This is a genomic window from Streptomyces sp. NPDC085596, assembly GCF_044541565.1.
Classification (GTDB): Bacteria; Actinomycetota; Actinomycetes; order Streptomycetales; family Streptomycetaceae; genus Streptomyces.
On the sequence record NZ_JBITTC010000008.1, the window covers coordinates 223,635 to 314,609 of the forward strand.

The following is a 90,975-nucleotide window of genomic DNA, read 5'->3' on the forward strand; positions in this document are numbered from 1 at the left end:
CCCACGACGGGCTACATCGCCAGCACCCACTCGGAGGCTGACGCGGCAGCCGACCCCCGCGAACCGGAGGGCATGGCCATCTACACCGGCTCGGGCGCCCCGCGCCTGTGCTTCGGCATCACGAACAACTCGGGCAGCAACCGGCAGTTCGACCTTTATTACAAGGTCTGAGTACGGGGGTTTCCGGTACGGAGTCGACCCCCGTACCGGGACGCCTCACCGGTACTTCTCGACCGTCCCCACCATCGCCTCGACCTCCCCAGCCGTGGCCGCCTTCTGCCCCGCGAGCCGAATGTCCTCCCACACAAAAACAGAAGCCCCGCCAGGAATTTACTGGCGGGGCTTCTGTGACCGAACTGGAGAGTCGACTCAGTTACCCGGACCCCAATCTCCCGGAACCCGTCGAACCAACTGAGTCAGCATCTCACCCCGATCAAGGCGCGGAGAAATTCCGCCCTCCGATCAGAGGGCTCTTCGCTTCATCCGGGCCTCACACCCGGCGAGCAAATCGGAATAACCCCGCAACGCGACATCAGGAGATCGCCGAGGTGCCGAGTACCGAGCCTCGACGTGGATCCAACAGGTTGACGTCAGCTTTCTCGAACCTTTCCTCGAGATGCTCAAATCCCCGCCGTCGAACATAGGCGGCCTCATTTGCGTAGATCGGGATCAGCCACAAGATGGAGACCTCTTTGTCCCCATCGCGAAAGCTGTCATACCCCGATGGGTAAGCGTAGAGCGGAGCAACGAGCAGGTGGTCCGCCTCACTTCCCTCCATCCAAGGCCAACCCAGGGCCAGCACAGAGCCCACATCCGCGTTCCGTCCCGCCGCTTGCCAATGGGCGACCATGGTCACTGTTTCAACGTGACGCTGAAACGCACACGGAGAGAGCAGCGCGAACTCATGGGCACCTTCTCCGGTAATTGATGCACCCATCGAGACATAGACCCAGGCTTCAGATGGATCCGTCGGCTCAATGCAACGCACGCGGAAGCCCGGCAGTATCTCTTCGATGGGCCCAGCATCCCACCGGTCATCTACATGCGGTGTGTTTGCCCAAGAATTGCGCAGATGTCGGTCGAGCGCATTTTGGCGGCCGTCGATCACTGGTTCCATGACTATCTCCCCATTCCGAACGCGTTCGCCAGTTTCGTCAAGGCACCCGAGAGCCTGCCCCCTTGACTACTTTGGCATGCTCGACATCGCGTGCCATCAATACCCGCTTTCGCGTATTCGCGCCGCTCCGCGTTCGTCATCTTCCACCCGTCATGGAAATAGTAGTGCTCGCCGAGCGGCGGGTCGTGCTCAGGTACGGGCTGGGTTGCGGTTCCCTCAACCTGCACCTCTCCGCAATCCAGGCAACGCGTGCCCGCACCAGCCTTCCTGGCGGCTCGCCCAGCGGGGCCACGAGTCTGCGCCCCACCGTAGTCACGCTTCCTGTTGTACTTCTTCGTCGGCATGGCGGGACCTTGCCTGTCGGACACCGTCCCCGCGGAATCCACCTCAAATCGCGCCGCACCGATCGGGCACGCCGCGGCACTGTCGTTGTGAACGAGGACTTCGATTTCACCAGCCGCCACGTGATACGTGTGCAGGCCCGCGATGCTCAGATCGTAAGTGACACCGTGGGACGTATACGACTTCACCTTGGCGATCTTGGTGTGGCTTCCGTCGCCGTCCTGAAGCTCGTAGCCCGCCTTGAGGTCACCGGCCTGGGTCCAGGCGTTGTGGCTGGTCTCGTAGAACTGGTGGTGCTTGGTGGCGTGGATCGTCTTCACACCCGATTTCGTGGCTACGGCGATGTCGGTGAAGTCGCGGTCGGTCTTGGTGACGATCACCGCCTTGACCTTGTGCTTCTCCTTCTTGGTCTTGCCGGGCTCCGCCGTCAGGACGTAGTCGCCGGGCTTGACCTGGGAGATGGGCTTCACCATGGCGTTCGCCATGAGGACGCCCGTGCTACCGGTGAAGCTGTGCGGCGTGCAGCCCTTGCGGCCGAACCTGCTCCCCGCGGCACCGAAGATGCCGCCCGTGGCCGCGCCGACCGCCGACGCCTTCGCCGCGCCGCTCGCGCTGCAGCCCTCCTCGCTGGAGGCGCAGGAGATGCCGTAGCCGACCGCGCCTTCCGCGGCTCCGCCCGCCGCGCCCATGGCCGCGCCGTTGAGAACCTTGCCGCCGGCGCCGGCGAGCAGTCGGCCCACCGCGCCGGAGGCCGCACCACCGGCCGCACCACCGAGGGCACCGGTCGCGGCGCCGATCGCCACCGACCCGAGGAACCCGCCGACGGACTTGGGGCCGTCGCTCATCATGTAGCCGACACCGTTGGCCGCCGCACCCGCGAGGGCCGCGCAGCCGACCGCTCCGACACCCCAGGTCGCAGCGGTGCAGCCGGTGAAGACCGCCACACCCACCGCGACCGAGACGATCGTCGCGGCGTGCTGCTTGACGAAGTTGGTCGTGGCCTTGGCCGCTGCCTTGACGCCCCGGCCGACCTTCTGGACGGCCTTCTTGCCGAGGGCGACCGCCTTGCTCGCTACGCTCTTGGCCGCCTTGGCGACCTGACGGGCCTTCTGTTTGACGTGTTGGACGACCTTGTGGGCATAGCGTTTGACGCTCTTATAGGTGCGTTTGACGTATCTCTTGACCTTTTTGACGCTGTCGTGGACGTAGTGCACGACCTTGCGCGCGGCCCGGCGGACCTTGTGGACGACCTTCTTGACGGCCTTCTTGATGTGCTTGGCCGCCTTGCGGACCTTCTTGGCGACGGCCTTGGCCGCGTGCTTGGTCTTCTTCCAGGCCGACTTGGCCTTGCTCTTGACCTTCTTGGCGACCTTGTGGAACGCCTTCTTCACGAAGCCGAACCAGTGCCCGGTCGGGTCGACGCCCGTCATCGGGTTCTGGTTGGCGTAGGCGTACGCGTTGGCGTTCACCGAGTCCGGCAGCGGGTCGTTGCCGACGGTGTCCCGGCTGTTGAACTGCCCGGTCTGCGGCGAGTACCAGCGCGCGGCCATGTTGACCTGGGCGGTCTCGGGGTCGGTCCAGCCGGACTGGTAACCGAGGTTGCCCAGCATCCCCGTCGAGGCGGAGACCTTGCCGAACGGCGTGTAGCCGGCCGAACCGCTCAGCGCCTCACCGGAGTCGGTGTACTGCGCGACCAGGTCGTCGTGGATGTCGGTCAGCGCCAGCACCGACGACGCGCCCGACCTCACACCCAGCAGCGAACCGTCGGCGTTGCGGCTGTAGGCGGCCGAGCCGTCGGAGGAGACGTCGTTGCCGTCACCGCTGTACTGGAAGGAGAAGATGTCCGCGCCGACCTTGTCCTTGGCCTTCAGGACGCGGTCCAGACCGTCGTAGGTGTACGTCCGGTCGCCCTCGTTGATCACGCGGTTGAAGGCGTCCGCCTTCATCTCGGTCCTGGTCCCGGACTCGTCCGTGATCGAGCTCAGCGTGCCGCGCTTGGTGTACGCGTACGCGCTGTGGCCGTCCGAGGTAAGCCGGTTGCGGGCGTCGTAGGTGTAGGTGTCGCCGCCGACCCGCGTGCGGTTGCCCGAGGCGTCGTAGCCGTAGACCTCCGTGGTGGTGCCGTTGTTCCAGGACGTCAGCCGGTCCGACCAGTCGTAGGCGTAGGTGTTCGTGGACGCGCCCGCGACACCCGTCGTCGTCTTCGACGCGATGTTGTCGTTGGCGTCCCACCCGTAGCCGATGGAGGACAGCACCTTGCCGGCCGGCGAGGTCAGCTTGTCGTCGGTGATGCGCTTCAGCGCGTCGTAGGAGAACGTGCGCTTGGACTTGCCGGTGCCGTAGTCGATCTGGGCGACGGCGTTGTCGGTGTTGTAGGTGTAGGTCGCGGTGGAGTCGGTGATGCCGTCCCTGACCGTCTTCAGGCGGCCGGCCGGGTCGTACCCGTAGGTCGACGTGCCCGAGGCGTCCGTGCGGGACGTCAACGCGCCGTCGCCGTTGTAGGCGAACGCGGAGCTGCCCGAGGGGCCGGAGGCCGTCAGCAGCGAGCCCCGGTCGTCATAGGTGAAGGTGTCGTCGTCCGTCCCCGCGCCGGCGACGGACGTGATCCGGTCGTCGGAGTCGTACGCGTAGGTGTGGTCGGCCGTGGCGGCCTCCGCGCCCGAACCGGACTGCTTCACCAGCCGGCTCTTCGCGTCGTACTCGGCGGTGATGGTCACCCCGCCCGGTGAACGCTGCTCGGCCACCCGGCCGTTCGCGTCGTACACCGTGGTGTAGGTGCGGTCGGCCGCGGCGGGCTGGTCCGGGGTGGACGGCTCGATGACGGACTCGGGCAGCCCCCACTTGTTGTAGGTGGTGATGAACGGGTTGCCCCGGCCGTCGGTGAAGCGGGTGCGGTTGCCCGCGACGTCGTAGCCGAAGGACGTGGTGATCGACTCGGTCGCGGAGACCGGCTCCACCGCCTTGGTCACCAGACCCGTGGGGTCGACGGTGAAGGTGGTGGTGTGGCCCCGGTAGTCGGTCACCGACAGCGGGTTTCCGGCGCGGTCGTAGGTGGAGCCGCTGGTGCGCAGCACCGCTCCGGCCGCGTCCAGGTCGCTGGTGGCGGTCAGCCGGCCGAAGCCGTCGTAGGTGTTCTTGGTGCTCGCGTTGTCCGGGTCGGTCGCCGCGAGGACGTCACCGTCCATGGTGTAGGTGAACTTCGAGACGTTGCCCGCCCCGTCGGTCACCTCGGTGGCCTCGCCGAGGGCGTTGTACTTGTACGACTCCGAGACACCCGTCGGGCTCACCCTGCGGGAGAGGTCGCCGCCCGGCGCGTTGTACTCGTTGATCGCCGTGTACGCCCGCTGCGTGGGCTGACGCACGATGTCCGTGCTGGTCAGCTCGTTGCCCAGGTAGTCCCAGGTGGACTCCTGACGTGCGCCGCCCGGGCTGTTCGACGACAGCAGGTCGCCGGCCACGTCGTAGACCATCGTCGACGTGCCGCCGCCCGGCTCCGTGACCGAGGCCACGTCGCCCAGCTGGGTGTAGGTGTACGCCGTGCGGTTGCCCAGCGGGTCGACCTCCGCCGTGACCTGGCCGAGCTTGTTGTACTCGTTCCAGGACGTGGCCGTGATCGGGGTCGAGGCCCCCGGCGCGGTGTAGTCCGGCAGCTTGGTCGAGGTCTCCTGGCCCTCGGCGTCGTAGGCCGTGGTCGTGACGTTGCCGAGCGGGTCGGACGTCTCGGTCGTCTCACCGAAGGTGTTGTAGCCGGTCATCGAGATCGGGCGGACCGCACTGGCCGTGCCGCCGCCGGTCTCGGCGTCGACGACCGGCTCGGTGACCACGGTCTGCTGAGCGGCCTCGTCGTAGGCGTAGTCCGTGGTGTTGCCGAGCTCGTCGGTCGAGGACAGCGGCAGGCCCCGCTGGTCCAGCTTCCAGGTGTCGGTCTGCACCGAGCTGCCGGCTGCCGGGAGCGTGCCGCCGGACAGGGCGGACACCTGGGGCGCGGTCAGCGCGTCGCTGTAGACCTGGACATCGGCGATCGAGCCCTGGGCGTTCTCGGCGTAGGTGCCGTTGAAGAGGCGCCGGCCGATCTGGAGCGGGCCGGTGGCCTCCCAGGGTGAGGTGAAGGACGTCGTGGTGCCCGACTGGGCGCCGTTGACGTACAGCTTCAGCGAGGCGGACGCCTGGTCGTACACACCGGTGAGGTGGGTCCAGGTGCCGGTCTTGACCGCGGCGGTGCCGGAGCTGGTCCGGACGGTCGCGGCGCCGGCGGCGTCCGTGGAGTGGCGGTTGAAGGTCCAGCCGTAGGCCGTGGAGTAGTAGAGCTGGAAACCGCTGTTGAGCTGCCCGTCCTGTGCGAGGAAGGTGCTGTTCGTGGCGGTGGTGCCGAGCTTGACCCAGGCGGAGACGGTGAAGTCGCCGCTGGTGTTGACCGCCGGGCCGTCCGCCTGCCCGTAGGCGCTGGCGGTGCCGTTGAAGACGGCGGAGCCGCCCTTCTCGGTGGAGCGGGTGACCGAACTGCCCAGTGTCACCTTGCTGTTGCCGCCGGAGGAGTCCTGGGCCGTGAGGCCGCTGGGCTCCGACAGCTTCCAGCGGGCCACCGGAGCGGTGGTGCCGTCGTGCTCCGTGTAGCCGGTGACATTGCCCAGCCGGTCGTAACGGCTGTCGGTCCGGTCGACGTCACCGGTGGCCGGGTCGGTCTCGGTCTCCGTCACGACGTTGTCGTCCGGGTCGTAGGAGACCTTGGTGCCGCGGTTGACACCGGTCGGGTCGAGCACGGACGAGGCGACGCGGTCGGCGGCGTCCACCGTGAAGGTGGACGTGGTGCGGCCGTCGTTGGTCACCTGCTTGATCAGGTTCCCGGCCGGGTCGTAGGTGTTGGCCTCCTCGACGAACTGCTTGCCGTTCGACGGGTCCTTGCGTGTGACCGAGGCGGCGAGGCCGTCGTCGGTGTAGGTGTACGCCGTCACCCAGCCCATCGCGTCGGTGACCGAGGCGAGCCGGCCCGCCGGGTCGTACGCACGGGACTCCTGGACCAGCGTGGTCGGCGCCGACGGGTTGTTCGGGTCGCCGGTGTAGCCGAGCAGGTTGGTGGTGAGGGCGCGTCCCTCGGCGTCGAAGGTGTAGGTGTTGACCGTCCCCAGCGGGTCGGTCTCCTTGACCTTGTTGCCGTAGACGTCGTACTCGAAGGCCGTCGTGCCGCCGCCGGGGTCCGTCCGCGAGGCGAGACGGTCGTAGGCGTCGTACGTCATCGACGTCGACCGCGAGGCGTCCCCGCCCCGCACGTCGGCCACCGTCTGCGAGAGCACGTTGCCGTCGTCGTCGAAGCCCGTGGTGGTCTTCGCCTGGTGCACCGCGCCGGTGACGCGGTTGGTGACGGCGGGGCTGGTCTCGGTGACGACCTGGTCGTTCTTGTCGTACGTCTGGGAGGTGGTGAGGCCGGACGGCTGGGAGTCGGAGGTCTCCGTGCGGGAGATCTGCCGGCCCAGCTTGTCGTAGGTGTACGCGATCTTCGCGCCGTTGGCGTCGGTGACCGTGGCGAGGTCGCCGGTGGAGAAGTAGGTGTACTTCGTCGTCCGGCCGCCCGGTGTGGTGACCGTGTCCGTCAGGCCGGCCGGTGCCAGGGCGCCCCCGCCCTCGGCGGCCGGGGTGGACGCCGTGGTGTAGGTGGTGGTGGCGGTACGGCCGTTGGGATGGCCCGGGACCGGGGGGCTGGTGACCGACAGCAGGTTGCCGCCGGTGTCGTAGGAGTAGCCGGTGAGGTAGGTGTTGTCCGTGGGCCCCGAGGAACGGCCGTCCCGCTCGGTGAGCAGCAGGTCGTTGCGCGGGTCCATCGCCGGGAACGCGGTCGTGGCGTCCGGGTAGTACGTGTAGTACTCCGTGGCGCACTTGTTCGCCGTCGTGTCCTGGCAGCTGGTCTGCGAGACCGTGTTGCCGCGCACGTCGTAACCCGTGATGCTCCGGTTGCCGTTGGCGTCGGTCACGGTGTGCAGGAAGCCGCCCGTGTCGTAGCCGTAGGTCGTCCGGTTGCCGTCGGTGTCGACCGCGGCCAGCAGACGGTTGCCCATCTCCGCGTCGTAGACGTACTTCAGGGTCTTGTTCGTCGGGTCGGTCAGCGTGACCGTGCGCACCGGGGCGACGCCGGACGACGCCTTGTACGCCGACCAGTGCTGCTCGACCTGGTCCTCGGACAGCGGGTGGCCGTAGGTGGCGACCTCGGCGATGGAGCCGTTGAAGAAGCTCAGGTCACCGGGCGAGACGTCCCAGGTCTTGGCGAAGCCCGCGCCGACGAACGACCGCGTGTTGCTCTGGTCGCCCACCGCGCCGGTGAAGTCGGCCTGCTTGGCGCCGTCCAGGTACATCGTCTGGGTGGTGCCGGAGGCCGACAGCACCGCGTGGTGCCAGGTGCCGTCGGTGACGGCGGCCGTGGAGCCGAAGGCGCCGGAACCGGTGGCGCTCCACCAGTGGCCGTGCAGCTTGCCGTCGGTGCCCACGTACAGCAGCGGACTCCAGGACCCGGACGGGGTGCCGGCCGGCGCCTTCGCCTGGTCGGAGAGGATCACACCGGGAGCACTGGTCCTGAACCACAGCTCGACGGCGCGCTCGCCCGAGCCGTGCCAGGGGGCGTACGGGATCTCCGCGTAGGACGACGTGCCGTCGAAGGACGCGGCGGTCGCGTCACCGGCGCCGAACGGACCGGCCACGCCCTGCGTGACGGTGTTGTACGTGCCGAAGCCGGTGTGCACCTCGTTGGCGGCCTGCTGTGCGCCGAGGGTGTCGGAGAGCCGCCAGTAGCCGGCCGGGGCCGAGCCCATCACCGCCGAGCGGTAGACCTGCGAGGAGCCGGTGACGGTGGGCGGGTTGAGCTTCCAGGTGCCGCCCTCGGAATCCGTGGCCTGCTTGACCAGGTCGTCGGTGGTGCCGTAGACGACCGACGCCTGAGTCTTCCCGCCGGGCGTGGTGATCTTGTTCAGCAGACCGGCGGACCGCTTGGCGGCCTGGTACTGCGCGGTGATCACCGAGGGGTCGAGCGGCTCGGAGTAGACGGCGGCCTCGGCCATCTGGCCCGTGTAGTGCCCGAGCTTGTCGTTCGGGTTCATCGAGGGCCAGCCGTCGGTGTTCACACCGGCGCCGAGCGAGAGGTAGGGCTGCTCCCAGTCGTTGATGGTGCCGCTCAGCGAGCCCTGCGAGGCACCGTCGAGGTACAGGGTCTGGCTGGTGGCCATGCCGGTGAGCACGGCGTTGTGCCACTGGCCGTCGGTGACGGAGGCCGTGGAGGTGATGGTGGACATGCAGCCCGGCGACATGGCCAGGCAGCCGCGCAGCTTGCCGTCGGTGCCGACGTACACGGCGGGGGTGTTCTTCTTGGTGTTGGCGACCGGGTCGGAGTCGCTCAGCGGCTTGTCGCCGTAGTAGAAGAGGACACCCCCCGCGGTGGTGGTCTTGAACCACAGCGAGACCGTCATGTACGACGGCGTGGCGCCCGGCGCGCTCGGCATCTCCACGTAGGAGGTGGTGCCGTTGAAGGCGGCCGTCTTCTGGGTGGAGCCGGCGAGGACGGACGAGCCGCCCAGGGTCACGTTGTGGTACAGCCCGTTGTAGCGGCCCTGGTTGTTGTCGACGGAGTCCGCCGCGACGGTGGCACCGGACGCCTCACCGAGCCGCCAGTAGGCGTACGGGTCGGCGTCCAGCACCGTGGTGCGGTAGTGGTTGCCGGTGGCGTAGCCGTAGGTGGTGCACTTGGCGGGGGTGGCCGGTGGGCAGACCGAGGTGAGCTGGTCGCCGCTGTAGCCGTAGTTCCAGGTCTGGACCGTGGACGAGTCGTCCTGGACCGCCGCGTCGGTGGCGACCGTGGCGACGTGCGCCGTGGTGGCGCCGGACGGCGTGGACCAGGTCAGGCCGAGCGAGCGCTGCGACTTCTCGTTGGTGATCTTCGTGAGCTGCCTGGCCGCGTTGTAGTAGAACTTCTCCGTGCGGCCCGCGTAGTCCTTGATCGTGGATATCGCCGTCGTGCCCGCCTTGGCGGTGGACTGCGTGAAGGCGTACTCGGTGAAGTCCTTGTCGGTCAGCGTGTATCCGCCGGAGACGGCCTGGAAGCGCGCGTACCTGCCGAGCGGGGGCTGGAAGGTGCCGTCGGTGTTGCGGCCGAAGGCGACCTGCTCACCACCGGGGTAGGTGATGATCACGCTGGTGACGGTGCCGGAGGGGTTCTTGACCTCGGCGGCCTTCATGTCGGCGACCGTCGACCAGCCCGCGCCGAACGCACCGTCGACCCGCGGGTCGATGCTGTTGTACGAGCGGTCGATCTCCAGCGAGGGGCCGACCACCTCGACGTCCGCGTCGGAGTCGTCGGTGGTGTAGTTGGCGTCGCTCGGGTCGAAGTCGTGGCCGTCGGTGTTCTGGGCGAGGCCCGAGGTGACCGGCGGCTGCGGCACGGCGGTGGTGAAGCGGCTGGAGTACGTCGTCTCGGCGAGTCCGTCGCTCACCCCCGCGTACCAGGCGTAGTTCTTCGACCACTTGAGCTTGCCCGCCGGTATCTTCCAGCTCCCCTTGGCCAGGGCGCCGGAGGTGACGACGGGCGTGGTGCTGTCGGAGTCGGCGTCGTACACCTCGAAGGAGTACGACAGCGCCGCGTTGGGCGACTTGTCGGCGTCGCTCGCGTAGACGAGCAGCTCCGGCTGGAGGGTGTTGGCCTGGAAGTTCTCCGGCGGGTACGAGGCGTTGACCTGCGGCTCGACATTGGTGCCGTAGGTCAGGTCGAGCGAGGGACGCCAGCCGGAGGTGGCCGAGTCGTCGGAGTGGAACTTCTTCCAGTGCAGCCCGTCACCGGTCGGCGCGGCCAGCGCCAGGCCGTAGTTGATGCCACCCGCGGCGACCTGGGTGAACCAGGACGTCGACAGCGGCACCGGCATCTTCACGCCGACACCGGTGCTGCCCGTGGTGTTGGTGCAGGAGGCGCCGGGGTCGGGCGTGGCGGAGCCGATGGCCGCGCCGTAGGACGGTCCGGGGTAGGTGGTGGTCGTCGACGGGGACCACGACTGGGTGACCGGGTAGACGGAGAACGCCTCCGGGGTGCAGGTCGCGGACCACAGCGCCCAGACGTTCAGGGTCGCGGCGGACACCTGGCGTCCGGCGATCGTCGAACCCAGCGACGAGAACTGGAGGAAGGAGTTCGCCTTGGTGGTGCCCGCGTCGTACGAACCGACCTTGATCTGGTTCTCCGCCGAGCGGTTGGCGCTGTAGTCGTTCTGGACGTACGTCGCCTGGCTGGTGTTGACGACCGTGGTCGGGTCGACGGTGACCGGGTAGACCCGCTCGGGGTCGTCCAGCCAGGCCCGGTCGGCGGTCATCCGCAGCGCGGGTCCGCCGTCCACGGTGGTCAGTTCGTAGATGACCTCGTGGGACCGGGCGCCGTCACCGGAGCGGCGGTCGATGCGCGAGTCCTCCATGTAGGCATGGGGGACGGTCGCGGCCACCTTGCCGTCGGCGCCGGTGAACTCGACGTCGCCGTTCTTGCCGATGCGCGGGGTCAGCCCCTTCGCGTCCAGCGCGAACAGCCAGGAGTTGTCCGCGTCCTTGGAGCGCAGGACGAGGTTCTCCTTGAAGCCGTCCGCGATCGGCGCGAGCTGCACATCGGTGCCGGGCAGGGCGTCGGCGTAGCGGAGGGTGCCGTTCTCGTCCTTCGACGCCTCGGTCTTGCGGGCGCCGAGGAGGGAGTACGCGACCGAACTGCCGTTGCCGAGGCCGAGGGAGGCCAGGCGGTCGTCGGCCGCGTCGGGGGCGAAGTCGACGTCGACGGAGTTGGCGGTCTGTTCGAACCGGCCGCCGTCGCCCTTCCTCAGGCTGGTGTCGATCGGCTTCCAGGTGCCGTCCGCCGACTTGAAGTTGGCCCGTACGTCGTAGTGGCGGACGGTGGTGGAGCCGTCGGCGTTGACGAAGTAGTCCGAGGTCGCCGTGGACTTCCTGGCGTCCCGCTCGCTGGTACGGGGGTTGAAGCTCTTCGCCGAGGCCAGGGCCTTGGTGGTGGTCTTCTCGGGCCGGCTCACATGGCGCTGGTAGGCGCCGAGTTCACCCTTGCCCCGGCCCGGCTTGTGACCGGCCGTGTGGTTGGTGCTGGTGGCCGCCGCCGAGGCGTGGTGGCTCTTGCCCCGCGCGGTGCCGCCCTGCTGGTCAGGGGTGTCGAGGGAGGAGCTGTGGGCCCACTTCGCCAGACCGGCGAAGGACAGTTCGGGCATGCTCAGCGCCGGCAGGGTGGCGCCGGTGGCCGCCGCTGTCTCGGTGGTGAGCATGAAGGAGAAGGAGACAAGTACCGAAAGAGCCGTAGCCCTCGCTCGACGCCTGCCGGAACCGTCCGGCGGGAACAAGCGAGGGCTACGGACCCAGCGAACACGCATGGGAGAGCCTTAACTTAAGAAGTCAGCAAAACTTCGTAAGCTTTTCTTATCTTCGATCACTTGACCTACACGAGACCATCACTTTTAACTGATCTTTACTAGAACTTCCCGCGCGTCACTGCTCCGTGTCGTCGACAGCCCGCGTGATCGCGTCGGCCACCGCCCCCTGGAGCGAGTCGTCCGGTGCGGCCACGGTGACGTTCCCGGCCTTGCCCTCCTTGGCACTTGACGCGCCGTCGACGACCACGAACCGCACCTCGGGATGGTTCGCCGCCGCCTCTCGCGCGGCCTGCGCCTGCGGCGCGCCGACCGCGACCAGGACATCGCACTGCCGCTGCATCAAGCTGTTGAGGAACGGCCGGCTGTTGGCCACCGACTGCGCGCCGACCACCGGCACGTAGTTGATCCGGGCACGGGTCTCCAGCGACGCCCGCTGCATGCCCTGCCACGCCGAGGCGGCGCGGGTTCCCCGCGCGATGCCCTTGTCACCGGCCAGCAGGCACGCGTCGAACTCCTTGTACTGGCGCGCGCGGGTGTCGGGCGGACCGTCCTGCCGTCCGTCGAGGTAGATCCACAGCCCCGCCGCCACCGCGGCCGACAGCACGGCACCGGCGACGGTCCACCCCCTGCGGCCGCGCGACAGCCGGGCAGCGGCCGTCATCGCACGCAGGAGTCCGCGCTTGTACCGGCTCTCCGGTGCCTTCTTGTTCGCGCGCCAACCGCGCCGGGTCTTCACTGCTGTCTTTCCTCTGTCCTTCGGATGGAGCGCGCGCGGAGGCGCGAAGAGAGCGCATCAAAAAATCGGCGACGGCCGGAGATGCTCCGTCCGCCGCCGACCGTGCTCGGATTTCAGCCCGTGATCAGCACAACCGCCAGCAGCACGGCCCCCGCCAGCACCGGGATCAGGATCTCGTAGGCCCAGCGGACGGTGATCTCGCCCTGGGCGTGCTCCGCCTCGCCATGGCGTTCGTGGAGGTCGCGGAGGTCGTCCATGATCTTGTCGGTCTCCGCACGGGCGGGCGCGTCCACCGCCTCGGCGGCGCCGAAGGCACTCGCTCCCCCGCCGCCGAACACCCCGCCGAAGCCGCTGCCGCCCCGGGCCCCGCGGGCCGCCTGCGCCGCCGCGCGGGCCCGCTTGTTGGCCGCGCGCTTACGGGCGCGCAGCGAGACGGGGATCGCCCAGAGCTGGAACTTGGTGCCGGAGTCGGTCAGGGCCTCGTTGGAGTAGCTCGAGCGCAGGGAGCCCAGCCGGCCCCAGGGCAGGGTGATCACGCGGAAGGGGTTGCGGACCCGCAGCCGTTCCTCGTCGGCGAAGACCGCCGGGCGCAGGGTGAAGGCGCTCACCAGCGGCACGACCAGGATCATCACGGCCAGCGCGAGCCACCTCACCTGGCCGTGGCCCCGGAACAGCGCGTCGCAGCCGAGCCAGATGACGAGGGCCAGCACGAGCACACCGCCCACGAGTCCCATCGGCGAGCGGTAGATCCGGTCCCTGGCGGCGGGCACCACGGGCCGCGACGCGGGTGACTGGTGGTCCGGGGTCGTCATGGCCCCGATTGTGCACGAAGGCCGCGAGCCCACCACCACCTGGCCCGATACCGGAGCCCATCCGTGACCTGCGGCGGAGGAAACCCCGCACAACCCCACCCCCGGGGCTATACAGCCGCTACGCGCGTAGATATGCTCGTCTGGTGACCATGCCCTCCCCCAAGCTCTCGACGCCGCTCGAACAGGGCGGTGCCCCCATCGCATCCCCCGCAAAGGCGTTCGCCGACGTCACCGCGTCCGACAGCACGCTGCGCCGCTTTCTCCACGGGCTGCCCGGCGTCGACACGGTCGGCCTGGAAGCGCGTGCCGCGTCCCTCGGGACCCGCTCGATCAAGACCACCGCGAAGGCGTACGCCATCGACCTCGCCATCTCGATGGTCGACCTGACCACGCTGGAAGGCGCGGACACCGCCGGCAAGGTCCGGGCGCTCGGTGCCAAGGCGGTCCACCCGGACCCCACGGACCGGACGAGCCCGACCACCGCCGCCGTCTGCGTCTATCCCGACATGGTGGCCGTCGCCAAGGAGGCCGTCGCCGGTTCGGGCGTCAAGGTCGCCTCGGTCGCCACCGCGTTCCCGGCCGGCCGGGCCGCGCTCGCCGTGAAGCTGGCCGACGTGCGCGACGCGGTCGCGGCGGGTGCCGACGAGATCGACATGGTCATCGACCGGGGCGCGTTCCTCGCGGGCGACTATCTCAAGGTGTACGACGAGATCACCGCCGTGAAGGAAGCCTGCGGGACGAGCGCCCGGCTGAAGGTCATCTTCGAGACCGGCGAGCTGTCGACGTACGACAACATCCGCCGGGCGAGCTGGCTGGGCATGATGGCGGGCGCGGACTTCATCAAGACGTCCACCGGCAAGGTCGCGGTCAACGCCACCCCGGCCAACACCCTGCTGATGCTGGAGGCGGTGCGCGACTTCCGCGCCCAGACCGGCGTCCAGGTCGGCGTGAAGCCCGCGGGCGGCATCCGCACCACCAAGGACGCGGTCAAGTTCCTGGTGCTGGTCAACGAGACCGCGGGCCAGGACTGGCTGGACAACCACTGGTTCCGCTTCGGCGCCTCCTCGCTGCTGAACGACCTGCTGATGCAGCGTCAGAAGCTGGCCACCGGCCGCTACTCCGGCCCCGACTACGTGACGGTGGACTGATCACCATGGGTTCCCTCTTCGAGTACGCACCGGCGCCGGAGTCCCGCGCCGTCGTCGACATCGCCCCCTCCTACGGCCTCTTCATCGACGGCGAGTTCACCGACTCCGCCGACGGCAAGGTCTTCAAGACCGTCTCCCCCTCCACCGAGGAGGTGCTCTCCGAGGTCGCGCAGGCCGGTGAGGCGGACGTGGAGCGCGCGGTGAAGGCCGCCCGCAAGGCGTTCGAGAAGTGGTCGGCGCTGCCCGGCTCCGAGCGCGCCAAGTACCTGTTCCGTATCGCCCGCATCATCCAGGAGCGCAGCCGCGAGCTGGCCGTGCTGGAGACGCTGGACAACGGCAAGCCGATCAAGGAGACCCGCGACGCGGACCTCCCGCTGGTCGCCGCGCACTTCTTCTACTACGCGGGCTGGGCCGACAAGCTCGACCACGCCGGCTTCGGCGCGAACCCCCGCCCGCTGGGCGTCGCCGGCCAGGTCATCCCGTGGAACTTCCCGCTGCTGATGCTGGCGTGGAAGATCGCCCCGGCGCTGGCGACCGGCAACACGGTCGTCCTCAAGCCCGCCGAGACCACCCCGCTGTCCGCCCTGTTCTTCGCGGACATCTGCCGTCAGGCCGGCCTGCCCAAGGGTGTCGTCAACATCCTTCCCGGGTACGGCGACGCGGGCGCCGCGCTGGTCGCGCACCCGGACGTGAACAAGGTCGCCTTCACCGGCTCCACGGCCGTCGGCAAGCAGATCGCGCGGACCGTCGCGGGCACCAGCAAGAAGCTCACGCTGGAGCTGGGCGGCAAGGGCGCCAACATCGTCTTCGACGACGCGCCCATCGACCAGGCCGTCGAGGGCATCGTCACCGGCATCTTCTTCAACCAGGGCCAGGTGTGCTGCGCGGGCTCGCGGCTGCTGGTCCAGGAGTCGATCCAGGACGAGCTGCTGGACGCCCTCAAGCGCCGTCTGTCCACGCTGCGCCTCGGCGACCCGCTGGACAAGAACACCGACATCGGCGCGATCAACTCCGCCGAGCAGCTGGCCCGGATCACCGCGCTCGCCGAGAAGGGCGAGGCCGAGGGCGCCGAGCGCTGGTCCCCGGCCTGTGAACTCCCGGAGAGCGGCTACTGGTTCGCCCCGACGCTGTTCACCAACGTGACCCAGGCGCACACCATCGCCCGCGACGAGATCTTCGGCCCGGTGCTGTCGGTGCTCAGCTTCCGCACTCCGGACGAGGCCGTCGCCAAGGCCAACAACACCCAGTACGGGCTGTCGGCGGGCATCTGGACCGAGAAGGGCTCCCGCATCCTGGCGGTGGCGAACAAGCTGCGCGCCGGTGTCGTCTGGTCCAACACGTTCAACAAGTTCGACCCGACCTCGCCGTTCGGCGGTTACAAGGAGTCGGGCTTCGGCCGCGAGGGCGGTCGCCATGGCCTGGAGGCGTACCTCGATGTCTGATGCCACCCGACTTTCCGTCTTCAAGACCTACAAGCTGTACGTCGGGGGCAAGTTCCCCCGCTCCGAAAGCGGCCGGGTGTACGAAGTGACCGACTCAAAGGGCAACTGGCTGGCCAACGCCCCGCAGTCCTCCCGCAAGGACGCCCGTGACGCGGTCGTGGCCGCGCGCAAGGCGTTCGGCGGCTGGTCCGGCGCGACCGCGTACAACCGCGGTCAGGTGCTGTACCGCGTCGCGGAGATGCTGGAGGGCCGCAAGGAGCAGTTCGTCCGCGAGGTCGCCGAGGCCGAGGGCCTGTCCAAGGCGAAGGCGTCGGCGGTCGTGGACGCGGCCATCGACCGCTGGGTCTGGTACGCGGGCTGGACCGACAAGATCGCCCAGGTCGTGGGCGGCGCCAACCCGGTCGCGGGCCCGTACTTCAACCTGTCCTCGCCCGAGCCGACCGGTGTGGTCGCGGTGCTGGCCCCGCAGGACTCGTCCTTCCTGGGCCTGGTCTCGGTGATCGCCCCGGTGATCGCCACCGGCAACACGGCGGTCGTCATCGCCTCCGCGAAGGCCCCGCTGCCCGCCCTGTCCCTGGGCGAGGTGCTGGCCACCTCCGACGTGCCGGGCGGTGTCGTCAACATCCTGTCGGGCAGCACGGCCGAGCTGGCCGCGCCGCTCGCCGCGCACCAGGACGTCAACGCGATCGACCTCGCGGGCGCGGACGCGGAGCTGGCGAAGGAGCTGGAGATCGCGGCGGCGGACAACCTCAAGCGCGTCCTTCGTCCACAGCCTGTGGATCACGCGGCGACTCCCGGCATCGACCGCATGACGGCGTTCCTGGAGACCAAGACGGTCTGGCACCCCACCGGGGCGCTGGGCGCGTCGGGCTCGTCGTACTGAGCGCACACGGAGCCGCGCCGTGCCTTCATCGCGAAGGGGCGGCGCGGCTTCGCGATTGTCAGCCCTCGGGGCTGAGCAGGCCCAGAGTCTGGCCGACGACCGGGACCGCGCCGAAGGACGGGGCCTGGGCGACCGGCGCGGTGAGCGCCAGGGTGTTGAGCGGCTTGAAGTCGGCGACGGCGGTGCCGATGCCGTTGTTCAGCGGGTCGGTGCCGGTGCCGGCCAGCGGGTTGGGCTTGAGCCCGGCCACAGCGCCGGTGGCGTAGCCGACCGAGGTGGTCAGGGCGTTCAGCCCGGACTGCGGGTTGATGTCGCCGACGGAGGTGGAGCGCAGCGGCGGTACGTCCACGAGCGGGGCGGCCGCGTCGGCGTGGGCCGCGCTCGCGCCCGCCGCCAGGGCCGCTCCGGCCGACGCGAGGGCGATCAGGGCGCGCCGCGCGGCGGGCTGACGGGGAGACCGGGGTGCGGAATGTCGGGCCATCAGTGGTGCCGCCTTCTGGTGCGCAGGGTAATACGGTCGACACGTAGGGTAGTTGACATGTGACGCGCGCTCCAATGTGGACCCGCGGGGTCGGCAGGACGGCCACCATGCGTCAAACTGGTGTTCCGTGAGCATCCATCCCCCGTCCCCCGCCCGCGTGGTGCTGCTGTCCGGCCCCTCCGGTTCGGGCAAGTCACTCGTCGCCGCCCTCTCCGGGCTGCCCGTGCTGCGCCTCGACGACTTCTACAAGGAGGGCGACGACCCGTCGCTGCCGCTCGTCGACAAGAGCTCGGACATCGACTGGGACCATCCGCTGTCCTGGGACGCGGACGTGGCGCTCGCGGCGATAGTCCGGCTGTGCGCGTCCGGTTCGACGCCGGTTCCGGTGTACGACATCTCGCTGAGCGCCCGGACCGGCGAGGACACCCTGAGCATCGGCCGTACCCCGCTGTTCATCGCCGAGGGGATCTTCGCGGCGGAGATCGTGGAGCGCTGCCGCGAGCTGGGGGTGCTGGCGGACGCGCTGTGTCTGACCAGGGGCCCGGTCACCACCTTCCGGCGCCGCTTCCTGCGCGATCTGAAGGAGGGCCGCAAGTCGGTGCCGTTCCTGCTGCGCCGGGGCTGGCGGCTGCTGCGCGCGGAACGCTCGATCGTGTCCCGCCAGGTGTCCCTGGGCGCACACCCGTGCGGCCGGGACGAGGCGCTGAGCCGGATGGCGGCGGCCGCGGCGGGCCGCCAGGGGCGGCAGCAGACGGCGGCGTAAGAGGGGCTTGAGAAAGCGGAGAAGCGGGACTGCACGGCCCCCCAGCCGTCCAGCCCCGCTTCCCGGTACTCCCCCGTTTTCCCCCGTGTTTCCCCTTACGGGTTCTCGCGCGGACCCTCCCCCCGGTGGGCCCCCGCGATTCCCCGTATCCCCTCGGGCCGAGCCATGACGGCTCGTTCCCCCGTTCCCCCGTGGGTCCATCCCCCGATGGACCCGTCCTTCAGGCCACCAGCTCGCCGAAGGCGTCCTCGTGGTCCCGGCCGAAGCTCAGGACCTCGTCCTCGCGCAGGCGCCGCAGCGAGCGCCAGATGCTGGACTTCACCGTGCCGACGCTGATGCCGAGTATGTCGGCGATCTCCGGGTCGGTACGGCCCTCGTAGTACCGCAGCACCAGCATCGTGCGCTGGAGCTCGGGCAGCCGGGCGAGCGCCTGCCACAGGACGGCGCGCAGCTCGGTGCCGCGCATGGCGTCCGTACCGGCGGGCGTCTCCGGCAGTTCCTCGGTCGGGTACTCGTTCAGCTTGCGGCGGCGCCACGCGCTGATGTGCAGGTTGGTCATGGTGCGGCGGAGGTAACCGCCGACCGCGGCCTTGTCGCTGATCCGCTCCCACGCCCGGTAGGTCGAGAACAGCGCGCTCTGCAGCAGGTCCTCGGCCTCGAAGCGGTCGCCGGTCAGGTGGTAGGCGGTCGCGTACAGGGAGGCGCGGCGCTCCTGGACGTAAGCGGTGAACTCCGCCTCCGTCAGCGAGCGACGCTCCCCCTGCTCCCCCCTGTACGCGCTTCCCCCGTGCCCCTCCCCCGTGCGGGCGTCGACCACCGTCATGTAACCGGTGTGCTGACGCCCGGTGCCGCGGGCGCACCCCCGTACCCCCTGGGACTCGCGGCCGCGTGGCGGCAGCGTGGTCCCGGCACCGGACTTCCCGGAATTCTCTGCCCCCCGGTGTGCGTCGTGCAGACGCGTGACCACTGCGCTGGTGCTCATGCCGTGTGGCGTGTTCATCTCGCGCTCCCCGTCGTGGACTTCCGGTGCCTGGCGTGGCCGGTGATGCTCTCCCGCCTGCCGAAAAGCTTGCCGACCGTCCTTCATGGCCATGTCCGCCGACTGTCACAGACCTGTCACAGGGGCCGGTCCCGGCGGGTCGTGACGGGTTCCGGCGGGCCGGAGGTGGCAAGGGCCCGCTTTGGTACGCCGTGTCCGGACCGTGGGAACCGCGACCGCGGGCACCGCGGAAGAACCGCACCCGGCACGGGTCGTACGACAGGCGGTACATGGGCCAGAATGAGCCCGTGCCTTCCCTGTTGCTGATCGAGGACGACGACGCCATCCGTACGGCCCTTGAGCTGTCCCTGACGCGCCAGGGGCACCGGGTCGCCACCGCCGCGAGCGGCGAGGACGGTCTGAAGCTGCTGCGTGAGCAGCGCCCGGACCTGATCGTGCTGGACGTGATGCTGCCCGGCATCGACGGGTTCGAGGTGTGCCGCCGTATCCGGCGCACCGACCAGTTGCCGATCATCCTGCTGACCGCGCGCAACGACGACATCGACGTGGTGGTCGGACTGGAGTCCGGCGCCGACGACTACGTGGTCAAACCGGTGCAGGGCCGCGTCCTGGACGCCCGTATCCGGGCCGTGCTGCGGCGCGGGGAGCGCGAGTCCAGCGACTCGGCGACCTTCGGCAACGTCGTCATCGACCGCTCCGCGATGACCGTGACCAAGAACGGCGAGGATCTCCAGCTGACCCCGACCGAGCTGCGGCTGCTGCTGGAGCTGAGCCGCCGGCCCGGCCAGGCGCTGTCCCGGCAGCAGTTGCTGCGGCTGGTGTGGGAGCACGACTACCTGGGCGACTCCCGCCTTGTGGACGCGTGTGTGCAGCGGCTGCGGGCGAAGGTCGAGGACGTGCCGTCCTCCCCGACCCTGATCCGCACGGTCCGTGGTGTCGGCTACCGCCTGGACACCCCTCAGTGAGCGATCGAGGGGGATTCGGCCGCTGGGCGGCCGAGCGGGGGAGGAAGCTGGCCGGACTGCGTTTCACGAGCCTCAGGCTGCGACTGGTGCTGGTCTTCGGGCTGGTCGCGCTGACGGCGGCGGTGTCCGCGTCGGGCATCGCGTACTGGCTCAACCGCGAGGCGGTGCTCACCCGCGCCCAGGACGCGGTGCTGCGCGACTTCCGGCAGGAGATGCAGAACCGCGCGGGCGCCCTGCCCGCGCACCCCACGCAGGACGAACTCCAGCGCGCCGCCGGGCAGATGGCGGGCAGCAGCCAGCGTTTCAGCGTGCTGCTGGTCGCCCAGGACCCCGACGGCCGCACGGTGTACGGCGGTTCGGGCGGCCTGAGCGGCTTCTCGCTGAAGGACGTGCCCCCGTCGTTGCGCACGGCGGTGAACAAGCGGCAGAAGGCGAGCGGCTCCAACAAGTCGCCGTACCACCTGTACTGGCAGCGGGTCACCGACCGGGGCACTCCGTTCCTGGTGGCCGGTACGAAGGTGGTCGACGGCGGTTCCACCGGCTACATGGCGAAGTCGCTGGAGCCGGAGGCGAAGGATCTCAACTCCCTCGCCTGGTCGCTGGGGATCGCCACCGGCCTGGCCCTGATCGGCTCGGCGCTGCTCGCGCAGGCCGCCGCCACGACCGTGCTGAAGCCGGTGCACCGGCTCGGGGTGGCCGCGCGGCGGCTCGGCGAGGGCCGGCTCGACACCCGGCTGCGGGTCTCCGGCACGGACGAACTCGCCGATCTGTCACGGACGTTCAACAACGCGGCCGAGGCACTGGAGAAGCGGGTCGCGGACATGGCCGCCCGTGACGACGCCTCCCGCCGCTTCGTCGCCGACATGTCGCACGAGCTGCGCACCCCGCTCACCGCCATCACCGCCGTGACCGACGTGCTGGAGGACGAGCTGGAGTTCGAGGGCGGCGGCATCGACCCGATGGTCGAGCCCGCGGTGCGCCTGGTGGTGAGTGAGACCCGGCGGCTGAACAACCTGGTCGAGAACCTGATGGAGGTCACCCGCTTCGACGCGGGCACCGCCCGTCTGGTGCTGGACGACGTGGACCTCGCGGACCAGATCACCGCCTGCATCGACGCCCGCGCCTGGCTGGACGCGGTCGAGCTGGACGCCGAGCGCGGCATCCACGCCCGTCTCGACCCGCGCCGCCTGGACGTCATCCTCGCCAACCTGATCGGCAACGCCCTCAAGCACGGCGGCTCCCCGGTGCGGGTCTCGGTCCGCATCGACGGCGACGACCTGATGGTGGCGGTGCGCGACCACGGGCCCGGCATCCCCGAGGAGGTGCTGCCGCACGTCTTCGACCGCTTCTACAAGGCCAGCGCCTCCCGGCCGCGTTCGGAGGGCAGCGGCCTCGGTCTCTCCATCGCGCTGGAGAACGCCCACATCCACGGCGGCGAGATCACGGCCGCCAACTCCCCCGAGGGCGGCGCGGTGTTCACGCTCCGGCTGCCGCTGGACGCCTCCAGCCTCACGGAGGAGCCCGACGGGGACGACAAGGGCGACTCCCCGGCCGAGAGCAGCCACGGGGGGACCAGGTGAGCGGGCGGGCGGTGCGCGGGCTGCTGGCGCTGGGGCTGCTGGGCGCGCTCCTCACCGGGTGCGGCATCCGGCCCACGGAGGTGCCGACCGACTTCGGCGGGGCGCCGTCGCGGGTGCCCTGTTCGCCGGCCGGGTCCGGGCAGGCCACGCAGTCCCCGGAAGGGGTGCCGGTGCAGGTCTTCCTGCTGTGCGGGGCCTCGCTGGTGACCGTGGACCGTACGGTGCGGGTGCCGGAGGGCACGCCGGACGCGCGGCGCCGGGTCATGGTCGCGCAGGGACTGCTGGACCAGCTCGCCTCGGCGCCGTCGGCCGGGGAGCGGGCGGCGGGCTACCAGACCCGGGTGCCGGGCGGCATCACCGTCACCGGGCCGGGACGCGCGGAGCCCGAGGAGGCGCTGCGACTGAGCACCGCCCCCGACAGACTGGGCTCCCCCGCGCTCGCCCAGGTGGTGTGCACCTTCTCCGACTCCGCGGCGGCGGAGGGCGACGGCTCGGTGATCCTGGCCGGTCCGGCCCCGGCCGCGCCGCGCCGCTACGAGTGCACGGAGGACGTCCGCGACCACCCCGGACGCGTCCAACCCCCTTCCGGTTCGGTCGCGTTGAACTGAGACGCGGTCATGGCCGCGCGGGGCCGGCCGGGTGGGGGTGTGGTGCACGCCTCACCGGGGTGGGGCGCGGCGAAGCGGAACCGATCGAGCGCGGCGGCGCGTCTTGGGGGACGTGCAGCGTCAAGGCTCCATCGGCGGCAGCGCCGCGAACCGCATCCGAGTGACCGGGGTAGTCCTCCTCGTCGCGCATCTCGCGCTCGTCGCCTGGCTGACGCTGCGGCCCCTGGACGTGCCGTGGGTACGGCCCGCGAATCTGCGCCCGCTGGCCGGGCTGCGCGCCGATCTGGCGCTGGGCTGGCCCGAGGCGGGCCTCCGCTTCGGCGAGGGGCTGGCCCTGCTGGCCCCGCTGGGTTTCCTGCTGCCGATGGCGGACGGTCGGCTCACCGTCTCCCCCCTCGCTTCCCTGCTGCGTACGGCCGCCGCCGGCGCCCTGATATCCCTCGGCATCGCCCTGCTGCAGACCGGGGTGCCGGGCCGCGTGGTGGATGTGGACGCGCTGCTGCTGAACACCGCGGGCGTCCTCCTGGCCCATCTGGCGCTCGTCCCGGCGGGGCGGGCGTGGCTGCGGCGCCGGATGCGGGTCACGGCCGGGGCGCGGGAGGGGTACGGGCGCCGTGGCGGGTTCGGGGGGCGGGGCGGGCTGGGGGGCGTCCCTAGGGGCGGGCGTAGGGGTATCTCCGGTGGCGTGGCCGGGGGTTGCGACGGGTATCCGGCCGGGGAGGCGCGCGGGGCCGACCGGGCCGCCGGGGCCGGGGGTCCGGGTCCGGCCGGTGGTGCGGTGAGCGTGCGCGGGGAGCTTTCTCAGGGGCGGACCCCGACGATTCCCAGGGTCGGTATAGCCCCTTAGAGTGATGCTTCTCCCGCTTCGTCTCCGTACCGTTGGGCATACGACGACAGACGGGGGCGCGGCACTCGGCCCGCCCCGGCAGACGGCCCGCTCGCGGGCCGACGACCACGGAGGAGCCAGCCATGACCGCCCTTGCCCGCCCCACCAACGGCCGCATGATCGGCGGCGTGTGCGCCGCGCTGGCACGGCGCTTCGGCACCTCGGCGGGCACGATGCGGGTGATCTTCCTGGTGTCCTGCCTGCTGCCCGGCCCGCAGTTCCTGCTCTACATAGCGCTGTGGATACTGCTGCCCTCCGAGGACAAGGCCCGCGCCACCGCCTGGTGAGCGAGCGCCGCCCGGTCGAGTTCCGCGTACGCGAACGCCGCCGAGGCCGTCCCGGAGAGCGCCGGGACGGCCTCGGCGGCGTCGTGCGTGGGGGCGCCGCGCTCGAGGGGCGTCGCGTGTGGGGTGCGTCAGCCGAGCGGGATGCCGTTGAGGCCCAGGCCGTGGGTGGGCAGGCCCGCCACGGGCAGGCCGCCGAGCAGTCCGGCGACGGGCGCGGTCGGGCCCTGGGCGAGCACCTTCTGGGCGGCGGGCAGTGCGGTGGTCAGTCCGCCGCCGATCACACCCTGCCCCTGGGAGACGGCCTCGGCGGCGCCGGGCAGCGCCTGGGTGACGTTCGCGGCCGGCAGCGTGTGGGCGACGGAACCCAGGGCGGGGAGGGCGTCCGGGACGGCCGGGGCCGCGTTGGCCGCGCCCGCGCCGGCGGCGGCGAAAGCGGCACCGAGGGCGGCGACACCGAGGGTCTTGGCAGCAGACTGCTTCATGGTGATTGCGTCCTTGAATGCGGAGACATGGATCACGGATGATCCGAGCGGTCTATGACCGTAAACATCACGGACCGCCCACCGCAATCACCGAAATGCGGGCGGCTTGTGAATTCCTGTACGTATTCCCGGGGCGCGCAATAAGTACTATCGACACGCCATTCCCACATAAGTGCTGGTGGAAGCGGCGCGCGGGAACAGTCATTCGGGCGGCCACCCTTCACATCCGGGGCGGGCGAAGTCCTGGGCGACCATGGGCCGTTCATCGAAAGGAATGAACCTTGTTCTCATCACATTGACTTGGCAAGCGGCACCGGAAATCGAGCGTGCGGCCGAACTCCTCGACGGGATGCTCGAATTCAGGCCGTTCACACAGTGGCGCGATCCGTACCCCGTGCGCGTCGATACGCAATGGTGACCGCCGGGAAGGGTTTCGTACACCTCGCCTTCTGACAGTGTTCTGCCATGGGACAGCAAGCGACGACGCCGGTCCGGACGGCCAGGCTGGGAAAGGCGGTCGGCCCCGCGCCGAGCGCGGTGAGCGGAGCGGTACTGCTGCTCCCCGGCGGGGACGAGTTCTCCACCCGCCGCCCGTTCCCGCTCCTGCCCGGCACCCTCGTCCGCGCGCTGGCCCGCAGTCTGGCCCGCGCGGGCCGCGCGGAGGAGCTCGCCGTCCATCCGGTCCACTACCGCTACCGAGGCTGGAACGGCGCCGAGGCCCACCTCGCGACGGACGCCGCCTGGGCCGCGGACGAGGTGGTGCGGCGGTACGGGGACGTGCCGGTGTGCCTGGTGGGGCTGGACATGGGCGGGCGGGCCGCACTGGGCGCCGGGGGCCATGAAGCGGTCAACTCCGTGGTGGCCATCGCTCCTTGGCTCCCGGAGGACGGTGCGGGCGCCGCCGAGCCGGTCAAGCAGCTGGTGGGGCGGCGGGTGCTGATCGCGCACGGCACGAACGACGAACGGTGCGATCCGGAGCTGTCGTTCCGGCTGGCGGCCCGTGCGAAGAAGGTGAACCGGGAGGTCTGCCGCTTCGAGGTCCACTCCGACGGCCACGGGCTGCACCAGCACCGGGACGAAGTACTCGCCCTGACCGTGGACTTCACCCTGGGCGCCCTCTTCGGGCACCCGCTGTCCCGCCCGGTGGAGGACGCCCTCGCCGCGCCGCCGCCGATAGGGCTGCGCATGCCGCTGGCGTCGGGGTTCGGGAAGTCGCTGCGGAGGTAGGCGGGACTTCGCGGACACACCCTACGAGGGCAGCAGGTTGCCCCTCCTGGAAAGGAGGAACTTCTTGAAGGCGGCCACCGGCGGGGTGTCCGGGCGGTCGGCCAGCCAGGCGACGCCGATCTCGCGGACCGCCCTCGGCGCCGTCACCGTCAGCTCCACCACGCCCGGCCGGGGCACGGTGGGCGGCGGCAGCAGGGCCACGCCGAGTCCGGCGGCCACCAGCCCGCGCAGGGTCTCCGTCTCCTCGCCCTCGAAGGCGACCCTGGGCCGGAACCCGGCCTCGCGGCACAGGTCGTCGGTGATGCGGCGCAGGCCGTAGCCGGGCTCCAGGGTCACGAAGGTCTCGTCGGCCGCCTCGGCCAGGCGGATGCGGCGGCGGCCGGCCAGCCGGTGGTCGGCCGGGACGACCAGGCGGAGCTTCTGCTCGTCCAGCCGCCGGGCGACCAGGTCCGGGGCGTCCGGCACCGGTGAGGTCAGGCACAGGTCCAGCTCGCCCGCCCGCAGCCGCTCCAGCATGGCCTCGCCGTAGTTCTGCACCAGGCTGAAGCGGACCCGTGGATGGTCGGCGCGGAACGCGTGGAGCAGACCGGGTACGGTCTCGGGACCCATGGTGTGCAGGAAGCCGAAGGCGACCTTGCCGGTGGCCGGGTCGGCATCCGCGCGCACCTCCTCGGCGGCCCGCTCGACCTCGGCGAGGGCGCGTTCCACCGAGCCGAGGAAGGTGCGGCCCGCCGGGGTGAGCGAGACCGTGCGGCCCTGCCGGGCGAACAGGCCCACCCCGAGGTCCTGCTCCAGCCGGACCATCGCGCGGGAGAGGGTGGACTGCGGGACGTTCATCTCGTGCGCGGCCCGCGTGACGTGCTCGGTGCGGGCCACCCCGGCGAAGTAGGCGAGGCGGGGCGCGAGCAGCAGCGCCATGTCTTCTGTGTCACCGGACGGTGACAGGCGCGGCCGTGACCTCTGCTGATGCTCCATGGGAACGATTATGGCGATTCCATGCATTGGACGGATGAGTGGTCGCGTCCTTAGTTTCGAGGCATGTCTCCCGCCAGTACCGTGGCGTCCATCAGCGTGGACGCCCGCACGCCCGTCCCCTCCCCCGAGATCCCTTCTCTCCCCCCGGCCGACTCGCGCCTGACGCCGGGTGGTCCCGGATACCGCCGGATGAGCCTCGCCCTCTTCCTCGCGGGCGTGGCGACCTTCGCGCTGCTGTACTCCACCCAGGCCCTGCTGCCGCTGATCTCCGGCGAGTTCGGGGTCGCGGCCGGCGAGGCCAGCTGGACCGTGGCGGCGGCGACCGGCGGCCTGGCGCTGTTCGTACTGCCGATGAGCGCGCTGTCGGAGCGGTTCGGCCGCCGGAACGTGATGACGGCGTCGCTGGTGGTCGCGGTGGCCGTCGGGCTGCTGGTGCCGTTCGCTCCGTCGATCGGCGCGCTGGTGGCGCTGCGGGCCCTGCAGGGCGCGGCACTGGCCGGGCTGCCCGCCTCCGCGACGGCGTATCTGGCCGAGGAGGTCCGGCCTAAGGCGCTGGTCACGGCGATCGGCCTGTTCGTCGCGGGCAACAGCGTGGGCGGCATGAGCGGCCGGGTGATCACCGGCTGGGTCGCGCAGGAGTGGGGCTGGCGGATCGCCGTCGGCGTGATCGGCGTGGTCGCGGTGGGCTGCGCGGTGGCGTTCCGGCTGCTGCTGCCCGCGCCCCGGCACTTCGAGGCGGGTTCGCTGCGCCCACGCGTACTGGTGAGCGCGGTCCGCGACCACCTCTCCTCACCGCTGCTGCGCCGCCTGTACGCGATCGGCGCGCTGTTCATGACGGTGTTCGGCGGCGTGTACACGGTGATCGGCTACCGGCTGACCGCCGCGCCGTTCTCCCTCCCGCAGGGCATCGTCGGCTCGATCTTCCTGGTCTACCTGGTCGGCACGGTCTCCGCGTCGACGGCGGGCCGGCTGGTGGGCCGCCTCGGCCGCCGGGGCGCGCTGTACACCGCGGGCGGTACGACGGCGGCGGGGCTGCTGCTGTCGCTGGCGCCGTCCCTGCCGCTGGTCCTGCTGGGCCTGGTGCTGATCACGGCCGGCTTCTTCGCGGGCCACGCGGTCGCCTCCTCGGCGGTCGGCAAGACGGCCACGCGCGGCCGCGCCCAGGCGACCGCCCTGTACCAGTCCTCGTACTACATCGGCTCCAGCGCGGGCAGCACGGTCGGCGCGCTCGCCTTCCACTCCGGCGGCTGGCCGGGCACGGTCGGCGTCGGCCTGCTCGCGGTCCTGGGCGTCGTCGCCATCACCGCGCTGGGCACCCTGGCGGCGCGTACCGCCGCGCGCCGGGAGGCCGTACCGGCGCACTGACCCGGTGCGCGCGCCCGCCCGGGCTGCGGGTTTCCCCACTCCGGGGGCCATTGTCAGTGGGCTGCGGTAGCTTCCGGGTTACTGGGGCGCGATGGCGCGCGTACGGGACGGCCACAGGGGTGGGTGGACGATGGGTGACGGCACGGCGACGGCGGACCTCGATGTCGCACTGGAGAAGCACCGGACCGAACTGACCGGGTACTGCTATCGCATGCTCGGCTCGTCCTTCGAGGCCGAGGACGCGGTGCAGGACACGCTGGTGCGGGCCTGGCGGAGCTACGACAAGTTCGAGGGCCGGTCCAGTCTGCGGTCGTGGCTGTACCGGATCGCCACCAACGTCTGCCTGGACATGCTGTCGGCGGGCAACAAGCGGGCCCGCCCGATAGACCTCACCGGACCGACCCCGCTCGCGCAGGCCGCGCTCGCCCCGCGCCCCGACCACACCTGGCTGGAGCCGGTGCCGGACGCGCGGGTGCTGCCCGCCGTGACGGACCCGGCAGAGGCGGCGGTGGCCCGCGAGTCGATCCGGCTGGCGTTCATGGCGGCGCTCCAGCAGTTGCCGCCCAAGCAGCGGGTCGTACTGATCCTGCGCGAGGTGCTGGCCTGGCGGGCCAGTGAGGTGGCCGAGCTGCTGGACACCACGGTCGCCTCGGTCAACAGCGCCCTCCAGCGGGCCCGCGCCACCCTCGCCGAGCGCGCGGACACCGGCGCCGAGGCCGCTGTCTCCGACCCGCTGGACGAGGAGCAGAAGCAGCTCCTGGAGCGCTATGTGAAGGCGTTCGAGGGGTACGACATGACGGCGCTCACCGCCCTGCTCCACGAGGACGCGGTGATGACGATGCCGCCGTTCGACCTGTGGCTGCTCGGCCCCGCCGACATCACCGGCTTCATGTCCACCATCGGCGCCTCCTGCGCGGGCTCCCGCCTCATCCCGGTCGAGGTCAACGGCCTGCCGGGCTTCGCCCACTACAAGCCGGACCCCGAGAAGGGCGGCTTCACCCCCTGGGCGGTCCAGATCCTGGAGATCTCAGGGGGCCGCATCACCGGTTTCCACTGCTTCCTCGACACCCCCCGCTGGTTCCCCCTCTTCAACCTCCCCCTCCACCTGGAGGCAGAGCCCGACGAGCCGGAGCAGGGCGCGTAGCGCGGGCGCTGGCCCCCGCAGCCGTATCCGCCCACCGGCGCGCCGGGCGGCCAGCTCCAGCCGGGCGAGCAGATCGACGTGCGCGAGGCTTGGCGGTCCGAGCCCGCGCACATCACAGACGACGACCCCACCGTGCTTCGCCAGTCCGCGCACCACATCGCAGAGCCCCGTCACCACATCACGGCTGACGGGGCCACGCAGCACGAGCACGGGGTCGGTCCTGGGGTCCACGTGCGGTAGACCGGGGGGACGGGCGCAACTCATCGCGCCAGGGTCAGTCCACGGGGAAGACGCTGGTCACACCTTCTTGACGACGACCGTGGCCGGTACCAGCTTCTCCAGGTCGTCGACATCCGAGGTGAAGACGGTGACCTGCCCCTTCTGCTGTCGTGCGATCACGGCGAGCACGGCGTCGATCGCGTACTTGTGGCCGTGCAACTTGGCGTCGGCCAGGAGCCGGCGTGCCTGGCGGGCCTCGTCCTTCCCGATGTCGGCCACCTGGAGCCGGGACAGTACCCAGTCCCAGCGCTGTTCGGTCGTTCTGCCGTCGTACGCCTCGACCAACGTCATAGGCGACGTCACCACTTCGGCCTGCCCGCGCGCCGCTAGGTCGAGCCAGGCGATCATCTTCCGGTCACCGCGCACGGCCAGGGAGAGGGCTTCGCAGTCCAGGACGAAGACACGGAGCGGCCGCTGCCCGTGCTCACCGACGCGCTTCTTCACGCAGCCTCTCCGGCGTTGCGCTGTCCGGAGGCGCGGCGCCGATCGTGTTCGGCGTCGAGATCCTCCAGCTCGTCGAGGGCTGCCACACGCTCGTCCTCAGTCACGGGGCCGTGTTCTTCCTGCAGCCAGTCGACCAGTTCCCGGAGCCGGTCCCGGTCACGCTTGAAGCGCAGCGCCTCGGCGACGTACGCCGACAGGCCCCGCTCCGCCGCGTCCGCGCGGATCTCATCGAGGAGATCCTCGGGGATCGTCACGGTTACCTTCTTCGTCGCCATACAAGAGACCATACTCTTGGTGTCGCGCTCCTTACCAGCGGCGCGGTCCGCCCGCGATCGCCGCCGTACCCTGCCCGCACTGCACCACTTCAGCCGTCAACTGGGAGTCCCCACGTGAGCGACCAGCCCGACCAGCAGACCAAGAAGCCGTTCCTGTACATCGTCGTGTGCGCGGCCGGAGTCGCCGGCGACGTCGGCAAGCTGATCACGGCCGCCCAGGAGGCGGACTGGGACGTCGGCGTCATCGCCACCCCGCAGGGCCTGGGCTTCATGGACGCGACGGCCATCGAGACCCAGACCGGCTACCCGATCCGCTCGGCATGGCGCTCCCCCGGCGACCCTCGCCCGCTGCCGCCCGCCGATGCCATCGCGGTGGCCCCGGCCACCTTCAACACGGTCAACAAGTGGGCGGCGGGGATATCCGACACCCTCGCCCTGGGCATCCTGTGTGAGGCGTACGGCTTCGGCATCCCCACCGCCGTCCTGCCCTACGTGAACTCGGCCCAGGCCGCCCACCCCGCGTACGGACAGAGCCTGGACCGGCTGCGCGAGATGGGCGTCCTGATCGGCTCGTACCAGCCGCACCGGCCGAAGGCCGGCGGCGGGGCGGAGCGCTACCGATGGGAGGAAGCGCTGAAGCTGCTCACGCCCAGGGTGTCCACGAGGGGGCCGGCGTAGGAGCGTACGGAGGTGTCAGCGGGGGCGGGCAGACTGCGCGCATGACTGTTCCTCAGGAACCCGATCGCTGTGACCGTCCCGGGCTGATGTGGGTCCGGTCGACGGGCGGCCCCTTGATCGTCGTTCCACAGTCCTCGGTGAACGCGTGGGGCGGATGTACGGAGGACGGTTCCGTCCTCGGCGACGCCGAGGGCCGGGACGACTATGACCGGGCCTGCGAGGTGGAGAACCTGGCCGGGGTGATCACTGTGGGCACGGGCGGCGACACCGCGCTCGTTCTGGCCGACGAACCAGCGAAGACGTGCTTCCTGCCGGAGGAGCTGCTGTTCGTACGGTGGCTGGCCGCGGACTTGGGGACCGAGTTGTTCGAGGCCGCCGAGGCGGTCCTGGCCGATCCGGACACGGCGTGGGAGGACGGCGGGCTGTGGGTCACCGACGGCCCGGCCATTCTGATGGATTCGGCCGAAGCGGGCGGCGATCTGGGAGCGGAGTACCCCGACGAGGGACAGCCGGACCAGGCTCCGGTACAGCTCCCGGCAGGTCGTTGGAGGGTGCACGCGGCCCAGTTCCCCTGGGTGGGCGTGGTGCGGCTCCTCGCCGAGAACAGCCAGGACTGACGAACAGAACCCGGCACCACGCAAGCTTTGACGGCACGGGACACCTGTACATGAGCAGCCTTGGGTGGCCTCCTTGACATGAAGCCAAGGCTGCCAGGGGCCTGGTACTACGGCTGTCGGGGTGGCGGGATTGAACCCACGACCTCTTCGTCCCGAAGCTCAGGGCGTTGGTGCCGGTTGGTCTGCGGCGGTTCCGCCGTGACTCTGGGAGCGCGAGTGGACTTACCTTGTGCTGGGTGCCTTCGGCCACTCTTCGCCCTGCGCCGCGGCCTTCAGGACATCCCCTAGCCGCAACCATGCGGTCGGGCCGGAGTAGGACGCCGGGCTGGTGGCGAAGCGAGACCATGCATCGTCGTCGTTGCCGAGCGCGGCGAGGACAGTTGAGGCGACGGTGGTGTGGGCAACGCCGTGGCGGGCGCCTCTGACCGTGAGGGCGCTCCAAGCCGGCAGAGCCCGTACGAGTTCCGGCGTGCAGTTCGGAAGCGCCAATATGTCCCGTGTCCAGGTCTCCCTAAGGTTGGGGCCGCCGCCCAGTCGTCGGCGGAGGTCCATCGTGATCTGGAGCAGGGCTGTTTCCGGTGTGGAATGACGTGCCAGGACATCGGAGAAGGAGAGACCCGACCGGTACGAGCGCCAGGCGAAAGAGAGCAGTGCCTTCTCGACGAGATCATCGTCGGTATGCCGGGCCAAGTAGTCGAGCAGGGCCTCGTCCGGGGCGTTGGCCAGGTCCCGTACGGTGAGCTGCTTGGGATCTCCGAGTGCCGACTCGCGGGAGGCAGTGGAGGGGTCCGCCAGGATCCGTTCGATGGCGGTGCGCAGCTCGACCAGCCGTTTGTCGTCCTGCTGCATGCGGAGGTCTGCGTAGTCCCATCGGCTGCGAGTGCGCGGCCGGACGTGCCGGACGACGGCCTTCGACTTCTCTCTCACCTCGTCCGTCAGGTGTGGGAGGTGCAGAAGCATGGCGTGGACCCACTGCAGTTGTCGGGGGCCCGGACTGTCGGGTTCCGGGTCGGGTTCCCATAGACGCAGCGCTTTGACCGCCGTCTCCGCGAAGCGTTGACCGAGCCTGATGAGAAGTTCTTCCGATGCGAGCCATGTGCGTGGTTGCCCGTAGTGGGTCGCCTGAGAGGGGTCGAGGAGGTATCGCCAAGGCCCGGCTGCCGCGGATTCCACCCAGCTGACTGCGCTGAGGACGTACTTCAGATGGTCCTCGCGGACCTTGAGGGTTTCCTCCACGCGTCGGCGGACCAGGGGTTCAAGTGCGTCGAGTTCATGGGCGATCCGGGAACGCACTTCGTCCGGGGGCACACCGTCTCGCAGCATAAGGCACAAACGCGTGATCAACTCGTTGACCGTGAACTTGCTAAGGTGACCAGTGGCGACCTCCTCCAGCAAGGACGGTTCGACTTCCCAGGGCACGGTGCCCAGGAGATGGTTACGGATGGCTTCCTTCATGGAGCCGTCCAGGGCCCATTCGAACATTTGCCGATGGCGCCTGGAGTGCAGGGTCACGATGTGCTTCCACATGGCCTCCCCGGCTTTCAGCGCGGCGCTGTGCTCTTCGATCCGGGCCAGGATGTCGTCGCCGTCGGTTTCGTCCTCGATCGCCAGAGGTGGGTCGGTCGGCAGGAGATCCAGGGCGGTTGTGAACACAGTGTCGTGCAGGTCGACTTCGCGCAGAATCAGCTGGGGCGCGCTGGGCTCTTCGAGGAGTGCGGGCGTCATGGCCGACACGTGCGGCACACGGCTCTTCAGCTCCGCCACGATCGCCTGAGCCAGCGCCTCGCCACAGCGAGAGTGGCCAAGGCCCCCGAGTTGTGGCACGGAGCAACGCCGCAGCGCCTCCTTGCGCATGCTGTCCGAGCACTCCGGGTGCGCGAGTGCCACGGCAGCCAGAGACATGGACGGACCCGGATACGGACTGGTCTCCTTGGCCAGGTCGCTCTCCACAGCCACCTTGAGGAGCCACTCCGGCGCCGAATCGCTGAGCGCCCCCCGGAGAAGGGTCAGCAGGAGATCGTCACGGGAGTGCCCTGTCGGTAGCTCCCGGGCTCTCTCCACCGCCATGCGAACCGGCGGCGACTCCGGCCCCGCCTCCGCAGCGACCGTGCGGAGAAACTCGATGGGCAGTCCTGAGCGCGGCTCGTCAGTCGTCATGCAAGTCCCCCCAAGAAGATCTTCGTGCGCAACCCATGGTGGCCCGTGCCACTGACAACGGGGGCTCATCGGCCCAAACGCATGGCGCGGGCTCATGTCGCCGGATGAACACCACCTCTGAGTGCGCGTGAGCTGCCTCTGCCTTATCTTCTGATCAGGCGCTGAGGCTCTTGCGCCGCACCCGAACCGAATAATCCGTGCCCTCTGGGCCGCTGACCGTACTCCAGCCGACACTGGTAGCGACGTCCCAACCTCGCTGCTCGCGCATCTGCTTGGCGAAGGCGACCAAGCTTCGGATCTCGCACCCACACGTCAACTTGAGTCGGATGCTGACGTACGGGCTTCGAGGGTTTGTGTCGTAGGCCGTTTCCTCGGCCCATTCGACATCGTGGACGTGCTCACTCAGCCCGGTGCGCCCCTGGTCGTGCTTGATCCCGTGCGCCTTCGCGTACTCGTCCAGGTCGTCGATCACAAAGAGATCGCTCGACCATTGGCCCGGCCAGACGGCGAACAGCCGGGACGTGCCTGCCACTGCCCGTTCGTATGCGGCCCGAGAGTCCCCGTGGGTGACCCTTCCGTCTTCGTGGACTTCGATGTAGCAGGTGGTCCCCGCTGCGTACGGAAAGTCTCTCCCCGCGGCGGCTGCGCTTCTCGGCTCCACTGGCCCCCCAGCAATGATCGCCTCTGCGGCGAGCGCATCCGCCAGTCGCCTCAGCTTCACGACTGCGCGCACGCCGACATCTTGAGACACACAACCCTAGCTACTGGCTCGCTCGGATACCCGGCTTCACTGCACGAGGCGCAGGACCGGCCGCTGTTCCTGGGCGCCGATGAGCTCCCGGACGCGCTGTGGTGTCCAGGCCAGTTCGTGTGCCAGTGCCGGCACGGATAGATCGGCCTCCTTGGAGGCAAGGTCGATGGCTCCCGACAGCGGTAGGGCTTCAGCGGCGGCTTGAGGAGCGTTCGACGTCTCGACGGCGTGGCCGTCGAGGTGGACGTGCCTGTGCTGGCAATTGGGAAGGTTTCTCCCCGCCGGAAGGCTGCGGCTGCCAGGCTTGGAGGCGTGACGTATGTAGTGACGGTGGATGTCCACCTCCCAAAGGGAACACCGGAGATGGACCCGCTTCAGCGTGCCGGAGCTGTCGCGCTCATCAAGGACGGCTTCGACTCGGTCGAGGCCGTCGAGGGCCCCGACTGCGTGGAAGTTGATCTCCTCGACAGCCTCGTGGCCGTCTACCCGGGCGGAGCGATCCTGAAGGCCGTGGTGGACGCTTCGGCGTTGGAAGTGGCCGAGGACGCGGTGCGCTCCGTCGTAGAGGAGCTGCTGGAGCGGTCCGAAGTGCTGGCCGATTGGCAGATCGAGCGATGCGAGGTCGCACTGCATCCGAAGCTCGCCCAAGAAGGCCTCGATGCCGCAGACGGCCCCGGTGTTCCACCAGCCGATCCGGCCGCACGCAAGGCCAGGCACGGCGAGCCCGCTTCGGCCGAAGGAGCAGAGGCCGAGTACGACGCGGAAGCGAAGGCTGAGGAGGTTCGCCAACAGATGCTGGGGCTGGCCGACGAACTGCGCTCGTTCCCTCCGGTGATGTTCGGTGTGCTGGATGAGGACGACGAAGAGGCGGAGGAGAGCGAGGATGGCTTCTCTGTATCGCTTGAGAACGCCCGGTTGGCCGCCGGCGCACTGGTGTGGGCGACAGACGTCTTGGTGGACCAGCTCTTCGAAGACGTTCATACCCTGACGGAAGAAGACATCACCGTCGCGGAATGCGAGGGCCTCCTGTGGCACCTTGAGGACCTCCCTGCGCGGTACGCACTCCAATACGACGGCCTGTTTGCCCGCCGTTTTCTGGTGACGGTGGTTGCCATGACCACTCGCTTCACGGGCGGAAGCTTCCAGCGGCTGAGCTGCGTCGCCGAGGAACTTGCCTTGAGGCTCCTTCTGAGCGAGGCACACGTGACCCTGGAGACCTTCGGGTTGCTCGACGACGGCGTTTCGGCTGCGCTGGAGGCGTTCGCCGAGAACGTCTACGAGGACATGGACCACGTGTGGCTCTATGACGATGCCATGGACGGGATTGACGAGAGTCCCGTCGGAGAGGCTCTCCGAGTCGCGCCCATGGGGTTCAAGGCATGGTTCACCCCGTTCAACAGGGGCAGGCATGTGCATCCCTATGCGGCGGACGAACCAGAAGCGGCAGCATCATAGAGCTGCGGATTCGCGAACGCGCAGCCGCGAGGCGCGGGATCTGACCCACGATTGCGAAAGACGCCGGGCCCGTCCGGGAGGAGCCGACCAAGATCTTCTCCCAGATCTCTCCCAACCGATCACCGGAGACGCGGCAGGGGCCTGATCCTCACCGAGAATCAGGCCCCTGCCTGGTACTTCACCGTCGGGCTGGCGGGATTGGAACCCCCGCTCAGTCCACCCGCCCCAGCACCACCGGCGAAGCCGCAAACTCCGTGCCCGCAGGGGCGATGTCGAACGACCCCTCCGTAGCCTCCAGCGCGTACCCGAACCGGTCCGGGGTGTCCGTGTGGAGGGTCAGCAGAGGCTGGCCCGCGACCACCGTGTCGCCCGGCTTCGCGTGGAGCTCCACGCCCGCCCCCGCCTGCACCGGGTCCTCCTTGCGGGCGCGGCCCGCGCCGAGGCGCCAGGCGGCGATGCCGATGTCGTAGGCGTCGAGGCGGGTGAGGACGCCCGATGTGGGGGCCACCACTACGTGCTGCTCGCGGGCGACAGGGAGAACCGCGTCCGGGTCGCCGCCCTGGGCGGCGATCATGCGGCGCCAGACGTCCATCGCGGAGCCGTCGGCCAGCGCCTTGGCCGGGTCGGCGTCCTTCAGGCCGGCCGCGTCGAGCATCTCGCGGGCCAGGGCGAGGGTCAGCTCGACCACGTCCGCCGGGCCGCCGCCTGCCAGGACCTCGACGGACTCGCGGACCTCGAGGGCGTTGCCCGCGGTGAGGCCGAGCGGGGTGGACATGTCGGTGAGCAGGGCGACCGTCTTCACGCCGTGGTCGGTGCCGAGGCCGACCATGGTGGAGGCCAGCTCACGGGCGTCGTCCAGCGTCTTCATGAAGGCGCCGGAGCCGACCTTCACGTCCAGCACCAGCGAACCCGTGCCCTCGGCGATCTTCTTGGACATGATGGACGAGGCGATCAGCGGGATCGCCTCCACCGTGCCCGTCACGTCGCGCAGCGCGTACAGCTTCTTGTCGGCCGGGGCCAGGCCGTCACCGGCCGCGCAGATCACCGCGCCGACGCCGTCCAGCACGGAGAGCATCTCCTCGTTGGAGAGCAGCGCGCGCCAGCCGGGGATGGACTCCAGCTTGTCCAGGGTGCCGCCGGTGTGGCCGAGGCCGCGCCCGGACAGCTGCGGCACGGCCGCGCCGCACGCGGCGACCAGCGGGGCCAGCGGCAGCGTGATCTTGTCGCCGACACCGCCCGTGGAGTGCTTGTCGGCGGTCGGGCGGGACAGCGTGGAGAAGTCCATGCGCTCGCCGGAGGCGATCATGGCCGCGGTCCAGCGGGCGATCTCCCTGCGGTCCATGCCGTTGAGCAGGATCGCCATGTTGAGGGCGGCCATCTGGTAGTCGGCGACCTCGCCGCGGGTGTACGCGTCGATGACCCAGTCGATCTGCTCGTCGGTCAGTGCGGCGCGGTCCCGCTTGCTGCGGATGACGGAGATGGCGTCCATGGCCAGGGAGTTCCTTCCGGGAGGTGCAGGTGTACGGCCCCCCTGCTCGCGAAGCGAGCAGGGGGGCCGCACGGACTTACTTGGTGAGATGGTCCGGGCCGAACGCCTGCGGCAGCATCTCGGAGAGCGGGAGGACGCCCTCGGGAGTGTCCAGCAGCAGCGAGGGCCCGCCGAACTCGTAGAGGAGCTGGCGGCAGCGGCCGCACGGCACGAGGAGGGCGCCGGTGCCGTCCACACAGGTGAAGTGTGTCAGGCGCCCGCCGCCGGTGCGCTGGAGGTGCGAGACGAGCCCGCACTCGGCGCACAGGCCGAGCCCGTAGGAGGCGTTCTCCACGTTGCAGCCGGTGACCGTGCGGCCGTCGTCGACCTGGGCGGCCACGCCGACCGGGTAGCCCGAGTAGGGGGCGTAGGCGTGGGCCATCGCCTCGCGGGCCTCGGCGCGCAGCTTCTCCCAGTCGAACGAGTCAGCCGCCTCGGTCACTTGCCCTGCCCCTTCCGGTACCGCATGCCGTCCGCCTTCGGCATCCGCAGCCGCTGCGCGGACAGCGACAGCACCAGCAGCGTGACGACGTACGGGGTGGCGCCGACGAAGTCGCTCGGGACCTCGTCGGTGAACAGGTACCAGGCCAGGACCAGTACGGCCATGACCGCGCTGAGCCCGCCCTGCCAGAACGCCTTGCGGTACAGCTTCCAGCCCGCGAGGGCGGCGAGCAGCACGACCAGCAGGAGCAGCAGCGCGTGCACGGTGACACCGCCGTTGCGCAGCTGGAGGGCGTCGGAGTAGCCGAACAGGCCCGCGCCCATGGCGAGACCGCCCGGACGCCAGTTGCCGAAGATCATCGCGGCGAGACCGATGTAGCCGCGGCCGCCGGTCTGGCCCTCCAGGTAGGTGTGCGAGGTGACCAGCGCGAGGAAGGCGCCGCCGAGTCCGGCGAGGCCGCCGGAGATGGCGACGGCCGCGTACTTGTACTGGTACACGTTGACGCCGAGGGACTCCGCGGCGACCGGGTTCTCGCCGCAGGAGCGCAGCCGGAGGCCGAACGACGTCCGCCACAGCACCCACCAGCTGCCGACGAACAGCAGCACGGCGAGGATCGTGACCACGGACACGTCGGTGACGATACCGCCGAGAATGCCCGCGATGTCGGAGATGAGGAACCAGTGGTGTTGCTCGACCGAGTGCAGCGCGTCGGACAGGCCGGGCACGGTGACGTCGCCGAGCGACTCCGCGGGCGGGGACTGCTTGGGGTTGCCGCCCGCCTCGACGGCCGGGCCCTCGGCGAAGAACAGCTTGGCCAGGTACTGGGTGGCGCCCAGCGCGAGCAGGTTGATCGCCACACCGGAGACGATGTGGTCGACACCGAAGGTCACCGTGGCGACCGCGTGCACCAGGCCGCCGAGGACACCGAAGCCGATGCCGCACAGCAGGCCGAGCCAGGGGCTGGACTGCCAGCCGATCCAGCCGGCGCCGAAGGTGCCGAGGATCATCATGCCCTCGAGGCCGATGTTGACCACGCCGGCCCGCTCGGACCACAGGCCCGCCAGGCCCGCCAGGCCGATCGGCACCGCGAGCCCGAGGGCCGCGCTGACCTGGCCCTCGGAGGTGAGCTGGTCGGCACCCGTGATGACGCGCACCACGGCCACGAGCAGCAGCGCACCGCCGACGATCATGAGGATTCGGGCGAGGGAACGGCCCGAGGGCTGGGCGGCGTCGTCCGCCTTGGGCGCCGCGGGCGGCGGCGCGTCCGTCATCGTGGCGGTCATCACGCCACCTCCTGCATCTCGGTCGGGGCGGCGGCGCGGGCGGCCAGCTCGGCGCCGACCCGCTGCTGCTGGCGCTTGAGGCCGTAGCGGCGCACGACCTCGTAGGCGATCACGACGCACAGGACGATGACGCCCTGGATCACGCCGAGGATCTCCTTGTCGTAGCCCTGGAACTCCAGGTGGTTGGTGGTGCGCTCCAGGAAGCCCCACAGGAGGGCGCCCAGCGCGATGCCCACGGGGTTGTTACGGCCGAGCAGCGCGATGGCGATGCCGGTGAAGCCGATGCCCGCCGGGAAGTCGTTGCTGAACTGGTGGCTGTCGTTGAGCAGGGTCGGCATGCCGATGAGGCCGGCCACCGCACCCGAGATGACCATGCTGGTGGCGATCATCTTCTTCACGCCGACACCGCTCGCGGCGGCGGCCGTCTCGGACTGGCCGACGGTGCGCAGGTCGAAGCCGAACCGGGTGCGGCCGAGCACGAACCAGTAGCCGATGCCGACGATCACGGCGACGACGATGAAGCCCCACAGGATGCCGGCCGGGCCGGTGTCGATCTGGAAGAACCAGGAGGACTCCGGCAGCGGCTTGGTGGAGACCAGCGTGCCCGCCTTGTCGAGCTGGCCGAGCTGGCCGGGCTGGAGCAGGTAGCCGATGATCGCGGTGGCGATCGAGTTCAGCATGATCGTGGCGATGACCTCGCTGACACCGCGGGTCACCTTGAGGATGCCCGCGATGGCCGCCCACAGGGCGCCGGTGACCATGGCGGCCAGGATGATCAGCGGGATGGCGAGCCAGCCGGGCACCGTCAGCGCGCCGCCGAGGACGGCGGCGACGAACGCGGCGAGCCGGTACTGGCCGTCGACACCGATGTTGAACAGGTTCATGCGGAAGCCGATGGCCACCGCGACACCCGCGAGGTAGTACGTCGTCGCCTTGTTCAGGATGTAGACCTGGCTGTCGGCCGCGAAGCCGTACGTCACCATGTCGCTGAACGCGGCGCCGGGGCTCTTGCCGGTGGCGAGGATCACCAGGGCGGTGACGAGGAGCGCGGCGACGATGGCCAGCAGCGGCGCCGCGATCCCGAGGAGCAGCCGCTCCTTGTCGATCCGTGAGGTCAGCTTGTTCATCGCGCGTCGTCCTCTATGTGCTCCAGGTGGCCGGAGGCCGCTCCCGTCATGGCGGAGCCCAGCTCCTCGGGCGTGATCGTGCAGGGGTCGGCGTCGGCGACCAGGCGGCCGCGGTACATCACCCGCAGGGTGTCGGAGAGCCCGATCAGCTCGTCCAGGTCGGCGGAGATCAGCAGGACCGCGAGTCCGTCGCGGCGGGCCGCGCGGATGTAGTCCCAGATCGCGGCCTGCGCGCCGACGTCCACACCACGGGTGGGGTGGGCGGCGATGAGCAGCTTGGGGGCGTGGCTCATCTCGCGGCCGACGATCAGCTTCTGCTGGTTGCCGCCGGACAGCGAGGCCGCGGTGACGTCGATGCCGGGGGTGCGCACGTCGTAGTCGGCGACGATGCGCTCGGTGTCGGCGCGGGCGGCCTTCGGGTCGAGCAGGCCCCGGCGGGAGTTGGGGCGCTCGGTGACATGGCCGAGGATGCGGTTCTCCCACAGCGGCGCTTCGAGCAGCAGGCCGTGGCGGTGGCGGTCCTCGGGGATGTAGCCGATGCCGGCCTCGCGGCGGCGGCGGGTGGGGACGTGGCTGACGTCGGCGCCGTCGAGGACGACCGTGCCGGCGTCCGGGGCGCGCATGCCCATGATCGCCTCGACCAGCTCGGACTGGCCGTTGCCCTCCACACCGGCGATGCCCAGGACTTCGCCCTTGTGGATGGTGAAGGAGATCTCGTCGAGGATGACGCGCTCGATGCCGTCCAGGTCGGTCTGGGCCAGGTGCAGCCCGGCGACCTGGAGGAGGGCGATGTCCGTGACGGTGGACTCCTCCGTCTCCGGCGTGGGCAGTTCGCTGCCGACCATCAGCTCGGCGAGCTGCTTGGGCGTGGTCGTGCTCGGCTCGGCCGTGCCGACGGTGGTGCCGCGCCGGATGACGGTGATCTCGTCGGCGACCGACAGCACCTCGCCCAGCTTGTGCGAGATGAAGATGACGGTCAGGCCCTCGGCCTTCAGCTCACGCAGGTTGTCGAAGAGCGCGTCGACCTCCTGGGGCACCAGTACGGCCGTGGGCTCGTCCAGGATCAGGGTCTTGGCGCCGCGGTAGAGGACCTTGAGGATCTCCACGCGCTGGCGGTCGGCGACACCGAGGCGCTCCACGAGCACGTCGGGGCGGACGCCCAGGCCGTACGCGTCGGAGATCTCCCTGATCTTCGTACGGGCCTTGCCGCCGATGCCGTGCAGCTTCTCCGCGCCGAGGACGACGTTCTCCAGCACGGTGAGGTTGTCGGCGAGCATGAAGTGCTGGTGCACCATGCCGATGCCGCGCGCGATGGCGTCACCGGGGGTGTTGAAGGTGACCTGTTCGCCGTGGATGGTGATGGTGCCCTCGTCCGGCTGCTGCATGCCGTAGAGGATCTTCATCAGGGTGGACTTGCCGGCGCCGTTCTCGCCGCACAGGGCGTGGACGGTGCCCGCGCGGACGGTGATGTCGATGTCGCGGTTGGCGACGACGCCGGGGAAACGCTTGGTGATGCCGCGCAGTTCGACGGCAGCGGGAGGGCTGGACGCGTTGATGGCGCACTCTCCTCGGGGAAGGGGGATGCGGAGGGAGGGAGGGCAGGCGTCGGCGACGCTAGCGCGGCAACTCGGCACTACACGCGTAGAGTTGACACATTGTTATGGCCCGGCGGGGAGCGCGCTTACTGGCGCCCCCACGCCGAGCCGAGGTCCTGAGGACCGGTCGGGCTACGGGGTCGTCTTGACCTTGATGGAGCCGTCGACGATCTTCTTCTTCGCGGCGTCCAGCTTGGCCTGGATGTCGTCGATGAAGCCGCCGCTGGTGGACAGCGAGACGCCGTCCTTGGCGAGGGAGTAGCTGTTGACGCCGGCCAGCGACTTGCCGTCGTGGACGGACTTCACGAAGTCGAAGACGCCGAGGTCGACGTTCTTGACCATCGAGGTGAGGATCGAGCCCTTGTACTTGGCGAGACCCGGGATGTTGTACTGGTCCGAGTCGACGCCGATCGACCAGGCGCCCTTCTTGCCGCTGACGGCCTCGATCGCACCGTTGCCGGAGGAGCCGGCGGCGGAGTAGATCACGTCGGCGCCGTTGTCCAGCATGCCCTGCGCGGCTTCCTTGCCCTTGTCGGGGCTGGCGAAGCCGGAGGTGTCCGTACCGTGGCTCAGGTACTGGGATTCGACCTTGATCTTGGGGTTGGTGTCCGTGACGCCCTGAATGAAGCCCGCCTGGAACTTCTTGATCAGGGGGACGTCGACACCGCCGATGAAGCCGACGTGCGACTTCTTGGTCTTCAGCGCGGCCGCGACACCGGCCAGGTAGGAGCCCTGCTCCTCGGTGAAGGTGATGCTGTCGACGTTGGGCGCGTCCACGACCGAGTCGACGATGCCGAAGCTGGTCTTGGGGTACTTCTTGGCGACCTTGCCCATGGACTGCGCGTACGCGTAGCCGACACCGACGATCGGGTTGTAGCCCGCGTCGGCCAGGTCGGAGAGGCGCTGCTCGCGGTCGGCCTCGGTGTCGGTGGTCTTGGCGGTCAGCTCCTTGACGGAACCGTCGAACTCCTTCGCGGCCTTGTCGGCACCGCGCGCGGCGGAGTCGTTGAAGGAGCGGTCACCGCGGCCGCCGACGTCGAAGGCGAGGCCGATCTTGATGCCCTTGCCGTCACCGGAGGAGGCGGAGTCCTTGTCGTTCTCGGAGGAGGTGCTGCCACAGGCCGTGGCAGTAAGGGCGAGAGCTGCGGTCGCTATACACGCAGCGGAAAGCTTGGCTACCCGGCGCACGGGAAGGCTCCTTCACCTGACCTGAGCGCCATGACGGCGCTTGATGGAAGCGCCTGACGACGCCCCGGCCGAGACGCCCCGGCGGCGTCGGCTTCGCGGCATCGTAACGCGCGTAGATGTCAGAAAAACACCTCTCGGGCAGCTGTTATCGAACCGAGGCAAACGGCACTTGAACTCGATCTACCAAGCCTTGGGCCCCCGTGTTTCGGGGCGGATACGAATGGCCTGCGGATGTGTTGCGCGGACGGCCCCCGCATGCCTGCGGGTGCCGTCCGGACACTGCTTCGGCGGTCGGTCAGACCTCGGGCGACGCCATCAGGGCGGCCGCGGTGAAGAGTTCGACGCCGACCGTGATCGCGTTCTCGTCGGCGTCGAAGTCGCCCTGGTGCAGATCGCGTACGGTCCGCTCGCCGGGCCTGCGGACGCCGAGGCGGGCCATGGCGCCGGGGACGTGCTCCAGGTACCAGGAGAAGTCCTCCCCGCCGAGGCTCTGCTCGGTGCTCTCCACCGAGTCAAGACCGCAGCGGGTGACCATCGCGCGGCGCAGCAGCTCGGCGGTGTCGCGGTCGTTGACGACCGGCGGCACCCCGCGCACATAGGTGATCTCCGACTTGGCGCCGTGCAGGGTGGCGACCTCGTCGATGGCGGCGTGCACGACGTCGGGGGCGTCCCGCCAGGCGTCGAGGTCCAGGCAGCGGACGGTGCCGGAGAGTTCGGCGTGCTGCGGGATGACGTTGGGGGCGTGGCCCGACTCGATACGGCCCCAGGTCAGCGCGAGTCCGCTGCGGGTGTCGACGCGGCGGGCGACGAGCGCGGGCACGTCGGTGGCGACGCGGGCGGCGGCGGTGACCAGGTCGGTGGTCAGGTGCGGGCGGGCGGTGTGACCGCCGGGGCCGTCCAGGGCGACGTCGAGACGGTCGCAGGCGCTGGTGATCGGGCCGTGCCTCAGGCCGATCCGGCCGCACTCGACCTTGGGGTCGCAGTGCAGGGCGAGGATGCGGCCGACGCCCTCCAGCGCGCCGTCGGCGATGGCGGTCAGGGCGCCGCCGGGCAGCTGCTCCTCGGCGGGCTGGAAGATCAGCCGCACCGGGCGGGACAGCAGGCCCTTGGCGTGCAGGTCGGCGAGGACCAGGCCGGCGCCGAGCACGATGGTGGTGTGCACGTCGTGGCCGCAGGCGTGGGCGCGGTCGGGCACGGTGGACCGGTACGCGCAGTCCTTGGTGTCCGGGATGGGCAGCGCGTCGATGTCGGCCCGCAGGGCCAGGAGCGACACGTCGGAGCGCACGCCCTCGGTGTGCCCGATGTCGCAGATGAGCCCGGTTCCGGTGACCAGGACACGGGGCTTGAGCCCGGCCCGCTCCAGCCGCTCCTTGATGGCGGCGGTGGTACGGAACTCCTGGTTGCCCAGCTCGGGGTGCATGTGCAAGTCACGGCGGAACGCCACGAGTTCGGCGTGCAGTGACTCGCTGAGCGCGCCGGGGAGCACAGCACCGGGGAGGTCGGCCACGGTCTCTCGGGTCATCAATCGGTTCACCCTCTGAAGGGTAGGACGCCCGGACGGTCAACTGACCCTCGATCAACAAAAGTTCAGCCCGTGAGAGTGAAGAAAATCTGACCGGCGGACGCATGGCGGTGGACTGGGTTGGGTAAAACCTTTCTTTCTCCTTCCACGGATACCATGCCTCCCGCTCTCGCGCTCGGTTTGTCCGCGGACCGGACCCTTGTGGCGCGGCGGCGCCGGTAGGGTGCGGCGGCGTGACCGACAGCACCGTGGACTTCCTGCACACCACCCGCTCGTCCTACGACGCGATCGCCAAGGAGTACGCCGAGAGGTTCCCCTCGGGCCTCCCCCACCCCCTGGACCGCTCGCTGATCAGCGCTTTCGCCGAGCTGGTGAAGGAGAACGGCCCGGCCCCGGTGGCCGACCTGGGCAGCGGGCCCGGGTTCGTCACCGCCCTGCTGGACAGTCTGGGCGTCCCGGTGTTCGGGGTGGACCTCTCCCCCGCGATGGTGACCCTGGCCCGCGAGGCCCACCCGCGGCTGCGCTTCCACGTCGGCTCGATGACCGCGCTGGACCTCCCGGACGCCACCCTCGGCGGCATCCTGGCCCTCTATTCCACGATCCACGTGCCGGACGAGTCCCTCCCCCGGGCCTTCGCCGAGTTCCACCGCACCCTGCGCCCCGGCGCCCCCGTCCTGCTGGCCTTCCAGACCGGCGACGCCGACCACATGCACCTGACGGAACGCTTCGGGCACGAGATCGACCTGGACTACTGGATGCGGTCCCCGGCGGCCATCGCCGCCCGCCTCACGGAGGCGGGCCTGAGCCTGGTCGCGTCCGTGGTCCGCGAGCCGCAGGGCGAGGAGTCACGGGCGCGCGGGTTCGTACTGGCGCGGAAGGACTGAGCCCTCAGGTCCCGCAGCGGGCCGCCGTGCTGGCCGAGCGCGGCCGCGAGTACGTCGATGGTGTCCAGGGCGCTGCCCGGACCGAAAGGCCGCGCTACCGGCTGGCTGACTGAAGGCCCCGTTGTTGAGCTATTGAACAGTGGGGCCTTCTTACATGCCCTTTATGGACGTGGGCGGCAGAGTCCGTCATGGTCAGCGGGTGGAGCGGATCATCACGGTCAGGACCGGGGATGCCATGGACGGCTGGCTGTGCCCGAGGTCCTCGTATCCCCACGACCGGTAGAGGGCGTGCACCTTCCCGTCTCCGGCTTCGGCATTGACCATGAGCGTGACGAACGGCTCGTCGCCGGTGAGGAGGAGCGCGTCGTGGACGGCGCGGGCGGTGCCGGTCTTCCTCCAGCTCGGCCGGACACCGATCTCCTTGATGGCCAGCGCAGGGCTCGCGGTGTACTTCACCGGCGGCTCGGGGTTGGTGCGCTGCCAGTACCGGTCACCGTGATGGATGCGGTTGCCGTAGGCGTACCCGACGGGCTGGCCGCCCGCATAGGCCATGACGGCACTGAAGCCCGGTTCAGCACCGTGGCGGTCCAGGCGCTCACCGAAGGCGTGGACGGCGTAGTTCGGCAGGTGGAGGAGGGGTGCGCGTACTTCGGCGTAGACGTCGATCAGGTCAGCGCGGACGTTGTCGAGCACCGTGAACGTGCGGAGTTCGATGGCTGGTGCCGTGGTCATGCGCAGGCCCTCCAAGTGGCGGTGTGCTCTGTCCAGGACTGCGCGACAGGAGTATCGGGCGCGGTGGCGCGCAGAGCCGCGCCGAACTCCGTCAGCATCCTGGACACACGGGCGTGCTGGGTAGCGGCAGTGGCGGGAACCTTCATCGCCGAGACGACCGCCGCGTCGGCATCACCTTGGGCGAGCTGGGAGTGCGCGAGCCGTGTCGTGGTGATGGCGCGGGAGCGCTCCATGTGGGGCCGGAGCGCAGCGAGACACTGGTGGGCGTGGTACTCCGCCTTTTGGTGGTCGCCGCATGCCAGGTATGCCGAGAGGGCCAGGGAATGCATTTCGGCTTCGTCGTAGAAGGCGAGCATCCAGACGGGCCGGGGGGCCGCGGGGTCAGCTCGCTCCATGGCTTCGTACGCCTCATTGAAGGCGCGCTTGATGCCGCCGGGGTCGTGGGCGGCACCGTGGATGGCGGCCTGCCGGGCCAGGCCGAGCGAGGCGAAGAGGGGGTCACGTCGGGTGATGCGCAGGTTGCGGGCGACATCGTTCGCGGCGAAGGCGTCGGCAGGGCGGCCCATGTGCCGGTACATGGTCCCCGCGTGGCTCCAGATCCTGAACTTGAGCGCCTGGTCGCCGCTCATCTCAGCGAGGGACTGCGCCTCGTGCATGTGCTGCTGCGCGTTGGCGTACCGGCGGCCGTCGATTGCCGCCCACATCGCCGAGGAGCGGAATGCGGCTGCGGCGGCGTAGAGACTGCCCCGCACGCGCTGGCTGGCGCTTCCAGCGCTCTGCAGATTCAGTGCCTCACTGGCGAGGCCGGTGGCGCGTTGCTCGATGTCGAGCTGCCCACCGTAACGGTGGTCGCTGGCGATGACTTCCGCGAATCGCTTCTGTAGGCGCTCAACGTCACTCATGCCGATTCGGCGGAGGGCTGCTGTTCCAGGGGATGCTGCGGCTGCGGCGGCGGCAGCGATCCCGCCGACCATGGTGCGGCGCTTCATATCGTGGTCCTCCTGGGGTGGGGCCGGGCGGGTCTTGGCCTGGCCCCGTGGCACGAACCCTAAGGCGATGGCGGACAGGCCGGTAACCGCTTCAAGGGCTTGGCGGGTGGCCGCGTTTGGCCACTTGACGCGCCCGGCCTTCCAGTCACGAACCGACGAGCCGTCAAAGCCGCTGGGTCGGCCCGTTAACCGCTCCACGGCCTCATTCACCTTGTCGGCAAAGGAGTTGGCGCTGTAGCCGTGCTCCTTCATCCACCCCGCAAGAGCGGCGTTGTGCGCGGTGTCCATATACGCACCGTAGCCCCACCAGTCGATTCCGTCAGGTAAAGCGCAAGCCAAAGCCCCCTAGGGGAGACGCTGGGGAAACCATCGCATCGCCCTAACTGCCTTGAACAGATTGGCGGTTGTCTAGTTACTGGCCGCTCGTTCCCGAACAAGCGGGCGGTGTCCGTCCCGTGCACGCCACGAGGCGGGACGAGCAAGCGTGCACATCTCTCCGAAGGCGTGATGATGCGTTCTGATCCGAGTCTCCAGCAGCCGGCTCCGTGCCCCCACGCGGTGCATGCCGCGGCCACCCCGGCGAAACCGCCGGCGGTGCCGTGGCAACCCATCAGGGCCGTGAATGGCGAGCCGGCGTGGACGGGAGCCCTCCTGCGGGACGAGCAGGCGGTCGCCGACGCCCGGCACATGGTGCGCAACGTCCTGACTCGCTGGCGGCTGGAATGGCTCGCGGACGACACCGCCCTCGTCATGACCGAGCTGGTCGCCAACGCGGTCCGGCACGCATGCGGACATGTCGTCCGCGTCACCATCACCCTCGTGCACGGTTCCGGCGTCCGCGTGTCCGTCACGGACGAGAGCGTGGAGCTGCCGGTGGTGCAGCCAGTCGATGTGCTGGCGGAGTCTGGCCGGGGCCTGCACCTGGTCGAGGCGACTGCCGCACGGTGGGGGGCGGTCCCCTTCACCTGGGGCAAGCAGGTCTGGGCGGAGGTGGCCAGCCGATGAGGCGCCGCCGCACCAAGGCCGTGGAGGGGTGGCTGCTCGCCGCCGCCACCCTGGGCGAGCAACGTGCCCGGAAGGACTGGTCCGACGGCGGCCCCGCTCTGTTGCGGTGCGGTTCCCGGTTCGCCGTTGCCAGCGTGCCGGTCGCCCTCATCACGTTCGCGGCAAGCAGCATGTCCGTCTCTGCACAGGACGCCTATCTCGCCCGGACACTGCGCGGCACGCCGTTGATCCGGTCCCGCGACGGGCGGGAAATCCACGCCCTGCTCCGGCCGGACGCCCTCGCTCACTGCGATGTGCCCGGCACCGAGTGCCTGGGCAGGGACCACTTCTTGGGCGTACCCCGGCCTGATCTCGTGGGGTACCAGCGACGGGCAGTGCCGTACTGGGTGGTGCCGATGACCCGGCCGGGCGCACTCGGCTGCATCCGACCGGTGGCGCACATGATCGCTCGGGGGCGGAACCGCATGACGCAGCAGGAGGGGACGTCATGACGGACCACCCGCGAGCCGCCCCCGACAGGGCGCAGATAGTGCAGACCTATGAGGCCGCGACGGCTTGCACGGGACCGCAGGACGGGGAACTGCTTCGAGACCCGCTGATCGACCACGTGGGGAAACTCGCGCGAGAGGTCGAGGCGCTGGCGCCCCGCATGAGCCCGGAGATGCGGCTCCTCACCAAGCGCGTGCTCACGCTGGCAACCGAGGCGGTGTGCGCCACGCGCACCGGGGGGTCCGAGCGCGACGAACACCTGCGCCTGTTCGATCTGGCGGTCGCCTCGCGCTCCCTGCTGGCTCTCCGGGAGCGGCCGGGCCCGCTGGAGAACAGCTCTGCCGAGCACCACGGGCGCAGTGACGATGCCCCACGTGAGAACGAGACCCGAGGCGGTAGGCCGTGCCCGCCCCCTCACGAGCGAGAGGTGCACTGATGGCGGCATCGTTTCCCCAGCGCAGCGTCGATGCTGATCGGACGCTTCCGGCGATCGAGCCCGTGCTGTTCACGAAGCCTATTTACGCCGTCCAGCCCGGTGACGTGGCAGGGGACATGGGTCCGTTAGCCGACCGTACCCGCCAGATCGCCCACCTGATGGCCGGCGAGCCGCTGCATCTGCCGCTCGGCGGGGCCTTCTTCGACGTGGTCGTCACCACCAACGGACCGGAGGCATCGGCCGCCATCGGCCTGCTGGACGAACTCCAGCGGGCCGAGACAGATGGGCCGGAGGCGTGCGGCCCGGTGATCGAGGACCCGGAGCTGGCCCTGCTCTACTGGCTCGTGCCTCCCGGCACCAGCGCCCAGTGGCCGCCGTGCGGCTACGCCATCTGCTTCGGGCAACCCCATACGATCACGCTGCCACCGCTGGCGCAGACGGGGCCGCCCGGAATCTACTGGCGGCGCCCCTGTCGCGCGGACCGCCTGATCCCTGGCGCCCCGCTGCGGGACCTACTGGACCGGTATCAGCCTGCGCCGGTGCCGCACGACGCGACGCTCGGCCCGGTACTGGCCACGAACCCCTGATCTCCGCGCGCGGCCCCCCGTCCGCGCGCGGTCCCCACTCCCTGCCGGATGCCGAGGCCACATCCAGGCCCCACCGTGCAGGCGACCCGGCTCCGCTCCTTGTTCTTGCGGGGCCAGTACATACCGAAAGGATGCAAATGCGCACTTCAACGGCAACCGCGGTTCTCCTCGCTTCGGGGGTCTACGCCGTCGGCCTCGTACGGCGCGAGGTTCACGAACGGCGGAGGCAGGAACTCACCATGGCCGAGATGCACCAGCGCCTCTGTGCCGACACCGCGACCGACTTCCCCGACGAGTACGGCTACGGCGATCTGTCGCCCACGGAGAGGTCCGCGTTCATCCACGCCAACCGGACGCTGTCCCTGGTCGGGGTGAAGTACAGGGTCGGCCAGCTCTCCGACCGAACGCTGGAGGTGGTGGCCAAGGCGATGATGAGGAGGCCCTCCATGCAGATGTACTGGGCGCAGAACGGCTCGCTCCGCGACCAGGAGAGCCAGGACCGCGTAGACCGGCGCTTCCACACGATCGTGGACAAGGAGTACGCCGACGCCCACGCCCGCACCAAGTGACACAGCGGGCGCTGACCACGCCCCCACGTACTCCCACTCGGGTCGGGTCGACCCAGCCAGGTAGTCCCCGACCCGAGCGGGCCGTCCCATCCGCACAAGCAGAGGAGAACGCTGTGAGCGTACCTTTCCCTGAGCCCGGCCCGACCCCGCCGGTCGACGCCCTGCCGGCGCTCGTCCGGATGCTCATCACCGACGACCAGTTCGCCAGTTGCCGCACCACGGTGATGGACGCCAACCCGGACATGACCGCGACCATGGCCGGCCGCATCGTGGACGAGGGCATCAAGTTCGTGGCCGCGTGCTCGCACAACCCCGGCCTCGGCCTCGCGCCGTCACGGATCGTGGACGAGGGCTGGCACGCCCTCATCCTCCACACGGCGACGTACGCCGAGCTGTGCGAGCGGCTGGGCGGCACCTTCGTCCACCACCATCCGGGGTACGACCCGACGAACTACGATCCGTCGATCCTGGACCGGTCCCGCGAGAAGATCGGCGAACTCGGCTGGGAGGCGGACCCGGAGCTGTGGGGGCCGCCGTCGGACGAGACCCTGGTCTCAGTGGCGGCCAAGTGCCAGCACGCGCCGGACTGCGCGATCCGCCCCATGCCGAAGCCCGAACCGCCCAACCACCCGTAGGATCGGGGGCCGGAGGTGCCTAGATGACCGAGTGGATCGATCCCCGGTACGTAGAGCTGGTGAAGACGTGGAAGCAGTCGCAGGAACCAGACTCCCGTGATCCGGGGCTGCGACCAGCTCGGGGGTTCATCATCACGCCCCACCCGAGCCCAGAGTCCTGATCGCACCACCGCGGCCGCCCTCGTCACCACGACGAGGGCGGCCGTTCCGCTTCCGCCCAACTTCCTCTGTGCCGCACGGGCGGGGCCAGCTCCGATGCCGGGTGTAACAGATCGCTATGGGTGACGTTTGGCATGTAGAGACTCTCGGTTCATGTCACCCCCTAGCGCGGTTTCCGGAGGAAACGGTGTCGACAGCGATAGCCCCCCAGCAGGACTCCCTCTTCGCGTGGCTCAAGGACGAACCGGCGCCCTCCTCGCAGAAGATGAAGCCCGAGCCCGAGCGGAAGGCCGCTCCCCCGCCCAAGGAGCCCCCGACGGAGAAGAAGCGGCCGGCCCGGAAGAAGAAGGACGACCCCTCGCACGTGTGGGTGGTAGCGGCCGAGGTCGAGGTCGAGCCAAAAATCGCCGAGCTGGCCGACAGCGAGGGCCGCTTCAAAACCCCGGAGGGGATGCGCGTTGACGCGCTGGAGGTGTACTGCCGGGGCTGCCGACGCCCGTACGGCAAGGTCCTTGGCGAGGACTGCGCCGCCAAGATCGACAACAAGCACCTGATCGGTGGCGACCAGAGCGTGCGCGCGAAGCGGAAGGATGCCCCAGCGCCTCCGAAGAACGCCCGGTACATCCCCGGCGGACACATCAACCGGCGCGGAGTCGACGCCTACCTGAACGGGGTGTCCCGCCCTCCCCGCTGACCGCGCTGGGTCAGGTCCACTGGACGGCGGGCCTCGCCGCGACAGCCGTCCTGTTCATCCTGGCAGGCATCTTCCTGCGGCCGACCCCAGCGTCCCGCGCCGGACGCACATCCTGCGCGGCGTGCTCGGTGCCACCGGCTACCACGGGCTCATCGACTGCGCGTTCACCCTGTCCATCCCGCTGGGTGGATCGCGGTGTTCACCGGCGTCGGTGGCGTCGGCCTGCTGATGGCGTCGCCTCGTGACACCGCCTCCGAGGGCAAGGCCGCTGACCAGCGGTGAGGGCGGAAGAGGTGAACCTCGCGGACGGACCGGGCCTCAGGTCCCCGGCACCACCGTCGTCAGCCGGTGCGTGTCGCGGGCCGTCCCCGTCACCCCCGACAGGAAGCCCTGGGCCCGGGGGGAGGCGTGGGCGGTGAGCCAGGCGGGGTCTATGTCGCAGACGGCCACCCGGACGCCGGTGCCTTTCAGGGCGAGGGGCAGGGTGTGGACGACCGTGGAGGGGAAGCTCAGCACGGTGCCGCCGATGGGGCCCCGGCGGGCGATCAGTTCCAGGGGGAGGTCGGGGCGGACGACCTCCAGGCCGGTCTCGGTGGCCAGGCGGTGCAGTTTCGGGGTGCTCTCGCGGCGGTGGGCGAAGTAGCGGGTGGCGCCGTGGGCCTTGGCCAGGGCCTGGACGGCCGCGAGGTAGCGGTCGGTGTCCACCACACCGGTCTCCACCAGGGAGGTGCCGACCAGGTCGGCGCTCCTGGTGACGCGGGGCGGGCCGAAGCGGGCGCGGGTCCAGGCGAAGTCGTTGGCGGTGACCGTGACACCGGCCGGGGTCTCGGTCACCGGCATCGCGGAGAAGACCTCCACCCGCCGGCCGCCGCTCGGGGTGAGGCGGCGCCGGGCGGTGGCGGCGACCGGGGCGAAGAGCAGGTCACGGGGTCCGGGCGGGCCGCCCTTGCGGTGCCAGCGGACCAGGCGTTCACCGCGGGCGAGCTGGGCGACGAACTCCATGGTGGCGGTGCCGTCGTCCACCACGACCAGCTCGGGCGCGCGGGTGATGGTGAGCAGGAGCTGTACGTAGCGGGAGAAGGGGTCGCCCATGACGATCCGGCCGGCCCGCCGCAGCGCCCCGGTCAGCGCGCCGACGGTGCGGAACGGGGCGGTCGCGCCGCCCCGCGCCTCCTCCCAGCGCACCTCGTACCCCTCGTCCCGGGCGAGGTCGGCCATCCGGCGCAGCTGGCCCCGGGTCATGGGGTCGGTGGGGGCCAGCACGACGAGTGTCAGCTCCGCCCCGGCCCCCTCGCGCGCGGGCACCCCGCCCGCGTGGGCCCACTCCAGTACGTTCAGCAGCTGCACCGGGCTCTCCACGAAGGCGAGCGTGCGGGCAGGGGGGCCGGGGTGTCCGGCGCGAGGGCTCATGGGGGTGCGACCGTCCCGTCGTAGAGCAGTCGGGCGAGTGGGGTCAGACCGCGACCGGCTCGCCCGCGGCGGCGGCGATCTCCGCCTCGGCGACCACGCCGGAGACCCGGCGCAGCTTCTTCATGGGGCCCAGCTCGGAGTCGTAGACCTTCTTGACGCCGTCGCCGAGGGACGCCTCGACGGCGCGGATGTCGCGGACCAGGCGGACCAGGCCCTGCGGCTCGACGGAGGCGGCCTGGTCGGAGCCCCACATGGCGCGGTCGAGGGTGATGTGGCGCTCGACGAAGACGGCACCGAGGGCGACGGCGGCCAGCGTGGTCTGCAGACCGGTCTCGTGGCCGGAGTAGCCGATCGGGACGTTCGGGAACTCCTTCTCCAGCGTGTTGATCACGCGGAGGTTCAGCTCCTCGGCCTTGGCCGGGTAGGTGGAGGTGGCGTGGCAGAGCAGGATGTTCTCCGAGCCGAGCACCTCGACCGCGTGGCGGATCTGCTTCGGGGTGGACATGCCGGTGGAGAGGATCACCGTGCGGCCGGTGGCGCGCAGGGCGCGCAGCAGCTCGTCGTCGGTGAGGGAGGCGGAGGCCACCTTGTGGGCGGGGACGTCGAACTTCTCCAGGAAGGCGACGGCCTCGGTGTCCCACGGGGAGGCGAACCAGGCGATCCCCTTCTCCTTGCAGTACGCGTCGATCTGCCGGTACTCGTCCTCGCCGAACTCCACGCGGTGGCGGTAGTCGATGTAGGTCATCCGGCCCCAGGGGGTGTCGCGCTCGATGTCCCACTGGTCGCGCGGGGTGCAGATCTCCGGGGTGCGCTTCTGGAACTTCACGGCGTCGCAGCCGGCCTCGGCGGCGGCGTCGATCAGCTTGAAGGCGTTGTCGAGGTCGCCGTTGTGGTTGATGCCGATCTCGCCGGTGACGTAGACCGGGCGGCCGGGGCCGGCCTCGCGGGAACCGAAGCTGCGGACGCGGGAGTTGGTGCTCATCAGGGTGTTCCTTACTTGCTGTGGGAGGTGGGGAGAGGTTCGGGGAGAGGTTCGGGGAGGGAGTCGGGAAGGGAGTCGAGGGAGGGGCCGAGGAGCCAGCCCGCGATCTCCCGGATCGCGCCGTGGCCACCGGGGACGGTGGTGACGGCGCGGGCGGCGCCGCGTACGGCGTCGTGGGCGTCGGCGACCGCGACGGGCCAGCCGACGAGGGCCAGGCAGGGCAGGTCGTTGACGTCGTTGCCGGCGTAGAGCACCCGCTCGGGGGCGATGCCCTGTTCCTCGCACCACTGCTTGAGGGCGAGGTCCTTGCGGTCGATGCCGTGCAGCACCGGCAGCCGGAGCTTGCGGGCGCGGGCGGCGACGACGGGGTTCTGCTCGGTGGAGAGGATCAGCGTGGGCAGTCCGGCGCGGCGCAGCGCGGCGATGCCGAGCCCGTCGCCCCGGTGCACGGAGACGAACTCGCGTCCGTCGGTGTCGATCAGCACCCGGTCGTCGGTCTGGGTGCCGTCGAAGTCGAGGACGACGGCGTCGACGTCGTCGAGGGTGGGCAGCGCACCGGCCGGGGCGGTGTCGAGCAGCGGGGCCAGGGCGCGGGCGCGGGCCAGGTCGTGCGGGTCGTCGATCTCCAGCACACGGGCCGGGTCGGTGCGGACCAGTTCGGTGCGGCCGAAGAAGCGGTGCTCGTGGGCACGGAAGCCGGTGACGTCCATCGCGTAGGCCGCGCCGGTCTCCAGCAGGTCCTGGGGGCGGTCCTGGCGGCGGGGGCGTACGGCCTTGTCGTGGTTGACGCCGAAGCCGCCCGGCCCGTCGAGGTTGCCGGGGGTGCCGTCGCGCCAGACGAAGCCGTGGAAGGGGGCGACGGTGACGGCGGTGTCCGCGCCGTCCCGGGCGACCGCCTCGGCGACCCGGCCGATGTCGTCGGCGAGCAGGAAGGGGCTGGTGCACTGCACGAGCAGCACCACGTCGACCGTGGTCCCGGCCCGCTCCTCGAAGGTGTCGAGGGCGTGCAGGACGGCTGCCTCGGAGGTGGCGGTGTCCCCGGCGATGGCGGCCGGGCGGGTGACGACCTCGGCGCCGGCGGCGCGGGCCGCCGTGGCGACGGCCGCGTCGTCGGTGGAGACGACGACGTCGGTGACGGCGCGGGCGGCCAGGCAGGCGCGCACCGCGCGGGCCACGAGCGGGACGCCGCCCACGCGGGCGAGGTTCTTGGCGGGCACCCCCTTGGAGCCGCCGCGCGCCGGGATCACGGCGAGCACCCGGCGCGGCACGGCTCCTCGTTCGGCGGGCCAGTGGGTCATGGGTAGCGCTCCTTGAGAAGTGGTCGGGGTGTTCACAGCTCGCCCATCCGCCGGATCACGGGGGCGACCCGCTGGACGCCGTGCCGGTAGGCGCCGCGGGCGGCCCGGCGCACGATCTGCCGGACGGGTCCCGGTTCCGCGCGGGTGGCGGGGGTGCCGGGCAGCGGGGCGCCGTCGGGGCCGAGGTGGTGGCGGGCGAGGATGCCGGGCAGATAGCCGGGCGCGGTCTCGGGGGTGTAGTAGGGGTTCAGCGGCGCCGCCGCGCCGGACCGCTCCAGCAGGGCGGCGATGCGGGCGCGGGCGGCGTCGAAGGCGGTGGCGTACGAGCCCTCTCCGGCGGCGACGCCCTGCCGGTCCAGCCAGCCGGGGTCCGGCTCCGGGCGGTACCCGGCGTCCAGGCGGTCCCAGGAGGTGAGGCAGCCGGAGCCGAGGAAGTGGTGGTTGCCCAGCGCCTCGCGCACCCCGAGGTCGGTCAGCACGGCCGTGGGGATACGCCGGTGCAGGGACTCCAGGGCGGCGGTGGAGCTGACGGTGACCAGCAGGTCGGTCCGGTCCAGCACCTCGCCCATGTGCCCGTACACCAGATGCAGGTTGGCGGGCAGCTCCCGCCCCCGGACCAGCTTCTGGTACGGCAACTCCTCGATGTGCGTGGTGTGTTCTCCGGGCTTGGAGCGCAGCTTGAGCAGCACCTCGCGCTCGGGGTGGCGCCGGGCGTGGGCGATGAGCCTCTCCAGCAGGTAGGTCCGGTCCGCGCGGTTCTCCGGCACGGAGGGCTGCGCGGCGAACGTCACGGTGTAAGGCGCCCGTTCACCCGCGTACGCCTCCCCGCCGAGGAACGGCAGCGCGACCTCGGTGACCGCGCCGGCGTCCGCGCCGACCCCCTCGTACACGGCCCGGAACCGGTCCGCGTCCTGGGCCGAGTTGGCGAGGACGAGGTCGGCGCCGTGCCGCAGCAGCAGGCCGTCGGCGAGCTTCTCGTAGACGACACCGACATAGCCGGTGACGACGACCGGGCGCGGGCCGCTGCCCCAGGCGTGCCGGAGGCCGTGCAGCATCGCCTGCACACCGCCGCCGACCAGGGCGAGGACGAGGATGTCGTAGGACTCCCCGGTCATGGCGCGCAGGAACTCCGCGCCGGTGACCTCGCGGAGCGAGTCGGCGGTGGCGCCGGTCTCGGCGAGCTGGCGCGGCGTCGGGGTGGCGCGGCCCCGCAGGAGGTAGCCGTCGAGCCGTCCGGCAGCGGCGGGAGCGATACGGCGCGCGGTGAGCGCGCCCCACTTCCACCGGGTGTCGGAATCGGCGAGGACGGCGATCCGCGGGGACTTCGTTGCACTGGCTGGCACACCGAGGACGCTAGGAAGCGATTCGTAGGTCCCGCCCAACCCGAACTCAACAAACGGTTAACAGCACATCGACGAATGGGGATTCGGGCCCGGATCGGGGCTGGGGAAAGCCCGGTTCACTGCTTCGCCACGCGTCGTTCACCCGATATCAAGACGAGCGTCGACCCGAATGCCGGGCCCCGCCCTAACGTCCTCGGCGTGGTCAAGCTCTCGGTCATCGTGCCGTTCTACAACGTGCAGCAATACGCGCCGGACACATTGAGGAGTCTTCGCGCGAACGCGCGGGACGATTACGAGTTCATTCTCGTGGACGACTGTTCCCGCGACGGGACACCGGGCATTCTCGAGCGCGCCGAGCGCGAACTGCCGGGCGCCGTCCTGGTCCGGCACGAGCGCAACGGCGGGCTGGCGACCGCCCGCAACACCGGTATCGACCGGGCGCGCGGCGAGTATCTGACGTTCCTCGACGGCGACGACTGGCTCGCCCCCGGCTACTACGACCAACTGGTCTCCCACATGGACGAGCTGGGCTGCGACTTCCTGCGCACCGACCACGTCCAGTGCACCGCGCGGGCCCGGTCCGTGCACCGGGTGCCGCATGGCCGGCGGGGTGTCGTGCTGGACCCGAGGGCGGCGATCCTGCCCGCGGACCGGTCGACCTCGGTGGACTACGCGTACGCCTGGGCCGGGATCTACCACCGGCGGCTCGTGGACCGGGGGTTGCTGCACTTCACGGACGGGCTGCGCACGGCGGAGGACCGGCCGTGGATCTGGCGGCTGCACCGGGAGGCGGAGTCCTTCGCCGTGGTGGGGCTGCTCGGGGTGTTCTACCGGCGCGGGGTCGCCTCCTCGCTGACCCAGATCGGGGATGTGCGGCAGCTCGATTTCCTGCGCGCGTTCGACCAGGTCATAGCGGAAACGGCCGCCGACCGGGATGCCGATTCTCTGCTGCCGAAGGCCGTGCGCACCTATTGCGCGATCATTTCCCACCATCTGGGAAGCATCGAAAGGTTCGAGCCCCCGGTGGCGAGAAAACTGAAATCCCTGAGCGCGGCCGCCTTGCGGCGCATGCCGCAGGACGTGCTGAACGAGGCGCTGGACTCGATGGACCTGGAGCGCGCCACCCGTCTGCGCCGGCTGCGCCGCCGCCCCTCCCCCGCCGGGGCCGCCGCGTGACCACCCAGATCTTCCAGGCGTCCACGCTGTACGGCGTGGCCACACTGGCCGCCGCCCTGGACTCCGGCTGCTTCGCCCCCGCCGACCGGCGAATCCTGCTGGTCTGCAACAACGCGGCGACCCCGGAGACCACCCCCGCGCTCGACGGGATGCCCGGCTTCGAGCGGCTGCGCGACCGCTTCGACGACGTGCTGTCGTACAACGAGACGATCCATCCCTTCCATCCCGGCGGCTGGCTGCCCCGCGTCGACGACATGCCCCTGTGGGAGCGGTATCTGCGCCACGAGTGGCAACTCGGGCACGACAGCATCGAGTTGGCGGTCGAGTCGATCCAGGTCAACCCGTCGCTGGCGCTCGCCCAGATCTTCACCGGCGCCCCGGTCACGGTCTACGCGGACGGCCTGATGAGCTACGGCCCCACCCGCAACAAGATCGACCCGTTGGTCGGCACCCGCGTGGACCGCCTGCTCCACCTGGACCTGGTGCCGGGCCTTCAGCCGCTGCTGCTCACCGAGTTCGGGGTCCCGGCCGAGATCGTGCCGACCGCCGCCTTCACCAAGGCGCTGGCCGAACTCGCTTCCACAGGCGACGAGTTGCCCGCGATCGAGGAACCCGCGCTGCTGCTGGGCCAGTACCTGTCCGCGCTGGACATCCTCACCCCCGACGAGGAGGAGGCGCTGCACGTCCGGATGCTGCGCGGCACGGTCGAACTGGGCCACACCCGCGTGGTGTTCAAGCCGCACCCCACCGCACCGGCCCGCTACGCCCGCACCCTGGAGGAGGAGGCGGAGCGGCTCGGGGCGGACCTCACGGTGCTGGACACCCCGGTGCTCGCGGAGGTGCTGTACCAGCGGATGCGTCCGGCGCTGGTCGTCGGCTGCTTCTCCACCGCCCTGCTGACCGCCGCCACGCTGTACGGCCTGCCCGTGGCACGGGTCGGCACCGGCACCCTGCTGGAGCGGCTGGCCCCGTACGAGAACAGCAACCGGGTTCCGGTCACCGTGGTCGACGCGCTGCTGCCCGAGCTGGGCGACCGGGCCGCGGTCACCGAGGGGCGGCGCGGGATGGAAGTCGCCGAACTGGGCGAGCTGGTGCGCGCGGTGGGCTTCGCCATGCAGCCGAAGATCCTGCCCCGGCTGCGGGCCCACGCCGAGAGCTACCTGGCCCGCCACGCCGACCGGGCCACCCTGCGCTATTTCAAGCGGCGGCGGCTGACCGTGCTGGGGCTGCCCGGCGGGGTGCCCGCGCAGCTGGCGTTCATCCCGCGCAACGCGACCGTCCGCCGGGTGGCTCGCCGGGCGCGCGGGCTGCGCCGGGCCCCCCGCGGCTGAACCCCGCACCCCTTTCGCCGACCGACTCACGTGTTGCCGACCGACTCACGCCAAGGACCCCGCAGATGACCGCCACCTCGCCGCTCGCCCCGCCCGCCGGCCTCTCCCCGCCGGTCGCCACCGGGGCGCGGGGGCGGCTGCTCGCCCTGGACGGGCTCCGGCTCGTGGCCGCGCTGATGGTGTGCCTGTACCACTACGCCGGACGCGGCGGCACGATCTCGGAGTCCTGGCACCAGAGCCCGTCCGAGGTCTTCCCCCGGCTCTCGCAGGTGGCCCCCTACGGCTGTCTGGGCGTGCAGTTCTTCTTCGTGATCAGCGGTTTCGTGATCTGCATGAGCGGCTGGGGCCGCACGCTCGGCGACTTCTTCCGCTCCCGCGTGGCCCGGCTGTACCCCGCGTACTGGGTGGCACTGGTCCTGGTCACCGGAGCGGCCTTCGTGCTGCCGGTCGTGGTGCACCCGGTGCGGGCGGACGAGTTCCTGGTCAACCTGACCATGCTCCAGCAGCCGGTGGGCGCCTCCCGGATACTGGGCGTGTGCTGGACGCTCTGGGTGGAGGTCCGGTTCTACGCGCTGTTCGCCCTGTTCGTGGTCTGGCGCGGGGCGACCTACCGGCGGGTGGTGCTGTTCGCCTGCGTATGGACGCTGGCCGCCGCCGTCTCCACCACCGCCGGCAACGCCCTCACCGACGCGCTGGTCATGCCGGAGTACGCGCCGTTCTTCATCGGCGGACTCGCGCTCTACCTGGTCCACCGCTTCGGCAGCAGCCCGCTGCTGTGGGGCCTGGTGGCGATGTCGTGGCTGCTCGGGCAGAGCGCGGCCGTACGCGGGCTGTGGCATCCGGGGGCGCAGGGCGACTTCACCCGGCATCCGGTGGTGATCGTCGCCGTGGTCACGCTGGCCTTCGCCTCGGTGGCGGCCGTCGCGCTGGGCTGGACCCGGTGGGCGTCCTGGCCCTGGCTGGTGACGGCGGGCGCTCTGACGTACCCGTTCTACCTGGTGCACGAGCACCTGGGCTGGTTCGCCGTACGGGTGCTGCACCGGGGGCTGGGGCTCGCGCCCTGGCCGACGCTGGGGCTGACGGTGGCGGGGATGCTGGTGCTGGCGTGGCTGCTGCACCGGCTCGTGGAGAAGCCGCTGGGGCCCCGGCTGCGCAGGGCGCTCAAGAGCTGAGTTCGGGCGGCGGCCCTCAGCGGATGCCGTACCGCGCCTCGATCCCGGCGACGATCAGTTTCAGGCCGTCCTCGAACTGCTCGTCGTAGCCGTCGAAGAGCAGCTTCCCGGCCTCGGCCGCGAGCGGGAACTCGGCCAGACGGCGGCCCCGTTCCTCGACGTCGTACCCCTCGCGCCGCTCGCCGGGCAGCGGCCGTACGCCCTGTTCCTCGGTGACGAAGCCGATCGTGTACATGTTCGCCGTGCGCATCGCCTGCACGGACTGGGCCAGGGTGAAGCCGGCGCCGGTGAAGACGCGCAGGTGCGACTCCATCGCGGGGGCGTGCTCGGTGCCGGTGAAGCGGGAGCCGCTGAAGACCTTGGCGCCGTCGCGGTAGCCGGTCAGCGCGGTGCGCAGGCCCCGGCACGCCGCGAGCAGCCGCTCCTGCCAGGTGTCGGCGGGGTCGAGCACCGCGCCGGCCGCCATCCGCCGGTACATCTCGGTCGCCATCTCGTCCAGCAGCGCCTGCTTGTCCTTGAAGTGCCAGTACAGCGCGGGCGCCTTGACGTCCAGCTCCCTGGCGATGGCGCGCAGGGTCAGCCCGTCCAGGCCGGTCTCGTTCAGCAGCCGCAGCGCGGTGTCCGCGACCCGGCGGCGGTCCAGGGGCGCGCGTCGTTCCGTACTCACGCTTGACAGCTTAACAACGTTAAGGGCAGTCTCGGGAGCGACGGCACTTAACGGCGTTAAGGAGATCTGCCATGAATGCCCCGATGGATGTGGATGTGCTGGTGGTGGGGGCCGGTCCGACCGGGCTGACCCTCGGGGTGGACCTCGCCCGGCGTGGGGTGGGCGCGCTGGTGGTGGAGCGGGCAGACACCCTGTTCCCCGGTTCGCGCGGCAAGGGCATCCAGCCGCGCACCCAGGAGGTCTTCGACGACCTCGGCGTGCTCGACGCGATCCGCGCGGCCGGTGGCCCGTACCCGCCCCGGATGGTCTGGCGGGACGGCCAACAGGTCGGCGAGCGACCGATGTTCGAGCCGGTGGAGCCGACCGAGGGCGCCCCGTACACCGAGCCGCTGATGGTCGCCCAGTGGCGCACCCAGGAGGTGCTGTACGCCCGGCTGACCGGGCTGGGCGGCCGGGTCGCCTTCGGCCGCGAGCTGACCGGCCTGGAGCAGGAAACCGACGGCGTGACCGCGTCCTTCGCGGACGGTACGACGCTGCGCGCGCGGTACGTGGTGGCGGCCGACGGGGGCCGCTCGGCGGTGCGGCGCGCGGTGGGCGTCGGCATGACCGGGGAGACGGTGGACCCGAGCCCGTTCCTGGTCGCGGACGTGCGGATGCGAGGGCTCGACCGGGAGTACTGGCACGCCTTCCCCGGCGAGGACGGCACCGGTCTGATGCTGTGCCCGCTGGCCGGTACGGACGACTTCCAGCTGGCCGCGCGCCTGCCCGAGGGTGCGGCGCCCGACCTGTCCCTGGAGGGCCTGCGCAAGCTGGTCGGCGCCGGTACGCATCTCGGCCCCGAGGACGTGACCGAGGTGCGCTGGGCCTCGGAGTTCCGGCCGCGTGCGGCGCTCGCGGACCGGTTCCGGGTGGGCCGGGTGTTCCTCGCCGGGGACGCGGCCCACGTGCACTCCCCGGCGGGCGGGCAGGGCCTGAACACCAGCGTCCAGGACGCCTACAACCTGGGCTGGAAGCTGGGCGCGGTGCTGCGGGACGGCGCCCCGGACGCCCTGCTCGACACCTACGAGGAGGAGCGCCGCGCCAACGCCGCCGCCATGCTGGACCTCTCCACGGGGGTGCACCGGGGTGAGGTCCAGCGGGGGAAGGCCACGGTCCAACTCGGCCTGAGCTACCGGGAGTCAGCCCTGAGCGAGGAAGCCCGGGCGGAGCCCACCGGCGTACGGGCGGGCGACCGCGCCCCGGACGGCACGGTGGACGGCGTTCGCCTCTTCGACGCGTTCCGGGGCCCGCACTGGACCCTGCTGGGCGCCGAACTCCCCGGCGTACGCTCCCTGCCGGCCGCGTACGGCCCCGGCGTCTTCCTGATCCGCCCCGACGGTTATGTCGGCTGGGCGGGCGACTCGACAGAGGGGCTTGGCAGCTACCTGGCCCGCGTCGGCCTGAGCTGACCTATCCCGCGGCCAGCGACAGCTTCACCGCGAAGCCGAGGAAGAGCACCCCGGCCGCCGAGGTGGCCGTCGCCGACAGCCGCCTGCGGCGGCGGAACGCGGCGGCCAGCTTGGAGCCGCTGAAGATCAGGGCGGTGAGGTAGAGGAAGCTGGCGAGCTGGGCGAAGGCGCCGAGGACGACGAAGGACAGCGCGGGGTAGGCGTAGGCCGGGTCCACGAACTGGACGAAGAAGGCCACGAAGAACAGGATCGCCTTGGGGTTGAACAGGCTGACCACCAGCGCCCGCCGGAACGGCCGCTCGGCCTCAGGACCCTCCTCGGCAGCGGCCTCCGCCACCACCGGCGCCCGCCGGGTACGCCACATCTGCCAGGCCGACCGCAGCATCCCGATCGCCAGCCAGGTCAGATAACCGGCCCCGGCGTACTTCACGATCCCGAACAGCACGGCGTTGGCCTGGAGCAGCGAGGCCACCCCGGCCGCGGACAGCGTCATCAGCACGGTGTCCCCGCACCACACCCCGGCGGCGCCCGTGTACCCCGCCCGCACCCCGCGCCGGGCGGCGACGGACAGCACGTACAGGGAGTTGGGCCCCGGAAGCAGAATGATGAGCAGCAGCCCGGCCAGGTAGGCGGGGAGATCGATGACGCCGAACATGGGAGCGAGTGTCGCACGGAGCCGCCGGAGGGCTCAGCGGGCGTCCGGTGGCTGATACGTCCCCCACACGAAGCGCAGGGTGTCGCACACCTCCCCCAGGGTGGCGCGGGCGCGCAGGGCTCGCTTCATCGGCGGCAGGACGTTGGCCGTGCCCTCGGCCGCCTCGCGCAGCTCGACCAGGGCCGCGTCGGCCGCCCGGCCGTCGCGCTCCGCGCGCAGCCGGGCGAGGCGTTCGCGCTGGCGGATCTCCAGGCCGGGGTCCACGCGGAGCGGGCTGTACGGCTCCTCCTCGTCCAGCCGGAAGCGGTTCACGCCGACGACGACCCGCTCCCCGGACTCGGTCTCGCGGGCGATCCGGTACGCGTTCCGCTCGATCTCGCCCTTCTGGTAACCGAGTTCGATGGCGGCCTCCGCCCCGCCCAGCTCCTCCACCCGGCGCAACAGCTCCAGCGCGGCCCGCTCCACGTCGTCGGTGAGCCGCTCCACGGCGTACGACCCGGCGAAGGGGTCGACCGTCGCGGGTACGTCGGTCTCGTGGGCCAGGACCTGCTGGGTGCGCAGGGCGAGGCGGGCGCTCTTGTCGGTGGGCAGCGCGATGGCCTCGTCGAAGGCGTTGGTGTGCAGGGACTGGGTGCCGCCGAGGACCGCCGCGAGCGCCTGCACGGCGACCCGGACGAGGTTCACCTCCGGCTGCTGCGCGGTGAGCTGGACCCCGGCGGTCTGGGTGTGGAAGCGCAGCATCCACGACTTCGGGTCCCGCGCCCCGAACTCCTCCCGCATGATCCGGGCCCACATCCGGCGCGCGGCACGGAACTTGGCGACCTCCTCCAGCAGGGTCGTACGCGCCACGAAGAAGAAGGACAGGCGCGGCGCGAAGTCGTCCACGTCCATGCCGGCCGCGAGCGCGGTGCGGACGTAGGCCACGGCGTCCGCCAGCGTGAACGCGATCTCCTGCGCGGGCGAGGCACCCGCCTCCGCCATGTGGTAGCCGGAGACCGAGATGGTGTTCCACTTCGGCAGCCCGGCGGCGCAGTACGCGAAGAGGTCGGCGGTCAGCCGGAGCGAGGGGCGGGGCGGGAAGATGTAGGTGCCGCGCGCGATGTACTCCTTGAGGATGTCGTTCTGGACGGTGCCGGTCAGGCGGTCACCCTTGATGCCCCGCTCTTCCGCCACCAGCTCGTACAGGAGCAGCAGCACGGCCGCCGGGGCGTTGATCGTCATCGAGGTGGAGACCCGGTCCAGCGGGATGCCGTCGAACAGCTCCCGCATGTCCTCGATCGAGTCGACCGCCACGCCGACCCGGCCGACCTCCCCGTGCGCGAGGGGCGCGTCGGAGTCGTGGCCCATCTGGGTGGGCAGGTCGAAGGCGACCGAGAGTCCGGTGACCCCGTGGGCGATCAGCTCCCGGTAGCGCGCGTTGGACTCGGCGGCGGTGCCGAAACCGGCGTACTGGCGCATGGTCCAGGGGCGCCCGGTGTACATGGTCGGGTACACGCCACGGGTGTAGGGGTACGCACCCGGTTCGCCGAGCTGGGTCTGCGGGTCCCACCCGGTCAGCGCGTCCGGCCCGTACACGGGCTCGACCGGCGTTCCCGACTCCGACTCACGCGCCATGGCTGCCTCCGGAGGAGTTCACTCCCTCCCAACGATGCCCTCTTGTTCGGCGGCGGGCGCGCGGGGGAAGCATCTCCGGCATGAGGATTCCGGGGAGAACCGCCGCCCTGTTCGCCTCGGCCGCCGCCCTCGCCGTGGCGCTCGGAGGGTGCAAGCCGCCGCCGGAGGGGGCCGACGGGAAACCCCGGTACCCCGTCCACTTCGACACACCGTCCGCCCGCCCGCACACCGCTGCGGGCACGCGGGTGCTCTTCTCTCGCGGGGACAGCGGTACGGGCGTGCGGGAGCTTCAGGCCCGGCTGCGTCAGGTTCAGTGGCTGAACGACGGGCCGACCGGGGAGTACGACGACCTCACCGTGGAGGCCGTCAGCGGCTTCCAGGGCAAGCGCGGGTTGCCTCGTACCGGCCGGACGGACACCGTCACCTGGCAGCGGCTCCAGGCGATGACGCACCGGCCTGGCAAGTGGGAGCTGTATCTGATGGGCGGCCAGCCCGCCGCCGCGCCCGACCCGCGCTGTCTGACCGGGCGGGTGCTGTGCGTGAGCAAGTCCAGCCGCACCCTGCGCTGGATGGTCGACGGACGGACGCTCACCACCGTCTCGGTCCGCTTCGGCTCGCAGTACACCCCCACCCGCGAGGGTGTGTTCAGCATCTACTGGAAGTCCCGGCACCATGTGTCGACGCTCTACGACTCCCCGATGCCGTACGCCATGTTCTTCAGCGGCGGCCAGGCGATCCACTACTCCTACGACTTCGCGGCGCGCGGCTACGCGGGCGGTTCGCACGGCTGCGTGAACGTCCGGGACGAGGGGGCCATCGCCTCACTCTTCGCCCAGGTGCGGAACGGCGACCGGGTCGTGGTGTACCGGTGAGAAGCGGTACACCGGTGAGGGGGGGGCGCGGGCGGGACCGGGGGAACGTGTCCCGCCCGCGCCGGTGCACGAGCCTTGAGGTACGGGGGGAACCCCGGCTCAGTGCGACGGCCGATGACCAGTCGGCTCACTCAGTACTGCGCCGCCGCGTCCAGAAACGTCACACCTTTCCGAAACAAATTTTCGGAAGTGACAAAGTCGCAGGTCAGAGGGGATTTGGCGGACGGAGGGGAGGTTGAGGCGGGTGCGGGTGCGCGGCTCGCGGCCGTCGCCGTCACCCCGGCCGCCTTCGCCGCTCCCGCCCTGGTCACCCTGGTTGTCGTCGTACCGGTCGCCCTTGTCGTCACCGTTGCCGGCGCTCGGACCATCGCCCGCCCCGCCGTCCGTGCCCCGCCGGTCGCGCAGGCGCTCGGAGGCGTCCGCGTCGACGGCCGCGAGCATGGCCCGGCAGTACGCCTTGACCCGCGTCGGGCTGCCCGCCAGGCCCTCCAGGGCGCGTCTGTTCCCGGCCTCCGGTTCCCGGCCGTCCCGCAGGTCGCGGCAGGCCGCCGTGGCCGCCCACCAGCGGGCGCCGGGCCGGTGGGAGGGCTCGCCGGAAGCGGGGGGCTCCGCGCGACCCGTGGCCCCGTCCGTGCCCCCGCCGCCGGCCTCCACATCGGAGTCGTCCGGGGCCGGTGCGCCAGGAGTGACGTCCGGGGTGCCCGAAGTGCCCGGCGAGGGCGCCGGGGATGCCGGGCCGCTGGGCCGGGCCGGGCTCGCGGCGGCGGAGACGGAGGCGCCGGGCCGGGGTGCGCCGTGCCGGAACGGGCCGGGCAGCACCCCGCTGCCCGCGGCCACCGCGACCCCGCCCAGTGTGCCGGCGGCCAGCGCGGCGGCGAGCCCCAGCCGGACCGGCCGGCCCCAGCGGGAGCGTCGGGCCACCGGGGCGGGCGCGCCGATCCGGACCACGCCCGCGTCGCCGCCGTAGCCGTACGCGCGCTCGCCGGGAACGGTCACGCGCGCGTCCCGGAACGCGGCCAACGCCGCTTTCTCACCCGGGAGTTCACCGAGCGCGGGCGAACCCTGGGCGGCCAGCGCGCCGAGCATCCCCGCGAGCCGGCCGGCCCGGTCACGCGCACCGGCGTCGACGGTTCCCAACGGCTCACCGCGCAGCAGACGTTCCGACGTCTCACCGTCCAGCCACTTGTCGTGCTCGTCGGCCATCACATGTCCTTCTGCGTCCGCGTACGCGTATGCGTCACACTCGCGGACCGCACCGCGCCACCGCGCGGCGTTCGCTGGGGCGGGAGCGCGTCGAGCCCTCCGGTCGATTCCGGGTCGGTGCCGAGCAGTTCGGCGAGCCGCTTCAGACCCCGGTGCGCGGCGGTACGGACGGCGCCCGCGCGCTTGCCGAGCGTCTCGGCGGCCGTCTTGGCATCGAGTCCGACCACCACGCGCAGCACGACGGCCTCGGCCTGGTCCTGCGGGAGCCGGGCGATGAGGGAGAGGGTGCCGTCGGTGGTCAGGGCCTCGATGGCCTCACCGGCGGTGTCCGACTCGGCGGCCCGGCCGGTCAGTTCGGTCTCGTCGCCGCCTATCAGCGGGCGGCGGCCGCGCATGCGTATGTGGTCCAGGGCGCGGTTGCGGGCTATCCGCGCGGCCCAGCCCCGGAACCGGTCGGCGTCACCGTCGAACCGGTCGAGGTCGCGCGCGATCTGGAGCCATGCCTCGGACGTGACGTCCTCGGCGTCCAAGTCGCCGACCAGCGTGCGTACATAGCCGAGCAGCCGTGGATGCACCGCGCGGTACACCATGCGGAACGCGGTCTCGTCCCCCGCCTGAGCCGCACGCACCGCGGCCGTCAACTCCGCGTCGTCCCCCTGCACCGCACTCCCTTTACGCCCGTCCTCGGTCGGCGCGAAAGGCACGTTACGGCCTGAAACCGCTGCTCGTCCATGTCTGTGGAAGATGCAACTGACTCGTGACACGCCCAAGGTGTGACACATGACGCGGTCATGACGCAGAACAAGTTACGGACCGCCCCGCGGTCCGCACCACGCGACGGCCGGAGTCTCTCCTGTGGGGGGTGGCGACTCCGGCCGTTGCTCTGGCCTGCGGCGCTCTGAGCACTGGCATTCTCGGCGATCCACCGCCCCTTACCGATCCGCTCCCCTGACAGTTTGGCTGCGGAGCGTCTCTGGTCGGATTTACGGTGTGCGCAGCGTTATGACGACCGATCAGCGAGACGGGGTGGGTGTCCGTGGATATTCCTCTGGTGGATGCGGTGGCCGCGGTGCGGGACGAGTTGCTGGAGGCGGCGGAGCGGGCGGGGAACGATCCGCAGGTGGTGTTCGCGGTGGGCCCGGTCGAGATGGAGTTCGAGGTCGAGCTACGGGCGGACGCGAAGGCGAAGGCCGGGTTCAAGCTCTGGGCGGTGGGCGCGGAGACAGAGGCCGGGGTTTCGCGGGGGCGCACGCACCGAGTGTCCTTCACCCTCACGCCCAGGCGAGCTGACGGCACCGACGTGCTGGTGCATGCGACGCAGCCGCGGCCGGACGGGGCCGGGGACAACTCGCAGCGCATCCCGGACTGAGCCTGAGGGGGTGTGGTGGAGCGACGACGTCTGGCCGGGGTAACCGGGCCGGGTGGGCCGGGCTCGGGCTATGCGGTGGGCGGCCGTCTCGTGCTGACCTCCGCGCATGTCGCCGGGACTGCCGGCAGCCGCGTGAAGGTGTTCCACCCCGGAGGAGAGGGCAGCGCCGACGGGGCGGTGCTGTGGTGCGGCACCCCTGGCGGCCGGGACGACGCAGCGCTCGTCCTCGTCGACGACGGCCCGCGCTGGCAGCCGCCGACCGGCCCCGTGCGGTGGGGGCGGCTGGTGACGTCCCGGCCGGGTACCGGATGCGAGACCTGGGGCGTGCCGGACGTCGCCCAGCGGCCCCGTCTTGCCGTCGAGGCGGAGCAGTTGCAGGGGCGGGTGAATCCGGGCAGCGGGTTCGTCGGCAACCAGTATGTGATGGACCTGCTCCAGCACCCCCCGCAGTGGTCTTCCGACAGCACCTCGCCGTGGGGCGGCTTGTCCGGAGCGGCCATGCTGTGCGACCGGCTCCTGACCGGCGTCATCGCCTCCGACCGCGCTCACTCCGGCCATGCCCGTCTCAATGTGGTCCCCGGATACGTCCTCCACCACGATCCCGGCTTCCGTTGTGCCCTCGTCCAGTACGGCGCCGGTGAGGACCACGAGTTGGAGGCCGTGGAATTCCAGCACCTCACCGACCACACGCCGGCCGTCGGCAGTGGGGTACTGGCCTCGCCGGCCGCGCTGCTCGAAGCACGTCACCAGGTCGTGCCCTTCCACGGCCGGACAGTTCTGCTGGAGGAGCTGCAGGCGTGGTGCGCGCTGGGCGGGTTCGGGGCCTGGCTGCTGCACGGGCCCGGTGGTCAGGGCAAGACGCGTCTCGCCCACCACCTAGCCCACCTACTGGCCCCCAAACAGTGGGCCGTGCTGTGGCCGGACACCGACGCCACCACCGACCGACTACAGGAAGTCCGGCATGCGACTACGCCGCTGCTGGTCGTCCTCGACTACGCCGAGAACCGCACCGGCCAACTCACCGCACTCCTCAAGGCCGCAGCGGACCACCCCGGCTCCAGCCCGCTCAAGCTCCTGCTGCTGGGCCGGACCGGCGACTGGTGGCGCGAAGCCGCCACCGCCACGCGTCTCTCCGGTGACCTCCTCGCCATGGCGCCCACACGGCTGCTCACCGAACTCGAAGACGACCCGGCGCGCAGGGTGGACGCCTACCACGACGCCGCCCGCGCATTCGCTGTCGCGCTACCCGAGGTCAGGAACCTGCCGAAGCACGACTGGTCGGCAGCAGCCGCTGAGTTGACAGCACCGCGACTGGAACAGCACGCCTACGGCAACGCCCTCACCCTGCACATGACGGCCCTCGCCGACCTCCTCGACACCACCACCCCAGGCCACGCTTCGGCGGCCCAGGAAGCGTCGAATGTCGAAGACCGGCTGCTGGACCACGAACGCCGCCACTGGCGACACAACGCAGCCGCTCTTGGGCTCACACCAGACCTGAGCCACGCCACGCTAGAGACGGCACTGGCAGCCGCCCACCTGACCAGCGTGCCCGACCGCGACCAAGCTGACGTGCTGTGGCAGCGACTTCCCGCACTGGCCGACCAGCCCCGCGACCGCCGCGACCGGGTCACCAATTGGCTCACAAAGCTCTACCCCGCTGCTGGCACGTTTGCCGCCCCATGGGGCGCGCTTCAGCCCGACCGCATCGCCGAGCGACACATCGGCCACACCCTCACAGCCGATCCGTTCCTCGCCGACCACCTCCTCAACGGCGCCGACCCGGCCCAGCGCGAACAACTCCTGACCGTCTACAGCCGCGCAGCCGCCCACTCCGTCTTCGGGTACCGCCTAGACACCCAGCTCACCGAGCTATGCACCCGCCGCTATCCGGAGCTCTCCGAGCAGATCATCAACACCGCCACCAAAACCGACCACCCCACCCCCCTCACCACCGCCCTGGACACAACCGCCTGCGACCCCGCCGTACCACTCAACGACCTCTTGGCCCTCAGCAATCAATTCCCGCAGGCCAGCCGACGCCTGGCCACTGCCGCCGCGCACCTCGCACAGGCTCTGGTCGAACGTCATCGCTTGCTGACCGGGACGGACCCGGACGTCCATCGGGCCGACCTCGCCATGTCCCTGAACAATCTCTCCGTCCGGCTGGGTGCGGTGGGTCGGCGGGAAGAGGGCCTGACCGCCATCCAAGAAGCCGTCGGCCACTATCGCGTGCTGGCCGAACCGAACCCAGACGTATACCTGCCCGACCTCGCCATGTCCCTGAACAACTTCGCCGTCGATCTGGGTGCGGTGGGTCGGCGGGAAGAGGGCCTGACCGCCATCCAAGAAGCCGTCGCCATCCGCCGGGCGCTCGCCGAAGCGAACCCAGACGTGTACCTGGCCGACCTCGCCGTGTCCCTGAACAACCTCTCCATCGGGCTGGGTGAAGTTGGGCGGCGGGAAGAGGGCCTGACCGCCGTCCAAGAAGCCGTCCACCACCACCGAGCCCTGGCCGAAGCGAACCCGGCTACTCACCTGCCCGACCTCGCCGCTTCCCTGAACAACCTCTCCATCGGCCTGGGTGGAGTTGGTCGGCGGGAGGAGAGCCTGACCGCCATCCAGGAAGCCATCGGCATCCGCCGGGCGCTGGCCGAAGCCAACCCGGACACCCACCTGCCCGACCTCGCCATGTCCCTGAACAACCTGTCCGTCCAGCTGGGCGCGCTGAGGCGGCGGGAAGAGGCTCTGACTGTCATCCAGGAAGCCGTTGGCGTGCGTCGGGCGCTGGCCGAAGCGAACCCGGACGCCTACCTGCCCGCCCTCGCCATGTCCCTGAGCAACCTCTCCGTCCGGCTGGGTGCGGTGGGACGGCAGCAAGAGAGCCTGACCGCCATCCAGGAAGCCATCGGCATCCGCCGGGCGCTGGCCAAGGCGAACCCGGACGCCTACCTGCCCAACCTCGCCGCATCCCTGAACAACCTCTCCGTCCGGCTGGGTGAGCTGGGGCATCAGCAAGAGAGCCTGACCGCCATCCAAGAAGCCATCGACCACTACGGGGCGCTGGCCGCGACCAACCCCGCAGCCTTCGGAACGGATCTGCAACGCTGTCTGAAAGTAGCTGCTTGGTTGGAGACTCTTGGACCGTAGCGTCCACGACACCGTCGCCCAGGACTCTGAAACCAGCCCACCTCCACCCTTTGACGCGCGCCCGAAACCGCCGGACGCCCCCAGGGCATGCCATGGCACCCGGTGTCCCGAACTCCCGCATCCCTTCTTCAGCCCACCCCCGTCGCCTCCCGGCAAAGCCCCCGCAGCGACCCCTCCCCCGCGAACGCCCGCCGCGCCTCCTCCACCGGGTCCCACAGGCGGCCGTCCGGGGTGCGGAGCCAGTGGGCGTCGCCGGTCGCCCACCACTCGCCGCCCGTCTGGCGGGCGATCACCTCGCCGGTGTAGGCACCGAAGCCGCGTAGAACGCGTTCCACGGCCTCGTACGGGGGACGGTCGCGGCGGAGTTCCTCGATCACGCGGTCCACCCGCCGCAGGCTCTGGGTGGAGTAGTCGAGTCGGAGGCGGGCGCCCTCGCGCATGGTGGCGACCGTGTCCGCGGCCCACCGCACGGGCCGCGCCGCGGCGGAGGGACGGTACTCCGTCTGTGCTGTCACGTACTGAGCTATCGCAAACTGGGCTGTCACATAGGGAAAAGCGGTCCTGACCGGCCTCGCGTCACACGATTCGGCGCCGTTTCGGCAACCGGCGCAGGACCGCCCCATCGCACCCCCAGGACGGACACAGAACCCGCCCGGGGATCAGGTTTGAACTGCGAAGAGCCCGTGAAGGGCCCTTCAGCCGCGCCCCCGCGCCCGGCGCGACACCACCGCGCGCAGCACCCGGCGCCCCTCCCCGGACACGTCCACCGCGCGCCGCAGCCCCTGCGGGCCGTGCTCGGCGAGGAGTTGCAGGACGACGATCTGCCGGCCCAGCTCGGCGGCGACCAGCGGCGGCGCGTCCTCCGCGCCGTCGGCGGCCCGGACCGCCTCGTCGGACCCGGCCGTCAGCGCGCCCTCGGACGGCTCGGCGGGGTCGGCCGGGTCCAGCAGGCGGTGCAGGCGCAGCGAGGCCAGCGAGCAGGCGTCGGCCCACTCCCGCAGCGCCTCGCCGGTCCGCTCGGCCGGAGCCGACAGCAGCATCCCGCGCGCCAGCCCCGCCGCCTCGTCCTCGCCGGAACCGGGGTCCGCCGGGCCGAGCGCTGCGCACGCCTTCTGAAGGCTCTCGGACCAGTCGGAGTCGTCCACGAGATGCGCCCACAACGGGCGCAGCAACTCGTCGTCATCGACGAGCAAGGACACACACCGATCCGAACAAGCCAGCCCGCTCGCGGCCAGCCCGCGTGCGTCGGCCTGCGCGATCAGATCCTCCAGGCTCATGGAATGCCTCCCTCGCCTGGGCACCGCCTGTACGGAGCCCGCATTTCCCCTTACTGCGTGCGACGGGCCCGGAGTGTCACAGTCACCGTTTTTCAGCCAAGAGCGGCGGTCGGCAGCAGCGGCCCCTGGAGCGCCTTCTCATGCTGCATCCGGGTCAGCTTCAGGACGACCACGGCGGCGAGCACGGCGGCGACGAGATCAACGGCATAGGAGAACGCCATCACGTCGACCGACTCGCTCCGGGTCGTGAGCCGGTCGGTGAGCAGACTGACGATCCACAGCGTCCACCAGACATTGACCAGCGCGTGCCCGGCCGGCCGCCCCTGCGGCGCGCTGGCGTCCCACGCCTCGAGGACGATCCGGCGCGGGAACCAGAAGTTCACGATGGGGACGAACCAGCCGCCGATCACCCACCCCCGTCCCATGCTCTGCGAACTCGCGTCGAACACCTCGGCGTTCACCCGCACCCGCCACAGCCAGCACAGGTACACGACCGCAGTGGCGATCAGCAGGACCGCCTGCGTGCCGCTGACGATGGCCACGGTCAGGTCCGACGGCAGCCGCCAGTCGGCCCAGAGCGCGGCCAGGTCACCGGCCGCGACCAGCCCGAGCATCACCACCGTGGCCCGCCCCAGCCCGACCGGCGACCGCAGCGGCGGACCCGGCGGCACGAAGGGCACGGCCGGCGCGCAGCGGGCGCACCGCGTCTCCCCGGTGACGGCCTCGGTGCTGTGGCAACTGGCGCAGATCATGAAGGTGTTCCCCCCGTACGGCTGAAACGGCGTACGCGGCCCTCCCCAGAGCCGCGTACACACGAGCGAACACGGAAACATACGTGCTACGCCCACATCCGTCCACTTACCCCAGCCTGTTCGCCAGCTCCTTGAACTGCGGCCAGGACAGTGCCGGTTGCCCCGGGTCCCAGAGCTTCTGCACGGTGGCCCGCAGCGGCATCCGGATGCCGGACGCGACCTGGCTCTCGGTCTGGGCGTTGGGGAAGTCGCACCACACGGCGAAGGAACCGCCGAGGATCTGGCCGTCGTACCGCGCCGGGACGGCACTCGTGCCCCGGATCACGCGCGGCGTCCACTGCTGGTAGATCCGCTGGCCGGTGGGGTAGGCGAAGTCGTTGGGCTCGCCGAGGACGTAGTACAGGTACTCGTCGTTGTAGTTGTAGACCTTGCGGCCCGCGCTCAGGTAGTCCACCGGGGGCCGGGCGCCGATCTCCTTGCCGGTCCAGTAGGCGACCTGGATGTCCTTGGCGGGCTGGATCGTGGAGTCACGCAGGAAGCCGTCGTTCCACGCCCGCATGGTGCGGTCGTGGGCGCGGATGGTGTCCGCGCGGCCGTTCAGCCAGCCGGTGGTGAGGTCGGCGACGTTGCCGTTCGCGCCGTAGGCGTCGCGGGCGGCGGCGGCGAGCTGCGGGTAGGACGCCTCGGGGTCGGAGACGACCAGCGCCTGGTACTCGTCGCCGCCCAGGTTCCACTTGTCGCCCGGGAAGAGGTCCGCGTACTCGTCGAGCAGATCGTCGACGATCTTCGCGGACTCGGGCTTGGAGATGTCGATCGCGCCGCGCGTCGCCTTCCCGTTGACGTTGCGGAGCTGGAGGTCGGGGTGGGCGGCGATGACGGCGCCCAGATGCCCCGGCGAGTCGATCTCGGGCACGATCGCGATGTGCCGGGCGGCGGCCAGGTCGACGATCTTCTTGACCTGCGCCTTGGTGAGATGGTCCTTGGAGACGATCTCCGGGTGGGTGGTGGACTGGATGCGGAACGCCTGGTCGTCCGAGAAGTGCAGTCCCAGCTCGTTGTACTTCAGATCGCCCAGTTCGCGTATCCGGTCCTCGATCCAGGTCTCGGAGAACGGTTTGCGCGCGATGTCGAGCATGAAGCCGCGTGACGGCTTGGCGGGCACGTCCTTCACCACGCCCTCCGGGGCGGTGCCGCCGCCGTGGACCTCCTGCTTGAGGGTCCGGGTGCCGTAGAAGACGCCCGCGTCGGCGGGCCCCTCGATGTCCACCCGGCCGTCGCGCACGGTCATGGTGTACGACTCCGGGTTGCCGCCCCCGCCGAGGCCGAGCCGGACGTCACCGGCACGGGTGTCGTTCTTCTCGCCGCCGTAGTCGAGGCCCAGCTCACCGGCTATGAGCTTGCCCTCGTCCGCCAGGGCCGGGTCGGTGACCACCACCCGGCCGCCGTCCTGCGGCTTCCAGCCGGGCCCGCGGGCCGCGGTGTGCTCGCGCACCGCCGGGATCGTCCGCGGCGCCTTCGACATGGGGTACGAGCGCGTGGGCGAGGGGGTCGGTGTGGCGGCCGCCTGCCGTGAGGCGCCGACCGCGTCCGGAGCCCCACCGGAACCACCCCCTCCGGATGACGCCCACACTCCGACGCCCACCCCGGTCACCACGGTCCCGACGACCGCGGCGGCCATGATGGCCCGCTTCCGTTTCAGCTGCCGTGCCGGAGCACGGTGTCTGTGCTGGCTCACTCTCCCAACGTACGACCGAAACGCCGTTCATTCGTCACTGAGACGCTCTGAAACTCTCCCGTCCGAGTGAAATTCAGGCATCCGTCGGACACACAGTGACCACTCTCGATAACGTGTCGGCACATCCTTCACAGCTCCCCCTGCCGCCCCCTGTCATCACGGCTCCCCCATGCCGCATCCAGTGACGCGAGGACCCACACTGCCTGCGCACCGTTCGCCGTATCTCCCGACCGCGCTCGACGCCTTCAACCTGGCACCGGCCGAGGAGGCCCGCGCGCTGCTCCTGCGCTGTCTGCGCAACGCCCGCTGGGCACACCGCCTCGCCGAGCACCGCCCCTACCCCGACCTGGCCGCCCTGCTGGCGGCGGCGGACGAGGCGGCCTACGACCTGCGGGTCGTCGACCTGTCCGACGCCCTGGCGAACGAGTCCCTGCCCGAGCTGCCCGAGGACACCTACTCGGCCGCCCACACGGCCCTGAGCGCGGCGCACGCCGCCTACGAGGCCCGCTTCGGCCATGTCTTCGTGATCGCGCCGGGCGGCGCCTCCCCCGAGGAGGCGCTGGACCGCGTCCTGGAGGGCATCCGGTCACGATTGGCGAACGATCCGGAGGACGAGCGGGTGGTCGCCGCCGAGGAGCTGCGGGGCCTGGCCCGGCACCGGCTCGCGGCCCATCTGGGCGGCGTGAGCACCCGCGCGACCAGCCACTACGCGCCCCGGCACGGCGTATAGCGGACGAACCGTCCCGGATACCCACGAGCCGGAGAGCCACAAGCGGCCGGATCACCCGAAACAGGCCCCCCGTCAGACGCACCACACCTCATGGATACGATGCTGAGGGCCGGTGGACCGTACCCGGCCGGGCCCGACCGACAGTGAAGCCGGCGCGGCCCTTGTCCCCGCATCCGGAGGGTTCTTCCGTGCCGGCTGGAACGCTGTACCGCGGCCGGGAAGGTATGTGGTCCTGGGTGGCTCATCGAGTCACCGGCGTCCTCATCTTCTTCTTCCTGTTCGTTCACGTGCTGGACACCGCCCTCGTGCGTGTCTCCCCAGAGGACTACGACAAGGTCGTAGCCACGTACAAGACACCGATCGTCGCGCTGCTGGAGTACGGCCTCGTGGCCGCAATCCTCTTCCACGCGCTCAACGGTCTGCGCGTCATCGCTGTCGACTTCTGGTCGAAGGGCCCGCGCTACCAGAAGCAGATGCTGTGGAGCGTCCTCGGCGTCTGGATCATCCTGATGGCCGGCGCCCTGTACCCGGTCCTCGGCCACGCCGCTCGTGTCCTGTTCGGGAGCTGACGCCGATGTCCACCTCTGAGATCAATCTGACGGGCTCCTCCGCGGACGCCGCCGAGGACGCCTACGCGCTGTCCCTCGACGCACCGCGCTCGCGCACCCGTACCAAGAAGACCCCGAAGTCCACACGGGGCAACTTCGAGATGGCCGCCTGGCTCTTCATGCGCCTGTCCGGCATCGTGCTGGTCGTCCTCGTCCTCGGCCACCTGCTGATCCAGCTGGTGCTGGACGGCGGCGTCTCCAAGATCGGCTTCGCCTTCGTGGCCGGCCGCTGGGCGTCCCCGTTCTGGCAGGTCTGGGACCTGCTGATGCTGTGGCTGGCGATGCTGCACGGCGCCAACGGCCTGCGCACGGTCATCAACGACTACGCGGAGCGCGTGAACACCCGCCTGTGGCTCAAGGGCCTGCTCTACACGGCCACGGTGTTCACCATCCTGCTGGGCACGCTGGTGATCTTCACCTTCGACCCGAACATCCGCTAGGCACGGGGCTGCGAGAATCATGAAGATCCACAAGTACGACACCGTCATCGTCGGCGCCGGTGGCGCGGGCATGCGCGCGGCCATCGAGTCCACCAAGCGCAGCCGCACCGCCGTGCTGACCAAGCTCTACCCCACCCGCTCCCACACGGGCGCCGCGCAGGGCGGCATGGCCGCCGCGCTGGCGAACGTGGAGGAGGACAACTGGGAGTGGCACACCTTCGACACGGTCAAGGGTGGTGACTACCTGGTCGACCAGGACGCCGCCGAGATCCTGGCGAAGGAGGCCATCGACGCCGTCCTCGACCTGGAGAAGATGGGCCTGCCGTTCAACCGGACGTCCAACGGGACGATCGACCAGCGGCGCTTCGGCGGTCACTCCCGCAACCACGGCGAGGCCCCGGTCCGCCGCTCCTGCTACGCGGCCGACCGCACCGGCCACATGATCCTCCAGACGCTGTACCAGAACTGCGTCAAGGAGGGCGTGGAGTTCTTCAACGAGTTCTACGTCCTGGACCAGCTGATCACCGAGGTCGACGGCGTCAAGACGTCCTCCGGCGTGGTCGCGTACGAGCTGGCCACCGGCGAGATCCACGTCTTCCAGGCGAAGTCCGTGATCTACGCGTCCGGCGGCACCGGCAAGTTCTTCAAGGTGACGTCCAACGCGCACACCCTGACCGGTGACGGCCAGGCCGCGTGCTTCCGCCGGGGCATCCCGCTGGAGGACATGGAGTTCTTCCAGTTCCACCCGACCGGCATCTGGCGCATGGGCATCCTGCTGACGGAGGGCGCCCGCGGTGAGGGCGGCATCCTCCGCAACAAGGACGGCGAGCGCTTCATGGAGAAGTACGCGCCGGTCATGAAGGACCTCGCGTCCCGTGACGTCGTCTCGCGCTCGATCTACACCGAGATCCGCGAGGGCCGGGGCTGCGGTCCCGAGGGCGACCACGTCTACCTCGACCTCACGCACCTGCCGCCGGAGCAGCTGGACGCCAAGCTCCCGGACATCACCGAGTTCGCGCGCACCTACCTGGGCATCGAGCCGTACACGGACCCGATCCCGATCCAGCCCACCGCGCACTACGCGATGGGCGGCATCCCGACCAACGTCGAGGGTGAGGTCCTGTCGGACAACTCCACCGTCGTGCCGGGTCTGTACGCGGCCGGCGAGGTCGCCTGTGTCTCCGTGCACGGCGCCAACCGCCTCGGCACCAACTCGCTGCTGGACATCAACGTGTTCGGCCGCCGCGCGGGCATCGCCGCCGCCGACTACGCCCACACCGTGGACTTCGTCGAGCTGCCGGAGAACCCCGAGGCGATGGTCGTCGCGCAGATCGAGCGGCTGCGCGACTCCGCGGGCACCGAGCGGGTGGCCGACATCCGCCGCGAGCTGCAGGAGACCATGGACGCCAACGTCATGGTGTTCCGCACCGAGCAGACGATCAAGACGGCGGTCGAGAAGATCGCCGAGCTGCGCGAGCGGTACGAGAACGTGTCCATCCAGGACAAGGGCAAGCGGTTCAACACGGACCTGCTGGAGGCCATCGAGCTGGGCAACCTGCTGGAGCTGGCCGAGGTCATGGCCATCTCCGCGCTGGCCCGCAAGGAGTCCCGCGGCGGTCACTACCGCGAGGACTACCCGAACCGCGACGACGTCAACTTCATGCGCCACACGATGGCGTACCGCGAGGTGGGCGACGACGGCTCGGAGACCGTGCGTCTCGACTACAAGCCGGTCGTCACGACCCGCTACCAGCCGATGGAGCGTAAGTACTGATGGCTACCCCTGTTCTGGACAAGGCCGAGGCGGCCGCCGCCGCGTCCCCCTACATCACGGTCACCCTCCGCATCCGCCGGTTCAACCCGGAGGTGTCGCCGGAGGTCCACTGGGAGGACTTCCAGCTGGAGATGGACCCCAAGGAGCGCGTCCTCGACGGGCTCAACAAGATCAAGTGGGACCTCGACGGCACGCTGACCTTCCGCCGTTCCTGCGCCCACGGCATCTGCGGGTCCGACGCGATGCGGATCAACGGCAAGAACCGTCTGGCCTGCAAGACGCTGATCAAGGACATCAACCCCGAGAAGCCGATCACGGTCGAGCCCATCAAGGGCCTGACCGCGCTCAAGGACCTCGTGGTCGACATGGACCCGTTCTTCCAGGCGTACCGGGACGTCATGCCGTTCCTGGTCACCAACGACACCAACGAGCCGACCCGTGAGCGGCTCCAGTCGGCGGAGGACCGCGAGCGCTTCGACGACACCACGAAGTGCATCCTGTGCGCCGCGTGCACCTCGTCGTGCCCGGTGTTCTGGAACGACGGCCAGTACTTCGGCCCGGCCGCGATCGTGAACGCGCACCGTTTCATCTTCGATTCGCGTGACGACGCCGGCGAACAGCGCCTGGAGATCCTCAACGACCGCGACGGCGTGTGGCGCTGCCGCACGACCTTCAACTGCACGGACGCCTGCCCGCGCGGCATCGAGGTCACGAAGGCGATCCAGGAAGTGAAGCGGGCGCTGATCACGCGTCGCTTCTGAGACTGTTCTGTGAGGGCCCCGTTCCGGTTTCCGGAACGGGGCCCTTTGCCGTCGGCGGACACGTTCGGGTGAAGGTGATCGTTCGGGACGCGGGCGGACAGCGCGGCCTACGATGATGCTCTCGACCAGCCCCTGGGAGGCATCGCGATGTCCGCAGCATCCGTAGAGCAGCCCTTCGCCGACGACGAGCCGTTCTCGCTGACGGCGATCGCCGCCGAGATCATGGAGCGCCATCCGGGCTACCGCGTCGAGATCATCGGAGGCCACCTCCTCGTGACACCGTCCCCGGATGCCCCGCACGCCCGTGCCCTGACCGGCCTCATGCGGCCGTTCCTCGCGGCCGGCCTGTACGGCGGCGAAGCCGATGTAGTCCAGAACGTCTCGATCTGGCTCCCCGGAGGCGAGGACTACGCCATCCCCGACCTCGCCGTCGTGGACGGTGACATCGACGACCACCTCATCGAAGGCACCGCGTACGACCCGGTCTGCTTCCGCCTCGTCCTCGAAGTGACCTCCGGCAACTGGAAGGACGACCTGAAGACCAAGGTCGGCGCCTACGCCCAGGCCAAGGTCCCCGTCTACGTGGTCGTGGACCGCAAACACCAGCGCCTTCACGTCCTCACCGAGCCCGCCGAGGGAACGTACGGCACCCACCGCATCCACTCCCCCGGCGAAACCGTCGACCTCCCCGACTCCATCGGAGCGAAGGTCACCCTGGACGTGGCCGCGATCATCGAGGCGGGACGCCCCCGTCGCTAACCTGACGGGATGTCAGACGACGAAGCGCATGAGTTGCTGGGGTTCGACAACGTTGTACTGCCCGTAGGGGATGTCGGGGAGGCCGTCGCGTTCTACGAACGGGCGGGATTCACCGTGGGGTTCCGGTTCGACGAGGGTGGGATCGCGCTCCTGAGGGTCGGCGGGGAGACCCCCGGCATCCTGTTGCGGTTCGAGGAGGGGCTCGGGCATCGGCCGCCCTCCTGGCCCGCGCCGCGCCTGTGGCTGGAGGTGCCGGACGCGCGGGCGGCGGCGCGACGGCTGGCCGAGGCGGGCATCGGGCCGCTGGACGAGGCGATGTCGACGGCGACCGGACGGACCGTCGAGTTCGCGGACCCGTGGGGCAACGTCTTCGGGTTCACCGACTACACCAAGCGCCCCGAACTCGCCCGCAGGGCTTGAGATCCAGACCTCACCCGACTTGGTTGAACACGTTCAAAAACAGGGCTACAGTCATGCCTGTCAGCGTTTTGAACGCGTTCAAGAAGGGGTGGGGCATGGACCGCACCGTCATCGCCTACGTGATCTATCTGGCCGTCAGCATCGGGCTGACCATCTGGGTGGCCCGCACTCTCAGCCGCAACGGCCGGATCTTCCTGGCCGACGTACTGCACGGCAACGAGAAGCTCGCCGACGCCGTCAACCACCTCCTGGTGGTCGGCTTCTACCTCGTCAACCTGGGCTTCGTGGCGCTCTATCTGAGCGACGACAGCACCATCGAGGACACCCGGGGCATCTTCGAGGCCCTGTCGGCCAAGCTCGGTGTGGTGCTGCTGGTGCTCGGCGCGATGCACCTCGGCAATGTCTTCGTGCTCAACAAGATCCGCCGGCGCGGCCTGATGGAGCGGGAGACGCAGCCGCCCGTCGCCCCGCAGGGCTGGGTCCCGCCGACGGCCGGGGCGTGAGCGGCGCAGTGGACCGGGGTGTCACGAGCACCCCGGTCCGGGGGCTGACGGTCCTCTACGACGCCGAGTGCGGCCTCTGCACCCACCTGCGCGACTGGCTCGTACGGCAGGCGCAGCTGGTGCCGCTGGAGCTGGTGGCCGCCGGGTCGGCCGAGGCCCGGACGCGGTTCCCCGGTATCGACCCGGCCGGCACGCTGGAGGAGGTCACCGTGATCGGGGACTCCGGGCAGGTGTACCGGGGTGCGGCGGCCTGGGTCGTGGTGCTGTGGGCGCTGCGCGAGCACCGCCCGCTGGCCCACCGGCTCAGCTCACCGACCGGCGCGATCCTGGCGCGGGGCGCGGTGCTGGCGGCGGCGAGGTACCGGGGCGCGCAGTGGGGCGGGCAGGGCACGTACCGTCGTACGGACGGCTGGCGGTACCTGCCCGAGCAGGGCTGGGTGTACGACCCGCCGTCCTGCGCCGACGGCTCCTGCCCCACTGACTAGGCTCTCCTATCGTGCCCGCGAAGAACGACGGCCCCGAGGCCGAACCCCAGAGCAAGTCGGAGCAGACCCGTGCGCTGATCCTCGAGACCGCGATGCGGCTGTTCCAGGAGAACGGCTACGACAAGACCACGATGCGGGCCATCGCCAAGGAGGCCGGCGTCTCGGTCGGCAACGCCTACTACTACTTCGCGGGCAAGGAGCACCTGATCCAGGGCTTCTACGACCGGATCGCCGCCGAGCACCAGGTGGCGGCCCGGTCGGTGCTGGAGACGGAGACGGACCTGGAGTCACGGCTCGCGGGCGTGCTCACCGCGTGGCTGGACATCGCGGAGCCGTACCACGAGTTCGCCGTGCAGTTCTTCAAGAACGCGGCCGACCCGGACAGCCCGCTGAGCCCCTTCTCCGCGGAGAGCGAGCACGCCCGCGAGCAGGCGATCAGCGTGCACCGGGAGGTGCTGGCGGGCTCGAAGTCGAAAGTCTCCCCCGAACTCCGGGACGCCCTGCCCGAGCTGATGTGGCTCTCCCAGATGGGCCTGGTCCTCTACTGGGTCTTCGACCGTACGGAGAACCGCGAGCGCAGCTACCGCCTGGCCCGGCGCGGCGCCCGCCTGACCGCACGCGGCGTGGCCCTGTCCCGCTTCCGGGTCCTGCGGCCGCTGGTCCTGGAGGTCCACGAACTCTTCAACGACTTCCTGCCGGGCATGACGAAGGCGCTGCCGGCGCCGCGAAGCAGAAGCTGATCTCGCGGCGAGTCATCCCTGCGGAGGGCGGGGGTACACGGTGGGAACCCGAACAGTTCGCACGAGAAGAGTGGTGCCCGTCATGGCCGAGACACAGGATGTCGTCGATCTCATCCTTCAGGACCACCGGCGCATGGAGGACCTCTTCCGGCTGATGCGCAGCGTCGAGGCCGACCGGGCCGCGGCGCTTCAGGAGTTCTCCGGCTTGCTGATCGCCCACGCGCTGGCCGAGGAGGCCAAGGTCTATCCCGCCCTGAAGCGGTACTCGAACATCGACAACGAAGAGGTCGAGCACGGCGAGCACGAGCACGACGAGGGCAACCAGGCCCTGCTGAACCTGCTGGAGGTCGACGAGGTCGGCTCCGAGCAGTGGGACGCCAAGCTGGAGGAGCTGGTGGAGGCCATCACCCACCACACCGACGAAGAGGAACGCACCATCCTCAACAGCGCCCGCGAGAACGTGGCGATGGACCGGCGGGAGGAGCTGGGCGCGGCCTTCTGGGAGGAGCGCGGGCACCTCCTCAAGACCGACTGCGGCTCGGTCGAGAACCTGCGCCGGATCGTCGGCGCCTGACCCCGGCCGGATGACGAACACGGCGCCTGACTATAATGCAAGAAAGCTTGCATTAAGAGTGGGAGGGAAGCCGTGGCCGAGAAGCCCGTCCGGCGCCGCCCCGGCGGACGCACCGCCCGGACCCGCGAGAGCGTGCTGCGGGCCACGGCGGACGTGCTCCTGAACGAGGGCTACGAGCAGCTCACCATCGCCCGCATCGCGGCCGCCGCGCAGGTCGCCGAGACGACGGTCTACCGCCGCTGGCCGAGCAAGGCACACCTGGCGGCGGACGCGCTGGCCGAGCTGGCGGGAGCGGAGAACCCGATCCCCGACACGGGCACGCTGGAGGGCGATCTGCGCGCGCTCCTCACCCAGGTGGTCGGGCTGGTGGAACGCCCCGAGGTGCGGCGGGTGATCCGTGCCGTCGTGTCGCTCGCGGCGGACGACGACGAGGTGGTGCGGGCCAAAGAGGCGTTCTGGGCGGGCCGGTTCGCTGGAGCGGCAGCCATCGTGGAGCGGGCCGTCGAGCGGGGGGAACTCCCGGCGGACAGCGACCCGTACGAGGTGATCGAGGACCTCGCCGCCCTGGTGTACTTCCGGCTGCTCGTCACCGGGCTCCCGCTGGATGGCCGGGTCGTGGACCGCTCGGTCCGGCTCGTGCTGAGCCGTCAGGACGGGCAGGGGAAGGGAGAACAGTCGTGAGCGATGCGGTACCGGCCGTGTACGCGGTCATCGGCGGCCGGCGAGTGGGCCGTGACGAGGTGCTCGCATGGGAGGCGGCGCGGCTGCCGGTAGCGGCGGCGAAGATCGGGCTGCCGGTGCCGTTCGGGGATCTCGCCCGGCAGCGGGCTGCGTTCGCCGAGGCCAAGCTCGGGCTGGGAGCCGATGAGATCAAGCACCGGCTGCGACGGGACCTCCGTACCGGGGACGCCGTCGCGCGTGCCACCAGCCTGCTCTCACGCGGACGGCGGGCCACGTCCGTGTGCGAGCTGGAGGTGAGCGGCGGGAGCGCGGCGGAGTTCGTGCGGTGGTTCATGGACACATCCCGCGAGGACTACGTCCACTCCATGACGGCCGCCCACCCCGACCACTTCCTCATCCAGGCCCTGCCCGACGAGCGGCAGGAGGTGATCGAGACGACCGGCGGAAGCCCGCTGCCCACCCGATTCCTGGTCGACTACGGGGACCTCTCGTCGCTCACCACGCCAGCCGACCCCGATGCCGACGCCCAGGCCGCGGGCGTCGCCCTCACCGCCGGGGGCCTCCCCATCGGCGGCGTCCGCCACGAGTTCCGGGACATGCCGGGAGGCTTCCGCGCACGGCTGTGCGTCGAGTTCCCACGGGTGACACTCCCCCACATCCTCTCCGAGCACCGCCGCCATCTGGCGATCGAGTTCTCCAACTGGGTGGAGTCGGCGTTCCGCGTCCACTGAGTCAGCCGTGCAGGAGGTCGCGCATCTCCCAGGAGTGGCCGGGGTCGTGGCCGGCGAAGAGTGTGCACGCGTCGCCGTCCTCGGCGGGGGCCTCACAGGGGGCCAGGCGGACGAACCTGTAGTGGTCACCGTCCCACTGGACCCAGAGCTGGGTTTCGCGGTCGATCTCGCCGAGGTGGTCCGCGTGGGGGCCGTCGTGGCTGGCGTCCAACTCGCAGGTGAAGTACGTCAGTTCGTGCGGGGATAACTCGGCGGGGTCCTCGCCGGTGGCCTTGAGGTGCCGGATCAGCTCGTCGCGGGGCGGGCGGCCTGGATGGTTGCAGTGCCTCATGGTGCGCTCTCTGGTGGGCTCGACAGGTACGGCGAAGCACGAGGCTTCGCCGTCGTAGTTCCTAGGCGCTGAGCCCCACGTCCGGGGGAGCGAAGTAGGCACCCGTCAGGAAGGTGCCGGCGAAGGTGCCAGGGCCGTGCCGGGCATCGAGCCACGCGGTGATTCCTCTGGTGTCGCCGCTGATCACGGCGCTCAGGAGGAGATCGTGCAAGTCCTCTTCCTCGTGCGGTGCGAACTCGGAGAGGAAGACGGCGTACCGGCGGTTCACTCCCGCTTCGTAGCGGCGAAGCCTCTCGACATAGCCGGCCACCTCGTCGACCGGCTCCTCTTCACGCCCGGCCGTGACGTCCTCGTCCGACAGCGTCCCTGTCACATCCCGGAACGCGATTTGGCCCAGCGGGTCATCCGGCTCACGGATGCCGAACCGCACTGCCGTCTCGCGGGTGATGCGTCGGGCCTCCCGGTCACAGGCGCCCTCCATGACGATCCCGAGGTTCCGGGTGTGTGGGCTGCCCAATGGGTCGGCGGCGGAGTAGGACTGCCCGGAGGGGCGTCTGAAGTTGATCCCGTACTGAGTACGAGTCGGTTTCCCTCCGACCGAGATGTACCGCCGTCGGGAGCCGTAGTGCAGGCAGTCATGGGCGTACGCCCGAAGCAGGTCAAGCAGCGCCAGTCCCGGTGTCCGAGGGGTATCACCCTCCAGCGGACCGTGCATGGTCACCACCGAGAACATCTGCAAGTGGCGGTATCCCTGGTGCAAGTGGTGGAAACCGCCGAAGGCGCCCTCCCGGCGCGACTCCGCCCCCAGCAAAACACGCTGCAGTGGCAGGAGTTGCCACAAGCCCAGTTCAGCGTAGCGACAGCGGACCGCGTAGAGCCCCCCGTGGAACGCGGCCGTATCCGCACCCGTTGCCTGCCACTTCGCGAGGCGCTCCGAGGCCGGCAAGAACCTGTGGTCCGGGTGCTGGGCCGTCAATTCCGACGGATCCGACCGTAAGGCACCGAGAGCCGCCGCGACATGCTCTCCGATGACGGTCTCATTCGGCGCCAGCGGTGTCAGGCCGACGGGTTGCCCAGGATGAGCCGCCGGTGAGAGTCCTGCATTTCCTCGGGCAGTGAGTCCGGGTTGAACCACTGTGCCTCCAAAATCTCGAAGTTGTCGATCTTCAGGGTTCCTCCGGTGTGCAGTGCTTCATAAGCCACCTCGACCCGGAGTTTGTATCCGCTCGTCACGCTCACCAAGCGACCGGGCTTCACCTCCAGCCCGGTTTCCTCCTTCACCTCCCGCACGACGGTGAGCGGGAACTCTTCACTCTTGACGGCGTAGCCGGTGGGGAGCCCCCAGGGCCTCTCCGGGGGCCACATGCGGTGCTTGAGAAGCAGCACCTGACCGGCGTCGTTGCGTACTACTCCGGTGACGCCGACCATGAATTTGGCGTGCGCGAACCACAGAACCCGCCACTGCAGAGGGCCGCGAATAAGACGCCAAAGCCGGGCTACCAGTCGTTTCATCGTGCGCCTTTCCGTGGGACCACGGGCGATCCGATTGCGCGCCCGCAGTGATTGCGCCGAGTCTGTCAGTCGCGGTGCTCGTGATCACAGATACTCACCCCGGCTTCGCGCGTTCGCGCATGCGGTGAGAGCGTTCAGACGCTGTTCTGGAGTCACGGGCTGAACGTCCATGGGGTCGGCCTGCCATGACTGACCCCCGGTCACCGGCCGTAAGCACCACTTCTGGCCACAGCACACGCCACGGAATACGGCGACGACGCCTCGTCCCCCGTCGTGAACGAGAGCGCCGACCTCGGGAACGGCTGGCTCATTCGTACGCCGTGTCCTCACCGTCTGCTCCCGACGGGGTGGAGTCTGGCCTTCCATCACTTGGCCCTTTGCTGTCGCCGCTGGTCTCTTCACCTCTAAGCAACCGCATGAGCACGCTGCGCGGTAGCTTGGTCGCCGGAGCGGGACTTGAAAGCCTTGAAAGTTCGTGGGCGGGGAGTCGTGGCGATGGGCGGCAAGGAACCGAACGACGGGTTGGCCCGGCTGATCAGTGAGGCCGGCTGGACGCACGCCCAGTTGGCGCGGGCCACGAACGCCATAGGGACGGAGACGGGTACTCCCTTCCGCTATGACGAGTCCGCCGTCAGCCACTGGTTGAGCGGCACCAATCCCAGGGAACCCGCTCGATGTTGCATCCTTGAAGCACTGCGAAGGAAGCTGAACCGGTACGTCACCTACGCGGAAGCAGGGTTCCCGCCGCCCAAGCACGACCGCCCTGCCGCCGGAGGTGACACGGTGGAAGGGCTGATCGAACTGGGTAGGCAGGACATGGACCCGTCCCGGCGAGGCGTCCTGGGGGTCGGGCTTTTCTCGGTCGCGCTCACCGTCCCCGGATGGCAGGACGTGCTCGGGCGGCTGGAGGCGTTCAAGACCGGGCGGGCGACGCGCATAGGGATGCCGGAAGTCGACATGGTCATCGACATGACGGCCAAGATCTCCGAGCTGGACGACCAGTTCGGCGGCCGTCACGCACGGCCGATGGCCGCCGCGTTCCTCGTGAACACCGTCGCCGGCTATCTGCACGCGGACGGCCCCGAGAAGGTACGCAGAGCCATGATGGCCGCCGCGTCGGATCTCAGTTACCTGACGGGCTACATGGCCGTGGACGAGGGTCTGCACGGCCTCGCTCAGCGCTACTACGTCAAGGCCCTCGAACTCGCGGGAGCGGCGGACGACCACCTGACGTACTGCACGACGCTGCGGGGCATGAGCGTCCAGGCGGTCGATCTCGGCCACGGGTCGAAGGCCATGGCCCTCGCGGACGCCGCCGCTGCCGCCTCCCCCGCCGCCGGCCCCCGGATGCGGGCGTTCCTCGCCGGGCAGCAGGCGCACTCCGCGGCGCTCCTAGGCGACCGCGCCATCGCCCTGCGGCACATCCGTGAGGCCGAGGCGGAGATGGACCGCGCGGAGAGCAGGGGAAAGCCGTTCGGCTCGTACGACCCCTCGTCGCTCAACTACCACGTCTCGCAGGTGCGTTACGAGCTGGGCGACGTGGCGGGGTCGGTCGAGGCGATGGAGCAGTCGGACCAACTGCGCTTCGGCGTGTACCGGCGCGCCCGCGTCCGCCACCGCGCCACCCTCGCGGAGCGGCAACTCCGGCTGGGGCACCTCGAAGCGGCGTGCCGGACGTGGCGGACCGCGCTCGACGAGTGGCCCATGGTCCAGTCCGGACGCGCCGACGACCGTATGCGCACCATGGTCAAGCTGATCAAGCCGCACACCGGCAACGCCCACGCCCGATCCCTGTACGACCAGGCGCGGGCCACGCTGCCCGCGTCCATGCACTGAGAAGGTCTCCGCGTCAGACGGAGCCGGACGGCAACGCACCGAGAACCGCCGCGAGGCCGTGCGGGTCGCGGCGGGCGATGTTGTGGCCGACGGGGATCTCGTGGACCCGCCAGCCCGGGTCGTTGCGCAGCCGTTCGGTCAGGGGCACGAACGGGCTGCCCGGCCACGCGCCGCCGCTGATGAACGTGCGGCCGAGCGCGGGGTGGGGGTTGCCTCCCAGGCTGATCGACTGGACGAAGCTTGCCAGGGGGTGCGGTCGCGCGCGCGGGTCGAGTCCTTCGGGGACCGCGACCCATCGACCGTCGGTGCGGGCGCCGGCGATGAACGACTCCCGGAAGGTGTCGCTGGTCAGCGACCAGCATGAATCGCCGTCGTCCGGGACGTATGCGTCGATGAAGACGAGCTGATCGAGGCGCTCGCCGAGCCGGTCCGCGACACCGGCGATCACCATCCCGCCGTAGCTGTGCCCGCAGAGCGCGACGGGCGTTCCATCGTCACGGTCGATGATCTCCGCCACCTGGCCAATGTGGGCGTCGAGGTTCGGTGGACGGTCCGCATCGAGCGGGCCGTCCGGCTCCAGCCCCGACAGGGTCACCGCCTCGACGTGGTGACCGTCTCGGCGCAGCTCGGCGGCGACCGAGTCGAACACCCAGCCACCTTGCCAACCACCCGGCACCATCACGAACTTCACCGCGTCATCGTAGGTCGAGCGGAACCCGACGAGTAGAGCTGGTGATCGCCCTCCTCGGCACGCTCGGCCGGCGAGAAGCACCTCGTTGCCCACAGGTGGCGACGCTTCGCGGCGTGTCGGACCGGTGGGCCCGTACCGGGGCGGAAGGGTGTCCATCCGGACACACCACCAGGGAGAGCGAGCGATGCCCGAAGTCACCACCCCGTACGCGACCGGCACACCCTGCTGGGTCGATCTGATGGCGCAGGACCAGCAGGCCGCGCTGGACTTCTACCGTGACCTGTTCGGCTGGCAGGGCGCGCCCGGGCCGGCCGAGTTCGGCGGCTACGCGGTCTGCGAGCTCCAGGACAGGGCCGTGGCCGGTATCGGCCCGACGATGGCGCCCGAGGGCGCGCCGGAACCGCCCACCGTGTGGACCAGTTACCTGGCCACCACCGACGCGGTGGCCACGCAGGACCAGATCGTCGCCGCGGGCGGCACTCTGCTCGCGCCGGTGATGGACGTCGGCAGCCTGGGCCGGATGCTGGTCGCCGCCGACCCGCAGGGCGCGGTGTTCGGCGTCTGGCAGCCCGGCGACTTCTTCGGCGCGGGCGTGGTCAACGAGCCCGGCGCCCTGACCTGGAACGAGCTGCACACCAGCGACGTGGAGGCCGCCACCGCCTTCTACGGCGAGGCGTTCGGCATCGAGATCATGCCGGCGGCGGGCCACGACTCCTACTGGGAGCTGCACGTGGGCGGCCGGACGGTAGGCGGCGCCACCCTCCTCGCCAACGACCCGCCGGGCACCCCGGCCCACTGGCTGACGTACTTCGCGGTCGACGACGTGGACTCCACGGTGGACGCCCTGGTCCGCCGCGACGGCAACGTCCTCGTCCCGCCGTTCGACATGGCCGCGGGCCGCATGACCGTGGTCACCGACCCGCAGGGCGCGCCGTTCGCGATGATCAGGTCGACCGGTTCCTGAAGCGGCGCTCCAGTGCTCTACGCGTCTCTTCCGGATCTCGCATGGTGACCGGCATGCACACGGAAACCTGCGATCCGGCCGAGTCGGCCACCCTCCGCGAGATCCTCGCGTCCCGTGCCGGGCGGTACCGCCGGCCGGCTGGGAGGCGGTGCGGGTCCGGGTTGCGGTGCTCGAGCGGGGAAGGCCGGGCGACGTCCTCCTTGACCCGCTCAGCCGTGCCCGGCCCCGGCAGCCAACCACTTCGCCGGGGATGACGGATCGATCCTCCGGGGACGGGCAGGTCGAGAGGCGAGAGGCTGCAGTTGGCGCGGCGCGGTGGCGTGTGCGTCAGCCGGTGCGGGCGGGTTCATCAGCGGTGGTCTCGCCGCTGCGGGGGTAGCGGGCCCGCATGGCGGGGCTGGCGGCGGGGCCGGCGGCGAACACGTAGGCATGGCTGTCGTCGAGGGGGCGGCCCGTCTTGGCATCGACGACCACGGGGTCGACTTCTTCGCCGCTTGTGGTGTCGATGAGAATCATGCTGCGCTGCTCGGGAGTGAGGCGGGAGTTGCCCCACGCCGCCAACGTGATGATCACGGGGCGCAGGGAGCGCCCCAGGTCGGTCATGACGTACTCGTTGCGGACGGGGTTGGTCTGGTAGGGACGGCGCTCCAACAGGCCGTCCGCGACCAGCGTCTTGAGGCGTGCGGTGAGCATGCTGGTGGAGATGCCGAGGTTCTCCTGGAACTGGTCGAAGCGGGTGTACCCGTCGAAGGCGTCGTGGAGGATCAGCAGCGTCCACCATTCGCCGACGTGCCGCACAGTCGTGGACAGCGGGCATTCGAAGTCTTCCGCCCTGATCCGGCTTGCCAAGTTGACCACCTCCGCAGAGTTACTGCTAAAGTCGAAGTTGCTGGCTTCTATTTTAGCAGTAACGACGGGTGCGGCCCCCTCTTCAGCCCGCACCCGGGAACGGAACACATCATGGCCACCCCCCTAGGCGAAACCGGCGACTCCCTGAAGGGGCGACGCGCCCTGGTCACCGGCGGCACGAAAGGCGTCGGTGCGGCCGTCGCGCGGCGCCTGTCCCAGGCCGGCGCCACTGTGCTGGTCACCGCGCGCAGCCGCCCGGACGACATGGCCGCCTCGGAGATCATCACCGCGGACCTGGCCACTTCCGAGGGGGCTGCCACCGTGGTCGACGAAGCCCTCCGCCGCCTCGGCGGCGTCGACATCCTGGTCAACAACGTGGGCGGCTCCAACGCCCCCTCGGGCGGGTACGCGGTCCTGACCGAGGACGACTGGGCCAGGGAGCTCAACGTCAACCTCCTCGCCGCCGTCCGCCTGGACCGCGGCCTGCTGCCCGCCATGACCGAGGCCGGACGTGGCGCCATCGTGCACATCTCCTCGATCCAGCGCCGCATGCCGCTGTGGGACGGCACCCTCGCCTACGCCGCCGCCAAGGCCGCACTGACCACCTACAGCAAGGGCCTCGCCAACGAGGTCGCTCCACTCGGCATCCGGGTCAACTCCGTCAGTCCCGGTTTCGTCCAGACCACCGCCGCCGACCAGCTCGTCGCCCGCATCGCGGAGAACGCCGGCACCACCCACGAAGCGGCACTGGAGCAGCTCATGGACTCCCTCGGCGGAATCCCGCTGGGTCGCCCCGCCCGCCCCGAGGAAGTTGCTGAACTCGTCGCCTTCCTCGTCTCCGGCCGCGCCTCCGCCATCGTCGGCGCCGAGCACGTCATCGACGGCGGCACCGTCCCTACCGTCTGATTGGGCGGCCCCCCCCCCCCCGGGCGGGCGGCGCCCACGCCCCCCCCGCCCGCCGCCCCCCCGGGCGGGCCGGGCGGGGCCGCGCCG

At 70.5% G+C, this 90,975-nt stretch carries 88 protein-coding genes and 1 pseudogene (1 of these 89 cut by a window edge); 49 read left to right on the forward strand and 40 right to left on the reverse strand.

Going from position 1 to position 90,975, the window contains the following annotated elements; all coding sequences use genetic code 11:
- Positions 1–171: the end of a hypothetical protein gene (locus tag ACIGA3_RS23755; protein WP_399719033.1), read on the forward strand. Its footprint begins 969 nt before the window's first position; 171 of the gene's 1,140 nt are visible here — the last part of the coding sequence; the start codon falls outside the window, past its left edge; its stop codon occupies positions 169–171.
- 361 nt (positions 172–532) lie between these two features.
- On the opposite strand, the gene ACIGA3_RS23760 is transcribed toward ACIGA3_RS23755, so the two are convergent.
- The 4 genes from ACIGA3_RS23760 to ACIGA3_RS23775 all read right to left on the reverse strand — a co-directional run bounded on the left by ACIGA3_RS23760 (position 533) and on the right by ACIGA3_RS23775 (position 13,383).
- Complete coding sequence (locus ACIGA3_RS23760) at positions 533–1,117, reverse strand: suppressor of fused domain protein (protein ID WP_399719036.1); 585 nt, start codon at positions 1,115–1,117, stop codon at positions 533–535.
- Between the two features lie 2 nt (positions 1,118–1,119).
- Positions 1,120–11,730, reverse strand: coding sequence for a LamG-like jellyroll fold domain-containing protein (locus tag ACIGA3_RS23765; protein WP_399719038.1), 10,611 nt, complete (start codon positions 11,728–11,730; stop codon positions 1,120–1,122).
- A 220-nt stretch (positions 11,731–11,950) separates the two neighbouring features.
- Positions 11,951–12,571, reverse strand: a complete 621-nt coding sequence (locus tag ACIGA3_RS23770) for a BMP family ABC transporter substrate-binding protein (protein WP_399719041.1) — start codon at positions 12,569–12,571, stop codon at positions 11,951–11,953.
- Between the two features lie 113 nt (positions 12,572–12,684).
- Entirely contained in the window at positions 12,685–13,383 is a 699-nt protein-coding gene (locus ACIGA3_RS23775; protein WP_399719044.1) for a PH domain-containing protein, read from the reverse strand.
- Between the two features lie 149 nt (positions 13,384–13,532).
- On the opposite strand from ACIGA3_RS23775, the gene deoC reads away from it, so the two are divergent.
- From deoC to ACIGA3_RS23790, 3 genes are read left to right on the forward strand one after another with little or no spacing between them, the layout of a single operon-like run.
- Positions 13,533–14,531, forward strand: coding sequence for a deoxyribose-phosphate aldolase (gene deoC, locus ACIGA3_RS23780; RefSeq protein WP_399719279.1), 999 nt, complete (start codon positions 13,533–13,535; stop codon positions 14,529–14,531).
- A 5-nt stretch (positions 14,532–14,536) separates the two neighbouring features.
- The gene (locus ACIGA3_RS23785) at positions 14,537–15,973 is read left to right on the forward strand and encodes an aldehyde dehydrogenase family protein (RefSeq protein ID WP_399719046.1); all 1,437 of its coding nucleotides are present in this window, start codon (positions 14,537–14,539) and stop codon (positions 15,971–15,973) included.
- The gene (locus ACIGA3_RS23790) at positions 15,966–16,856 is read left to right on the forward strand and encodes an aldehyde dehydrogenase family protein (protein ID WP_399719049.1); all 891 of its coding nucleotides are present in this window, start codon (positions 15,966–15,968) and stop codon (positions 16,854–16,856) included. The genes ACIGA3_RS23785 and ACIGA3_RS23790 overlap by 8 nt, the downstream gene beginning before the upstream one ends.
- 58 nt (positions 16,857–16,914) lie before the next feature.
- Here the strand turns inward: ACIGA3_RS23790 and ACIGA3_RS23795 are convergent, their stop codons facing one another.
- Positions 16,915–17,337 (reverse strand): hypothetical protein, encoded by a 423-nt coding sequence (locus ACIGA3_RS23795; protein WP_399719052.1) that lies wholly within the window; start codon positions 17,335–17,337, stop codon positions 16,915–16,917.
- A gap of 127 nt (positions 17,338–17,464) precedes the next feature.
- Here ACIGA3_RS23795 and ACIGA3_RS23800 point away from each other — a divergent pair, with 127 nt between their 5' ends.
- Complete coding sequence (locus ACIGA3_RS23800) at positions 17,465–18,100, forward strand: uridine kinase (RefSeq protein WP_399719055.1); 636 nt, start codon at positions 17,465–17,467, stop codon at positions 18,098–18,100.
- A gap of 220 nt (positions 18,101–18,320) precedes the next feature.
- Here ACIGA3_RS23800 and ACIGA3_RS23805 read toward each other — a convergent pair whose 3' ends face one another.
- Positions 18,321–19,100: a SigE family RNA polymerase sigma factor gene (locus ACIGA3_RS23805; protein WP_399719057.1), complete on the reverse strand. Its 780-nt coding sequence runs from the start codon at positions 19,098–19,100 to the stop codon at positions 18,321–18,323.
- Positions 19,101–19,387: 287 nt separating this feature from the next.
- Here ACIGA3_RS23805 and afsQ1 point away from each other — a divergent pair, with 287 nt between their 5' ends.
- From afsQ1 to ACIGA3_RS23830, 5 genes and pseudogenes are all read left to right on the forward strand, one after another.
- Entirely contained in the window at positions 19,388–20,065 is a 678-nt protein-coding gene (gene afsQ1 / locus ACIGA3_RS23810) for a two-component system response regulator AfsQ1 (RefSeq protein ID WP_388996392.1), read from the forward strand.
- Positions 20,062–21,645: an ATP-binding protein gene (locus tag ACIGA3_RS23815; protein WP_399719060.1), complete on the forward strand. Its 1,584-nt coding sequence runs from the start codon at positions 20,062–20,064 to the stop codon at positions 21,643–21,645. Before afsQ1 ends, ACIGA3_RS23815 begins: the two co-directional genes overlap by 4 nt.
- Positions 21,642–22,253 carry a hypothetical protein gene (locus tag ACIGA3_RS23820; protein WP_399719063.1) on the forward strand — a complete coding sequence of 204 codons (612 nt, stop codon included), beginning with the start codon at positions 21,642–21,644 and terminating at the stop codon, positions 22,251–22,253. The genes ACIGA3_RS23815 and ACIGA3_RS23820 overlap by 4 nt, the downstream gene beginning before the upstream one ends.
- Positions 22,254–22,365: 112 nt before the next feature.
- Positions 22,366–22,932: pseudogene (locus ACIGA3_RS23825) on the forward strand (VanZ family protein); the annotation flags it as partial.
- Between the two features lie 290 nt (positions 22,933–23,222).
- Positions 23,223–23,426, forward strand: a complete 204-nt coding sequence (locus ACIGA3_RS23830; RefSeq protein ID WP_399719065.1) for a PspC domain-containing protein — start codon at positions 23,223–23,225, stop codon at positions 23,424–23,426.
- Positions 23,427–23,554: 128 nt separating this feature from the next.
- On the opposite strand, the gene ACIGA3_RS23835 is transcribed toward ACIGA3_RS23830, so the two are convergent.
- Positions 23,555–23,908, reverse strand: a complete 354-nt coding sequence (locus ACIGA3_RS23835; RefSeq protein ID WP_399719070.1) for an ATP-binding protein — start codon at positions 23,906–23,908, stop codon at positions 23,555–23,557.
- Between the two features lie 172 nt (positions 23,909–24,080).
- Between ACIGA3_RS23835 and ACIGA3_RS23840 the strand changes: the two genes are divergently transcribed.
- Together ACIGA3_RS23840 and ACIGA3_RS23845 are read left to right on the forward strand one after the other, a co-directional pair.
- Positions 24,081–24,326 (forward strand): hypothetical protein, encoded by a 246-nt coding sequence (locus ACIGA3_RS23840; RefSeq protein WP_399719073.1) that lies wholly within the window; start codon positions 24,081–24,083, stop codon positions 24,324–24,326.
- A gap of 47 nt (positions 24,327–24,373) precedes the next feature.
- A complete protein-coding gene (locus tag ACIGA3_RS23845; protein ID WP_399719076.1) occupies positions 24,374–25,135 on the forward strand; it encodes an alpha/beta hydrolase in 762 nt (253 codons plus the stop codon).
- 21 nt (positions 25,136–25,156) lie between these two features.
- On the opposite strand, the gene ACIGA3_RS23850 is transcribed toward ACIGA3_RS23845, so the two are convergent.
- Positions 25,157–26,110 (reverse strand): LysR substrate-binding domain-containing protein, encoded by a 954-nt coding sequence (locus tag ACIGA3_RS23850; protein ID WP_399719079.1) that lies wholly within the window; start codon positions 26,108–26,110, stop codon positions 25,157–25,159.
- Between the two features lie 63 nt (positions 26,111–26,173).
- Between ACIGA3_RS23850 and ACIGA3_RS23855 the strand changes: the two genes are divergently transcribed.
- Together ACIGA3_RS23855 and ACIGA3_RS23860 are read left to right on the forward strand one after the other, a co-directional pair.
- Positions 26,174–27,475 carry an MFS transporter gene (locus ACIGA3_RS23855; protein WP_399719082.1) on the forward strand — a complete coding sequence of 434 codons (1,302 nt, stop codon included), beginning with the start codon at positions 26,174–26,176 and terminating at the stop codon, positions 27,473–27,475.
- A gap of 130 nt (positions 27,476–27,605) precedes the next feature.
- Positions 27,606–28,619, forward strand: a complete 1,014-nt coding sequence (locus tag ACIGA3_RS23860) for a sigma-70 family RNA polymerase sigma factor (protein ID WP_399719084.1) — start codon at positions 27,606–27,608, stop codon at positions 28,617–28,619.
- Here the strand turns inward: ACIGA3_RS23860 and ACIGA3_RS23865 are convergent.
- From ACIGA3_RS23865 to ACIGA3_RS23875, 3 genes are read right to left on the reverse strand one after another with little or no spacing between them, the layout of a single operon-like run.
- A complete protein-coding gene (locus ACIGA3_RS23865; protein ID WP_399719087.1) occupies positions 28,503–28,883 on the reverse strand; it encodes an STAS domain-containing protein in 381 nt (126 codons plus the stop codon). The two genes, ACIGA3_RS23860 and ACIGA3_RS23865, sit on opposite strands and share 117 nt — an antisense overlap.
- 33 nt (positions 28,884–28,916) lie before the next feature.
- Entirely contained in the window at positions 28,917–29,342 is a 426-nt protein-coding gene (locus tag ACIGA3_RS23870; protein ID WP_399719090.1) for a PIN domain-containing protein, read from the reverse strand.
- Positions 29,339–29,617: a CopG family transcriptional regulator gene (locus ACIGA3_RS23875; RefSeq protein WP_398073215.1), complete on the reverse strand. Its 279-nt coding sequence runs from the start codon at positions 29,615–29,617 to the stop codon at positions 29,339–29,341. The genes ACIGA3_RS23870 and ACIGA3_RS23875 overlap by 4 nt, the downstream gene beginning before the upstream one ends.
- A gap of 114 nt (positions 29,618–29,731) precedes the next feature.
- On the opposite strand from ACIGA3_RS23875, the gene ACIGA3_RS23880 reads away from it, so the two are divergent.
- On the forward strand, positions 29,732–30,295 hold the full coding sequence (locus tag ACIGA3_RS23880; RefSeq protein ID WP_399719093.1) for a flavoprotein: 564 nt from the start codon (positions 29,732–29,734) through the stop codon (positions 30,293–30,295).
- An 86-nt stretch (positions 30,296–30,381) separates the two neighbouring features.
- On the forward strand, positions 30,382–30,912 hold the full coding sequence (locus ACIGA3_RS23885; RefSeq protein ID WP_399719282.1) for an Imm21 family immunity protein: 531 nt from the start codon (positions 30,382–30,384) through the stop codon (positions 30,910–30,912).
- Between the two features lie 222 nt (positions 30,913–31,134).
- On the opposite strand, the gene ACIGA3_RS23890 is transcribed toward ACIGA3_RS23885, so the two are convergent.
- The gene (locus tag ACIGA3_RS23890) at positions 31,135–33,069 is read right to left on the reverse strand and encodes a hypothetical protein (RefSeq protein ID WP_399719096.1); all 1,935 of its coding nucleotides are present in this window, start codon (positions 33,067–33,069) and stop codon (positions 31,135–31,137) included.
- Between the two features lie 154 nt (positions 33,070–33,223).
- Positions 33,224–33,601 (reverse strand): hypothetical protein, encoded by a 378-nt coding sequence (locus tag ACIGA3_RS23895; protein ID WP_399719098.1) that lies wholly within the window; start codon positions 33,599–33,601, stop codon positions 33,224–33,226.
- 447 nt (positions 33,602–34,048) lie between these two features.
- Between ACIGA3_RS23895 and ACIGA3_RS23900 the strand changes: the two genes are divergently transcribed.
- Positions 34,049–35,275 carry a hypothetical protein gene (locus ACIGA3_RS23900; RefSeq protein WP_399719101.1) on the forward strand — a complete coding sequence of 409 codons (1,227 nt, stop codon included), beginning with the start codon at positions 34,049–34,051 and terminating at the stop codon, positions 35,273–35,275.
- Between the two features lie 211 nt (positions 35,276–35,486).
- On the opposite strand, the gene ACIGA3_RS23905 is transcribed toward ACIGA3_RS23900, so the two are convergent.
- The 7 genes from ACIGA3_RS23905 to ACIGA3_RS23935 all read right to left on the reverse strand — a co-directional run bounded on the left by ACIGA3_RS23905 (position 35,487) and on the right by ACIGA3_RS23935 (position 43,960).
- Entirely contained in the window at positions 35,487–36,770 is a 1,284-nt protein-coding gene (locus ACIGA3_RS23905) for a thymidine phosphorylase (protein ID WP_399719285.1), read from the reverse strand.
- 70 nt (positions 36,771–36,840) lie between these two features.
- The gene (locus ACIGA3_RS23910; RefSeq protein WP_399719103.1) at positions 36,841–37,245 is read right to left on the reverse strand and encodes a cytidine deaminase; all 405 of its coding nucleotides are present in this window, start codon (positions 37,243–37,245) and stop codon (positions 36,841–36,843) included.
- Positions 37,242–38,528: an ABC transporter permease gene (locus ACIGA3_RS23915; protein ID WP_399719105.1), complete on the reverse strand. Its 1,287-nt coding sequence runs from the start codon at positions 38,526–38,528 to the stop codon at positions 37,242–37,244. The genes ACIGA3_RS23910 and ACIGA3_RS23915 overlap by 4 nt, the downstream gene beginning before the upstream one ends.
- A complete protein-coding gene (locus ACIGA3_RS23920; RefSeq protein WP_399719108.1) occupies positions 38,528–39,655 on the reverse strand; it encodes an ABC transporter permease in 1,128 nt (375 codons plus the stop codon). The genes ACIGA3_RS23915 and ACIGA3_RS23920 overlap by 1 nt, the downstream gene beginning before the upstream one ends.
- A complete protein-coding gene (locus ACIGA3_RS23925; protein WP_399719287.1) occupies positions 39,652–41,238 on the reverse strand; it encodes an ABC transporter ATP-binding protein in 1,587 nt (528 codons plus the stop codon). Before ACIGA3_RS23925 ends, ACIGA3_RS23920 begins: the two co-directional genes overlap by 4 nt.
- A gap of 144 nt (positions 41,239–41,382) precedes the next feature.
- On the reverse strand, positions 41,383–42,438 hold the full coding sequence (locus tag ACIGA3_RS23930; protein WP_399719110.1) for a BMP family protein: 1,056 nt from the start codon (positions 42,436–42,438) through the stop codon (positions 41,383–41,385).
- Between the two features lie 295 nt (positions 42,439–42,733).
- Complete coding sequence (locus ACIGA3_RS23935; RefSeq protein WP_399719113.1) at positions 42,734–43,960, reverse strand: M20 family metallopeptidase; 1,227 nt, start codon at positions 43,958–43,960, stop codon at positions 42,734–42,736.
- 233 nt (positions 43,961–44,193) lie between these two features.
- Here ACIGA3_RS23935 and ACIGA3_RS23940 point away from each other — a divergent pair, with 233 nt between their 5' ends.
- A complete protein-coding gene (locus ACIGA3_RS23940) occupies positions 44,194–44,844 on the forward strand; it encodes a class I SAM-dependent DNA methyltransferase (RefSeq protein WP_399719116.1) in 651 nt (216 codons plus the stop codon).
- A 192-nt stretch (positions 44,845–45,036) separates the two neighbouring features.
- Here ACIGA3_RS23940 and ACIGA3_RS23945 read toward each other — a convergent pair whose 3' ends face one another.
- Entirely contained in the window at positions 45,037–45,576 is a 540-nt protein-coding gene (locus ACIGA3_RS23945; RefSeq protein ID WP_399719119.1) for a GNAT family N-acetyltransferase, read from the reverse strand.
- Positions 45,573–46,853 (reverse strand): XRE family transcriptional regulator, encoded by a 1,281-nt coding sequence (locus tag ACIGA3_RS23950; protein ID WP_399719121.1) that lies wholly within the window; start codon positions 46,851–46,853, stop codon positions 45,573–45,575. The genes ACIGA3_RS23945 and ACIGA3_RS23950 overlap by 4 nt, the downstream gene beginning before the upstream one ends.
- 330 nt (positions 46,854–47,183) lie before the next feature.
- Here ACIGA3_RS23950 and ACIGA3_RS23955 point away from each other — a divergent pair, with 330 nt between their 5' ends.
- The 7 genes from ACIGA3_RS23955 to ACIGA3_RS23985 all read left to right on the forward strand — a co-directional run bounded on the left by ACIGA3_RS23955 (position 47,184) and on the right by ACIGA3_RS23985 (position 51,139).
- The gene (locus ACIGA3_RS23955; RefSeq protein WP_399719124.1) at positions 47,184–47,570 is read left to right on the forward strand and encodes an ATP-binding protein; all 387 of its coding nucleotides are present in this window, start codon (positions 47,184–47,186) and stop codon (positions 47,568–47,570) included.
- Positions 47,567–48,061 carry a hypothetical protein gene (locus ACIGA3_RS23960; RefSeq protein WP_399719127.1) on the forward strand — a complete coding sequence of 165 codons (495 nt, stop codon included), beginning with the start codon at positions 47,567–47,569 and terminating at the stop codon, positions 48,059–48,061. The genes ACIGA3_RS23955 and ACIGA3_RS23960 overlap by 4 nt, the downstream gene beginning before the upstream one ends.
- A complete protein-coding gene (locus ACIGA3_RS23965; protein WP_399719130.1) occupies positions 48,058–48,495 on the forward strand; it encodes a hypothetical protein in 438 nt (145 codons plus the stop codon). Before ACIGA3_RS23960 ends, ACIGA3_RS23965 begins: the two co-directional genes overlap by 4 nt.
- Entirely contained in the window at positions 48,495–49,082 is a 588-nt protein-coding gene (locus ACIGA3_RS23970; protein ID WP_399719132.1) for a hypothetical protein, read from the forward strand. The genes ACIGA3_RS23965 and ACIGA3_RS23970 overlap by 1 nt, the downstream gene beginning before the upstream one ends.
- A gap of 137 nt (positions 49,083–49,219) precedes the next feature.
- The gene (locus ACIGA3_RS23975) at positions 49,220–49,651 is read left to right on the forward strand and encodes a DUF6082 family protein (RefSeq protein ID WP_399719135.1); all 432 of its coding nucleotides are present in this window, start codon (positions 49,220–49,222) and stop codon (positions 49,649–49,651) included.
- Between the two features lie 179 nt (positions 49,652–49,830).
- Complete coding sequence (locus ACIGA3_RS23980) at positions 49,831–50,286, forward strand: glycine-rich domain-containing protein (RefSeq protein ID WP_399719290.1); 456 nt, start codon at positions 49,831–49,833, stop codon at positions 50,284–50,286.
- A gap of 346 nt (positions 50,287–50,632) precedes the next feature.
- Positions 50,633–51,139: a hypothetical protein gene (locus tag ACIGA3_RS23985; protein WP_399719137.1), complete on the forward strand. Its 507-nt coding sequence runs from the start codon at positions 50,633–50,635 to the stop codon at positions 51,137–51,139.
- A gap of 318 nt (positions 51,140–51,457) precedes the next feature.
- Here ACIGA3_RS23985 and ACIGA3_RS23990 read toward each other — a convergent pair whose 3' ends face one another.
- From ACIGA3_RS23990 to ACIGA3_RS24005, 4 genes are read right to left on the reverse strand one after another with little or no spacing between them, the layout of a single operon-like run.
- Positions 51,458–52,549 carry a hypothetical protein gene (locus ACIGA3_RS23990; protein ID WP_399719140.1) on the reverse strand — a complete coding sequence of 364 codons (1,092 nt, stop codon included), beginning with the start codon at positions 52,547–52,549 and terminating at the stop codon, positions 51,458–51,460.
- A 43-nt stretch (positions 52,550–52,592) separates the two neighbouring features.
- Complete coding sequence (locus ACIGA3_RS23995; RefSeq protein ID WP_399719143.1) at positions 52,593–53,531, reverse strand: N-acetylneuraminate synthase family protein; 939 nt, start codon at positions 53,529–53,531, stop codon at positions 52,593–52,595.
- An 11-nt stretch (positions 53,532–53,542) separates the two neighbouring features.
- Complete coding sequence (locus ACIGA3_RS24000) at positions 53,543–54,829, reverse strand: cytidylyltransferase domain-containing protein (RefSeq protein ID WP_399719146.1); 1,287 nt, start codon at positions 54,827–54,829, stop codon at positions 53,543–53,545.
- Between the two features lie 32 nt (positions 54,830–54,861).
- Positions 54,862–56,172: a DUF6716 putative glycosyltransferase gene (locus ACIGA3_RS24005; RefSeq protein WP_399719148.1), complete on the reverse strand. Its 1,311-nt coding sequence runs from the start codon at positions 56,170–56,172 to the stop codon at positions 54,862–54,864.
- Positions 56,173–56,370: 198 nt separating this feature from the next.
- Here ACIGA3_RS24005 and ACIGA3_RS24010 point away from each other — a divergent pair, with 198 nt between their 5' ends.
- The 3 genes from ACIGA3_RS24010 to ACIGA3_RS24020 all read left to right on the forward strand — a co-directional run bounded on the left by ACIGA3_RS24010 (position 56,371) and on the right by ACIGA3_RS24020 (position 59,851).
- Positions 56,371–57,348 carry a glycosyltransferase family 2 protein gene (locus tag ACIGA3_RS24010; protein ID WP_399719151.1) on the forward strand — a complete coding sequence of 326 codons (978 nt, stop codon included), beginning with the start codon at positions 56,371–56,373 and terminating at the stop codon, positions 57,346–57,348.
- Positions 57,345–58,679, forward strand: coding sequence for an alpha-2,8-polysialyltransferase family protein (locus ACIGA3_RS24015; protein WP_399719154.1), 1,335 nt, complete (start codon positions 57,345–57,347; stop codon positions 58,677–58,679). Before ACIGA3_RS24010 ends, ACIGA3_RS24015 begins: the two co-directional genes overlap by 4 nt.
- Positions 58,680–58,744: 65 nt before the next feature.
- Positions 58,745–59,851 (forward strand): acyltransferase family protein, encoded by a 1,107-nt coding sequence (locus ACIGA3_RS24020; RefSeq protein ID WP_399719157.1) that lies wholly within the window; start codon positions 58,745–58,747, stop codon positions 59,849–59,851.
- A 16-nt stretch (positions 59,852–59,867) separates the two neighbouring features.
- Here ACIGA3_RS24020 and ACIGA3_RS24025 read toward each other — a convergent pair whose 3' ends face one another.
- Complete coding sequence (locus ACIGA3_RS24025) at positions 59,868–60,518, reverse strand: TetR/AcrR family transcriptional regulator C-terminal domain-containing protein (protein WP_399719161.1); 651 nt, start codon at positions 60,516–60,518, stop codon at positions 59,868–59,870.
- 83 nt (positions 60,519–60,601) lie between these two features.
- Here ACIGA3_RS24025 and ACIGA3_RS24030 point away from each other — a divergent pair, with 83 nt between their 5' ends.
- The gene (locus ACIGA3_RS24030; protein ID WP_399719293.1) at positions 60,602–61,966 is read left to right on the forward strand and encodes an FAD-dependent oxidoreductase; all 1,365 of its coding nucleotides are present in this window, start codon (positions 60,602–60,604) and stop codon (positions 61,964–61,966) included.
- 1 nt (position 61,967) lies between these two features.
- Here the strand turns inward: ACIGA3_RS24030 and leuE are convergent, their stop codons facing one another.
- Positions 61,968–62,621 (reverse strand): leucine efflux protein LeuE, encoded by a 654-nt coding sequence (gene leuE / locus ACIGA3_RS24035; protein WP_399719164.1) that lies wholly within the window; start codon positions 62,619–62,621, stop codon positions 61,968–61,970.
- 33 nt (positions 62,622–62,654) lie between these two features.
- Complete coding sequence (locus ACIGA3_RS24040; RefSeq protein ID WP_399719167.1) at positions 62,655–64,235, reverse strand: methylmalonyl-CoA mutase; 1,581 nt, start codon at positions 64,233–64,235, stop codon at positions 62,655–62,657.
- 80 nt (positions 64,236–64,315) lie between these two features.
- Here ACIGA3_RS24040 and ACIGA3_RS24045 point away from each other — a divergent pair, with 80 nt between their 5' ends.
- Positions 64,316–65,107, forward strand: a complete 792-nt coding sequence (locus tag ACIGA3_RS24045; protein ID WP_399719170.1) for a L,D-transpeptidase family protein — start codon at positions 64,316–64,318, stop codon at positions 65,105–65,107.
- A gap of 99 nt (positions 65,108–65,206) precedes the next feature.
- On the opposite strand, the gene ACIGA3_RS24050 is transcribed toward ACIGA3_RS24045, so the two are convergent.
- Entirely contained in the window at positions 65,207–66,310 is a 1,104-nt protein-coding gene (locus tag ACIGA3_RS24050) for an extensin (RefSeq protein WP_399719172.1), read from the reverse strand.
- Complete coding sequence (locus ACIGA3_RS24055; protein ID WP_388996480.1) at positions 66,310–66,972, reverse strand: RNA polymerase sigma factor; 663 nt, start codon at positions 66,970–66,972, stop codon at positions 66,310–66,312. The genes ACIGA3_RS24050 and ACIGA3_RS24055 overlap by 1 nt, the downstream gene beginning before the upstream one ends.
- Positions 66,973–67,346: 374 nt before the next feature.
- Between ACIGA3_RS24055 and ACIGA3_RS24060 the strand changes: the two genes are divergently transcribed.
- A complete protein-coding gene (locus ACIGA3_RS24060) occupies positions 67,347–67,679 on the forward strand; it encodes a trypco2 family protein (RefSeq protein WP_399719175.1) in 333 nt (110 codons plus the stop codon).
- Between the two features lie 15 nt (positions 67,680–67,694).
- Positions 67,695–70,829 carry a tetratricopeptide repeat protein gene (locus ACIGA3_RS24065; RefSeq protein ID WP_399719178.1) on the forward strand — a complete coding sequence of 1,045 codons (3,135 nt, stop codon included), beginning with the start codon at positions 67,695–67,697 and terminating at the stop codon, positions 70,827–70,829.
- Between the two features lie 128 nt (positions 70,830–70,957).
- Here ACIGA3_RS24065 and ACIGA3_RS24070 read toward each other — a convergent pair whose 3' ends face one another.
- From ACIGA3_RS24070 to ACIGA3_RS24080, 3 genes are all read right to left on the reverse strand, one after another.
- Positions 70,958–71,344: a hypothetical protein gene (locus ACIGA3_RS24070; RefSeq protein WP_399719181.1), complete on the reverse strand. Its 387-nt coding sequence runs from the start codon at positions 71,342–71,344 to the stop codon at positions 70,958–70,960.
- A 180-nt stretch (positions 71,345–71,524) separates the two neighbouring features.
- Positions 71,525–72,106 (reverse strand): hypothetical protein, encoded by a 582-nt coding sequence (locus ACIGA3_RS24075; protein ID WP_399719184.1) that lies wholly within the window; start codon positions 72,104–72,106, stop codon positions 71,525–71,527.
- A gap of 92 nt (positions 72,107–72,198) precedes the next feature.
- A complete protein-coding gene (locus tag ACIGA3_RS24080; protein WP_399719296.1) occupies positions 72,199–72,720 on the reverse strand; it encodes a DUF4328 domain-containing protein in 522 nt (173 codons plus the stop codon).
- A gap of 7 nt (positions 72,721–72,727) precedes the next feature.
- On the opposite strand from ACIGA3_RS24080, the gene ACIGA3_RS24085 reads away from it, so the two are divergent.
- Entirely contained in the window at positions 72,728–72,883 is a 156-nt protein-coding gene (locus tag ACIGA3_RS24085; RefSeq protein ID WP_399719187.1) for a hypothetical protein, read from the forward strand.
- A gap of 81 nt (positions 72,884–72,964) precedes the next feature.
- Here ACIGA3_RS24085 and ACIGA3_RS24090 read toward each other — a convergent pair whose 3' ends face one another.
- A complete protein-coding gene (locus ACIGA3_RS24090; protein WP_399719190.1) occupies positions 72,965–74,536 on the reverse strand; it encodes a glycoside hydrolase family 20 protein in 1,572 nt (523 codons plus the stop codon).
- A 238-nt stretch (positions 74,537–74,774) separates the two neighbouring features.
- On the opposite strand from ACIGA3_RS24090, the gene ACIGA3_RS24095 reads away from it, so the two are divergent.
- The 13 genes from ACIGA3_RS24095 (at position 74,775) to ACIGA3_RS24155 (ending at position 83,799) form a co-directional block, all read left to right on the forward strand.
- The gene (locus ACIGA3_RS24095; RefSeq protein ID WP_399719193.1) at positions 74,775–75,323 is read left to right on the forward strand and encodes a 2-oxo-4-hydroxy-4-carboxy-5-ureidoimidazoline decarboxylase; all 549 of its coding nucleotides are present in this window, start codon (positions 74,775–74,777) and stop codon (positions 75,321–75,323) included.
- Between the two features lie 161 nt (positions 75,324–75,484).
- Positions 75,485–75,892, forward strand: a complete 408-nt coding sequence (sdhC, locus tag ACIGA3_RS24100) for a succinate dehydrogenase, cytochrome b556 subunit (RefSeq protein ID WP_399719196.1) — start codon at positions 75,485–75,487, stop codon at positions 75,890–75,892.
- 5 nt (positions 75,893–75,897) lie between these two features.
- Positions 75,898–76,371, forward strand: a complete 474-nt coding sequence (locus tag ACIGA3_RS24105) for a succinate dehydrogenase hydrophobic membrane anchor subunit (protein ID WP_030806556.1) — start codon at positions 75,898–75,900, stop codon at positions 76,369–76,371.
- A gap of 19 nt (positions 76,372–76,390) precedes the next feature.
- On the forward strand, positions 76,391–78,145 hold the full coding sequence (gene sdhA, locus ACIGA3_RS24110) for a succinate dehydrogenase flavoprotein subunit (RefSeq protein ID WP_399719200.1): 1,755 nt from the start codon (positions 76,391–76,393) through the stop codon (positions 78,143–78,145).
- Positions 78,145–78,906 (forward strand): succinate dehydrogenase iron-sulfur subunit, encoded by a 762-nt coding sequence (locus tag ACIGA3_RS24115; protein ID WP_399719203.1) that lies wholly within the window; start codon positions 78,145–78,147, stop codon positions 78,904–78,906. The genes sdhA and ACIGA3_RS24115 overlap by 1 nt, the downstream gene beginning before the upstream one ends.
- 147 nt (positions 78,907–79,053) lie before the next feature.
- Complete coding sequence (locus ACIGA3_RS24120) at positions 79,054–79,665, forward strand: Uma2 family endonuclease (protein WP_399719205.1); 612 nt, start codon at positions 79,054–79,056, stop codon at positions 79,663–79,665.
- A gap of 9 nt (positions 79,666–79,674) precedes the next feature.
- On the forward strand, positions 79,675–80,085 hold the full coding sequence (locus ACIGA3_RS24125) for a VOC family protein (RefSeq protein WP_399719208.1): 411 nt from the start codon (positions 79,675–79,677) through the stop codon (positions 80,083–80,085).
- Positions 80,086–80,180: 95 nt separating this feature from the next.
- Entirely contained in the window at positions 80,181–80,588 is a 408-nt protein-coding gene (locus ACIGA3_RS24130) for a hypothetical protein (RefSeq protein ID WP_399719210.1), read from the forward strand.
- Complete coding sequence (locus tag ACIGA3_RS24135; protein WP_399719213.1) at positions 80,585–81,073, forward strand: thiol-disulfide oxidoreductase DCC family protein; 489 nt, start codon at positions 80,585–80,587, stop codon at positions 81,071–81,073. The genes ACIGA3_RS24130 and ACIGA3_RS24135 overlap by 4 nt, the downstream gene beginning before the upstream one ends.
- Before the next feature lie 11 nt (positions 81,074–81,084).
- Positions 81,085–81,813, forward strand: coding sequence for a TetR/AcrR family transcriptional regulator (locus ACIGA3_RS24140; RefSeq protein WP_399719216.1), 729 nt, complete (start codon positions 81,085–81,087; stop codon positions 81,811–81,813).
- Positions 81,814–81,895: 82 nt separating this feature from the next.
- Positions 81,896–82,387 (forward strand): hemerythrin domain-containing protein, encoded by a 492-nt coding sequence (locus ACIGA3_RS24145; protein ID WP_399719219.1) that lies wholly within the window; start codon positions 81,896–81,898, stop codon positions 82,385–82,387.
- Between the two features lie 72 nt (positions 82,388–82,459).
- The gene (locus ACIGA3_RS24150; protein WP_399719221.1) at positions 82,460–83,068 is read left to right on the forward strand and encodes a TetR-like C-terminal domain-containing protein; all 609 of its coding nucleotides are present in this window, start codon (positions 82,460–82,462) and stop codon (positions 83,066–83,068) included.
- Positions 83,065–83,799: a hypothetical protein gene (locus tag ACIGA3_RS24155; protein WP_399719223.1), complete on the forward strand. Its 735-nt coding sequence runs from the start codon at positions 83,065–83,067 to the stop codon at positions 83,797–83,799. The genes ACIGA3_RS24150 and ACIGA3_RS24155 overlap by 4 nt, the downstream gene beginning before the upstream one ends.
- A 1-nt stretch (position 83,800) precedes the next feature.
- On the opposite strand, the gene ACIGA3_RS24160 is transcribed toward ACIGA3_RS24155, so the two are convergent.
- From ACIGA3_RS24160 to ACIGA3_RS24170, 3 genes are all read right to left on the reverse strand, one after another.
- On the reverse strand, positions 83,801–84,130 hold the full coding sequence (locus tag ACIGA3_RS24160; protein WP_399719225.1) for a hypothetical protein: 330 nt from the start codon (positions 84,128–84,130) through the stop codon (positions 83,801–83,803).
- A gap of 61 nt (positions 84,131–84,191) precedes the next feature.
- The gene (locus tag ACIGA3_RS24165; protein WP_399719228.1) at positions 84,192–84,869 is read right to left on the reverse strand and encodes a hypothetical protein; all 678 of its coding nucleotides are present in this window, start codon (positions 84,867–84,869) and stop codon (positions 84,192–84,194) included.
- 317 nt (positions 84,870–85,186) lie between these two features.
- Positions 85,187–85,642 carry an NUDIX domain-containing protein gene (locus ACIGA3_RS24170; RefSeq protein ID WP_399719231.1) on the reverse strand — a complete coding sequence of 152 codons (456 nt, stop codon included), beginning with the start codon at positions 85,640–85,642 and terminating at the stop codon, positions 85,187–85,189.
- 495 nt (positions 85,643–86,137) lie between these two features.
- Here ACIGA3_RS24170 and ACIGA3_RS24175 point away from each other — a divergent pair, with 495 nt between their 5' ends.
- Complete coding sequence (locus tag ACIGA3_RS24175) at positions 86,138–87,478, forward strand: hypothetical protein (protein WP_399719234.1); 1,341 nt, start codon at positions 86,138–86,140, stop codon at positions 87,476–87,478.
- 13 nt (positions 87,479–87,491) lie between these two features.
- Here ACIGA3_RS24175 and ACIGA3_RS24180 read toward each other — a convergent pair whose 3' ends face one another.
- Positions 87,492–88,169, reverse strand: a complete 678-nt coding sequence (locus ACIGA3_RS24180) for an alpha/beta fold hydrolase (protein WP_399719237.1) — start codon at positions 88,167–88,169, stop codon at positions 87,492–87,494.
- A gap of 184 nt (positions 88,170–88,353) precedes the next feature.
- Between ACIGA3_RS24180 and ACIGA3_RS24185 the strand changes: the two genes are divergently transcribed.
- Positions 88,354–89,133 carry a VOC family protein gene (locus ACIGA3_RS24185; protein ID WP_399719240.1) on the forward strand — a complete coding sequence of 260 codons (780 nt, stop codon included), beginning with the start codon at positions 88,354–88,356 and terminating at the stop codon, positions 89,131–89,133.
- Between the two features lie 327 nt (positions 89,134–89,460).
- Here ACIGA3_RS24185 and ACIGA3_RS24190 read toward each other — a convergent pair whose 3' ends face one another.
- Positions 89,461–89,982: a winged helix-turn-helix transcriptional regulator gene (locus tag ACIGA3_RS24190; RefSeq protein ID WP_399719242.1), complete on the reverse strand. Its 522-nt coding sequence runs from the start codon at positions 89,980–89,982 to the stop codon at positions 89,461–89,463.
- A gap of 111 nt (positions 89,983–90,093) precedes the next feature.
- Here ACIGA3_RS24190 and ACIGA3_RS24195 point away from each other — a divergent pair, with 111 nt between their 5' ends.
- Positions 90,094–90,888, forward strand: a complete 795-nt coding sequence (locus ACIGA3_RS24195) for an SDR family oxidoreductase (RefSeq protein ID WP_399719245.1) — start codon at positions 90,094–90,096, stop codon at positions 90,886–90,888.
- Positions 90,889–90,975 lie beyond the last annotated feature (87 nt).

Excerpts from the sequence above, each read along its gene's own strand:
- ACIGA3_RS23760 (WP_399719036.1), bottom strand. The coding sequence starts at position 1,117 with ATGGAACCAGTGATCGACGGCCGCCAAAATGCGCTCGACCGACATCTG.
- ACIGA3_RS23920 (WP_399719108.1), bottom strand. The coding sequence starts at position 39,655 with ATGAACAAGCTGACCTCACGGATCGACAAGGAGCGGCTGCTCCTCGGG.
- leuE (WP_399719164.1), bottom strand. The coding sequence starts at position 62,621 with ATGTTCGGCGTCATCGATCTCCCCGCCTACCTGGCCGGGCTGCTGCTC.
- ACIGA3_RS24195 (WP_399719245.1), top strand. The coding sequence starts at position 90,094 with ATGGCCACCCCCCTAGGCGAAACCGGCGACTCCCTGAAGGGGCGACGC.
- ACIGA3_RS24130 (WP_399719210.1), top strand. The coding sequence starts at position 80,181 with ATGGACCGCACCGTCATCGCCTACGTGATCTATCTGGCCGTCAGCATC.
- ACIGA3_RS23915 (WP_399719105.1), bottom strand. The coding sequence starts at position 38,528 with ATGACCGCCACGATGACGGACGCGCCGCCGCCCGCGGCGCCCAAGGCG.
- ACIGA3_RS24030 (WP_399719293.1), top strand. The coding sequence starts at position 60,602 with ATGGATGTGGATGTGCTGGTGGTGGGGGCCGGTCCGACCGGGCTGACC.
- ACIGA3_RS23950 (WP_399719121.1), bottom strand. The coding sequence starts at position 46,853 with ATGGACACCGCGCACAACGCCGCTCTTGCGGGGTGGATGAAGGAGCAC.
- ACIGA3_RS24115 (WP_399719203.1), top strand. The coding sequence starts at position 78,145 with ATGGCTACCCCTGTTCTGGACAAGGCCGAGGCGGCCGCCGCCGCGTCC.
- ACIGA3_RS24160 (WP_399719225.1), bottom strand. The coding sequence starts at position 84,130 with ATGAGGCACTGCAACCATCCAGGCCGCCCGCCCCGCGACGAGCTGATC.
- ACIGA3_RS23850 (WP_399719079.1), bottom strand. The coding sequence starts at position 26,110 with ATGGAGCATCAGCAGAGGTCACGGCCGCGCCTGTCACCGTCCGGTGAC.
- ACIGA3_RS23935 (WP_399719113.1), bottom strand. The coding sequence starts at position 43,960 with ATGACCCGAGAGACCGTGGCCGACCTCCCCGGTGCTGTGCTCCCCGGC.
- ACIGA3_RS24125 (WP_399719208.1), top strand. The coding sequence starts at position 79,675 with ATGTCAGACGACGAAGCGCATGAGTTGCTGGGGTTCGACAACGTTGTA.
- ACIGA3_RS23995 (WP_399719143.1), bottom strand. The coding sequence starts at position 53,531 with ATGAGCACCAACTCCCGCGTCCGCAGCTTCGGTTCCCGCGAGGCCGGC.
- ACIGA3_RS23765 (WP_399719038.1), bottom strand. The coding sequence starts at position 11,730 with ATGCTCACCACCGAGACAGCGGCGGCCACCGGCGCCACCCTGCCGGCG.
- ACIGA3_RS23795 (WP_399719052.1), bottom strand. The coding sequence starts at position 17,337 with ATGGCCCGACATTCCGCACCCCGGTCTCCCCGTCAGCCCGCCGCGCGG.
- sdhA (WP_399719200.1), top strand. The coding sequence starts at position 76,391 with ATGAAGATCCACAAGTACGACACCGTCATCGTCGGCGCCGGTGGCGCG.
- ACIGA3_RS23835 (WP_399719070.1), bottom strand. The coding sequence starts at position 23,908 with ATGAAGCAGTCTGCTGCCAAGACCCTCGGTGTCGCCGCCCTCGGTGCC.
- ACIGA3_RS24090 (WP_399719190.1), bottom strand. The coding sequence starts at position 74,536 with ATGGCCGCCGCGGTCGTCGGGACCGTGGTGACCGGGGTGGGCGTCGGA.
- ACIGA3_RS23860 (WP_399719084.1), top strand. The coding sequence starts at position 27,606 with ATGGGTGACGGCACGGCGACGGCGGACCTCGATGTCGCACTGGAGAAG.
- ACIGA3_RS24145 (WP_399719219.1), top strand. The coding sequence starts at position 81,896 with ATGGCCGAGACACAGGATGTCGTCGATCTCATCCTTCAGGACCACCGG.
- ACIGA3_RS23775 (WP_399719044.1), bottom strand. The coding sequence starts at position 13,383 with ATGACGACCCCGGACCACCAGTCACCCGCGTCGCGGCCCGTGGTGCCC.
- ACIGA3_RS23875 (WP_398073215.1), bottom strand. The coding sequence starts at position 29,617 with ATGGCGACGAAGAAGGTAACCGTGACGATCCCCGAGGATCTCCTCGAT.
- ACIGA3_RS23845 (WP_399719076.1), top strand. The coding sequence starts at position 24,374 with ATGGGACAGCAAGCGACGACGCCGGTCCGGACGGCCAGGCTGGGAAAG.
- ACIGA3_RS23975 (WP_399719135.1), top strand. The coding sequence starts at position 49,220 with ATGCGCACTTCAACGGCAACCGCGGTTCTCCTCGCTTCGGGGGTCTAC.
- ACIGA3_RS24045 (WP_399719170.1), top strand. The coding sequence starts at position 64,316 with ATGAGGATTCCGGGGAGAACCGCCGCCCTGTTCGCCTCGGCCGCCGCC.
- ACIGA3_RS23960 (WP_399719127.1), top strand. The coding sequence starts at position 47,567 with ATGAGGCGCCGCCGCACCAAGGCCGTGGAGGGGTGGCTGCTCGCCGCC.
- ACIGA3_RS24050 (WP_399719172.1), bottom strand. The coding sequence starts at position 66,310 with ATGGCCGACGAGCACGACAAGTGGCTGGACGGTGAGACGTCGGAACGT.
- ACIGA3_RS23805 (WP_399719057.1), bottom strand. The coding sequence starts at position 19,100 with ATGAACACGCCACACGGCATGAGCACCAGCGCAGTGGTCACGCGTCTG.
- ACIGA3_RS24020 (WP_399719157.1), top strand. The coding sequence starts at position 58,745 with ATGACCGCCACCTCGCCGCTCGCCCCGCCCGCCGGCCTCTCCCCGCCG.
- ACIGA3_RS23945 (WP_399719119.1), bottom strand. The coding sequence starts at position 45,576 with ATGACCACGGCACCAGCCATCGAACTCCGCACGTTCACGGTGCTCGAC.
- ACIGA3_RS23830 (WP_399719065.1), top strand. The coding sequence starts at position 23,223 with ATGACCGCCCTTGCCCGCCCCACCAACGGCCGCATGATCGGCGGCGTG.
- ACIGA3_RS23855 (WP_399719082.1), top strand. The coding sequence starts at position 26,174 with ATGTCTCCCGCCAGTACCGTGGCGTCCATCAGCGTGGACGCCCGCACG.
- ACIGA3_RS24080 (WP_399719296.1), bottom strand. The coding sequence starts at position 72,720 with ATGCTCGGGCTGGTCGCGGCCGGTGACCTGGCCGCGCTCTGGGCCGAC.
- ACIGA3_RS23980 (WP_399719290.1), top strand. The coding sequence starts at position 49,831 with ATGCTCATCACCGACGACCAGTTCGCCAGTTGCCGCACCACGGTGATG.
- ACIGA3_RS23970 (WP_399719132.1), top strand. The coding sequence starts at position 48,495 with ATGGCGGCATCGTTTCCCCAGCGCAGCGTCGATGCTGATCGGACGCTT.
- ACIGA3_RS23890 (WP_399719096.1), bottom strand. The coding sequence starts at position 33,069 with ATGACGACTGACGAGCCGCGCTCAGGACTGCCCATCGAGTTTCTCCGC.
- ACIGA3_RS23865 (WP_399719087.1), bottom strand. The coding sequence starts at position 28,883 with ATGAGTTGCGCCCGTCCCCCCGGTCTACCGCACGTGGACCCCAGGACC.
- ACIGA3_RS24120 (WP_399719205.1), top strand. The coding sequence starts at position 79,054 with ATGTCCGCAGCATCCGTAGAGCAGCCCTTCGCCGACGACGAGCCGTTC.
- ACIGA3_RS23990 (WP_399719140.1), bottom strand. The coding sequence starts at position 52,549 with ATGAGCCCTCGCGCCGGACACCCCGGCCCCCCTGCCCGCACGCTCGCC.
- ACIGA3_RS23785 (WP_399719046.1), top strand. The coding sequence starts at position 14,537 with ATGGGTTCCCTCTTCGAGTACGCACCGGCGCCGGAGTCCCGCGCCGTC.
- ACIGA3_RS24075 (WP_399719184.1), bottom strand. The coding sequence starts at position 72,106 with ATGAGCCTGGAGGATCTGATCGCGCAGGCCGACGCACGCGGGCTGGCC.
- ACIGA3_RS24000 (WP_399719146.1), bottom strand. The coding sequence starts at position 54,829 with ATGACCCACTGGCCCGCCGAACGAGGAGCCGTGCCGCGCCGGGTGCTC.
- ACIGA3_RS23790 (WP_399719049.1), top strand. The coding sequence starts at position 15,966 with ATGTCTGATGCCACCCGACTTTCCGTCTTCAAGACCTACAAGCTGTAC.
- ACIGA3_RS24170 (WP_399719231.1), bottom strand. The coding sequence starts at position 85,642 with ATGAAACGACTGGTAGCCCGGCTTTGGCGTCTTATTCGCGGCCCTCTG.
- ACIGA3_RS23965 (WP_399719130.1), top strand. The coding sequence starts at position 48,058 with ATGACGGACCACCCGCGAGCCGCCCCCGACAGGGCGCAGATAGTGCAG.
- ACIGA3_RS24040 (WP_399719167.1), bottom strand. The coding sequence starts at position 64,235 with ATGGCGCGTGAGTCGGAGTCGGGAACGCCGGTCGAGCCCGTGTACGGG.
- ACIGA3_RS24105 (WP_030806556.1), top strand. The coding sequence starts at position 75,898 with ATGTCCACCTCTGAGATCAATCTGACGGGCTCCTCCGCGGACGCCGCC.
- ACIGA3_RS24185 (WP_399719240.1), top strand. The coding sequence starts at position 88,354 with ATGCCCGAAGTCACCACCCCGTACGCGACCGGCACACCCTGCTGGGTC.
- ACIGA3_RS23885 (WP_399719282.1), top strand. The coding sequence starts at position 30,382 with ATGTGGGTCCGGTCGACGGGCGGCCCCTTGATCGTCGTTCCACAGTCC.
- ACIGA3_RS24175 (WP_399719234.1), top strand. The coding sequence starts at position 86,138 with ATGGGCGGCAAGGAACCGAACGACGGGTTGGCCCGGCTGATCAGTGAG.
- deoC (WP_399719279.1), top strand. The coding sequence starts at position 13,533 with ATGCCCTCCCCCAAGCTCTCGACGCCGCTCGAACAGGGCGGTGCCCCC.